The following is a 115,343-nucleotide window of genomic DNA, read 5'->3' on the forward strand; positions in this document are numbered from 1 at the left end:
CTTCAACCCTGTTCAAACTCGTAACGCTCCTCTTGCAGAAGCTGCATTCTTAGACCGCGCAAGTAACGTAAGCGCACAATATCAATATGATGAAATTGGTGACGCTGAAGCACACAAATACGGTGTTGGTGCTGAGTACTTCGTACCAAATTCAGATTTCTATTTAAGTGGTAACGTGAACGGTCACGACTTAAAAGACAATGATGACCTAGACAACGACTTAACAACCTATGGCGCTGAAGTCGGTTATCTTCCAGCACCAGGCTTCTTAGTTGCAGTTGGTGTGAAAGGTTGGGATAACGATGATGATGACGGCGTAGATCCAACTTTACGTGCTAAATACGTAACAACTTTAAGCAATGGTAAAGACATCAACCTTGAAGCGGGTGCAGCATTCGGTGATCTAGATGAATTCAATCTAGCAGCGGATTACTTCATTGACAAAACATTCAGTGTTGGTGCTGACTACTACAACAACGATGTCACTGATCGTAACGAAGTTGGGATCAATGCACGTAAATTCTTTAACCAACAAGTAAGCCTTGAAGGTCGTGTTGGTTTCGGTGAAGTTGGCAACAATGACTACAATTCATTTGGTGTAGCAGCGAAATACCGCTTCTAATCCATTGAAGTCAAAACCATAAAAAAACCGCTCTTCTGAGCGGTTTTTTTATTTGCCTGTAAAAATAGAATTTATTGAGCCAAGTGTAGAACTCTCAATTGAACACTGACATTTCCTCTAAATTCATTTTTATCGAGTTCGTAGACCAAGCGTATTTGATCTTGCATTGGATTAAACTCATATTTTTCTGCCGCATTAAATGCAATTGCGTCCACCATTAAGCCATTATCTAAAGCAAGTTTTAATTTCAGATGCACATCTTTCAACCAACGATAATCTAAAACTTTAAATAGGCCTTCATAGACCGGTGCAGGAAATTTTTGTCCCCATGGACTTAAATTTTGCAAAAGATCGACGGTTTCGACATTAATGGCCGAATCAGGCAATTCACCATCTGTCCAAATAGTCGCCTGAAATAAACTTTCATCTTGCTCAGCGATGAGTGCTTCAAAAGCGGTTTTAAATTCAGAAAAATGCTGCTTTTGAATGGTTAGTCCTGCTGCGGCAGCATGTCCACCAAAATGACTCACTAAATGCGGATGTAATTCAGCAATACGCTCAATACTGTCTCGAATATGAATACCTTCGATAGAACGCGCAGAGCCTTTAATATGTACGCCATCCTCATCTGCGGCAAAGACGATTGCAGGTCTATGAAATTGTTCTTTCAAACGCCCTGCAACAATCCCAATCACCCCTTGATGCCAATGCTGTTCAAACATGATCAAGGCTGCAGGTAGATTATCCTGATCAAGCTGAATATGTTCTAACTCAGCCAGAGCTTCCTGTTTAATCTGCCCTTCGACTTGGCGTCTTTCAATATTGAGTTGATTCAACTGCTGCGCAATCGGATAAGCCGTACTTAAATCTGCCGCAATCAGACACTCAATCCCAATATCCATAGTCTCCATACGCCCAGCTGCATTGAGTCGTGGGCCGACCACAAAGCCCAAGTCCTGTGCTTTTAACTGTGCAGGATCACGACCGGCAATATCCAATAATGCACTGATCCCTGGACGACATAATCCTTGCTGTATCCGCTTCAAACCAGCATCGATCAAAATTCGATTATTCAGATCTAGACTTGCAACATCGGCATAAGTGCCTAAGGCCACCAAGTCCAAATATTGGCTGAGATTGGCTGTGGATTTAGCATTTTTTTTGCGCATACTGGCCAAATTTGCCAACACATAAAATGCGACACCAACACCAGCCAAGGCTTTACTTGGAAACTCACATCCCAACTGATTGGGGTTTACCACTGCTTCTGCTTGTGGTGTTTCCTTTGTGGTCAGGTGATGGTCGGTAATGATCACCTGCATACCATGCGCCTGTGCCTGCGCTACACCAGCATGGCTCGAAATACCATTATCGACCGTAATCAGCACATCTGGAGTAAAGCTCACGAAGGCCAAATCGGCAATGGCAGGTGTCAGGCCATAACCATACTTAAAACGATCTGGAACCAGATATTCCACATCCGCGCCCATGTCACGCAGTGCCAGGACCATCAATGCAGTACTGGTCGCACCGTCGGCATCATAGTCGCCTACAATGACAATTTTTTTATGTGCATCAATGGCTTGGTCGATCAACTCTATAGCTTGCTGCATGCCTTTTAAGGTCGGGGCATGTAAATGCTTGAGCTTCAATTCCAGTTCTTGTGCGGAAGAAACCCCGCGACGTGCCAATAAGTCCGCAATAAACGGCGCAACGCCCTGAATATCTTCAGGGCGCGTCAAATAGGGTCTTTGTTGAATTAAAAGTTTAGACATTTATGGCATCAGTCGCTGTAGAACCCATTGACCATCCTGTTGTTCATAACTCAAGCGGTCATGTAAACGATTCGGACGGCCTTGCCAAAATTCATAATAATCCGGAACTAAACGATAGCCACCCCAAAACTCAGGTTTCGCCAATACGTCTTTGCTTTCCACTTGATCATGTAAATTTTGGAAACGCTGTTGTAATTCTTCACGACTAGCGATAACACCACTTTGTGGAGTACTAACGTGCGCTGCAATTTGGCTATCACGCGGTCGCTTATGGTAATAATCTGTCGATTCTTCGAGAGATATCTTTTCCACACGACCACTGACCCGAATTTGACGTTCCTGCTCTTGCCAATAAAACAATAATTCTGCATAAGGATTATCGAGCAGATCATTGCCTTTTTGACTGTCATAGTTGGTGTAGAAGTCATAACCTGCATGGGTCGCACCGCGCAACAAGACCGTCCGCACGTGCGGACGACCTTGGGCATTTGCCGTCGCCAAAGACATAGCATAGGGTTCATGCAATTGTGCTTCTAAGGCATGATTAAACCATAATAAAAACTGCTCATGTGGATCACGGTTCACCTGATCTTCATGCAACTCACCTTTTTGATAAGTTAAACGCAGTTCACTTAAGTCCTTAATCACATCATTCATGCAATTTCCCCTCTTGATTTAAGCTGCATTGGCACGAACAGCCTCAGCCAAATGATTTGCTAACGCTGTGACTTCTTCAAGGTCATTACCTTCAACCATGACTCGAATGACCGGCTCTGTGCCTGATTTACGAATCAAGATGCGACCACGTCCTTTAAGCTGAGCTTCAGCTTTTTCAAACTCGCTCACCAGTGCAGGTACGGCGTAGGGATCAAACATCGCAGCCAAGCGAACATTCACCAAGACGTTAGGTAATAACTCAAAACCGTCCACCAATTCATGCAAAGCTTTACCTTGCTCAACCATCACAGTTAACACCTGAAGTGAAGCAATGATCGCATCACCTGTGGTGCTCTTGTCCAAAGTCAAGATATGACCTGATGGTTCACCGCCCGTTACCCAACCCTTTTCTTCGAGACCTTGTAAAACATAGCGGTCACCGACTTTGGCACGCAGTAATGGCACTTTGGCTTGATCTAAAGCAATTTCAAGCGCCATATTGCTCATTACCGTACCCACGATACCCGCAGGTTTTTGACTCGCTTGAGTGGCTAAAATATAAAGAATATGGTCACCAGTAATTTGCTGACCGTTTTTATCGACCATAATCACGCGGTCAGCATCACCGTCAAAGGCAATTCCTAAATCCGCCTGATGTTCAACCACTGCTTTTTGTAAAAACTCAGGATGCGTCGAACCACAGTCTTTATTGATGTTTAAACCATCCGGTTCGTTAAACAGCGCAATCACTTTTGCACCCAGTTCACGATATACCGACGGACCGACGCTATAGGCTGCACCATTGGCACAGTCCACCACAATTTTTAAGCCTGTCAGGTCAAAATGGTACGGGAAGGTTGATTTACAAAACTCGATATAACGACCATTGGCATCTTTTACACGCAGACTTTTACCTAAGTTTGCAGAGTCTTCGATCACCAAGTCATTTTCAAGTTCTTTGTTTATGGCTTCTTGAATTTCATCCGGCAATTTTTTACCTTCGCTCGAGAAGAACTTAATGCCATTATCAAAATAAGGGTTATGCGACGCCGAGATCACGATGCCTAAGCTGGCATGTAATGCACGGGTTAAATGGGCAATTGCGGGTGTAGGTAATGGACCCAACAAATGAACATAAACACCTGCTGCGTTTAAACCGGCTTGTAATGCTGACTCTAAAATATAGCCCGATAATCGGGTATCTTTACCTAGTACAACGATGGGCTTTGCTTTTTTACTGTATTGTTTTAATACTTTACCTGCGGCAAATCCTAGTTTTAATGCAAATTCAGGGGTAATAGGCAATTCACCGAATTTGCCACGAATGCCATCTGTACCAAAATAACTCATGTTGTACTCACTTCTTAATGGTGATCTTAATCATCACTTTTTACTGCAAATACTTTACACCAAAAACAAAAAGGCCGTCATATTAATGACGGCCTTTTCGGCTAAAAGCTACTAAATATCAACCAACACGGTAGTTTGGTGCTTCTTTAGTAATAGTCACGTCATGTACGTGAGATTCAGACATACCTGCCGCAGTAATTTTGACAAACTGTGCATTTTTACGTAAGTCATCGATCACCGCAGAACCGGTATACCCCATAGATGAACGTAAACCACCCATCATTTGATGAACGATGTTACCCATTGGACCTTTGTACGGTACGCGACCTTCAATACCTTCTGGTACAAGTTTTTCAGCGCCGGCTTTTGAGTCTTGGAAATAACGGTCAGCAGAACCTGTTGCACCTGCCATCGCACCCAATGAACCCATACCACGATACGCTTTGTAGTAACGACCTTGGAAGAATTCAACTTCGCCCGGTGCTTCTTCTGTACCAGCCATTAATGAACCTACCATGATGGTACTCGCGCCTGCACCAATCGCTTTTGCCATATCACCAGAGAAACGGATACCACCGTCTGCAATCAATGGAATTTGATCTTTTAGTGCATTGGCAACGCTGTCAATCGCAGAGATTTGCGGCATACCAATACCAGCCACAATACGTGTAGTACAGATTGAACCTGGGCCAATACCCACTTTCACTGCATCTGCGCCAGCATCTAATAATGCAAGTGCTGCATCACCAGTCGCGATGTTACCGCCAATCACTTGAACTTGTGGATAGTTGGCTTTTACCCAACGTACACGTTCAATTACACCTGCAGAGTGACCATGTGCTGTATCAACAACAATCGCATCAACACCCGCTTCCACCAATGCTTCTACACGGCTTGGTGTTTCTGCACCTGTACCAACTGCAGCACCAACGCGTAAACGACCTAAATCATCTTTGCAACTGTTTGGATAGTTTTCAGCTTTACGGAAATCAGTAACCGTGATTAAACCTTTCAGTTCGTTGTTGTCATTTACAACAAGGACTTTTTCAATACGGTGCTTTTGAAGTAATGCTTGGATGTTTTCTTTTGATTCGTTTTCACGAACAGTCACCAAACGATCATGACCTGTCATGATGTTACTAACAGGTTGCTCAAGATTGGTTTCAAAACGAGTGTCACGACCAGTAACAATACCCACCACTTGACCGTCTTTCACCACTGGTACACCGCTGATGTTATTTGCTTGAGTTAAAGCAATCAGCTCACGTACAGTCGTTTCTGGTGTAACGGTAATTGGGTCTTTCACCATACCTGCTTCAAATTTTTTCACGCGGCGAACTTCTGCAGCTTGTGCAGCAATATCCATGTTTTTATGCAGGATACCGATACCACCGTTTTGCGCCATTGCAATCGCCATACGTGATTCAGTCACAGTATCCATTGCAGCAGAAACAAGTGGAATATTCAAATTGATGCCACGTGTGAAACGTGTCTTAAGAGAGACATCTTTTGGGAGAACAGTAGAATAGGCAGGGAGTAATAAGACATCATCAAAGGTTAGGGCTTCTTGAACGATGGTCAACATAACAGTCTCGCTGGTAATTTCCGTGAGCCATTATATACAAATTTCCGTTCAATTTTCATTTTAATTGCGGCAATTCTTTACGGAGTTTTCAATATTAACCATCGAATATGTTGTTTTCAGCAAGAATACTCTGGGGGTTGGTCAGCATCCAGTGCAATACAGGCAGAATCCGGAGATTCTACCTCTTAGATTTCAATAAATTTATTCTGGAAATAAAGCCTTAACTGACTTGATCGAAATCTTCGTCATTTTCAGCGTCATGCAGTGGAATACTGATCAATGGAATCATTTGATGCGCGATGCGTGCTTTATTACATTGCTCATCGGCGATTTGAACTTCTTTACAAGATGAACTACGTGCCTCATACATGTTACAACTCACCTGTTTGCCTACTTCTCCACCCAAAGCAATACAACGTGGATTTGCCTGATTCGTACCCACCATACATGAATACACCGATGTCACAGGTTCCGTATAATGTTCAGGCATATTTAGCCCTTCTGCCCAATAAAAAGAAACGCGATAGTGAGCACAACATGCTCCACAGATTAAACATGCATCCTGAGTCGGTATTTGAGACAACATTTTTATCTATTCTCGTCATCTAAAAGCTTATTTTATGGACGAAAAATATTAAAAAATGTTATCTGGAAACTCAATTATTTTTTGAAATTTTCAAGTCATTATACTGGGCAAGTAAAAACTGTCTCATCCATTAAATCGACACCACATTGTAAGGTTTCGATCCAATCTAAGAATTGATTGATCTGTTCTTTACCAATAAATGGCGTCCCGTGCTGCGGTACGATCATTTCCACATCCATCGTCCGTACCATGTTGACCCACAGACGGATCACTTTGTTCGAACACATATAGCGCTGATGGAAGCCTTTCATTTTAGGAATATGAGCGGCAAAATTTTCTAAAGGTTTAGAGGCGTCGTCCACCATAGATGCGCCCATATCCCCTGAGAATAAAATTTTGGCAATCGGGTCATAAAATTGGAAGTTACCAACCGAATGTAGGAAGTGTGCAGGAACAGCCACCAAATGGCTGTTGCCTAATGGAATCACCTGACCATGATCTGGCAGTTCGATCAAACGATCCAACCAATTGCCTTTCATGCGGTCACTCATAAATGCAGAGTTTAAATGCGGTAAGAAACGCGCCCACAGCTTAGATGCTACCACTTTGGCGTCAGTATAAACCAACCAACGCGGCATCGAGGTAATAATGTCTGGGTCCTGATGCGAGGCCATCACATAGTCAAGATTGGTCAAACGGGTATATTTATTCAGTTCCATAGTCAGTGGGACATAGGTCAAGTCACCACCCGGATCGAGCACCGCTGCGCGCTCATTATCCAAAATCAGGAACTGGTTCGCCTGTACGCCCTCGCCTTTTACCAAGCTGGTAAAGCTAATACATTTATGCTTTCCATCATCATAAAGTACCTGTGATGTTGTGCGTTCGAAAGCCATTCCCATTCCCCAAATTTTTTATCAAAAAAAATATATTCTATAGGTGAATAACATATATTTATTTAGGGAAACTTACAATAAATATTAAGTCAATATTATCTGAAATATCAGTGAATTGGGTCTCATTTATTGGCAAAGAATCCTGAGTTTTTAACTCAGGATTTCATGTATTTTTAATATGGTGAGATCATTATTTAAAATAAATAGTGTTGTGCCAACGCAGCCAAACCAATCACCAAGAATACTAGGGCGCCAATTTTATGAATCAGTGAAATCGGTAGTTTTTCAGCTAGTTTGTTGCCAATAAATACCGCAGGCGCATTAACCAACATGATGCCTAATGTCGTCCCCAAAGTCACCCAGCCAATACTGTCAAAGCGTGCAGCCAGTGCAACAGTGGCAATTTGGGTTTTATCTCCAATTTCAGCCAAGAAGAACAAAACGAAAGTGGCGCCGAAAACCCCATATTTTTGCCACTTATTGATACTTTCAGATTCATCATCCAATTGATCGGGGATCAACATCCACACCGCCATAGCAATAAAGCCCAGAGAAACGATCCACAATAAAACGATTGGACTTAAAACAGTGGTAATCCATTGACCCAACACAGCAGAAACCCCGTGGTTCACCACAGTCGCGAGGAAAATTGCAATTAAGATCGGAACGGGTTTACGAAAACGTGCAGCAAGCAGTAAGGCAAGTAATTGTGTTTTATCGCCCATTTCTGACAGGGCAACAACAGCAAGGGAAATGAAGAAAGCGGTTAACATGGTGCATTTCTCTGGCTAGCAATAACATATACCGATGACTTATCCCTCCTGCTAGCCAATGTGCAGAGTGATAAATCAAAGGTCTTGCCAACAAAAGAAAGCTACGAAGAGCTCATTTGGTTCTTTGCTATGATGACCATGCTCGTTTTAGAGCAAATATGTTGACCATCACCTTTTTACTTTGCGTAAAAAGCGGCTACTCCCCAATGAAGTAATGCTATTCTAGCGAGGAATGCATGTTTTCGCAATTTTAATTTTCGATGACTCAATTTGATATGCAAAACAATAATCAAAAATTTCAAGAATTTATTCAACACTATATGCATGTGCAGGATGTATTAATCATTGCGGGCGGCCCGTCTCAGCTCAGTTTTGACTTAACCACCATTCAGCCCTCAAAAAAGCTGCTAATCATTTGCTGTAATCAAAGTTTTCTTCAACTTCCTCAGGCTCAAATTGCCCATCATTCAGATTATGCGTGGTGGTTACAGTATCAGCCCATGCTCAAAGCCTGCTTTCAAGGTGACATCATTAGCGGATGTGGTTTAGGTCACAACCGCCCATATCCTGAACATGAAGTGATTAACTTCAAAACCGTGCGTATCGATACGCAAGCGGAGTTATTTCATTCACCGTACTTTGTGTATGGTAATAATTGCGGCCTTCAAGCCTATTCACTCGCACATCTCTTTCAACCGCAGCGTATTTGGCTGATGGGCTATGACTTCCAGCACCAACAGGGCCAAACACATGCGTATCAACATCAACATGTGCAAGAACTGGGGCATTATGAAAAGTTTTGGGGTTTATTTTTAAAAGACTTCCAACGCTTTGAACATTTACGACATAAGCTTTGGTCGATGGCGCAGCCACATCGTACGCTTCCACTCACCTATAACCTCAACGCAAACTCGGCATTAAAGCTCTACCCTTCACCCATTGAACTTCCTGATTGGCTTTGTCAGTCCACCACCACGACGCCATAAAAAAACCCTGCCAAAGCAGGGTTCATTTTGAAACTTAAACAGGTCAGATTAGATCAATAAAGTTCGGATATCTTTGAGCAGCTTCGTCAGTTTATTGGCAAAACGTGCAGCGTCCGCTCCATTAATCACACGGTGATCGTATGACAATGACAGCGGCAGCATCAAACGTGGATCAAAGCTTTCACCATTCCATACTGGCTGCATGGTTGCAGGTGAAATACCCAAAATCGCCACCTGTGGCCAGTTGACCAACGGTGTAAATGCAGTGCCACCAATTGAACCCAGACTGGTAATGGTAAAGTTCGCACCTTGTAAATCTTTCGGCGACAATTTTTTGTCACGTGCTTTTTGACTCAGCTCACCCAACTCAATTGCAATCTGCTTAATCGATTTTTGATCTGGATTACGCAGTACAGGCACGGTCAAACCATCAGGCGTGGCAACGGCAATCCCCATATGGATTTCATTGCGTAGCAATACTGACTTGCCATCATCAGACAAATGACCTGCAAATTCACGCTCTTCTTTCAACAAATAAGCCACTGCTTTGATGATGAAAGCCATAATGGTTAAGCCAATACCTTCTTTCTTAAAGTTAGCTTTTAAATCATTACGCCAAGCTTCAAGATCAGTAATATCCGCTGCATCGAACTGCGTCACTTGCGGGATAAAGTTGTTTAAAGACAATTGCGGGATCGACACTTGTTGTAAACGCGTCAAAACTTTCTCTTCCACACCACCAAAAGCATCAAAACTTGGCAACTTCGGCAAACCTGAAACCTGTGCCACAGCTTGAGCTGTAGGTGCAGCTTGCGGAGTGGTCAAACGGGTTTTCACATAAGCGAACAAATCTTCTTTCATTAAACGCTCATGCGGGCCCGATGCTTTGACTTCTGCCAAAACCACACCCAATTCACGTGCAAGCTTACGAACGGCAGGTCCTGCATACACTTTGGCATTGGCAGCATTTTGCTCTTTGGTGAGCTTATCTGCGCCTTGTGGTTGCGGTGCTGCTGCTTCAACTTTGCTTTCAGCTTTAGGTGCAACTGTCGCAGGCTGTGCTACAGCTGGTGCAGGTTTCGCTACTGGCGCGGGTGCTGCAACAGCTTGACCTTCGGCTTCAATCGTCACTAAAGCGACGCCTTCAGAGACACTTTGCCCTAACTGAACATGAATCGCGGTGATTTTACCAGCGGTAGAGCTTGGCACTTCTACCGTTGCTTTGTCTGATTCCACCACGATGATGCTTTGGTCTTTTTCAACCACATCACCCACAGCGACTAAAATTTCAGCCACTGCTGCTTTATCAACACCTAAGTCAGGCACTGCAATTTCAACAGGTCCAGATGCTGCAGCCATAGACGGCGCTGGTGTTGCTTCTGCGACAACGGGTGCAGCAACAGGCTGTGCAGTTTCTTGCACAGGAGCCGATTCAACCGCAGCAGATGAAGCCACCGTTTTCACCGTTAAAATCACTACGCCTTCTTTCACTACATCGCCAGCACTGATCGTGATCGATTCAACACGGCCTGATACAGTACTTGGGACTTCGACTGTCGCTTTATCTGATTCCACCACGATAATACTTTGATCAACATCAATCTCATCACCAACAGAGACCAAAATCTCACTTACCGTAGCTTTTTCTACGCCAATATCAGGGACTTGCACATCGATGCTTTGCGACTGAGTAGCATTGGCTGCAACAGGTGCTACAGCTTGTTCTGCTTCCACAACCGGTTTTGGTTCTTCTGCTTGGTCTTCCGTTGCATTTTGTACTGGCTCAACGGTAGCAGTACTTTGACCTTCTGCTTCTAACTCGATCAGCACAGCACCTTCAGCAACACTGTCACCCAGATTAACTGCAATGCTTTTCACCACGCCTGCCGAAGTGCTGGGCACTTCAACAGAGGCTTTATCAGACTCTAACAACACAATGCTGTCATCGACGCTAATGCTGTCGCCGACTTTCACTAAAATCTCAGCGACTGTTGCTTTATCTACACCAATATCAGGAGTCGTAATTTGCATGATTAGTTCTCCTCTTTGTAGTCAGCCACAGCATGCAGTTCTGGCGTTTCCTGCGGAGCCCATGCCACTGGACGGTCAGTATCTAGTTCAAAGCTTGAGATCGCATCTTTAACCAAACGTGCATCAACTTCGCCTTCATCCGCGAGTTTTTTCAATGTTGCTACCACAATATGTGCGGCATCGACACCAAAGTAGCTACGTAAGTTGCCACGTGTATCTGAACGACCATAACCATCTGTGCCTAATGCAACGAACGGACGATTGTCTGGAAGATAAGCACGGATTTGTTCGCTATAAGCACGCATGTGATCGGTTGCCGATACCACAATACCGTCTTTTTCACGAAGTAATTGAGAGATCCAAGCTTCTTTCGTATCTTCAGCCAATGGATGTAGGCGGTTGTATTCTTCACATGCCATACCATCACGAGCTAATTCGTTAAAGCTAGTGACGCTCCACACATTTGAATGAATTTGATATTCATCACGAAGAATTTTCGCTGCTTTAATCACTTCACGCAGAATCACGCCTGAACCCATCAACTGAACCGTTGCTTTCTCATCTTCTTCGAAGAGATACATACCACGTTTAATGCCTTCTTCAGCACCTTCAGGAATAGCTGGATGTTCGTAGTTTTCATTCATTACTGTTAAGTAATAGAACACGCGCTCTTGGTTCACGTACATACGTTTTAAACCATCATGTACGATCACTGCCAGCTCATAACCAAAACATGGGTCATAAGAGATACAGTTTGGAATCGTATTTGCCAAGATATGTGAATGACCATCTTGGTGCTGTAAACCTTCACCGTTCAGTGTTGTACGACCCGCAGTTGCACCGAGCAAGAAACCTTGCGCCTGTGCATCACCTGCAGCCCATGCAATATCGCCAATACGCTGGAAACCGAACATCGAGTAGTACATATACATCGGAATCATTGGCAAGTTATTGGTTGAATAACTGGTTCCTAACGCAGCCCAAGCACTCATCGCACCCGCTTCGTTAATCCCTTCTTGTAACATGTGACCATCTTTAGCTTCACGGTAATGCATCAACTGTTCTTGGTCTTCAGGGGTATATTTTTGACCATGCGCAGCATAGATCCCCAACTGACGGAACATACCTTCCAAACCGAAAGTACGCGCTTCATCTGGCACAATTGGTACGACACGATCTTTAATGGCTTTTTCTTTCAATAATGATGAAATCAAACGTACCATCAACATGGTCGTCGATTGCTCTTTACCGCCACTGCCTTTGAGTACCGCATCAAACACAGACAATTCAGGAATCGCCAGCTGCTCGCTTTCTTTACGACGTGCAGGTAAATAACCACCCAATGCCTCACGACGTGCTTTCATGTATTTAATTTCAGGTGAATTTTCACTTGGACGGTAGAATGGCACTTCTTCAAGCTGTTCATCGGTAAATGGCAAGTTGAAACGGTTACGCACGTATTTCAACGACTCAAGCTGCATTTTCTTGATTTGATGCGTCTTATTGACTGCTTCAATCTCTTCCGACAAACCATAACCTTTGACTGTTTTTGCCAAGATAACTGTTGGCTGACCCGTTTCCTTCATCGCTTCGGCATAAGCCGCATACACTTTGAATGGGTCATGACCACCACGGTTCAGGTTATCAATATCTTCATCGCTTAAGTTGCGCACCAACTCTTCAGCTTCAGGATACTTACCAAAGAAATGTGCACGCGTATACGCACCACCTTTCACTTGATAACGCTGGAAGTCACCATCGACCGCTTCTTCCATCACCGCTTTTAAGGCACCTGAATCATCTTTTGCTAGTAGCGGATCCCAATGACGACCCCATACCACCTTAATCACGCGCCAGCCTGCACCACGGAACAATGATTCAAGTTCTTGAATAATTTTACCATTACCACGAACTGGGCCATCTAGACGCTGTAAGTTACAGTTCACGACCCAAATTAGGTTGTCGAGCTTTTCACGACCTGCAAGTGAAATGGCACCTGTACTTTCAGGTTCATCCATTTCACCATCACCGAGGTAAGCCCAAACTTTACGGTTTTCTTCTTTGATCAGGCCACGGTTCATCAAGTACTTTTGAATGTGTGCTTGATAGATCGACATGATTGGGCCTAGACCCATCGATACGGTTGGGAACTGCCAATAATCTGGCATCAAGTACGGATGTGGGTATGACGGCAAACCTTTACCGCCAACTTCACGACGGAAATTATTTAAGTGCTCTTCAGTCAAACGACCTTCTAAGAACGAACGTGCATAGATACCTGGTGCACAGTGACCTTGATAATAGATCATGTCACCGCCAAAGCTGTCGCTATTGGCACGGAAGAAGTGGTTAAAGCCCACGTCATATAAAGTTGCAGATGATGCAAAACTTGCCAAGTGACCACCTAAGTCATCACCTGTTTTATTGGCACGCAGTACCATCGCTAAGGCATTCCAGCGGATCAACGCACGAATACGGCGCTCCATATCCGAATCACCTGGCATAGGTGGCTGTTCTTCAACTGAAATGGTATTTAAGTAAGGAGTATTTAGTCGCTGAATGGGAACGTGCTTAGCAATCGCTTGTTGATAGAGTTTTTCAAGCAAAAATGCAGCGCGGTCAGTTCCCATGTGCTGTAAAACTGAATCAAATGCGTCCTGCCATTCTTGGGTTTCTTGCGCATCTGTATCGCCATAAAACGCCATACTTCACCTATCCTATGTGCTAAATATATGGCTCTATTAGTACCATATTTTGGCTAGGCTCAGTTATCGCCACAGATGAATACGAAATAGCTCTGTTATTTATTTACTAAATACTTATTGATTAACAATTACACAAATTTACATTTTTGAGTCAATTTTCGCCATATTTCATACAGACAATATTTTTTAGAATGATAATTTTATAGTTATTAGCGATAAATAAAAAAGCCATTGTCTGTAGAGGTTCAGACAATGGCTTCGTATATAGATGTTATATGTGCTTATGGTAACATCGCTAAATACGTTGATGGGTTTTTACGTTGACCATCTTTCACTACTTCGTAATGTAAATGTGGGCCAGTACAACGACCAGTACAACCAACGTTAGCAATATGCTCACCCGCAGCAACACGGTCGCCTACACGTGCAATTAAGCGTGATGCATGTGCATAACGTGTCAGGTAACCATTACCATGGTTAATTTCAACATATTGACCATAACCTGTGCCCCAACCTGACTTTGTTACAATGCCTGGACCCGTTGCATAAATAGGTGTGCCACTAGCCGCAGAAAGATCTAAACCTGAATGATTCTCCGCACGGCCACCCATGGTACGGCCACCATAGTTTGAACTTACACGCTTCATGTCTGGAAGTGGGTGGGCAATTAACCATGAATATGGATTATTTGAACTTGCTGAATAGTTTTTAGAGGAATTGCTTGAACCGTATTTTTTTGCGATTGTCGCATTATTGAGTTCAATTGATTTTTCACGAATTTGAACATTCAACTTTGTTTCTGCTGGAATATCAATATCATTGCTTTCAGAGTAAGCACCTTGAGACAAAGTGCGAGTTAACTGTTCAATACGATCTGATGATGAATCTGCTTGATTTAATTCAACTAAATCTGCAAAAGCGACTGAAGCGGCCGAAGCAGCCAATGAAAACGCCAATAAAATACGTCGTAAATGCATAAAAAACCTCTATAAACTGTTCTCTTTTGTTCCTTGTGTGATTTCGTCCTTGATATCAGCCAAAAGGAGCGCATAAGATTAAGACATAAACATGTAGGAAATATGTATGTCAGAACCTGTCAACGTCTTTCAACCAACAAGAAAACACATAAAAACAGGAAACTTTTCGTTTCTCTCAACGCAAGTTGCTGCATGGCAGAAGCTTACGAAAATTGTCCAACCGCTATTACCCCAACCGGATCAATGGCAAGTCGTTTGTTATATAAACGGTGTACTTATATTAACTGGTGAAAATCAGGCACTGATAAGTCAGTTGGCCTATTTACAAAAGCAATATATTGCACAGTTATCACAAATATACGAATTCAAGGATTTACACAAGATTCAAGTTCGTCTGAGAACTCCGTCTCCAACGCCCCATTCCCCTGAAAAAATTTCAAGAACCCTCAGTACAGAAACTCAGGATTTACTCCGTAATGCTGCTGACTTTGTGAGCGACCCTAAGCTTAGCCAAGCAATGCTGCGTTTGGCAAGCAATAAAAAGTAACCACCGAGTTGTAACAGATAAATTTGAATACTCAGAATGTGACAGACTTAACACTTACAAATGATACAATATAACATCACTATTATAAGACAATGACTTATGTCACATTCACATAACTAATTGGGCAATCTTTAATGTCATCAAATGTTACAATTTCATAGCTGTCTGGATCACTTTTGACATTGCGTAATAACTGATTATTTAATGCATGACCTGACTTATAGGCATCATATTTCGCAATAATTTGATGACCGAGCAAGTATAAATCACCCACAGCATCTAATATTTTGTGACGAACAAACTCATCCGAGAAGCGTAAGCCCTCTTCATTGACCACACCATTGTCATCTACACCAATGGCATTTTCGAGACTCGCCCCTAAAGCCAAATTATTAGCTTTGAGGTAGTCCAAATCTTTCATAAAGCCAAAAGTCCGCGCTTCACTAACTTCATAGACAAATGTTTCGGTTGAAAAGTCGATTGTTGCCGACTGAAATTCTTTCTTAAATGCAGGATGGTCAAAATCAATCGTAAAATTTAATTGGAAACCGTCATGGGGTTGGAAGGCAGCACGTTTATCATCGATCAGTGCTTCGACAGGTTTGCGTATTTTTATGAATTTTTTAGGTGCATTTTGTTCTTGTAGTTCACCTTGCATAAGCAAATAAATGAACGGGCCGGCACTCCCATCCATAATTGGCACTTCAGACGCCGACACTTCCACGATCAGGTTATCAATCCCTAAACCAGCAATCGCACTCATAATGTGCTCAATTGTACCCACCTTGGCATTTTCTTGCACCAAGTTAGAACACATGAATGCTTCTTGAATCAGCATAGCATCGGCTGGAATATCAATCGGTGGATTTAAGTCGATACGACGAAACACAATCCCCCCATCGGCATGATGTGGCACAAAGTTAATCATCACTTTTTGCCCACTATGCAGTCCGATGCCACTCGCTTTCACGATGCGTTTCAGGGTACGTTGTTTCAACATGTGTCTTCTATCATCAGTTCACAAAACCGCTATACGTTAGCATATTTAGCCATTGATAAAAAACAAAAAGGTAGCTGATCAGCTACCTTTTGTAATCAACAGACACTTAAGTCATTGAATTTATGTTATTTACGTTGCTGATTTTTCAAATAGTCTTGAATACTCATTGGCGTAGGGCGTGAATTGGATGCTGACGCCGCTGCCGCAGCTGGAGCTGCTGCTTCATTGTGCTGACGTTGAATCGCTGGCACATCATCTTCATCTACAGGTACTTGTGCAGAAGCGACTGTACGCGTTGCTTGTGCGATAGGGCGTTTCACTGGCTCAGCAGAATCGGCAGAATTACGAGTTAAACCCGTTGCGATCACCGTTACGCTAATTTCATCACGTGCATCTGGATCAAATACCGTACCGTAGAACACTTGACCTTCATCAAGATCCACAATTTGGTTCACCACATCAGTGATTTCTTCAATTTCACCGAAGGTTACGTCATCGCCACCTGTAACGTTAATCAAAATGCCTTTTGCATTCATGATGGTCACGTTATCTAACAATGGGCTACGGATCGCTTGTTCAGCAGCTTGACGCGCACGGTTTTCACCACGACCAGAACCTGCACCCATCATGGCATAACCACGTGTACTCATCGCAGTTTTCAAATCGGCGAAGTCAAGGTTGATATGACCAGGACGCACCACAAGATCAAAGATACTACGTACAGCATTTAACAGTACGTCGTCTGCTTTTTTGTAAGCATCTTTCATTGAAATATCGCGGAATACTTTAAGTAGACGTTGGTTCGGAATAATAATCAGAGAATCAACATGTTGCTCAAGTGCTTCAATACCTTTCTCAGCAGACTGCTGACGACGTTTACCTTCAAAGTTAAACGGAGTCGTCACCACACCTACAGTTAAGATACCCATTTCTTTGGCAATTTCAGCAACAACTGGCGCAGCACCTGTACCTGTACCACCACCCATACCTGCAGTCACAAACACCATGTCCGTACCTTCAAGGTGTTGGCGAATCAACTCACGGCTTTCTTCAGCAGCAGTTTGACCCACTTGTGGATTTGCACCTGCACCCAAACCACGCGTACTTTGCTCACCGAGTTGGATTTTAAATTGTGCATTCATACGGTCGAGTGCCTGTTTGTCTGTATTGGCACAAACAAATTTTACACCTTCGATATCTGATTCCAACATGTGTTGCACAGCGTTACCGCCAGCACCACCTACACCGAATACTGTGAAACGGGCTTGACCGTTGCTGTCGCTTTGATCATCTTCTAAAAATTCAAATGAGGCCATGCCTAAAAAATTCCTAATCCATAATTGGCAGACACTTCAGCCCGTATACTGCCTTGATCTTAATAAAAATTGTTTTTTAGAATGCTGTCCAAGTTCCAGCTTGTCAAGTACAAGCAATAATCCGTACAACTTCCCAACAATATTCCCAAATATTTCAACTTAAAAGATCGACTTCAAGGTGTCATTGAAGCCCGACCATGCACGTTTTACCCGATTCAATACTGAAAGTTTTTCCGTATCTTCTGGCTCAACGATCGTATCTTGTGTTTCACTTTGACTGAAAATTAACAGACCTGCGGCAGTCGCGTATTGTGAACGACGTAAAGCGGCTTGCTGTTGATCATCAGCATACACTTGCATAGGTGGATTACCTAAATGTGCAGAAACACCTAACATCCGACGCGCAAATGTCACCATCCCTTCAATTTGGCAGGCATCACCTGTGAGTACAACACCATGGTATAAACCATGAATCGCACCATGATCCACCAACTCATTACGCACTTGATTAAAGATTTCTTCATAGCGCGCAATAATGATTTCGGTCAGTTCAATACGGCTAATGGTTTGTGGACCATCAATACCTTGGAACTGAATCATACTTTCAGGTTTAACCACTTTCAGATCAACACAACCATACAACAGCTTAATGCGTTCAGCTTCTTCTGTTGTGGTTTGCAATACAGCAGCAATATCACGTGTTACATGCTCACCGCCACGTTGCAAAGTGTGTGTCATCGCCAAGCGACCATCTAAATACACCGCAATATTGGTCGTACCAGCACCAATATCAACCAAACACACACCATATTCTTTTTCATCTTTAAGCAAACTGGCTTCAGCTGTTGCTAATGATGAAATGACCATGCGTTCAACACCAATATTGGCACCTTTTAATGCGCGATCCAAATTCTGCATGGTGCTGATGGGCAACATCATCAAATGATAATGTCCTGTCATACTCCGTGCTGACATGCGAATCGGGTTTAACACCCATTCAGGTTCATCATCTAGTTCAAAACCTAAAGGTACAGCACTCACCAAATAATGGTCAGACGTTAAATGACTGGCTTTGGCCAGTTCTAAAGCACGCACCACTTCATTGGTGGTAATCGCATGGTCATTATTTTCAATTGGAGTGCGACCAGAGGCATAAAAACTTTTTAGTTCAGCACTTGGAATGGAAATCCACGCAGAATGTACACGACATTCCGCCATATCTTCTGCTTCCTGCACTGCATTTTTAATTGCGGTAACAACTTTATCGAGACTGACAATTTTCCCTTTATTCATGCCGCGGTTACGAGCGGTCGCCATCCCTACCACTTGGATATTGTCTGGCGCGTGTACCTTACCAATCAAAACTGAAACTTTGTGTGTCCCAATGTCAATCGCAACAACCGAGGGAACAGCTTCATTCATTATTTACTACTACCATTCACATGTTTGTTTAATTTATGGCTTAAAGCCTCTACTTATAAAGCCGATCATTATGGCTTTACAGGCGCTGCATTCGCAATGCCTATGTCATCACTGGTTACAACAAACTGACCATTTACCGACTTTGCTGGCACAGAGTTTTTCCATTGAATCGCTAAACCATTTCGGTAGCGCAAATCGATGGCAGAAATTCGTGGCCAAACAGGTTTTAAGTCACTGTGTGCAAGATAACTTAAACGCTGCAACTTACTCATGGTCTGATCCTGATCGACAATCACGCGTAAGCCTGAATCAAACTGCATAAACCAAGTCATTCGTTCGGTTAAATATAATTCTTTTAAACGAATGCCTACAGGTATAAATAATTGATTAATTTCATTATAGCGACGCATCATCATTTTGGACTGACTCGTCGGCCCATGCAATAACGGCAAATTCTGATGATTGGTCGGAGTTAATTCGGCAAATACATCACCACTGTCGCTTAACAGTCGCCCAGTTCCCCAACGTGCAATCGCTTGACGCGGCATCACCCGTACACGAATTGCATTTGGCCAAGCACGCGATACCACCACGCGATCGACCCAAGAGATTTCTAAAGTACGGTCACGAATGACACGTAAATCAGAGGTAAAATAGTTTTCAGTCATCATCGGTGAAACGTATGACATGACTTGTTGTTTTTCTTGGGTGCTCCGCACCCCCACCACATCAAGTTCAGCCACACGTGCATCCGTCATGACTTTATATAGCCCCCAAATCCCAGCAATCAAGACCACACATGCAATAAACAATAACAGCCATCCACCCACATTGGTAAGCTTTTCCTTACGTGTCGGTGGTTTGTCATGTATCGATGTCGTTGCTGCACGTTTACGGCGCATTGACGCAGGAAGTTGAGCCATAATTTAGTGCGCCGCACCTGTTAGGGTTTGTTCCAAAATTGCAACACAAAGATCATCAAAACTATAGCCTATAGCATTAGCAGCTTTAGGCACTAGAGAATGACTAGTCATACCCGGAACGGTATTTACCTCAAGTAACCAGAAGTTTCCTTCTGCATCCTGCATCGCGTCAATACGACCCCAACCACTCGCACCTACCGCTTGGAAAGCGCGTAAAGATAAAGCTTGTAGACGCTTTTCTTCATCTTCAGTCAAGCCACATGGAATACCATATTGCACATCGTTACGGTTATATTTCGCTTCGTAATCGTAAAAAGCCACATCTGCAGGCGGTTCTAAACGAATCACCGGTAGCGCCTGACCATTTAAAATCACAATGGTAAATTCACGTCCTGTAATCCATTTTTCAGCCATCACGACTGCATCATGCTGGGTCGCTTTTGCAATTGCGGTTGCAAAGTCTTCAATTTTTTCAACTTTGCTCATACCAATGCTTGAGCCTTCATGCACTGGCTTGATAATAAATGGCAAACCAATTGAATCTACAATTTCTTGTAAATCTGAATCTTTGCTGACAATGCGATAAGGTGCTGTCGGTAGTTCTGAACCTTGCCAAACTTGTTTAGTTTTGACTTTATCCATACCAATCGCCGAGCCTTGAACGCCCGTTCCAGTGTACGGAATGTTTAACCATTCCAAAGTACCCTGAATTTGACCATCTTCACCACCACGGCCATGAAGTACGATAAATGCACGGTCATAAGCCACCAACTCAGTCACACTGCGTTGCTGCGGATCGAATGCTTCGGCATTTACACCCGAACGCACCAATGCTTCAAGTACAGCTTTACCACTATCGAGAGAAACCTCACGTTCGGCAGATTTCCCACCTAATAACACGGCAACTTTGCCGAATTTTGAAGCATTTGACACGTTTATATCCTTAAACTTTTATCTACGGTCTAAACAAACTTTGGATCACCAAGCGGTAATCATTTTACATAGAGATTGTTTTGAGCAAGTTCGATTGAGATTGCTCCAACATTACCTGCGCCCTGTGTTAATAACAAGTCATTTGCTTGTAACACTTTTTTCATTACTGCTTGTAAGTTGCCTTCTACTGGATCGATAAGAATCGGCTCAACTTCACCACGTAGACGAATGCTTCGAGCCAATGCACGACTATCCGCACCCACAATTGGTTTTTCACCCGCAGGATAAACTTCTAATAACAACAATTGATCAACTTGTGACAATACATCGACGAAGTCATCAAAACAGTCACGCGTACGGCTAAAACGGTGCGGTTGGAACATCATCACCAAACGACGATCTGGATGACTTGCACGTGCCGCTTTAATGGTCGCTTCGACTTCTTTTGGATGGTGACCATAGTCATCGACCAATTTCACCAAGCCATCTTCAACTTCAAATTCGCCTTGTACTTGGAAACGACGACCTACACCACTGAAACTTTCTAAGGCACGCGCAATCGCAGCATCAGAAACACCTTCATCCGTTGCAATACCAATCGCTGCCAAGGCATTTAAGATATTATGAAGACCCGGCAAGTTAATGGTTAAACGTAACGGCTCACGGTCTTTACGCAAAACTGTAAAGTGTGATTGCATGCCTTCTTGAGCCACATCAACAGCACGAATGTCATTGTCTTCATTGAAACCATAAGTCACGACAGGACGACCAATACGCGGCATAATTTCACGGATGTTGGCATCATCACCACACATCACAGCTAAACCGTAAAATGGAAGACGCTGTAAGAATTGTACGAAGGTATCTTTCAATACATCGAAGCTACCACCATAGGTATCCATATGGTCAGCATCGATATTGGTGACAATCGTTGCCATCGGCTGTAAATGCAGGAATGACGCATCTGATTCGTCCGCTTCAGCCACGATATAACGGCTTGCACCCAATGCGGCATTCACACCAGTACGATTTAACAAACCACCAATGACATAAGTTGGATCCAGATTTTCTTCTGCTAACATGCAGGTCACAAGACTGGTTGTCGTGGTTTTACCATGCGTCCCTGCAACGGCAATACCATGACGGTAACGCATTAATTCACCCAACATTTCTGCACGACGCACGACAGGTGTACGGGTTTCAATCGCCGCTTTCACTTCCGGGTTTTCAGAATCAATAGCTGTTGATACCACGATTACATTGGCGCCTTGAATATTTTCAGCAGCATGACCGATGAAAACTTGAATGCCGTTTTCTTCAAGCTGAGCCGTGGTTTTCGACGCTTTAATATCTGAACCTGAAACTTTATAGCCTTGGTTTTTCAATACTTCGGCAATACCGCACATGCCCGCACCACCAATTCCAATAAAATGGATGTGTTTAATACGGCGCATTTCTGGCACTTTAATGAGCTTTTTCGCTTGATCGGCAGGCGTTGATGGAGACATAGATTACTCGAATTTTACAAATCTTGAATTAAACCAACCACGTGCTGTGTCGCATCGGGTTGTGCCTGTTGTCGAGCCTTAACCGCCATTTCCATAAGTCGTTGGCGATTCATCAGCGGCTTCAACAACGCTGTTAAACTTTCTGCGGTCATGTCCGCTTGTGGGCAAATTTTTGCAGCATTGATATTGGCCAAGAACCCTGCATTTGCAGTTTGATGGTCATCCACTGCACTTGGCAGAGGAACAAAGACGGCTGCTACACCCGCTGTCGCAATTTCAGTGACGGTTAGCGCACCAGCACGGCAGATAATCAAATCCGCTGCAGAATAGGCTGCTGCCATATCTTCAATAAACGGCTGTACTTCAACTTGTATATGTTCAGGTGCGTTTGCATAACGAGCGAATGTGCTTTCAGCATTATTTTGACCACACTGATGATATACACTCAGGGGCTGTTCTAATTGCTGCAAAGCAGCCGGCACACATTCATTTAAGGCACGTGCGCCCAGTGAGCCCCCTACAATTAAAACCCGTAATGGCAACCCAGCTTTTTCACGCTCTTGGTAACGCCATGACGGATTTAAAATTTCTGTAATTTCCTTCCGTACAGGATTGCCTGTAGTCACAATTTTATCTTGAGCTGGAAAAGTATTTGGAAATGCCTGACAGACAATTTTGGCCACACGTGACAACTGCGTATTGGTAAAACCTGCTACCGCATTTTGTTCATGGATAATAACTGGTATGCCCAATGCACGAGCCGCCAAGCCACCTGGCCCAGCCACATAACCCCCAAAGCCTGCAACTGCATCGACTTTGAGTTGTTTCATATAACGCATGGCACTCAATGTAGCTTTGAGAATTTTAAACGGTGCCATCAGCTTACGCACGACTCCATTGCCGCGCACGCCTTGGATATCAATTTGATAAATTGGAATATTATGATTTTTAAGCAGGCGATTTTCCATGCCTGTTGGCGTTGCGAGCCAAGAAACTTCACAGCCTTGTTGTTGCAACTCTTTGGCAACAGCGAGCGCTGGAAAGACATGACCACCGGTTCCGGCAGCCATCATCATGACATGTTTCGGCTTTACTTGCGTTACTTCGGTCACTGTCTAATTCTTCAATTCTAAAAAGAGGCTAATGATATTCGATTTTAAGCAAACAATTGTAATCACAAACGCATGACCGTGAAAGGTAATTTACTTTTTTTCAACAGGCGTATGATTGTTTTTTTCTACTATTTTAAAAGTTTAAACTAGTTTTATTATTAATCTATGAGAATTGAAAAAAAATCCGACAATTTTTCACTTTAATTGCATTCACTTACAGTTTTTTGCTTTTTAAGCTCCCCTCCCCTTAGCGCAGGACAAAAAAAGAGCCCGTGGAGGACTCTTTTAAATCTAGTGCAAAATTAAGCTTTTAAACCTGCCTCAAGGACATCAAATAAATCATCGGCAATCGAGGTGCCAAATTGCGCATCAATTTCACGTACGCAGGTTGGACTGGTGACATTAATTTCAGTCACGTAATTACCAATCACATCCAGACCAACAAACACTAACCCTTTTTCACGAAGGAATGGCCCAACTTTGGCTGCAATGGCTTTATCATTTTCGGTCAATGGACGCGCCTCGCCCAAACCACCTGCCGCCAAGTTGCCACGCACCTCACCATTTTGCGGAATACGCGCCAAACAATACGGTACGGGTTCGCCATTGATCATCAAGATGCGCTTGTCGCCATCCACAATTTCTGGGATGTAACGCTGCGCCATAATCGGCTGTGTGCCGTTATTGGTCAGGATTTCAATGGTTGAACCAATGTTTACGCCATCTTGGTATAAACGGAAAATGCCCATACCACCCATGCCGTCTAATGGTTTCACAATCACATCGCCGTGTTCTTGCAAAAATTCACGAATCAGGCTTTGCTGCGAGGTCACCAAGGTCGGTACTTGAAGTTCAGGGAATTGCGTCGCAAACAATTTTTCATTGCAGTCACGTAGGCTTTGTGGCTTGTTAATAATCCATGCGCCTTCGCGTTCAGCCTGTTCCAAAATATAGGTGGTGTAGACAAAGTTCATGTCAAACGGAGGATCTTTACGCATCAAAACTACGTCATAAGCAGCAATTGATTCTTTTTGTTTTTCGCCGAGTTCGTAATAGTGGTTGTAGTTTTCAAAAACTTTTAGCGGTGAAATCAAACCAAAGGCTTTGCCGTGATCGATATATAAATCTTGCTGTAATGCATAGCCTAGCTCATGTCCACGACGTGCTGCTGCCCATAGCATCGCCATTGAGGTATCTTTTTTTAGGTTTACATTTTCGATGGGATCCATCACAACAAGTACACGCATTATTCAGTGCTCTGTTCATTATCAATTTATGAACGAGTATAGCCGAGATTTTTCTTTTGTTTATTCTGATTTTGCATGTGTATGTATGGATTCGTGTGATGCAGGCGATAATTCAAAACATTTCTATCATCGGCTTTATCTCAATAATGGAAATAAGCTTTAATCACATCATGTGATAGGTCTGCGTAATTAAATACCAAAGCATTGCTACCTGTTTAATTACTTCCAAATATACTTAGCCCTATTTTTGGTTAAAAAATACGTGATTTTTTATTTTTTTTAGATATTGTGTTAATTATTGTAAATAAAAAAATAGAATTCATTGAGGATCAATATTGAGCAGATGGCTATCATTCTTGATGCTTTACCAGACCCTGCATTTGTCATATCACGTAGTGGAAAATACGTTGCAGTTTTTGGCGGGCGCGATAATCGTTATTATCACGATGGTTCCGGTCTTGTTGGTACCTATATTTCAGATGTGATCAAGCCAGATAAAGCCAACTTGTTTATGCAACTGATCGACCAAGCTCTAGCATCAGGAAATCTACTCATCGAAGAGTATGAGCTGAGCAATAGGGATGTAAAAGGTCTGCCCGACTAAGGTCCTGAAGAGCCCATTTGGTTTGAGGTGCGCATCCAAGCTCTCAGTTTTTCGGTAGATGAAGAAGACGTTGTACTTTGGGTCGCAAGTAATATTTCAGCGCGTCACGACTAGGAAATCAAGCTGAAGGAACTCAGCCATACAGATCAGTTAACTGGTCTTTTCAACCGAAGAAAATTAGAGCATGATTTAGCATTACATTATGAGTCATACCTACGGCATTCCATACAGACCTCGATCTTGATGTTCGATCTTGATAACCTCAAAAAAATCAACGACAGTAAAGGCCATCATGTCGGTGATGAGGCAATCCGAGCAGTCGCAGATATTCTTCGTTTAACACTGCGCAAGACTGATTGCGCCTGCCGCTTAGGTGGAGATGAGTTTGTGGTCGCCTTGCCCAATACGGGCTGCGAGCAGGCCATCCAGTTTGCCAAACGGATTCATGAACATTCCAGAAAAGAATTAAGTCGGTTTTCAATAGATAACGCGCATGTCACCGTGAGCATAGGAGTGACAACCATCATGCCTGAAGATTGCACCTATGAAGATACCATTAAGCGCGCTGATCTAGCGCTGTATAAAGCCAAACATGGCGGGAAAAATAGAATTGTCGCGGCCTAAGCGTGCGGCAGAAATAAACCAAATTTCACAGTCTATTTAGCAATTTGATATTCAAGCCGTTGTGATTGCTCAACATGAACTCTCGTCTCTTTTTCAGCATAATTTCAATTTAGATAGGTGTTTGATATGCAGCAAGCCATTGTTGATTTTGCCTTGGATGATGAAAATCATTGGTATGCCATTTTAGCTTGTGGTCATACACAGCATGTCCGACATGATCCTCCATGGCAAAACCGCCCTTGGGTTTTGACGGAGCAAGGACGGAATGAAAAGTTAGGGGTGATGTTGGAATGTAAGAAGTGTGATGAAGAGAGTTTCGTATAAGAGATTTTATGTTAAACAGCCCTCAATTAAGGACTGTTTTTTAGGTCAAATTGCTAATTCGCTATGACTGCCTAATCTGACTAATTTTAAAATTAGCAGTTCACCTTCTTCTGTTTTCTTATAGATTAAAACAAGATCAGGCTTGATATGGCAATCACGATGACCCACCCAATTGCTGACCAAAGCATGGTCACGATACTTTTCAGGTAGAGGTTCATCGGCTTGTAGTAACTCTAAAACTGTTTGTAGATCAGCATCTACTGTATTTCGATGTTGCCCTTTTTTCTCACGTTTATAGTCTTTCTTAAATGCAGAGGTGTACTTAATCGTCCGCATTAAGATCAGCCATCAGATCTTTTACAGAAGTGAAGCTCTTTGCTTTGCTTAGATCTTCTTCCATCGCTGCAATAGTTTCAGCACTGGGTTGCCAAATTTCAAAAGGTAGAGCCTTTTCTTTCGCTACTTTGGTCAACAACAAACGGACTGCATCTGAGACAGTTAAGCCCATTGATGCGAGAACTTCCGTTGCTTCATGCTTAATATTTTCATTAATACGAGTAGTCACTAAGGCATTTGAAGCCATGTTAAGCTCCTATGATTAACATTGTTAATCATACTATATTCTTAGATGAAAAAAAATTCAATTCGTATAACAGCCATTATGTTAAATAGGAACCTTAGAACAATAGAAAATTATAATTTCATTGCCATAAGGAAGAATATACTTACAATCCTACGTTCGTTTGTAAAGCAATTTGCTGTGAAGCTAATTCAAGTGCTTTAGATTTCCCTAATGGTTTAATATCAGTGCCTTCAGCATATATAAAATCTACCTTATCAATACCAATTAATCCTAATACTGCTATTAAATATGTTGTAACAGCATCTGTTGGAAGATCTTGATGAAAACCACCACGTGAACTAAAGATAATTGATTTAACACCTTTAATTAATCCTACGGGTGCGGTTTCTGTATATTGAAAAGTTACTCGTGCTCGTGCAATTAAGTCGAACCAGTTTTTTAATTGGGTTGGTACATTTAAGTTATACATTGGTGCTGCAATCAATAATAGATCACAATCTTTCAGCTCTTGAATAAATTGATCAGAGAGAGCTACTGCTGCTTTTACCTCAGGTTTTTCATTCGCCTCTCCACGTAAGGCATTAAATATCTCTAAGTTTAATACTGGTAAGTTCATAGCTCCTAGATCATGTTCAATTATTTGGTCAACATAACCACTTTGCTTACGTCTATATAAATATTTATTAATGAGCTGATTACTTAGAGATTTTTCCTGCATAAAACTAGATTTGATAACTAAAATTCTGTTCATAGTAAGGTTCCTAATATGAATTTTAATTAGATTATCATTGATAAATTGGATACAAAAGTGATAATAAATCAACTCATTGATTCCCAATTGGAACTAATATGCGTGTTAATGATCTGAAAAGTTTGATGGCATTTATTAGTGTTGTTGAACAAGGAAGTTTTACTAAAGCATCAGAAAAATTACATCTGACTCGTTCCGCTGTCAGTAAGATGATTTCAAAGCTTGAGGTACAGCTCGGAGTAGTACTTTTTAACAGAGATACACGTCATTTAGCTCTCACAGAAGAAGGTAGTATTTTCTATGAACATAGCCAGCGGGCTGTACAAGAATTATTAATAGCTGAGACATTATTTGAAAGTAATAATCAAAATATTCAGGGAATGATACGTATCTCTATGCCTGTATTATTTGGACAAAAGTTCATAGTTCCGATATTAAGAGACTTAGCAGATGAACATCAAAATTTGAATATGGTTCTTTCTTTTAATGATCGTTATATTGATTTAATTGAAGATAATTATGACCTAGTGATAAGAATTGGTAATTTAGAAGATAATAGTCAATTAATGGTTAAAAAGATTTCTGAGCATGCAATGTGGCTCTGTGCCACACCTGAATATTTAAAAAGATACCAGGTTCCTGAGAGCATCAAAGATTTAGATAACCATCAGACTATTGGATATTTGAAAAATGGGCAGCTTGAAAAGTGGATATTTCAAAGTTCTCATCATAAAACTATGAAATATTTGCCAAAAAATAAAGTTCAAATGGATGACATAAAAAGCATATTAGATTATGTACTAATGCATGGAGGAATTGGTTGGTTACCTTCCTGGTTGATTCAAGAATATATACAAAGTGGTCAATTAATACACCTACTTACTAACTATTCAAGTACTAACTATCCTATTCAAATTGTATGGAAAAGATCAAATTTCTTACCAATACGTGTTCGTACTACCATTGATAAAATAGCTTCATCAATACAAAAAGATAGCGTCATTAAATAAGATTTATAAGAGAGGAATTCTAAATTGATAGTAATACAAAATCTTTCTAGTTTAATTTTTAAACACGGATTTATTAAGCTTTCCTAAAATTAACATAATACACGTTATACGAAATTCTTTAAATTTTCTATAAGCATCAATACCTTAACTAAAGCCGTTTCAGTAAATAGCGCACTGAGACGGCTTTTTATTGATTCTTCACGTTTAACGCCTACTTTTTAAGCAATATTTCACATTTTTTGTTAGTTAGATGCAACAATCATCATTTAAAGACGTAAAAAAGGCAGCTTCAGCTGCCTTTTGAAATCCCGAAAAATTAGATGCCGTATTTAACACGGTACGCTTCCATTTTCGCCAAGGCTTCAGTTTCGCCTTTTGCATCTAAGAAAGTCATTAAATCTTTCATAGTGATTAAAGCATGTACAGGAATTTCTAACTCTTTTTGTACTTCTTGAATCGCAGACAAATCGCCCTGACCTTTTTCTTGACGGTCTAGCGCCACCAATACGCCCGCAATTTGTGCACCGGCATTTTTCAGAATAGTCACTACTTCACGAATCGCAGTACCTGCAGTGATCACATCATCAATGATCCAGACTTTTTTGCCTTCTACTGATGCACCCACAAGCACACCGCCTTCACCATGGTCTTTCGCTTCTTTACGGTTAAAGCCCCAAGGTACACTCACACCATGGTTTTGTGACAGTGCGACAGCCGTTGCTGCTACAAATGGAATACCTTTATAAGCTGGGCCAAAGACCACTTCCACATTATCGCATTTTGTTAATTTAGCTGCATAGCCAGAAGCCAATAATGATAAGGCTTCACCATCGTTCAGTAGACCTGCATTAAAAAAATAAGGACTCACACGACCCGATTTTAAAGTAAACTCACCAAATTTAAGCACACCACGTGATAATGCGAGTTCGATAAAAGCTTGTGGATTAAATGCCGCTTGCGCTGTCATGAGGTGCTCCATTTTTTTAAGTTTGAGGTTAAACCTGAGCATGATACCAAAGAGTAGCTATCCAAGTGATCAAAAAATTTTACGTGTCGTTTCAATTAATGTGAATGGTCTGCGTTCCGCTGAAAAAAAAGGTATTTTTGACTGGATGGCAACTTCAGATGCCGATGTCATCTGCATGCAAGAAAGCCGTATTACCCATGAACAATGGACCGATAAATTTAAACCCGAAGGTTGGTTTACACACCTTTTCCCTGCAGAACGCCCAGGCTATTCCGGTACTGCGATTTATAGCCGCCTACCTTTTGTTTCAGTGACAGATGGTTTAGGTTTTGAATTGGCAGACACTCAAGGCCGCTTTATTTCTGCTGAGTTCGATTTAGGACTTGGACAAACTGCACATATTTGCTCGCTCTACCTGCCTTCTGGTTCATCGGGTGAAGAAGCTCAGGCGCGCAAAGACCTATTTTTAGGCGAATATCAACAAATTTTGAAGCAATGGCGTGCTGAAAATAAGTCAGTGATTGTTTGCGGTGACTACAACATCGTGCATAAACGTATTGATATTAAAAATTGGTCTGGGAACCAAAAGGCTTCAGGCTGCTTACCACATGAACGTGCATGGCTCGATCATATTTATGATGAGCTTGGCTATGTCGACACCTTCCGTGAGGTACGTAAAGAAGCCGAGCTTTACTCTTGGTGGTCTAACCGAGGACAAGCGCGTGCCAAAAATGTGGGTTGGCGTATCGACTACCATGCATGTTCACCAGACTGGAAAGAACGTACAGTCAATGCTTGGATATTTAAAGATGAATGGTTTAGCGACCACGCACCTGTGATTATTGATTATAAAATTTAAGCTTCCAACAATTAATTGAGTGAACGATTGTTTACTCAATTAGAGCTTATTTCTCACATTACATGACGAATTTGTGGATTTATCTCATAACTTGAACATAGCATTATGGTCGCACGGCAAAGGGACATGTCAGGATGACATAAAAGGATTGGACGCCGAAGGAAGTATAAAAACAAACTAAATGATTTAGCTTGTTTTCAAGGATGTGACAATGGACGTTGGATTGAGACCCGCATGATCAGGATGATTAAATGCGGGTTTTCTCTTATCTAGTCCCCACATCTATAGACTCAAACATCCCCCAAATAAAACAGCTAAAAATTCAATCTGCACAGCATTTTCTTATTCTCGCTTTCTTTCTACTTTTGACTGTGCAACCTTAAGCTGAATTTTCTTGTTATTGCATCGCTTTCTTTTCTGAGCATCGTTTTGTTCTGTAGGCTATTCTAAAAGACCAAAATGTCGTTTTGATGACAATACCCAATATTTATTACATGCGACTTTTACAGCAAAACATTTATTTCTCAATCCACATCCAGATCGAGCTTTGAGCATTGATGAATTAGCCTGTAGGATAATGCTTAATTGTATTTTTTATCTTATTGTTTGAATAATTAAGGACACCTGTTCATGATTAAAATTTATGGCATCAAAAACTGTAATACCATGAAAAAAGCTTTCGACTTGCTCAACGAATTAGGCCTAAGCTACGAATTTCATGACTATAAAAAAGAAGCGATTGATGCTAAAACCGTAAAAAAATGGCTTAATGCCAAAGGCGCTGATGTGATTCTCAACAAAAAAGGCACAACATGGAAAAAACTCAGTGAAGAAGAGCAACAGACAGCGTTAGCCAGTGAAGAAAATTTGATTCAATGTTTAATAGCGCATAGCAGCATGATTAAACGTCCTGTACTCGATACAGGTAGCGATTTATTGATTGGCTTTGATGAAAGCGCTTACCGTGCATTGAAATAAATTTTTTTATCACACTCATGCACGGCTCTAGTTCAATTGTGGCTGAAAATAGGCTATAAAAAAGCCTGACATTGTCAGGCTTTTTTTGTTTGAATCATGTCAAATTAGTTGGCACGAATCCATGTTTGATTACGACCTAAAGCAGCAACGCCAATAAAGCCGCGAAGCTCTAGTTTTTTGCCACCATCAGCCAATTGACCTTTTAACTTGTAAGTTTTACCTGATTGAGGATCCAAAATTGAACCATCTTCATAGCTTGTACCACCTACATTTTTAAGACCTGTCACAATACGTAAGCCTTTTAATGATTTGTTGTGATATGGGCCTTCACATTTTTTACAAGCGTTTTCTTCACCTGGTGTCAAAACTGACTGAATGCTCGCAGAAAGCGTACCATTTTTTTGTTCAGTGAATTTTACAATCGCTTTTGGCTGCTTGGTTTTATCATCAATGGTTTTCCAAGTTGTACCATTTAGCGGATCTGCAGCATTTGCAAATGCGGCTAAACTCATCAATCCTAATGCTAGTGCAATTTTTTTCATTTTTGTTTATTTCCCTGGTCTGATATAGACGACATTAGTATCCAAAAGTCACAACAATTTATCAATTTTTGTATGTGACCGTTTAGTGTAACCTTGTAATTTGTGTTGGTAAATATGCTCACACGATTCCAAAAATAGAAAAAGATGGAAAGACAATGAAGATATCGCCACTGACGAAACAACTGATTACAGAAAGCATTTTAAAAACCACAATTCGTGGGCCGAGCCAATTCAATTTACCGCCCAATACTTTAAGGTTTGCTTTGGAACAAATGTGTCGTGCATTTCCCCAAAACCCCGATGTACAAATTCGTCCTATTCGCTTAGCCGGCTTAAAAGCCGAAGAAATCAAACCTCAACAGGCATCGACCCAACTTATTTTTCATATTCATGGGGGCGCATTTTTCTTGGGTTCGATGAACACGCATCGGGCGTTTCTGACTCAAGTTGCTGCGCGCACGCAAATGCAAGTGTTACATTTGGATTATCCTTTATCCCCAGAAGCACAGTTCCCTGAAGCACTCGATGCCCTTTTTGATGTGTATGCGGTGTTATTAGATCAAGGGGTTCAAGCCAAAGATATTATTTTGTCAGGCGACTCTTGTGGTGCAAACTTGGCGCTTGCCTTAGCCCTTAAAATTCAACAGGACCAACTTCCACAAGTCAGTGGTTTGGTGTTGATGTCACCGTTTTTAGACCTGACGCTGAGCAGTGAGTCTTTGCGTTATAACCGTAAGCATGATGCGCTGTTAAGCATAGAAGCCCTTGAAACAGGCATTGATTATTATGTACCACGCTCGGTCGATCGAGCTGATCCATTGGTCTCGCCTTTTTTTGCAGAGCTCAAAGGACTACCTCCGATTCATATTCAAGTGGGTTCTAAAGAAATTTTATTGGATGATGCGCAGCGTTTTAAAGTCAAAGCAGAAGAAGCCGGCCTAGATGTCGAATTCAAGTTATACACTGGCATGTGGCATAACTTCCAAATGTTTAGCCCATGGTTTGAAGAAGGACAGCGTGCGCTAAGTGATTTAGCCGATTTTGCACATCGACTGGATCAGGATTAATCGCTGAAAAATAATCCCTGAAATGGATCAAAGTCACCATAAAAAAAGGTCAGCAGATGCTGACCTAAGAGGGAAATGTCAATCTGTTAAATGGCTTGAATTTGAGCCTGAGCTGTCGCCATTGCCTGTGCTTTCATATCTGGTCCCATATTGACACCTTCGGCACGAATCACATCAATATCGCTGACACCTGTGAAATTAAACACGGCTTTTAATAAACCTTCTTGATAATCTACAGGGCTGTTATCGCCATACACACCGCCACGACTGCTGGCAATATAGACTTTTTTGTCACCTGCCAAACCCACTGGACCTTGTTCTGTATATTTAAAGGTACGACCTGCAACACTGATACGGTCAATCCATGCTTTCAAAGTTGATGGCAAACCGAAGTTATACATAGCAGCACCAACCACAACCACATCGGCATCTAAATACTGTTGTAACAAATGCTCGCCTAAAGCCGATTGTTCTGCATTTTGACCCATCAAAATTTCACTGCTGAGATGTGGAATCTGCTGTACAGCTAAATCGAGATGCTGAACCTGTGCAGCATCCCCATGTTTTTGCTGTAGCTGTTGTACAATTTCAGCGCTGAGTTGACGTGAAACTGAAGCGTCGCCCATGATGCTTGAATCAATATGCAAAATTTTCATGACTAAAACCTAAAGCTGTTGTTATTAACTTGAGCCTAGTGTAATCACTTTTCATAAATAGAATAATCCCGATCCTTATGACACTATGTTTTATTTTTAGAACAATCTTTTTGAACTCGTAAAAAATTTAAAATTACTGAGCGGTTCTTGACCGTTATCAAGTGTAAATTTTCATGCTAATGTAAGCCTATAAAATGATATCTATATAAACTTTAAGAAAAAAACTGATAACTCGAACAGGGCAAAGACACAGGATGACGGTGAAATCAAGCATACGTGACATGATCCTTCGCAATAGAATCGCCCAGTATTTACTGGAAGATGAAGTGGTCATGAATTGGAGCATCCTGAAAAAGTGTATGCTCATGCTGATGCTTGGCTCAGCCATTCATCTGCTTTGGATTATTTGGAAATTATATATTTCTTTTACACCTGAACTTTGGCAGTGGGTTAACCTTGATCTAATCCATTCTCAATTGTGGACCAACATCGTCTTTTTTGGCTTAATGGTGCTATTGATTTGGCCTTGCTATGCTGGAAAAGAAAACCCAAAAATTCAGCTTGTTTTACCTTATCTTTCAGTCGGTTTATTCGTCATTTCTTTATGTCGTGATGGTTATTTAATTGGTGTCATGAGCCCAGCCACCATGATCTCCTACGTGAGCCTTGTAACCGTTGGATTAGTGCTATTTACACGAAAAATCGTCTATAGCATGCTGATTCCAGCCACGATTTTTTTATCTATTTGCATGTATTTAAGTATTCGCGGCATTATTCCCTATGCCCCGATTTTTCAACCTCATGCCTATGGCTATCAAAATAGTTTTTGGCTCTTCTCAATGATCTTTTTCATTGTTCCTATTTTATTAACCTGTCTGGCTTTATTTGAAATCTTACTGAGCCAATGGCGTCACCGTGAGCATTTGATTCAAAAACTCAGTCAAGTCGATCCACTGACCAATTTATTTAATCGACGCAGTATCAATCAGTGTTTGGAACAGCTCGATAGTGCTAAAACAGATACATATGCACTGGTCTTATTGGACTTAGACCATTTCAAACGCATCAATGATGAATATGGACACGATAAAGGCGATGAAACCTTGATTCTCGTCAGCCAAGTATTAAACCAACATTTACGCGGTAGTGATGTAGTTGGGCGTTTTGGCGGGGAAGAGTTTATTTTGGTGTTAAAAAATTCTAACTTAGAACAAGCGATTTTCATTGCAGAGCGCTGTCGAAAAGCCATTGAACAGCTTGAAATTTGGGGGCATGACGGTCAGTCAATTCATGTGACAGCTAGTTTTGGCATTGCAATTTCTACGCCTGAATTGGTACCGCAACAATTGCTGACCCATGCTGATCAGGCGCTATATGCAGCTAAAGCTGGTGGTCGTAACATGGTCATGGCCTACACCGAACAACAAAGCTTTAGCCATTTGGTTTAAAACTTTTATATAGCTCAGATGCGGCATTAAGCTTTTAACGTGGATACTGTTCCATACGACGGACTGGCTGTTCCAGTTGAGCAGCCTTGATCCATGCTACCACAGAAGGATGCTGCAAAATCTTTTGCATATAACGCTGTGTGTTGTCACTCACAGGTAGCTGGAAGGTCTGTAAACGTGTCACCACGGGTGCAAAAAATGCATCGGCAATACTAAATTCACCGCATAGAAAGCCATCCACCGCAGGACGACTCGACCAAATCTGCTCGATTCGAGTCACTTCAGCACGCAATTCGGCATGTTCAGACCATAATCTCTGACCATGACGACCATAATCCGCCTGCAGATTCATACTACATAAGCTACGCAATTGCATAAAACTACTGTGCATTTCCGCGCAAATACTACGTGCCCATGCGCGTTGCGCGGGATCTTTAGGCCACAGTGGAAGATCTTGAAACTGCTCTGCCAAATATTCACAAATTGCCAATGAGTCCCAAATCATCACACCGTCATGTTGCAGTAGGGGCACCTTGCCATTGGCATGTAGGGCTAACATTTGCTGCTTGAACGCTCCGCCATCCTCAGCTTCAGAAAAAGGAATCAAGATCTCTTGAAACGGTAAATTAAACGCGTGTAACACCAACCACGGTCGCATAGACCACGTCGAATAGTTTTTATTGGCAATATATAATTGCATCATTTTTATTCTCCACGCGATTTAAATTTTTCCAATTGCGCGAGCAATTCTTTCTCGCTAAAAGCGCCCGTCAAGCGTAGTCCACGTATCTCTTGATGCGCTGTATCTAAAAATAAATAGGTCGGTGGCCCTAAAATATCCCATTGATTGAGCAGTACTTGATGGGTTGCATCATACTGACTCAAATCTAACTTAATTAAGTAATATGGTGCCAAAGCCTGTTGCACTGCTGCCGATTTTAAAACTTTATGTTCAATCGGCTGACAGGCCACACACCAATCGGCATAGACATCAATAATCGCGGATTGACCTTGGGGAATTTCACTTAATAAACGTTGAAACTCTTCCGCTGTATGTGCCACATGCCAAGCACTTTGTTGTTGATTTTCTTCGACTAAAAAACGTTGGCTGTGTTGATATTGACTGTATACAATATAAGGTACGGCGGCACAGAACACCAAGATATACAGCCATTTGAGCTGAGTACTGCGCCATAAAATGCGCCAAAGCACATAAGCGCTAAACACCAGACCCAGAGCAAGGGATAACCACTGTAACCAAGCTTCACTGATCAATGGTCGAATAAAATACAAAGCCAATGCCAACATAATGAAAGCAAAGAGCACCTTGATTTGATTCATCCACAAACCCGCTTTAGGCAATACCCGTGAGCCAAGGACACTGGCCAACAATAGCGGGGTCCCCATGCCAAAGCCGAGGGTGAATAACAATAACGCACCTTGCCACTGACTTTGGGTTTGGGAAATAAATAATAATGCGCCTGCCAACGGTGCTGTCATACAAGGACCGACCAGTAATGCTGAAATCATCCCCATGACCCCAGCGCCAACGAGACTACCGCCCTTTTGCATCGACTGAGCTTGGTCTAAGCGATTGACCCAACTGCGTGGCAATTTCAGTTCAAATAAACCAAATAAATTCAGGGCAAAAACCACAAAGAGTACGCTAAAGGCAATTAAGGTCGAGGGTTGTTGCAACCAACGCTGGAAATTCAAACCTGCAGACGACGCCACCAAGCCGAGAATGGCATACACCATCGCCATACTGGTGACAAAAGTCAGTGCAATCATCCATGCTTTTAAACCTCGGCTGTCGCGGACAATCAGTGAGGTTAAAATCGGCAGCATTGGCAATGAACAAGGGGTAAAAGCCAGCAAAAAACCCAGGCCAAAAAACAGCAAAAGTCCATAAAATATAGAGCTTTGCGCTAATTTTTCAGACCACATTTGGTCGCTTGCGGTATAGCGTTTAGAAGCCAGTGCAGCATTATCTGCCCTCTGCTGATCTAAACGATTCGCCGTAGGCTGTTCAGCATTATTTTCTGCTGCAAAGTCGAGTAAACGTTTGCTTGGAGTGGCTAGATTTTGCTGTGTGACCAAACCAGAAGCATCCGTTTCAAAGCTGATGCTCTGTGGTGGATAACACACCCGATCCTTGGCACAGCCTTGCCAACTGACTTGATAAGTCTGCAGTTTTTGAGTTGGAATTTTAAAACTCAACTGTTGGTAATACACCTGCGTATGACCATAGTTATCGTCTTTTAAATCCTCAGCAGCAGGCAAATCCAAAGCCAAAACTTGATTGCCCTGCTTCACCTCTATTTTGTGCTGATACAGATAATAATGCGCTGGAATATCCCAACTCAGCTCCGCCTGATCTGCACGATCGGAGACGACCGAGAAAGGAAAAGCATCTTCAGCTGAAAGTAATGCATCCTGAGCAGAGACGCCCATACTGAACGACAGCACAGCCGCTGCCGCAACATAAGTCCATTGTTTCATTCAGCTGAATTCATCCTCAGTCTGTATTTATACGTTTTAAAATTTAGGGTTCTTTTAGAACAGGTAAGATACGCCCAAACCGGACTGATAATTTTTATGACCGCCGGTGAGTTCTAGACCGACGCTCGCATCCAACTGCATACGATCCGAAACGGCATACGTCAGACCTGAAGCCAAAGACACTTCCTGATCGGTACTCTCTGCTTTGCGATAAACCAGCTCAGAAAAGCCCGATAAATTACCCGCAATGTGATATTCCATTCCCGGAATTGCACTCACAGCCCAATCACCATCTTGAACCTCATAACGCATGGTCATTGAAGTCCCAATTGTATCGCTATAATCATAAGCCACGGCTGAAGTCAGACTATAAATGTCATCTTCAGCACTAAAGCCTTCATTACCTGTCGCAATAATAGCTTCAGCAAGAATAGCCATCGACAATTTCTCATCATTCAAATCAATAGCTTTTTTCAGGCCAATGCTGACATCACCCAAACCATCATCTTCAACTGAGCGACCCGCAACTTTGGTTTTAGACCATGCAGGACCTTGCCAACCCAATTGCAATTCCAAATCTTTTGCCAAACCAGTACGGAATAACATGTCTGCATTTAAAGTGGTGTTTTTTACTTTTTCACCATTTTCATCACGACTTTCACTATAGCTCGCTGCTGGCAAACTTTGTTCCCATGCCAAACGACCTACAGGGGTAATGCCTGTGCCCATACCCGCGCCCGGACGATCAAATGAAAAATCTGCCGCAAATGCAGACAGGCTCAAACTGGATAATGTTGCAATGCTTAAAACTTTAAATACAGTCATGTTTTTACTCACAATTATGCTAATTCTTTGGTCATTTTTGCGCCATGGCTACGCAAAAGCTCCAAGGTTTGTTTTTCTTCTTCCAATGCTTCTGACCAATTTACCGCATCAAAATCACAGTCAAAAAATAATTCACTAATCGACGATAAAATGGTTAAACCATCGCTATCAATCATATTTGGATTCACTTTTTCATCCAATAAACGCTGTACCGCAGGGACACATGCTGCACTCGCAGCATCCCATAATGGACCATAAATTTCTTCAGCATCCCATAAATGCACATTGGCTTTGGCTTGAATCAGCGCTTCCAAGATTTGCATATGTACATCTAAATGTTGTGTTTTCTGTTCTGCTGTTAAAGGTTGGCCTGCTTCATACGCTTCGCAAACCATTTCCCACCATTTAAACAAACCATCAGACCATACAGAAACCGCAGGTCCTTTCTCAAAGTCGATAAAATTTGGATTAAGACCATCTGCCAACAGGCGTTGCACCTGTGCAAGATCTTGTTCTTCTAACGCTTGCACAAAAAGCTGTTGTTGCGCTGTTAACATCTGGAAAGCTCACTTCAATTTATTTTGATCTATTATGCCGAATAAAGCTGCGTTTGTTTGAATTTCATGTAAAACAAAATACAAAACACACAAAAAAAGCCCCGCAGGGCTTTTTTTAAATTTTGAGACTTATTCGTCGTCTACGATATCATCCGCTTCAGCAAAAGCAGGTTGCGTACTGCGTGGGTTCTCTTTCTTTTCGAACACATGTTCAAGACTACGTTTAAGTCGATCAATTGCACCGTGAATAGCTGTATCTACATTATGACCACGATGGTTGACCACGACAGGCTTCAAACCTGCTGGACGCGCTTCAATCATACATTTGATGTCGTCGCTGCCGCCCTTGTCCCCATTTTCATCACTTAAATGCACCGAAAAGTGGGTAATGCGTTCACTATGGCGCTGAAATTCTTCATTAAGTTCTGCACGAACGTATGTAATTAGTCGATCACTGTTTATAATGTTTTTATCTGTACGGATTTCAATGTTCATAATATCATCCTCATATCTATCTGTATTAGCTATAAAAATTTGTGCAAAACTTATTATCTTGGCACGTTACATTTGCTGTAAATGTTACAGCAATGACCATCTTCAACTTTGTATGGAACGTCGTCCTCCACATTGAATGATGAACACTTTAGAGTCTGCAGATCCGTGTCCTTATACTTCGAATATCGGTCTTAAGTTAGAATTTTGCAAGTGCTATTTTGATATTTTTTTAATATCCATAAAAAAAGTAAGACTTTATTGTAGATTTGCATTGTTTTAATTGATTTGGGTCATATTTTTGTGCATTTCCTCGACGCCCACCTTCTATTTGCACAATTCCATTCAAACTCAAAATCTCTCTTTTACCGTCATCGATCATTCACAGCGTATTTCCCCTTCAAATTACAAAACAATTTTGCCGTTGAGTAAAATTTGGCTTTATTTTTGCTTAATAATCTGTATGCTTTCAGTGCTTCTCGGGGGAGATATTTTTTAATGAAACTTACACAAATCGTTGCATCATGTGCATTAGCATCTGCTGCTGCTTTCACTCAAGCTTCACCTATCGTATGGCAAGATTTCAGCTTAACTGGCCTATATGGTGAAAATTATGTTGTGCCTTTTGATGGTGACAACAATGAACAGAAAACGATCACAGCTGAATATGCCGCTAAACTGAAATATTCAGATGTATTCTTCTTCGTTGACCAAGCTTGGGACAAAGATGATGAAGCATCGACTTACCTTGAGCTTGCACCGCGCCTTAGCTTAGGCGAAGTTTCTGGTAAAGACCTTTCTATGGGGCCGATCAAAGACGTTCTGATTGCAACGACTTGGGAACATAATGCCGGCTACGACAAAAATTCTGAGTTTAATAACTTCTTGTATGGTATTGGCTTTGCTTTAGACATTCCATATACACAGTATGCAAACATCAACTTCTATAAAGCCGATAATGATTCTAAATCAGCCGGTACTAAAGATGATTATCAAATGACGATCACTTATGCTGTGCCATTTAAAATTGGCTCTGAAGATTTTCTAGTAGATGCTTTCCTTGACTGGTCAACAGCTGAAAAAGGGGCGCAAGCTAGTGAATTAAACTGGACAAGCCAATATAAATGGAATATAGGTAAGCATATCTCTCCTAAGACTAAGCTCTACGTAGGTGTTGAACACTCGGTTTGGAACAACAAATATGGCCTGAAAGGTCAGGACCAAAACGATGTCAGCGCGTTGGTGAAATACCACTTCTAAGTTCGACTCAGAACGCGATGAAGAAAAAAGCAAGGTTCATCACCTTGCTTTTTTTATGCCTAAGTTTTTAAATTGACTTTATTTTTATCAGAAATTTGCGCATGTCTTTTCTCATTCGACCTGCAATTCTACAAGACTTAGCGGCCATTCTCGCAATCTATAATCATGAAGTTCTCAACGGCTTTGCGACATGGAATGATCAAGCTTATACCCTTGACTCTTTTCAACAGAAATTGCTGGAATTCCAAAAGCAAAATTTTCCATTTGTGGTGATTGAAGATCAAGATCAACAGCAAATCGCCGGTTATGCTGACTATGGTTCTTTCCGTCATTTTGCTGGCTATCGACATACTGTTGAGCATTCTGTCTATATTGACCCAAACTATGCTCGACAGGGTCTTGGTCAGCAACTATTGGAGCACCTAATTCAGCATGCCAAAAGCCAAAATATGCATGTGATGATTGCAGGCATTGATCACGGCAATAGCGCCTCGATTGCCCTGCACAAAAAATTAGGCTTTAAGCAAACAGGTTATATGCCTGAAGTGGGACAAAAATTTGGTGAATGGCGTGATCTGGTCCTGATGCAACTTCAGTTATAGCCCGTGTTGAGCTGTGTTTATGGTAATTTATCCAAACGAATACCATCTTGTATCACACTCAGCACCGATAAATTATGACGCACCGCATCACGATAAAGATCTTGTAACTGTAAAAAAAGCAGTTTTAATTCTGCCAATTTAAGCTCTTGCTCAGGTGCGGTTTCTGCAATCGTGACCAAATAACGTTTTTTGATTTCATCCACGCTTAACTGTTGTAATGCCTGATGGATTTCTGCAACGCGAACTACAGTATTGTAATGCACTGCAAGGCTCAGTCCTGGGCGTCGCTCTGACAATGGATGTTCTGCCTGAATGGCATAACTCAGTGCCGCAACTGAATCACTGTTCAGGCTTAATAATGGATTCAACTCTTGCCACGCTTCCCCTAAAAATAAGGAGTGTTGTACAAAGGGTGAATCCAAGACATCTTGAGGGGTGTCAGCTTCTAAAATCAGTGTTTCTAAATCATTCGGTGGGATCAAATATAATATCGCGTCCATATTCTTATCTTCTTGTTATGTCGTACATTTAGATTAATGTAATCCACACAAAAATAAAGCAGATATTTTGTATATTCGGCCGCATTTGATCGAATACTGATGGATGCACATTCGCCTTTTACCCAAGTCTGAGTACTGCACTTAACATCACTGAAGCACGACATGCTGAAGCTTCAAATTACGATGCTGAGAACAACTTAAGCTTATGGTTTAAAACAAAAAAAAATTATGCCACTCGTTTTATTAATGCCACTGCCATGACCAGCAACGATTTTTTGATCTTAGTAAATTGAATTAAAAGAGTAACGAGCTTGATTGATACAAGCCCGCCACACATCGTAGTCAACTAAATGTTAAATCGCCACCAGTTCCCGAATGCCTTTTTCAGGCATTTCACTACCGACACCTTGTGCAATCACTTGCCCCCGCGCCATCACGGTATATTCATCTGCCAGTTCTTCTGCAAAATCGTAAAACTGCTCAACCAAAACAATCGCCATTTCTCCGCCATCAGCTAACTGACGAATCACACGACCAATATCTTTAATAATCGAGGGCTGAATGCCTTCGGTCGGTTCATCTAAAATCAATACCCGTGGTTCGGAAGCAAGCGCACGGGCAATCGCCAATTGTTGCTGCTGACCACCAGATAAATCTCCACCTCGACGATGTTTCATTTCATCCAATACGGGGAAAATCTCATAGAGATGTTCTGGCACTTTTCGGGTCTTAGCGCCTTTAAATTTTGCCATCCCAATCAAAATATTTTCTTCAACGGTCAAGGTTGAAAAAATGTCCCGTCCTTGCGGTACATAAGCCAATCCTTCGCGTACACGTTGCTCTGGACTCAGTTTAGAAATATCTTTGCCATCCAGTAAGATCTGCCCAGACTTGATCGGTAACATACCCATTAAACATTTTAATAAGGTGGTTTTACCCACACCATTTCGCCCGAGCACCACCGAACATGCGCCCACAGGAGCGGCAAATGTCACATCTCTTAAAATATGACTGCCGCCATAAAACTGATTGACGTCTTTGACTTCTAACATGGTCTGCTCCTTAACGTCCGAGATATTTTTCAATGACATCTTCATTGGCTTGGACTTCGGCCAATGTACCCTCGGCCAAAATCGCACCTTGCGCCAATACGGTGACTTTTTCACTGATGGTGTCAATAAAGCTCATGTCATGTTCAACCACGATAAGGGTATGGTTCTTTTTCAACTCTAAACACAGCTCTGCAGTGCGCTCTGTTTCAGCATCGGTCATCCCTGCTACAGGTTCATCTAGCAGAATCAACTTTGGACGCTGCATCAGTAGCATGCCTATTTCTAACCACTGCTTTTGACCATGTGACAACAGCCCTGCCGGTTTAAGGATCAATTCTTCTAAGCGGATTTGTGCTAAAGATTCGTCCAATGCGTTTTGCGCATCTGGATGGAGTTTGCTGAAGAAACTCTTTTTCACCCGTTTATCTTTCGGTGCTGCCAATAACAGGTTTTCCATCACAGTAAAATTTTCAAATACAGTAGGCTTTTGAAACTTACGACCGATCCCGGCTTCTGCAATTTGCTCCGTGCTCATTTTTGCCAAATCATAGGTTTGCCCAAAAAAAGCCGAACCTTCTGTCGGACGAGTTTTCCCTGTAATCACATCCATCAGCGTGGTTTTGCCTGCACCATTGGGACCAATGATGCAGCGCAGCTCACCTTCTTTGATATATAACGACAAATCATTTAATGCACGGAAAGAATCAAACCAGACACTGACTTTTTCTAAATACAAGGCAATCCCGTGACTGAAATCCGCACCCTGCTCCTTTGGTCGTCCATAACCTTCAGCAGCATGACCGCCATGCGGTTGAACCCATTGATCATTCATTCGCTGCGCTCCTTTTTAAACCGCTCTAATAACCCAATCACACCTTTTGGCAGAAATATTGTTACCACAATAAACAGCGCACCTAAAATCAATAGCCATGCCTCTGGATAAGCCACCGTGAAATAGGTCTTCACCCCATTGATTAAACCTGCACCCAAAATTGGGCCAATCAGCGTACCGCGCCCCCCTGCAGCCACCCACACCGCCATTTCAATCGAATTGACAGGGTTCATTTCACTCGGGTTAATAATACCGACTTGAGGGACATACAGAGCGCCTGCAATCCCTGCGATCACAGCGGACAAGACCCATGCAGAGAGCTTGTACCATAAGGTGCGATAACCTAAATATTGCAAACGGTTTTCACTGTCACGAATTGCACCAAGTACGCGACCATAGGGTTTATTCATCAGGTGACGTAAACCGACAAAACAGACCAGCAAAGTCAGTGCCGTGAGGAAACACAAGGTTGCACGCATTGGTGCAGAGGTAATATCCATACCTAAGATGGTTTTAAAACCGGTAAAGCCGTTGTTACCGCCAAAGCCTGTTTCATTGCGGAAAAACAGTAGCGCCGCAGCAAAGGTCATGGCTTGGGTAATAATTGAAAAATACACGCCTTTAATTTTTGAGCGGAAGGCAAAGAAGCCAAAAATGAAGGCAATCAGTCCTGGGACCAAAACCACCAAAGCCAATGCCCACACGATATGTTCAGTACCCATCCAGTACCACGGTAGCTCGGTCCAACTCAAAAAGCGCATAAAGTCGGGTAAGCCATCGCCTGCCGCTTCACGCATGAGATACATGCCAAAGGCATAGCCGCCCAAGGCAAAGTACAAACCATGCCCCAAGCTTAAAATGCCGGCATAGCCCCAAACCAAATCTAAGGCCAATGCCACCAAGGCGAGACACATAATCTTGCCAATGAGCGTGACCCAATACGCTGATAAATGCAGTGCTGAATCGGCGGGTAATACATGTAACCAAGGTAAAATCAGTAAAATGGCAAAGCACACGGCAATCGCCATACCGCTATAGGGTTTATCCGATAATAACGAAGTGATTTTCATGCGCTTACTCCACAAAACGGCCTTTGATGGCAAACAAACCTTGTGGACGTTTTTGAATAAACAAAATCACAAGAACCAGTAGAATAATTTTCGCTAAGACTGCACCCATGCCGATTTCCAGCACTGTGCCACTGACACCTAGACCTAAAGCCGCCAATACTGCGCCCCATACTTGGCCAACACCGCCAACCACAACCACCAAGAACGCATCGATAATATAGTTTTGTCCTAGATCAGGACCGACATTGCCGACTTGTGCTAAGGCACAGCCTGCCAGACCTGCAAGCCCCGAACCTAAACCAAAAGCCATCATGTCAATGCGGCTAGAACGGATACCTACGGCCTGTGCCATTTGACGGTTTTGCGTCACGGCACGAACAAATAAACCAAAGCGGGTTTTATTCAGCAAGTAAACCAGTAATAGGAGTACCGCAACGGTAAAGCCAATAATGGCAATACGGTTATAAGGCAGCATCAGACTCGGTGTCACAGCAATGCCCCCAGACAGCCATGAAATATTCGACACCTCAACGTTCTGCGCACCAAAAACCATGCGCACCACTTGCATTAAAATTAAGCTCACACCAAAGGTGGCTAATAGTGTTTCCAATTGACGGCCATACAAGGGACGAATAACGGCACGTTCAATCAACATGCCAATCAAAGCGCTAACAAAAAACGCAGCAGGAATCGCGGCAATGAGGTACCAGTCGACATAGCTACTGAGATAACTCTTAAACAGGCTTTGCACCACATAAGTGGTGTAGGCCCCGATCATGATCAGTTCACCATGGGCCATATTAATCACGCCTAGCAGGCCATACGTAATGGCTAAGCCCAACGCCGCCAGCAGTAAAATACTAGCCGTGCTCAGTCCAGAAAAGACATGTCCAGTCCATTCACTGGCTTGAATCCGAGTTTTAATATTGCTCTTGGCTTCTATCAGTGCAGCTTTTAACTCGGGATGCAGGTTGGCTTGTTGTAATTCCTGTTCCACCATCGCCAACACATCGGGATGGTTAGAATCTTGCAGCACTTTAGCCGCCTGTATTTTTTGTAAAACATCAGGGTTTTGATAGTCTAAACGTGCTTTGAGCTGTGCTAAACGGGCTTTAACTTTGTTATTTTTTTCATTTAAATACAATTGATTAATATTTTTAATATCCAACTCAGCCAAGTTATTTTCTAAAATATCAATTGCATCCAAACGTTGGTTTAAATCATTCGATTGCAGCTTTTCTTTCGCTTGCGCAAACGTTAAGGCTTTACGAAGGGTATTCACCAAGGTGACTTGAGATAAATCGGCAGGCCAATCCGTCACGATTTGCAAATCTGGATAGCTCAATAATTTTTCGTCAGTTTCTAAAATATAGGTTTGACCGCTTTGACCACTATATAACTGGTCTTTTTCGACCAATGCGGCCAACTGATCTAAGGATTCAATATCGCCCGGCCATTGATTCAGTAAACTGCGTCGCTCGGTAAAACTCCCGCGAACAAATTGCTGAATGGCGTCACCTTGCTGCACAGATTGCACCGTAGGCACCACATCTGCTGCAGTTTGTGCATGCACGATTTGCAGACAAAATAATTGACTCAGGAATAGAAAAAGGATCGGGAAATTGCGTAATTTTTTCATCTTATAAGCATCCCTATTGAGTAATAGAACAACCCCATCTAGGGATCACATCAAAAAAGGCCTGCTACACAATAGCAACAGGCATTCGGATTGAATTATTTAGGGATATACGGACTCCATGGCTCTGCAGCAATGGTTTTTGCGGTTTTGTGTACCACATCAAACTGACCATCGGCACGGATCTGACCAATCATGACTGGTTTATGCAAATGATGGTTCGACGCATCCATTTGCAAGGTATAGCCCGATGGCGCTTTAAATTCTTGGCCGGCCATAGCCTCACGCACTTTATCGACATCTGTGCTTCCTGCTTTTTCTACCGCTTGTTTCCACATATTGATGCCGACATAGGTAGCTTCCATCGGGTCATTGGTCACAAATTTATCGGCATTTGGCAATTTGTATTCCACGGCATACTGCTTCATTTTATTGGTGAATTCAGTATTCACTGGATTTTTCACTGACATGAAGTAGTTCCACGATGCCAAGTGTCCGACCAGCGGCTTGGTGTCGATACCGCGTAATTCCTCTTCACCTACAGAGAACGCCATCACTGGAATATCCGCAGCTTTGATGCCTTGGTTGCCCAATTCACGATAGAATGGCACATTTGAATCGCCGTTAATGGTCGAGATCACAGCAGTCTTTTTCCCTGCCGCAAACTTCTTCACATTGCCCACAATGGTTTGATAGTTGCTATGACCAAATGGGGTATATTCTTCCATGATGTCTGCATCGGCAATGCCTTTCGACTTCAAGAATGCACGTAAGATTTTGTTGGTAGTGCGTGGGTAAACATAGTCTGTGCCCAACAGTACAAAGCGTTCTGCCTTACCGCCCTCTTCACTCATCAGGTATTCAACAGCAGGAATCGCTTGCTGATTCGGTGCAGCGCCTGTGTAGAAAATATTTTTAGACTGTTCCTGACCTTCATACTGAACAGGGTAGAACAATAAGCCATTTAATTCTTCAACCACGGGTAAAACCGACTTACGAGATACCGACGTCCAGCAACCAAAAATCACGGCTACTTTGTCTTGGGTAATCAACTGACGGGTTTTTTCCGCAAATAGTGGCCAGTCCGATGCCGGATCAACCACCACAGGTTCTAGTTTTTTACCCAATACCCCGCCATTGGCATTAATTTCATTAATCGCCATCAAGGCCGTATCTTTAAGAGAAGTTTCTGAAATCGCCATCGTGCCTGACAGCGAATGTAAGATCCCAACTTTAATGGTGTCACCACTTGCTGCAGCGGCTTTTGGTTCAGATGCAGCGCTTTCTGTTTTTTCTTCTGCAGGTTTTGAACAGCCCGTTAAAGCAATCGCCCCAGTCATCGTTGCCGCTAAAATACTTTTAGCAAATACATTGCGTTGAAACATTATTCACACTCCCAACCTAAGCTTGTAAGTCACATTTTTAAAATGCATTTGTTGTCTTTCATCACAACAGAGCAATTCAATAACTGTGCCAAGCCTTATTTTTTATTTTGATTGAGTGCTTTTATTTATTTTTAAATATTATTTTTCATATAGTTATAACAAAAAACTTTGCTTGTAATTTTTTATGGTTCGATCCAAACACCGTAAAATCACCGCAAAGATGCATACAAACTTGTATCCAACATTTGACCTATAATTGAACAATTTTGCGACGTTTTTCAAAAAACACGGTGTTTTAGCACACAAATCATGCAGCTTTTCCTACATTTGAAGCAAAAAAAAACCACTTGCGTGGTTTTTTCTTATTGCACTTTTAAACCGCCAAATCGGCCAAATTACCCTTCTGCTCTAACCAATGTTTACGGTCTGAAGAGCGTTTTTTCGCCAATAATTTGTCGAGTAAACCTGAAGTAAACTGTACGTCATCCAAGTCCAGTTGCACTAAACGACGTGTATTGGGATCCATAGTCGTTTCACGCAGCTGACTCGCGTTCATCTCGCCTAGCCCTTTAAATCGAGTAATCTGAGGATTTTTGGTTTTACATTTCTTCAAGATGCTTTCTAGTTCATCTTCATCCAAGGCATAGTGCACATCTTTATTGTCATCTATACGGAACAGCGGTGGCATCGCCACAAACAGATGTCCTTCCTCAACCAAAGTATGGAAATGTTTGACGAACAGTGCGCAAAGTAAAGTTGCAATGTGCAAACCATCCGAGTCGGCATCGGCCAAGATGCAAATCTTGCCATAACGTAGTTCTGACAAGTCGTCACTGCCCGGATCAACGCCAATGGCAATTGCAATATCGTGTACTTCTTGCGATGCCAAAACTTCGTCTGAAGACACTTCCCAAGTATTTAAAATCTTACCGCGGATCGGCATGATCGCTTGGAAGTTCTTATCACGTGCTTGCTTAGCAGAACCACCTGCAGAATCCCCTTCCACAATAAACAGTTCTGATTCTTCGAGGGTATGCCCCACACAGTCAGCCAGTTTACCCGGTAAAGCTGGACCTGAAACGATTTTCTTACGTTCAACTTTTTTCGCAGCTTTTAAACGGCGACCGGCCTTGGCAATCACCATTTCTGCCAGTTGCATAGCAATATCGGAGTTTTGATTCAGCCACAGTGCAAAGGCATCTTTGGCAATATTTAACACCACACTAGAGGCTTCACGGCTTGAAAGTCGTTCTTTAGTTTGACCCGAAAATTGTGGCTCTTGGAATTTTAAAGACAGAATAAAGTTGACACCATCCCACACATCTTCGGCAGACAACTTCATATTACGCGGCAACAAGTTACGTAATTCACAGAACTCACGAATCGCATCTGTCACACCCGAACGTAAACCGTTGACATGTGTACCGCCTTGCGCAGTTGGAATCAAATTGACATAACTTTCTTGAATCTGTTCGCCGCCTTCAACGTTCCAGCAAATGGCAAATTCAGCACTAGCACGTTCAGCTTCACCAGTCGCCACAAATGCAGGAACAGGAACGATGTCACGGTCTTGTAGCTCATCCATCAAATAGTCGACCAGACCATTTTCAAATTGCCATTCGATCTTTTCGTTGTTGATTTGATCGATATAAATAATCTGCAAGCCTGCCGCCAAAACAGCCTTGGCTTTTAAGTTGTGTTTTAAGGCTTTCAGCGCAAATTTAGGCGAATCAAAATATTTGGCTTCAGGCCAAAAATGCACGGTAGTACCCGTTGCACGTTTAGCGCATTTACCTTCCAACACCTCAAGCGGTGCCACAGGAACGCCATGTTCAAAGGCCATTTTATATAGATTGCCTTGACGCTGAACTTCCACTTCAACACGATCTGACAGTGCGTTCACCACCGAAATACCCACACCGTGTAAACCACCTGAAAATTGGTAGTTATCGGTACTGAACTTACCACCGGCATGTAATTTGGTCAGAATAATTTCAATCCCGCTTTGACCATACTCAGGATGAATATCAACAGGCATACCGCGTCCATTGTCTTCTACCGACAAAGAACCATCTTTATAAACCGTCACAGTAATTTTGTTGGCATGACCTGCAAGCGCTTCATCGACGGAGTTATCTATCACTTCCTGTGCTAAATGGTTCGGTCGTGTAGTGTCTGTATACATACCCGGACGACGACGTACCGGATCTAGACCAGATAAAACTTCAAGTGATTGAGCCGTATATTGCGTCACGTTGCAAAATTCCCTGCTTTTTTGGTTAAAACATTTCTTCAAGCGCTACAGTATATGCTTTTTTATTAAAATGCATATCTCTTGCGATCAGCCGCCATTTTCTTAGTCAATTTATGCGTCAATTCATGTCGTAAAGCTGCTTTTTTGTATGATTAAACTGATTTCGCTTTTCTTATGCCCGCTTATTTTTTACAGCATCTGCCAAAAACTGCAAGAGCATGGGTATTTTTTCTGCAAAGTTATCCATGCCATGCGTTCCACCCACCTCAGTGATCAGCATAGCCGTGCCGGCTTGAACCGCACTATAAAACCTAGTGGCATCACGATAATCCAAGGTTTCATCACCTTGTTGGAGCAAGACCAACAGTTGATCTGCATTTTCAACCTTAGATACAGCCAAAGCCTGCATTTGATTGAGCTGTGCATCATCCAAGCACCACGTTTCAGTCACCTGATAAGGCAATGCCGTCTCACCAAATAAATCACGAAATAATTGCCATGGATAGACCGCAGGATTGATGAGCACCGCAGGAATGTGATGGCGTGCCATCAACTGCGTCGCATAAAAGCCACCTAAACTGCTACCGACCAAAACCACATTATCCAAACCTTCAATCAGCTCTGACATCTGCTGCATTACCTGTAGTGGTGGCATATTCAAATCTGGCAAATGCACGTGCACACCATTTAAGTCTGCGCAATAGTGCCGCAATATCTGCCCTTTCACCGAATTTGAGTTACTTTGAAAACCATGCAAATACACAATATTCATCATTTTGATTCCAAATTGATCTTTAAATTGCTTTAAAAGTGGCATATAAGTGCTAACTGCGTCACATTTTCTAAATTTGAATTTTTAGTAAAATTGTCAGACAAAAGGCATTCACCGACAGGTCTGTTATCGGTATTGTAAAAGCTGTTCGTGAGAATTTTATAAAATAAACAATGAAACTTCAGGCTATTCCAGTAATAAATACAATCGAGGGATAGCATTGAATGTAAGGATAGGAACATTATGCCTAGCTTAACACCATTGCATGAAACCTATTGTAAATGGGACCGCACGCCACCCAGTCAAGCAGATGTGCTGGAAGGTTTGGCACAACTCGTGACAATGCGTTTTAGTGATGTCGTGCATGACTTGATCAAAAACATTCAACGTGAAATTTTAATCAGTATTTTTGGAATGAGCGAACAAGGCTCGAAAGCCTTTCATAAGCAGCCGACCATTGCACGGATTTATGAATTTTCTTACAACACCTTTTTCAATTATGGCAATTATTTACTCGCACCGACGCTGCGTAGCATTATTGAAAAATTCCCACGCTTACACGACAAACCCCTCACCCCGTCTTTACATTTTTTAGTGGGCGCACTGAATGGGGTCTTGGGCGACTATTTACTGAAATATCACAACCCGATGGCCTTACCGATGGTGGTTTACGACCATTATGGTGCGGTACAAAAAGGCGAATTAAACGGTCGTATTACCCTGTTGATTCATGGGCTCTGCATGAATCATCTGTCATGGTCGACAGCCAAATATGGCGGCATTGGTGAAAAATTACTGTCACAACGTGACCACAACACCATGCTGTATTTAAATTACAATACGGGTCGTCGTATTTCGACCAATGGTCGCAGCCTCGCCAATACATTAGAAGATTTGGTCCGTCGTAACCCTGGTATTACCAGTATCGACTTAATTGGTCATAGTATGGGGGGCTTAGTGTCCCGTAGTGCCATTTTTTATGGCAAACAAAATATGTATCAATGGATTCATCAAGTCGAAAATCTAGTCTGCTTAGGCTCACCGCATCATGGTGCTGTGCTTGAACGTATCGGATTTCATCTGCAAGATCAATTGGGGCGTTTCCCTTTGGTCAAAATCGTGGGCCACGTGGTGAATATTCGCAGTAACGGCATTTTAGATTTGCGCTATGGCAGCGTGCGTGATGATGATTGGGAACATAATGATGTCCGTATTGGACTCATGGACGACAACCGTAAACCAGCCCCGATTCCATCGCATATCAATACCTACCTCGTGGCAGGGACCATTGAATATGAACATCGTCGCAATAAAACGCGACATGTGATTGGAGATTACTTGGTCAGTGTGAAAAGTGCGTTAGGAGAACACCCAAATGCACGGTATCAACTGAAAGTGCCAGATTCACATAAAGCAATATTTTATGGCCTGAACCATTTTGAAATTCAGCATCATCCGCAAGTGGCCGAGCAAATCGTGCATTGGTTCTATCCAAACAATGACGATAAAGCTTGTGATCATATCTATGAATTTATGATGGACTTGGAAAGTGTGGAAGGCATTGCCCTAACCTAACGTACCCCCCATTGAGACTCATAAAAAAAAGCCCTCAACTGAGGGCTTTTTTATGTATCACTAAATTAAAATTTATCACGTAAACGTGGCACTGGTCTGCTTGGGTATTTACGTAATAACTGCCAAAGGCTAAGCAAAGTTAAGACCGCAAAAAACACCAATGACCAAACCGGTAAGGATTGTCCCAAGAAGGTCCAATCCACTTTGGCACACTCACCAGAGCCTGTCAGCACTTGCTCAAAGACCGATTTTAACGGCAGCGTTTCTACCCAATAATCCAGTCCTGGGCCACAGCTCGGTACTTTGTCTGGCGGTAAGTTTTGCAGCCAAATATGACGCGCAGCCACCCCAGCAGACCAAAGAATTGATAGTGTCCCCAACAATGCGTAAATGCGTTTACCCCAATTCGATGCTGGATTGTGAATCAATGCAATCAATGAAATGATGCCGAGTCCAATCAGACCAATACGTTGGAATACGCACAACGGACAAGGTTCTAAGCCTTGTACATGTTCTAAAAACAGCGCAAAAGACATACCGATCACGCTGGCTAAAAACAACAAACCACTCACGAAGCGGAAACTCCATTTCATGGTAAATCCTCTTAAAATTTTTTATCTAAAGTTTTTTAAATATTCTTCAAAACTCAAGGTGCAGTCTTGCTCAAGTTCAGCCTGTTTTTCTAAAGACTGCTCAGCAGCTTGTGCAAAGTATGCTGCAGTTTCAGGGCTCAAGACATGCTGCTCATACACTTCAGCATGTTGTAAGGCCATAAAGCTACCAAAGCCCCAAGTTCCACCTTGTTCTAAAGTATCGCTAATCATACGTGCCGACAATGTTTCATCGACTTCATCGATGCGTGATTGCATCACAGCCATTGCCTGAGTGTAAATATCTGTATTGTAAGAATCATCCAGCAATTCAGCCAACGGTTGCATCGCAGCGACATGTGTACGACACCATGTTTCAATTGGAACTGCTTGGCCTTGCTGTAAAATCACTGCGTTTGGCGCACGACCACGGTTTACCACTTCCGCTTGATTTTTCTCAATTTCATTTTGTTCGGCATCTAACAATGCTGGGCTGTCTTGCAATAAACAGTACAAAGCCACCACTTCGAGCAAGCCTGCCGTGTCTTCATTGATCCCAATCGGGCTATAAGGATTGACGTCTACCGCGCGTAATTCAACATAACCTACGCCACGATTTTGCAGGGCTTCAGATGGTGTTTCACCATCCTGCGGCACTTGTTTCGGACGAACCAAACTGTAGTATTCATTTTCAATTTGCAACACATGGTCATTAATTTGAATCGGTTCACCCAGTTCATCATTTAAACCTAAATGACTAAATGCGGCATATGGGGTATGCACCGCTTTTTGCAAACCTTCCAAATACGCCTGAATGTCGTTGTAGTGAATCCCTAACTGTTTTTGTGCTGAATTTTGATAGCCAAAATTTCCCATACGCAGTGCCGTCGCATAAGGTAAAAATAGCGTGCCTTTTAAAAGCGGTAACAGCTGATGTTCTCGTCCAGTCATAAAACATTTACACACCGACGGGCTCGCTCCAACCAAAAACATCACCAATGGCGTTAAACGAATAAAATTACGGATCAGGCCGAAATAACGATGACTGCGATAATCCTGTAAGCTCAATGCCTTGAGGGCGTCGTCAGTTTCGTGTTGTTGTAATGCTTCAAAGAAATGATCTGGGAAGGATAAATTATAATGCACCCCTGAAATGGTCTGCATCCGGCGACCATAACGCACCCCTAAACCACGACGGTACAAGGTTTTAAAACGTCCTATATTCGAGCTGCCATATTGCGCTAAACGAATACTGTCTTCGTCTTTATCCAACATGCATGGCATCGACAACGGCCAAAGTTTTTCACCATGTTCTAAATGCGTATGCGCAACAGCATGAATATCTTGCAGATAGTTCAACGCCTCTGTAATGGTTTCTTTTGGCGGCGTGATAAATTCCATCAAAGCTTCAGAATAGTCTGTCGTAATATGCGGATGAGTCAAAGCCGCACCCAAGGCTTGGGGATGGTCGGCCTGAGACAAGAAACCGTTGCTTTGCATACGTAAGCTTTCACGCTCAATACCGCGCAACATTCCTTTAATCAGCGAAGAATCTACCCAAGTCGGTAAAATGTCTTGAGAGGTCGATTCGGGTTGACTCATTGCTATCTCGCTTAAATGGAAGAAACTACTAAAATAAAATCATCAGTTTATATCAGTATAACGCGATTTGAAGTGGGCATATGACGCACTGTATAGTTTTGAGACAAACCGTGATTTTATTTTGGCAATTTTTTATCACAAACTTACTCTATATGACATTTGAAATTTGTGATTTTATAAACAAATATATGCTAATAATGCTTAAAACATATGAATTATCAAGATATTCTCGAATTTTGGTTTAACCCAGAAAATCAGCCTAATTGGTTCGCTAAAAGCAATAATTTTGATGTTTTAATCGAAAAAAAGTTTAAAGACATCCATCAAGCGGCCAGTCAAGCAGAACTGTGGCAATGGCGCACCACAGCCGAAGGTCGCTTGGCTGAAATTATTGTTTTAGATCAGTTTTCGCGAAATTTATTCCGTGACTCTGGCTTGGCTTTTGCCCAAGATGCACTGGCTTTGGCGCTTGCACAAGAAGCCATCGCGCAGGGTTTAGATCTACAATTAAGCCCTGAACAGCGCTCATTTTTATATATGCCCTTTATGCATAGCGAATCGACAAAAATCCATCAAAGCGCGTTAAAATTATTTGAGCAACTGGGCAATCCGATCAACTTAGAATTTGAAAAAAAGCATAAAGTGATTATCGATCGATTTGGACGTTACCCGCATCGCAATGCGGTATTGGGCAGAACATCTACAGCAGAGGAATTGGAATTTTTAACCCAGCCCAATTCTAGCTTTTAATTGACGGCTTTTGGCCAGTATCTCCCCTTGCCATGAACCGACTAAACAGGAGTATGCGCATGAACAAACTCATTATCGCAGCAGCCATAACCGCAGCACTGGGCCTCACCGGCTGTGCAAGCACCCCATCGAAGCCTTTAACCTTCGAACAATTGGGTCGTTATGCTGCAACGCCATTAAATGCTCAAAGCTATCGGATTAGCTTCCAAGCTAGACCCAATATGAGCTATGGCACTGCCGAAGAAATCACCTTGGTTAAAGCTGCTCAAACCACCCTACACAATGGCTTTCAATATTTTAAAGTCATGGATGACCCGAGTAACCGGAGTCAAAAACCGCCGCGTCAAGCGGTGATTTACCCAGACCCTATGCCTTATCCATATGGCTATTATCGTCGCCATCCCGGATTTTGGCCAGGCCCGTTTTATGACGCTCCACAGGTGGTCACACTCGATCCAACTCAAGTTTCCTACAGTATTACTTGCTATAAAGATCGTGCCAAAGCCCCTCAGGATGCCTTTGATGCTCGCTTGATTTTGCAGTCACTCGGAGCTAAATATGGTTTAGACAGCCAAGGAAATCCTTTGCCTGTAGCCGCTGAGCCCACCTCTAAATAAGTCAACCCATAGAGACCCGATCATTGATGAGCCCAACTGAACAGCCCGCTGTTTCACCTAGTCTGCAACGCAGTAAACGCTTCGCCACCATTGCTTTGGTGGTGGCGGTGCTGGCGTGGATTGCATTGATGATCGCAGCTAAATTACTGCCCGAATATGTTTGGCTCATTCATATTTTGATGCTTTCAGCAGAAGCTGGCGTGGTTGGTGGTTTGGCAGACTGGTATGCGATAACCGTTTTATTTCGCAATCCCTTTGGTCGTATTCCGATTCCTAAATTTTTACGTGACCACACAGAAATTATTCCACGCAATAAAGCGCGCATTGCTGAGTCCATGGGCCGCTTTGTTCAGGAAAATTTTCTTTCACCACAAGTGGTTGAAAAAAGTTTAGCGGAGACGGATCTCTCTCTTGCCGTCGGGAAATGGTTGGCCAATCCACACAATAATGCGCAAGTGACTCAAGTCATTCAGCAAACGGTACCGAAAATTTTCGAATTTGTCGGTCAGGAACAAATTGGACGATTTATCCAAAATAACAGCGTGCAATGGGTACGCAATACGCAAGTCAACCATCTTGCCAGTGAAATGCTGCGAGCAGTTTTAGAAAATGATTTCCATCAAGATGTCCTGCAACGTGGATTAGATTTAGCCCATGACTGGATGTTACAGCACCCTGAACAAACCCGTGATTTATCACGTCAGTTGTTTAAAGAACTCGGGGTTTGGAAGCTCGCCAAAGGTGCAAGCTGGATTGGTATTGATGTACAGCAGCGCACCATTGATTCACTGGTCAGTCGTGTAGAGTCCATGCTTGCTGACCATGAACATCCGTGGCGCCGTAAAATCGAAGACATGGCACAGCAACTCATGCATGAGTTGGCAGACAATCAAAGTGTAGCCAGCCAACGTTTGAATAGCACCAAGGACGCTTTATTAGACAGCCCACAAATGCTTAACTTTTTAAGCGGCGCTGTTGTGATTTTATGTGATGCGATTAAATCTGATCTACAAAAGCCGGACTCAGGTATTGCACAAAACCTACGCGTCGCCATTCAACAAGTGGGCGAAAATATTGTCTCTAATGTCGCTGTACGCCAATTGCTGAATGAGAAAATGAGTGATATTGCCATCAATCTCTCTGATCAATACAGCGAAAAAGTCATTCGGTTTATCAGTGAACGTATACATGAATGGGATTCACGTGAAATGATCGATAAGATCGAAAACGAAGTCGGTGGCGACTTGCATATGATTCGAGTCAATGGTGTCGTGGTCGGTGGTTTTATTGGCCTCGCACTGGGGATTATTCGTGCCTGTGTAGAATGGCTGCTTTAGCCGCCTGCAGCAGTCCTCCTCAAAGGAGATTGGCCGCAGGTTTGAGCTTTATGCGTAGAACCGTTAAACTTTGCCGATCCGAAAATTTAATAGAACAATAAAATCTATGCATTTACCTGCCATCTATACACTACCATTCATTCTAATCATCAGTAGCTTAAGCGCTTGCCAGACCATTTCCAAAACCAGTAGCACAGTCAGCGACAAAGTGATGGGCATGCTCGGTAAAGAAAAAGCCCCTGAAATCGATAAAAAAGGCACTGTCGATATCAGCAAAAGTACCCAACAACAGTTAGAAACTCTGCTGACCAATATGCCGAAAAATCAGTGGGTCTATATTGAAAATGATCAACAAGGCACATCTACCCTCAAAAATAAATCGGCAGACAATTTCACCTTGAGCCTCAAATTAAATTGCAAAATCAGCACTCAGCGCCCAACTTTCAGTATAAGCAACGCGGATGGCCAAGAGATCCTAAAAGCACATGATACAAATGTGGGGCAAATTCAAATTCTGCTCGACAATAAAAACTTTGGAAATCCGTTTGAGACAGCCCATCAGAAAAAGTTCCAAAGCTTTAAAACCGCTGTCGCTCAGGCCAAAGTCATTAAAGTGTTTAATTCCTCAAAACTCTATACCTTCCAAAACAACAAAGCCGAATTACTCTCTAAAGCAGTAAGTTGTCGCGATAGCCTATAAATATTTAAAGCGAAATGCAGTAAGTCACCGTTTTACTCAACTGTGACTTACATGCAGGCTTATTTTGCAGGTGGCTGTGGCCCTGACATATCAACCAGCAGGCCTGTAAACTTTCGAACAAATGGCAATAAAATCAGTACAATGGGAAAAGCAATTGCCCATGAAATCATCCAATTATGCAGCCATAGAGTAAGAAATCCCTCAAACCAGCCTAAATTTCTGAGCATATTAATAAACGAAATAATACCGCTCATGAGACAAGACAAAATAAACGGCACGATAATCAGCGCCCAGCGTGCAGCTAACTTCGGCACATTGCCAAAAATTTTAGGGGTGGGTTGTGACATGTCCATATACTCAAGCAGTGATCCTGAATCGCTAAACCACTTATATCGTTTTACTTCGATATAAGCAATGCTTCACTTTTATCGAATATTTTTTATTCGCAACAAATGGGTTCACCTAAAGAGCCTGAAATTTGCTATATTTACCGTTTTTCTGCGACATTTATTTTTCGACTGATTATGAATACGGCAATACAAGCAGCGCTCGATCATGCAGTGCAATCCCTTCAAGCTGAAGGTGTACTCCCAACTGACTGGAACAATACTAGCAATTTGACCCGAACCAAAGACCGAAGCCACGGTGACTTTGCGTCAAACATTGCCATGATTGCCTCTAAAGCTGCAGGTATGAAGCCGCGTGATTTAGCCGAAAAAATTCTGGCAAATCTTCCAGAAGTCGCAGATATCAGCAAAGCAGAAATTGCAGGTCCTGGCTTTATTAACTTCTTTTTAAATGCTGACCAACGTTTTGCTGTCTTAGACCAAATTCAAGCTCAGAAAGATCAGTTCGGTCGCACACAGGCCAATGCTGAAAAGCGTGTTCAAGTGGAATTCGTTTCAGCGAATCCAACGTCTAGCCTACATGTTGGTCATGGTCGTGGCGCAGCTTACGGTATGACCGTTGCCAATCTTCTTGAAGCAACAGGTGCCAAAGTTGACCGTGAATACTATGTCAACGATGCTGGTCGTCAAATGGATATCTTGGCGACATCGACTTACTTGCGTTATTTAGAATTGACCGGTCAACAACTGATCTTCCCTAAAAATGCATACCAAGGCGACTACGTTAAAGAAATCGCACAAAGCATTATCGACAAAGATGGCGATGCTTATGTACGCCCTGTTGCCGACATCTACAAAGATGTTCCTGAAGATGTGCAATATGCTGCCGAACTCGATAGCGAAGGCAATAAAGTCGTTGTTTCAGGTGATAAAGAAAAACACATTGATGGTTTGATTCATAATTCACAAAACCATTTGGCTGCGGGTTACCGTGTGTTCCATCAAGCTGCGCTGAAAGCCATTCTTGATGACATTAAAGATGACCTCGGTGAATTTGGCGTGACTTTCAATCAATGGTTCAGCGAAGCAACCTTGACTGAAAAAATTGATGAAGCATTACAAATGCTCGATCAACGTGGTTTCTTATACGAAAAAGATGGCAACATCTGGTTCAAATCAACTGAATTTGGTGATGAAAAAGACCGTGTTGTGAAACGTCGTAATGGTCAGACTACATACTTCGCATCCGACATTGCTTATCACTTAAATAAACTACAACGCGGATATACCGATATCATTGATATCTGGGGTTCAGACCACCACGGTTATATTGCACGTGTGAAAGCAGCGATTGATGCGCTTGGCTATGATTCTAAAAAATTGACGGTGCTTTTGGTTCAATTTGTGAGCCTATGGCGTGGCGGCGAGATGGTTCAAATGTCATCTCGTTCAGGTCAATTCGTGACTTTACGCGACTTACGTAAAGAAGTAGGCAACGATGCTGCTCGTTTCTACTATGTCATGCGTAAATCAGAACAACACATTGACTTCGACTTAGACCTTGCTGTGTCTCAAAGCAAAGACAATGCGGTGTACTACATCCAATACGCACACGCACGTATCTGCCGTATGCTCGAAAAAGCCGCTGCGACAGACGTTCAATTCTCTGCTGAAGCTGCGCGTCAATTTGCAGCTAAACTTGAGTTAGAAGCTGAAACTGAAGTTCTTGCTAAACTTGCGGCTTATCCTGAAATTGTGGTGCGTGCTGCAAACAGCTATGAACCACACCAAGTGGGTAACTACTTGAAAGAATTAGCGGCGTTGTTCCATGGTTGGTACAATGAAAATAAAGTCTTGGGTGATGATGCAGAACTGACTCAAGCACGCTTATTACTGTCTGTAAACGTACAGCAAGTTTTACGCAATGGTCTTGAATTATTGGGTGTGAGTGCGCCTGAATCAATGTAAGCCATTCTTAGTATACGTTAGAATCCGTCCATGTATGAACCATATACATTGACGCATATACAGGCTCTTTATGAGCCTGTATTTTCATGGATATTCAGTCATCTTTAAATGAAAACTTGAAGATGTTGAAATTGTGAAAATTAAACATAAACAGCATGACAGTCATGTAATATATAATAATCAGAACTTGGTTTTGGGTCAGTTCCCACTAGGTTCGTAACAATTAAAATTAAAGAGGTTTCCTCGTGTTTGGAAAAACGCAACGCGGTGTATCAGAGCGGCCAAATCAGCCTAAAAAACCATTGATTCCTGCATGGTTAGGTACACTTGTGATCATTTTAATCGTGTTGAGTTTCTTAGTGGCCTTAATGTTATGGAAGCCATGGGAGCCAGTAAAACCGAAAGGTCAAATTACCTCTGAACACTACCAAGAAGAAACCAATAAAGATTACCGTTTTTATGATCTGTTGCCTCAGCAACAAGTCACCCCGATTCCAGATCAAGCTGTGCCTGAAACAGATACTAAAGAAACCGTGGTGATCGTTGAAGCACCTGAAACGGATACCACTACACCGACTGAGCCGGGTATTGAAGCCACAGAAACAACACCTGCCCCTGCAAGCTATATTTTGCAAGTGCGTAGCTATGATGACCCTGACCAAGCCGATGCCCGTCGTGCAGAAATTATTTTAAATGGCTTATCTGCCGATGTGATCCAAAGTAATGAAAATGGCAAAGTTTGGTATCGCGTCGTGTCTGGCCCCTATGATTCACAAGAAGCTGCTGTGATTGCACAACAAACTTTACGTCATAGCAGTATCGACTCGATCGTCGTAAAACGCTAAATTTTGAATTTAAAAAAAGCGCCTGATGGCGCTTTTTTTTATTCATTCCTTTAATAAAGGGAGGTTAGAAGGGATTCTTTTTTGAATAAATCAGCTTAGCTCAAAAACCTCTCCCTAACCCTCTCCTAAAAGAAGAGGGAATTCATTAAATGGTATGCCCTATAGCTTCGCCCATCACCACAGTCGAGTTGGCTTTAAAGGTCGCATCCCATTGCATTTTGTTTTCTTCAAACAACACTACCGCTGTTGAACCTAAATAAAAACGGCCCAATTCTGCACCTTTTTCTAAGAATAAATCGTGTTGATTGAGTTCCAAACGCCCTGTAGGTTTAACTTTACCTGTAGCCACGGTTTCAATACCTGCCACGATCATTGCGCCCACTAATACAACCGCCATACGACCGACTTCTGTATCAAATAAGCAGACCATACGTTCATTACGGGCAAATAAACCCGGAATATTTTCAGCAGTGGTCTGGTTTACTGAGAACAATTCACCCGGTACATACAGGGTTTCTGTCAATGTTCCTGCAAATGGCATATGTACACGGTGGTAGTCTTTTGGAGACAAATAGACCGTAGCAAACTGACCATTTTTAAACGGCTCAGCCAATTGTGGATCGGCAATCAGGTTTTCAACAGTGAACTTCTGCCCTTTGGCCTGAAATACATCACCATTTTCAATTTTACCCAGTTGTGAAATCGCACCATCTGCGGGTGAAACAACACTGTTGGCATTTGCATCAACTACACGTACGCCTTCTTTTAAAGAACGAGTGAAAAATTCATTGAATGATTTAAATTTCAGGGCATTACTTTGCTCAGCAATCGACATGTCGATGCCATACTGTGCTTTAAATGCGGTAATCACAGCATTTTTCACCACAGGGTTTTCGCTTGCAGCCAATTTACCGACGATACGTGATAATTTGTGCTGTGGAACAACACGCTGAGCTTGAATAAAAATTTGTTTTTTTAACTGAGATGTAAGGCTCAAGACGGCAACTCTCCGGTGATCACAGGACTATCGAGTCGGTTGCCCCACTCGCTCCACGCACCATCATAAGCTCGAATATTCCAACCGAGTAAACGTCCCAGTATATAAGCTAGGCCCGACCGATGATGGGACTGACAATATACCACCACAGGTTCGTTTAAATTGAATCCCAATTGTTCTAAGCGTTGTTGTGTGCGTTCTAAAGGATGCAATTTTAAATGATTTTCTCGGTTAAGGGCAGTACTCCATTCGAAATGTCGTGCTCCCGGAATGTGACCGCCGCGTCGCGCAGCCAAACGTAGGCCTGTATATTCATCTTCGGTACGGCAGTCCCATACTTGGATCTGCTCCTGCTGCACACGAGCCAATAGCTCATCATAATCTGTTTGATACTGAGCACGCGCCTCTGCACTTACTTCAACCAATGGGCTTACGGGTTCAAATTTCTCAATTTCAGACGAGGTCGGTAAGCCTGCCCCAAGCCAAGCATGGATGCCACCATTGAGGAGACTGGTATTTTCAAAACCGAGGCAATGTAAGTTCCAAATCAGTCGACCAGCCCATGCCCCACCTTCATCGTCATAAACTACTACATGATGTTCTGGACTGATATTCAGATAGCTGATGAGCTGTTCTAAACCGGCTTGGTCAGGTAAAAGCCCCATCGCTTGTTCTTCTTGGCGCACTAACAGTTTCGGCTGCACATGCAGTGCATGTGGAATATGCAATTGGTCATAAACCGAACGACGACTCAAATCGACGATCCGTAGTTTTTCATTACCAAGATGTGGAACCAATTCTTCCGCTTCAATCAGCAGACCAAAATTCAATGTAGATGCTGTCATCGTTGTTCGTGTTGTATTTTGTGCGATTAAATTCGATCTTAGCATAAGTCATTTTCACTATTATTCTGAATTTTTGCATTCCTTTAGCAATATTTTAGATATAAAAAAGCCGAATCATTGATTCGGCTTTTTTAGTTTTATCTAATGCTGTGTTTAAGCGCTAACTTCAGAGATGTCAAACACCTGACGTAGATACGCTAAGAAAGTATCATTATCCGTCATGGTTTTACCTGGACTATCTGAGATTTTTGCCACAGATTGACCATTACATTCAACCAATTTCAGCACGATATTCAGTGCAGTTTGTCCCATATCATTGGTCAAGTTGGTGCCAATACCAAAACTCACTTGGAAACGGTCTTTAAAGTAATTGTGTAAATCCCAAGCTTTTTCAATGTTCAAGCCATCACTAAAAGTCAGCATTTTGGTTTTACTGTCAATTTTAAGCTTTTTGTAATGTGCATAGGCTTTATCGCCCCATTCATACGGGTCGCCACTGTCATGACGTAAACCGTCGAATAGTTTGGCAAAGTACAAATCGAAGTCACGTAGGAACGCATCCATACCGACAACGTCCGTTAAGGCTATTCCTAAGTCACCGCGGTATTCCTGCACCCATGTTTCTAGCGCAGACTTCTGGAAGTTACGTAGACGAACATCAAGCGCTTGGAATGCTTGTAGGAACTCATGCGCCATCGTACCAATTGGAGTAATGTTCAAGTCTTTGGCAATCAGAACATTACTTGTACCGCGGAAAATATACGGTGAAGCCTGATTTAATTCTTCAATTACATGCTTTTGCCATGCATAACTATAACGACGACGCGTGCCAAAATCAGAGACCAAGAATGGTGGATCATTTGGATTTTGCCGTGCTTCATACTGCTTCAGCAAGGCAACCTTATGTTGTAAACGGCGCTCACCTTCGGCTAAAACTTCGGGTGTACGAATACGTTGGAAATATAATTCATTGACGATGGCTAAAACAAAGATTTCAAACATCATCGCTTGAACCATTGGGCCTTCTACCCAAATGTCGAGTCGACCTTCATCATCAATACCCGCTTTAATAAAACGGCGTTTAAGCTGAAATAATTCAAGATAATCAACAAAATCGCTTTTAATAAAACGTAAACTGCGTAAATACTGCAATTCATCTTCTTTAAACTTCAACTGACAAAGCATGTCGAGCTGCATGTTTAAATCATCCAAAATTTCAACCAGTGGATAGGCTGTATCATCCAAGTTACGGCAACGAAAGTGATACACACTATGGGTTTGCGGAAATTTGTGTAACACCACCTGAAGCATGGTGAATTTATACAGATCTGTGTCTAATAAGGATTGGATGATTGGAGACATAAAGACTTTCAGTTTTTATCAACTCTTTGCATTAAAGCATACTTTATTGATAAAAAGCCGATTGATTTAGTGGAATAACTTATAAATCACCGCGATTCATCGACTTTTTTCAATTTTTTTGCTGAAGCTGAGCGCGATCAAGCTCATTATTTTTTGAGTAACTGTCGATATTTTTCTTCTTGACCAAATTCACGTGCAAACTGTTCGGCAGTCTTTTGCCCCGTTTTTTTGGCATTTGCATCGCAATCCACTTGGCGTAATTGCTTTGCAATCGCCCATTCTAATTTAAACATGGCACCCATCAATGCAGTATTGCCTTTGTTATCACGTAAGCAACGATCTGCACCATGTTTCAGCAATGTCGTAACAACATCTTGATGACCATAATAAGTTGCCATCATTAAGGCAGTGAAACCTTGGCGATTTTTGACATCGACAGGAAAACCATGCTTAAGAAATTCATTGATGACTTCTTCATTGCCAGTTTTGGCTGCGGCAAAGAAGATTGCGATCAATTCCTGTTGTGAGGTCATCTGATCGCTTGCAGTTGCTTTAGCTAGGGAGATATCTTCCGCGATTGCCACGTTTGCAAATGCGGAACCAAACGCTAGAAAACTGGCTAAAGTCAAATGTTGCATAACTTTCATGATGAACTCCAACAGAAATCGAATGTAGAATTGAATTAGAAATAATTCATTTCATAAAAATGAATATTTAAGGAGTGCCTATGAAACTCCCCCTAGGGTGCAGGAAAGGTATGGAGCTTCATAGGACTTTTTTGAGGTAACGTTCTAGACCCTAGTTACCAATCCTTCAGACTGATCGAAATTAGTCTTTCAGTTGTGCTGCTTTAGCTTTTACAGTTGCAAGGTTACCGTTTACTGCTTTAGTCATACGTGTACCGTAGTCTGCATCTGCTTTATAGAAGTAAGACAACATGATGTGTTTCGTTTCCGAATCTTTCACGTTGCCAAGGTCAGCCGCCAAGTTCATGATTAAGTTTTCTTTCTCTTTCGCAGAGTATGAACGATAAAGTTCACCCGCCTGCTTGAAGTTTTGCTCTTTCACGCCTTTTTGCTGAACTGTGCCAGAAAGCGGCGTTTCAACCGCACGCGCTTTCGCAGTCGCTGGTTTTGGCTCAATACGGCTTGGCTCGTAGTTCACATTTGATGAAGTGCCGCCAACATTCATGTAACCATCTTGGTTGTTGTTGTTTACAGCAACTAATGGACGGTTGACTGGAATTTGTTGGTGGTTCGCACCTAAACGGTACATTTGTGTATCTGAGTAAGAGAAGATACGGCCTTGCAGCAGACGGTCTTCTGATGGCTCGATACCTGGTACTAAGTTGCCCGGAGCCAATGCCACTTGTTCCGTTTCCTGGAAGAAGTTTTTCGGCATACGGTTCAGTGTCAACGTACCCACTTTAGTTTCTGGAACTAAGTTCGTTGGCCAGATTTTAGTTGGATCTAATGGATCGAAATCGAAGCTGTTGAGATCTTTAGGATCTAACACTTGGATATAAAGATCCCATTTCGGGAAGTTGCCCGCGTTGATGTTTTTGTAAAGATCGTTGGTTAAGTGGTTGAAGTCTTTACCTTGCAGCTCCATCGCTTCTTTAACGTTCAGACCTTTCACGCCTTGTTTAGAGCGGAAGTTGAACTTCACGTATTTATATTCGCCTTTGTCGTTGTACAGTTTGAATGCGTGTACACCGAAACCATCTTGCTCACGGTAGCTAGTTGGAACACCTTGGTTACCATACACATAAGTCAACATGTTGGTTGCCCATGGTTGGCTAGACAAGAAGTCAAATACGCGGTTCGCGTCTTGAACGTTGTCAATTGGGCTTGGCTTCATTGCGTGAATGAAGTCAGGGAATTTAATTGCATCACGGATGAAGAATACTGGAGTTTGGTTACCCACTAAGTCCCAGTTGCCTTCTTGTGTATAGAACTTGATCGCAAAACCGTGCGGGTCACGTAAAGTTTCTGGAGAACCTTTACCATGAATTACAGTCGAGAAACGTAAGAAAACTGGAGTCTTAGTACCTGCTTTGAACAATGAAGCAATGGTGAGATCAGATAAATCTTTAGTTGCAACGAATTCACCATACGCACCTGTACCACGGGCATGTACCACACGCTCAGGAATACGCTCACGACCAAAACGTTGTAATTTTTGAACCAATTGTACGTCTTGAAGTAGAACTGAACCATTTGGACCCGCAGTAATCGAGTTTTGGTTATCGCCTACTGGTGCACCATTGTCTTTAGTTAATGGCGCTGCTTGAGTCGCCGCTGTTGCTGTTGCTAACATCGCAACCAATAAAGAACGCTTAAACATCGTCTTAATCTCTCTGTTAAATACCTTTCCTGCCCCGCAAAGATACTGATACTTAATAAATAGATAAAACAGATTATTTTTATAAATTCAATCGTATTATTAGATTTATAAAAAATATACATTTCATTTTCAAATGTTTGAGCCCAAAATTTTCTAAACATCGCTTCGAAAAAATGCTGTCTTTGCTACAATCCCCGCCCTATGTTCAATTTTCTACTCGGAAGAATTTATGCGGGCCTTGTTACAACGTGTTTTGGAAGCCAAAGTGGTGGTCGATGGTGAGATCACGGGTGAAATCAATCACGGTATTTTAGTGTTTTTAGGACTTGGTAAAGCTGACGATTTAGAAAAGGGCAAAAAACTGATCGATAAGATCTTGAAATACCGTTTTTTTGATGATGAACAAGGCAAGATGGGCTGGAATGTCAGTCAAGCTGGCGGCGGTATCCTCTTGGTGTCTCAATTTACTCTGATGGCACAAACGCAAAAAGGCCTGCGCCCTGATTTTGGCCCTGCCATGCCGCCAAGCGATGCCAAAGCACTGTATGAACAGCTGGTCGATTACACCAAGCGCCAATATGACCATGTACAAACAGGTATCTTTGCTGCCGACATGAAAGTGCATTTGGTCAATGACGGTCCAGTGACCTTTAATTTAGAAGTTGAATAACAACTGAAGCATTAAAAAAAGCCCTCAAAAGAGGGCTTTTTTTAAATTCTCCCCCCTAACGGAGGAGAACAAGGCGTAAATCTTACTTACCTGTTTTTTCTTTAATAAACGCACGTGCCAGTTTGATTTTTTCTTTCACTGGTTTTGGAAGTTTAGGTGGAATTAACTTCGCCACTTGGTTAAACCAAACCAAAAGCCCAAAATCACCTTCCATTTTAATACTGCCATTTTGCATACCCGTCATGAATGCAGTTGGGTCACCTTTCATCAGGGTTTTTACGCCCTGTTCGCTGTCCGCAAATTGCAAAATAAAGTCTGCTTTTTCAGCATCGCCTGAAACAGTATCAATCTGTCCATTATTTACAATAATTTGACGTGCAACACCTAAATCCGTGCCGATTTGAATACGGAATTGACGTTCATGAACCAATTCAATGAATTTAGGGCTAGTACGTGCAAGCTGTTTCATACGAAGCGCTAAACCTGCCACGAGTAAATCAAGTGGATCCGTACTGACATCAACTAAAGGTAGTTTTACGACAGGAATTGATGATAGTTTCATGACTTAAAGCCTATTGTAATTGTTGGAAAATTGACTGGTTTCATCCTACCATAACTTGGCTTTTGAGAAGTAAGGCTTTGTATCTCAAATCGGACTAATGCGTTCATAAAAAAATGCGCCCTTAGGCGCATTTTCATTGAAATTTTTTTCTGGCACTTATCGGCTCGAACATTGCTGTTCTTCATCATATACAGGCGTGTGCTCTATACATTGGCGCTTTGCCATCGCACGCTCTGCACGGCGGTCTTCACGTAACAATACTAAAGTGAATACCACCATTGCGGCCATTAATGCCGTTAAATAACTATAAGTCACTGATAATTCAAACATGGTTTGTGTACCAAATCGAATCACTTCAATGAGTCCCCACACCAGCATCCCCGCCAGCATAAAACTTAACCAGCGACGATAAGGCGAGAAGAAAACAGCAATCACAGCCGCCGATACCAAGCTCAGGCCAACGATTGTTGCTAAATTCGCTGTTAACATAAAAACCTCCGTCATTTGACAACTGACATCTCTTGTCTTACAGGATGCTGAGCCGTCTCACTACTGTATCTTCAGTAAATAGATTTGGTCGATCTCAATCTCTTGCAAGCATTATGCTGAGTTTTTTGCATAAAAAAAGTCTCGTTTTTTGTTAATGCGACACACCTTGTCGCAACATTATTTTGTCATTACATTTTTTCTTTTTAAAGAATTTCTGGAACAATGATGGCATCTCGTTTCGAGTGTCATTACAAAAAAAACAGCTGGTTTTAGGCTAAAAAAATTAATTTTTCGAATGCTGTTAATCGTTGTTTTTATCGACAATTTTCTTCTACCGCTCATCGGATGAGCTGAATTCTTGGCATAAAAAACGCAGCCTTTTGGCTACGTTTTTTAGTATGAATTAAATGCTTTTAAGCACGATTTAAATCTTTATCATGCACACCAAGCAGGTAAAGAACACCATCTAGACCCACGCTTGAAATGGCTTGATTGGCATTTTGACGCACCAAAGGTTTCGCACGGAAGGCAACGCCTAAGCCGGCTAAAGACAACATTGGCAAGTCATTCGCACCATCACCGACAGCAATCGCTTGCTCTAATGAAATCCCCATTTCCTCAGCGATTTGAGTCAATAAGAAGGCTTTGCGGGCACCATCCACAATATGGCCTTTCACTTCACCGGTTACCGCGCCATCTTGGACGTCCAGTACATTGGCATGCACTTCATCGATACCCAGTTTTGCTTGTAAGTATTCGGCAAAATACTGAAAACCACCTGACAAAATAGCTGTGCGATAACCCAGTGATTTCAGCGTTGAAATCAGACGTTCCGCACCTTCTGTAACAGTCAGACGTTCTGCAATTTTAGGCAATACCGAAGCATCCATACCTTTGAGTAATGCCACACGTGCACGGAAACTTTGTTGGAAATCGAGCTCACCTTGCATAGCACGTTCAGTGATTTCAGCTACTTGAGCGCCGACACCCGCTTCAATCGCCAATTCGTCAATTACTTCTTGCTCAATCAGCGTCGAGTCCATATCAAAGCAGACCAAACGACGATTACGACGGTAAGCATTGTCCTCTTGAACGGCAACATCTACCCCAAGTTCAGTAGATAGACGTAAACATGCTGCACGCATCGCAGTGGCATCCAACATTTGGCCTTTTAAACCAAATTGAACGCAGGCACGGCGTGGACCTTCGCTTGATCCATCTAATTCTGGACGGCCAGATAAACGAGTCACAGTTTCAATATTGAAGCCTTGGCTCGACACAATATTTGTAACTGCCTGTAAATGAGACGCCTGTAATTCTGGCGCAAGTGCCGTAACGATATAGCGTGTGCGGCCTCCCTCATTTACCCATTGTTGATATTCTGTTGTAGAGATTGGTTTAAAGCGCACAGTTAAGCCAATATCATGTGCTAAAATCAACATCTCCTTCATGGCTAATGCTGTCGCAGTCTGGTCTTCCGACGAAACAACAATACCTAAAGTCAGCTGATTGTGGATGACTGCTTGTCCGACATCTAAAATCTGTAAGGAATGTGCGGACAAAACCTGCATTAATCGTGTAAATTGATTAGGTTGGTCAGGTCCTAAAAGTGATATAAGAATGATTTCTCGCATGAATTGACTCGGGTCTGAGCTACAACTAATGTAAGAATCATAATCTAAATTGAATAGAAATGCCTTGGAAGTTTACGTTGAATGCGCCTAGACAAGGGCTATTTGCTAGCCTATTAGTAGTTTGTTTTGCTTTGCATACCTTTTTATTGGTATTGGCAACAACCCACCAACTGAACGAAAACCGTGCCAGTCAGGGACAACTGATGACCAGTCAATTGGTTACAGACAGCCTATCTGAGCTTGAGCCGGCCAATACCGTATCATTAGCTTTACTTGCTGACCGCTATGCAACCAACCCGAGCGTGGCTTCCATCCGCATCTTAAATGCCAATAATCAAGTTTTGGCCACAGGCGGTTTGACCAAAACCCGTGACGGTGAAATCTTTGTTCGTGATGCGTTGCAAAACGAAAAGAAAGTCGGAACGGTTGAAATCACCTTAATTAAACCAAGTATTGGTGAAATCTTACGTACGCAATGGGCTGCGATTCTATTTTCATTATTCCTACATGGCTTGTTGTGGTTAGCGTATCGTGCCATTGCTCGCCCTAGTCGTACTGAATATTTAGCGCGAATCAACAATGAATCACGTCTAAAACATGAAATTCAAACGCTAGCGCAGGCCTTAGAACAAGAAAAACATAATGCCGCTGTGGCGATTGCTCAAGCGCAGCAAAATGCGCAAGCCAAAGCAAAACAGCATAAAGACATGAAACCAGTGGTTCTCGACAGCAACAGCTTGGCATTAAATATTCAATTTTATGATCCGAAACAGCTGCTCGATAGCGTTAACAAAACCGTGTCTGTGCCGTATTTTAATCTCTGCCAAATTTTCTTAAATAAAACTACAGAACTCTGTGTTCAACATTATAAATTGAACAGTTCTGACATCAGTACGGTACATAAGTTTGATGAACATGGCGCAACCATCAGCATGACCGCTGACACTCCAGATGCGCTGCGTTGCCTCACCATGATCAGCTCAGTATTCCAATTGCTTTCAGATGTTTTATATAAACGCTACCGTGAAGAAAAACGTTTCGTTTTACAAACCCGTAGCGCGATTTCAAGCTCTGTCGAAGCCATGCAATTGTCTTCTGTACAAGCGGCTGAACGTTTAGTCCAACAATTGGTTGCTAAAGAAAGTGCCATTCATGTGCCGACAACTTTGCTCAAAGAGATTTCAGATCATTTCCAATTGGTCAGTTTGCCAAATCCGACCAATGTGCTCACTCGTCATGCATTTATGCTCAATGGTATGGACAGTGATGCCGCTGAATTGGCTCAAAACTTCAGAACTGAAATTTTAAAATCCAAACAGTCAAAAGCCTCGTAAAGGTTTGAGCGAAATCAAAAATCCCGACTTAAGTCGGGATTTTTTGTCTTAAACAGTCGAAATTTTCTGTGCAATCAAATATTTTTGCGCGTCATGCGGTTCGGTACCTGCTTCAACCGCGACTTTCTCCCATTGCCCATTCGACTGCATTTCCCATGCATTTTGATTATCTTCCAAATAGTTAAGTAAACCATCTTTCATAATGCGTTTTTTCAAACGGCTTTCCAAAATGGGAAAACAGGTTTCGACCCGTGAAAATAAGTTACGTCCCATCCAATCGGCACTGGCACAGTACAATCGTTTTTCGCCTGCATGCTCAAAATAATACACTCGAGTATGCTCTAAGAAGCGTCCAACGATAGATCTCACATGAATATTCTCAGACATCCCTTTAACCTGAGGAATCAAACAACAAATCGAACGGATAATTAAATCTACACATACCCCTGCTTGCGATGCACGATACAAAGCAGCAATCAGTTGCGGTTCCGTGAGTGCATTGACCTTCACAATAATTCTTGCGTATTTTCCCGCTTGTGCAGCAACAATTTCCTGTTCAATCAGTTTCAGTAATTCAGTATGCAGGGTAAATGGTGCATGCAGTAAGGCTTTCAACTTTGCCATCTTGCCCATACCGGTCAATTCCTGAAACATACGATGCACATCTTCGCAAATATCGGGATGCGTCGTCATCAGGCCATAATCGGTATACATCCGCGCATTGCCTGCGTGGTAATTACCTGTTCCCAAATGGGCGTAGCGTAACAGCTGATTATTTTCACGGCGCACAATCAAAATCATCTTGGCATGGGTTTTATAGCCCACAATGCCATACACCACGACAGCCCCAGCTTCTTGCAATATATTGGCCACGGTAATATTGGATTCTTCATCAAACCGCGCCCGAAGTTCGATGACGGCGGTTACTTCCTTGCCGTTGCGTGCCGCCTCCGCTAAAACTTGTACGATGTCCGAATCTGGCCCACTACGATAGAGCGTTTGCTTAATGGCTAATACCTGAGGGTCTTTTGCAGCTTCACGTAATAAGTTGATGACCGGTTGAAAGGAGTCAAACGGATGATGTAACAACACATCTTGTGTTTTTAATACATCAAAAATCGCGGTTTGTTTACGAAAAACTTTAGGAATAATCGGTGTATAGACCGGATATTTCAGTTCAGGTCGATTAAAACTGGTACTGAGACGCGATAAATTGATCGGGCCGTCAATGCGATAGAGCTCCTGCTCACTCAAATCAAATTCATCTAACAAATAATCAATAATGCTTTGCGGACAATCAGCTTCAATTTCTAAGCGAACTGCCCGACCAAAACGCCGTGAAGACAATTCATCTTTTAATGCCACCGCCAAGTCATCCACATCTTCAGCCAGAACTAAATCTGCATTGCGTGTCACTCGAAAGGCATAACAGCCCGTCGCTTTCATCCCCGGAAATAGGTCATTGATGTGTTGCTGAATAATGGCGGTCAGGAAAATTTGTGTCTCTGCACTGCCTTCAACCTCGGCGGGCATTTTGATTAAACGCGGCAATGAGCGTGGCGCAGGCACAATTGCCATTTCAATGGCACGACCAAAGGCATCTTTGCCTTCTAGACTCACAATAAAGTTGAGGCTTTTATTGACCAAGCGTGGAAACGGATGCGATGGATCTAAGCTAATCGGTGTTAAGACTGGTTGAACTTCTTTACTAAAATAATGGCTAATCCACGCCCGATGTTTTTCTAAAATATCTTTAAATTGAATAAAGCGAATACCTTCACTTTGTAATGCAGGCAATACAGCATGATTGAGGGTCTGGTATTGCTGTGCAACCGTGTCATGAATCACTTGGGAAAGTTCATCTAAGACCACTTCAGTCGGAATGGCATCAGGCGTCCGTGCAATTGCATTCAAATCTCGTTGTTTCATTAGCCCCGCAATGCGAATTTCAAAGAATTCATCTAAATTGCGTGAAAAAATGATGAGAAAATTCAAGCGTTCAAGTAACGGTAAACTTGAATCGAGTGCCTGAGCCAAGACCCGCCGATTAAAATCTAAAAGCGACAATTCACGATTATAATAGGTCTCTGATGAATGCTGAAAATGTGGCATACCCTCTCAATGCTGTTTGAAACAGTCTATATCTAAAGTGGTTGCCGGCATGTTAGGCAGCGGAGATGACACTTATGTTACAAATAGCATTAATCAATTAAAAAAGCATGCAACTCCCTAAAACCGTGTTCATCAAATCGTAAAATTTATTTTAGACATCAAAAAAGAGGGAGATTACCCTTTATTTTACTGAATTTTTTTGTTTATTGAACAGGCTTGTCTTGTTCCGATGCTTTGGCCTCACTCGTCTGTGCTGCCCAATAGGTTGCCAGTGCAGGACCCGAGATATTGTGCCACAAACTAAAAATCGCACTCGGCACAGCGGTCAAAGGTGAAGCAGCAAAATGGGTCGCCGCCAATGCCACACCCAAACCTGAGTTTTGCATCCCGACTTCAATTGATACTGCTTTACAGTCTGCATAGGGCAATTTAAATATTCGGCTGGCCCAAAAACCCAATAGATAGCCCAAGCCATTATGTAAGGCAACTACCCCAAGAATCAGTAAACCTGATTGCAAAATCTGTGTTCGGCTACCCGCAATGATTGCCGCCACAATCGCCACAATTGCCACAACAGAAACCAATGGCATGACCTGTATATAGGCATCCACTCGGTGCTTAAATACAGTTCGAATCATTAACCCCACAATGATCGGAAATAAAACCACTTGTAAAATTGAAACCAACATCGATGCCGCATTAATTTCAATCCATTGGCTTGCCAGCAAATAGAAAATCGCAGGGGTTAAAACCGGTGCGAGTAATGTCGAAACAGAGGTGCAGGCAACAGATAATGCGGTATTACCTTTTGCCATATAGGTGATGACATTAGAAGCCGTTCCACCCGGACAGCAACCGACAAGAATGACCCCTATCGCGATTTCTGTCGGCAGTTGTAATAATTTACACAAGAAAAATGCCAATCCCGGCATCACAATAAACTGTGCCAAAACCCCGATCATCACAGCTTTCGGACTTTGCAATACACTTTTAAAATCTTGCAGTGTCATGGTCATGCCCATACCCAACATAATGATGCCTAGCATCCATGGGATATATGCTTTTAACCAAACAAATACATCGGGAAAAAACATGGCGAGCGCTGCAAACAGCACCACCCAAATCGCAAATGTTTTCTGCACAAATTGAGTGAATTTTAAGAAAGCCAACATAGGCATCTTCCATTTAAAAACAGGGACCAAAAAAGGCACACCCTTGTGCCTTTTCTCAACTGAGCCCACTGGGTCATGCCAAAGATAATGCCTGTGCATGCTGCTGCACAATATCTTTCAGGTAAATACGCTTCACCCCATTCGCCAACATGTCTTGCCATGCATGCTGTAAAGAACCCTGTAAATCGATCCCTTTGGTCAAATCAGCAATCACAAAAGTTTCAAAACCAAGCTTACGTGCATCCATTGCCGTCCATGCAACACAGAAATCCGTGGCAATGCCCACCACAAAGACTGTATCAATACCACGTTCGCGCAAATAGCCCGCCAAACCTGTTGAAGTTTTCTGATCTGCTTCCATAAAAGCAGAGTAGCTGTCGATATGCTGATGAAAACCTTTACGGATAATCAGCTGCGCCGTCGGTAAATTTAAATTAGGATGCAATTCGGCATCCTGTGTGCCTTGTACACAATGCGTCGGCCACAGTACTTGCGCCCCATAACTCAACTCTATGCTGTCATAAGGTACATGCTCAGGATGATTTTCAGCAAAAGAGATATGGTCGGCTGGATGCCAATCTTGAGTCAGCACAATATTCGTAAAGTATTGCCCCAGTTGATTAATCCCTGGAATAATTTGATCGGCATTGGCAACAGCCAACTGACCACCCGGGGTAAAACCATTTTGTACATCGACCACAATCAGCGCTGTATTTTTTTGCATATCTCTCCATCCGTTGTCATGCATTTTCGGCGACTCTACTGATTCGCTCATATTTTAAAAACCTGAGTATTCAGTCCTGTGCGTAAAAATAAAATGACTGTCCTTCCTGACAATACCGATACTTGGGCAAATGCTCAACCAGCCGCTGTGCAAAGCGTGGGTAAATACGGGCTTTTCGCCGAGTCGAAGCATGAAAATAAAAATATCGCGGTTGATGTTTAAAGATATATTTTAATAAATGGCTGCGTGTCTGTTGCATGACCTCAAACGCATTAATATTTTCAGCAACATCTTCTAGAGTAGGTTCATCGGCAAAGGCCAACCACGCATTTTTTCTCGGCTGTTGGCGATTTCTTTGAAATACAGGTTTGAGTTCCAAGATCAGTTCGTATTGATGTAGATACAAACTGAATTCACGTTGATCAACTTTAAAAATTGCGACCAGTTTTCTTGCTGACATAGCCCCTCTACGTTGATTTTTTGTTTTCTCTTTCTGCTGTATTTTTACATCAAATACGTTTATTTATCTTGGCTTAAAGCATTAGTGCGACTTCTATTGTCGCCATAAAAAAGCCCGCAATATGCGGGCTTTTTTTGATATGGCATGTTCCTTATGATGGAATACGACGTACCAATAACAACATAAATATTGCAGAGATTGCGATACATGGAATTGCCGCGGTAATCACCCCTGCCGCACCAAAACCTGCTGCCAATAACTGACCAGCAATTGCAGGGCCTAACATTGCACCGACACGACCAACGGCTGAAGCTACACCAACACCCGTACCACGTAACTGTGTCGGATACACGATACCACCGAAGGCGTACAATACACCTTGGCAACCAATCACGAATGCACCGACTAAAGCTGACGCCATGTACATTTGAGTCAATGAACCTGCACCATTCAGCGCAAATAGACCTGCCAAAATACCGCCGTACATCAAAATGATCACATAAGCTTTCTTCCAACGATCAGTCAACATACCTAAAATGATCGTACCAATGGTTGCACTCACCATGAAGTAGAACTGCGCAGTTGCACCATCTTTACGAGTGAAACCGAGTTCGGTGAACAACGACGGTAACCAGCTCAACATGATGTACACCACCATCAAGGTGAAGAAGTAGCTCACCCAAATTGAGAAAGTACGTAAACGGTTTTCTGTGTTAAAGAGGTTTTTGAAAGCACCTTGTTGCACTTCGCCATTGGCGGTCGCTTGAACCGCTTGATCTTTGGCTTTCAAGAATTCACGCGATTCGGGCAGGAACCAAATCATCAATGGAATCACAACAATCGGTAATAAACCGCCTAAATAGAAAATATTTTTCCAGTTTGCACCGAAGTCCGTCATTGCAACTAATGACAAGATTGCCGCACCCACAGGCATACCACAGTACATCAAACCGACTGCACGACCACGATTTTGTGGCGTTACCGCTTCAGATGCCAAGGTAATTAAAATTGGCATTGCTGCACCTAAACCTGCACCTGCAAGAAAACGTACAGCGAGTAAGCTATGGAAGCTATTTACCCATACCGTACATAAGGTAAAGATGGCGAACATCCCCGTAGACCAAATTAATACTTTTTTACGGCCCATTCGGTCTGCAATCCGACCACCCAACAAAGCACCAGGTAATAATCCTAAAATACCGGCACTAAAAAACACCCCTAGCTGCGAGCTATCCAGCCCGAAATATTCACGAATCCCTGCTGCTGCAATACCTGCAGCCTGAATATCCAGACCTTCGATTACGGCAATAAGGAAGCAGATTGCTACCGTGACAATAGCATGCTTGTTATCTGACTTTTCCATTGGAGAATCCTTGTTGTCATCAGCGTTCAAATTAAGTCGCATCATCGCTGAGCCTTATAAAGGATATAACTACCAATAAGTTGAAGCCTTTCGTCCAAAATTGGATTACGTGCATGGTGTAATAGTTTTTGTGCTTTAAGTCACAAAGTCGTAAAAACAATTAAAAATTTAAAATAAAAAAATATGAATCGTGCAATGAACAGTCAAATCAAGCGATCTTTTTAAACACTCATAAAAACATGTCTATTTCTATTAGATATAAAAAAGATTATTACCCAAGTTTTTAACAATCATTTGTAATAAAACCCGAGCGAATTGATATAGTTTTTAAATCTTTAGTCATTGTTATTTAATCTTAAATTCTGATTAAAAAGCACGGAATACACATAGATCAACCTTTTGCTGATGATTTAATCAATCCCATCAACCATGCCAACCCTCTCGATTGAATAACACATTTTCAAGATTCAGCCCTTGCTGAACAATTTTCAGGCTGCAAAAAAACCGCTATTTTACACTTGATTGTTTTAAGTTTGATTTGTATAAAGAATTTTATGGCTTTGACCAAAGCATATTGTTCTTATGCGTTTGATCAGTCATAATTTGCGTAAGCATTATTCAATTTGGGTATAGCCCAATGAACATGCTACAAATCAAAATTCGAAACCATCCAGAAATCAATATTTCATCTTGTCGGATGGACAAATAGGATAGCTTTTCAAAATGACTCAGCAAGCTCAGACCATTCAAGGTTCAATTGTCGCAATCGTCACCCCAATGTTTGAAGATGGCAGCGTAGATTGGAAGAGCCTCGAGAAGCTGGTTGAGTGGCATATAAAGCAAGGCACCAATAGTATTGTTGCTGTAGGGACTACAGGTGAAGCTTCTACCTTGAGCATGGCCGAACACACTCAGGTGATCAAAGAAATCATCCGTGTGGCGAACAAACGCATTCCAATTATTGCCGGCACAGGTGCAAACTCAACCCACGAAGCAATTGAACTCACCAAAGAAGCCAAAGAATTAGGTGCAGATGCGGCATTATTAGTTACACCATACTATAACAAACCTACCCAAGAAGGCCTGTATCAACACTACAAAGCGATTGCTGAAGCTGTTGATTTACCTCAAATTTTGTACAATGTACCTGGCCGTACTGGTGTAGACATGCACAATGACACCGTGATCCGTCTTGCTGATATTCCACAAATCGTGGGCATTAAAGACGCCACTGGCGATGTTCCTCGTGGTCAAGAACTCATTGAAGGCCTTAAAGGCAAAGATATGGTGGTGTACTCAGGTGATGATGCAACGGCTTATCAGTTAATGGGTTTAGGTGCTAAAGGCAACATTTCGGTTACTGCGAACGTGGCGCCAAAAGAAATGAGCGAAGTGTGTGCAAGCGCTTTGGCGGGTGACGCAGTCCAAGCCGAGCAACAAAACAATACTGTTGCAAATTTACATCAAATTTTATTTTGCGAATCGAACCCAATTCCTGTGAAATGGGCACTTCATGAGATGAACCTGATTGAAACAGGCATTCGCTTACCATTAACACCCCTTGCAGAACAATATCGTACTCCGCTTCGTGAAGCACTCATCACTGCGGGCGTTATCAAATAAAGAAGAGCAAACATCATGCAATTACGTTTAGGACTTAGCCTGGCACTTTCAGTATTTACATTAGCCGGTTGTAGTTCACTTGCCTTTAATAATGGCACACTGGACTATAAACAAACCACAGATGTTGAACCGCTGAAATACCCTGAAGGGTCAATGGTTCGTCCTGCAACGCCTTTGTATCCTGCTCCATCAGTTGACCCGCTAGCAATTGAGCATGCACCAAAGCTTGAAAATAAGCGTGGCAATCGCTATGCCCTTCCGCGTCCAGCCGCGGAAAAAAATAATGTCGTTGCAGATTCCTCAACAGACAGTACAAATATTAGCCGCCCTCAACTATTGGTGGATGGAAATCAAAATCCACTGATCAAAGTTGAAGGAAATTCTGCTACAATTTGGCAATACACACTTGCTACCCTCAGCAGCCTTAACCATACCATTGTTGGTCAGAGCAAAAACCGTTACGAAGTAACCGTCAAGGTCGATCAGCAGACCTATGTCTTAAGACTTTCTTCTGTAGGTTCAAGCAATAACATCGCTGTGTTCAATGCCGATAACAGTTTTGCAGACAAAGAAAAAGCTGCAGATCTGTTAGCTCAGATTTACCAAAATTGGCCAGCCTAGTCGTACTAGGCATTTTTTCTCGAAAAAGGTTCCCTCATGTTAAAACAAACCTTGCTCTATACTGGTAAAGCGAAATCTGTTTATGAAACAGATAGTTCTGACCACCTCATCCTAGTTTTCCGTGACGATGCTTCTGCATTCAACGGTGAAAAAATTGAACAACTGGATCGCAAAGGTAAGGTGAACAACCGTTTTAACGCCTTTATCATGGAAAAATTGGCTGCGGCTGGTATCGAAACTCATTTCGAAAAACTTCTTTCTCCAACTGAAGTTTTAGTGAAAAAATTGACTATGGTTCCTGTAGAGTGCGTAATCCGTAACTATGCAGCAGGTTCACTTTGCCGTCGTTTAGGCGTTGAAGAAGGTAAAGAACTTACTCCGCCAACTTTCGAATTGTTCTTCAAAGACGATGCGTTAGGCGACCCAATGGTGAATGAATCACAAGCGATTGCATTAGGTTGGGCGACTGCAGAACAACTCGCTCAAATGAAAGAATTGACTTACAAAGTAAACGAAGTACTTAAAGGTCTATTCGATGCAGGCAACATGCTGCTTGTTGACTTTAAACTTGAATTTGGTGTGTTCCACGACCGTATCGTACTGGGTGACGAATTCTCTCCAGACGGCTGCCGTCTATGGGACAAAGACACTAAGAAAAAACTCGACAAAGACCGTTTCCGTCAAGGTTTAGGCGGTGTAGTTGAAGCTTATGAAGAAGTTGCTGCACGTTTAGGTATCGACCTTTCTGATATCTAAATCGTCCATCGATTATAAAAACCGAGCTCTTTAGCTCGGTTTTTTAATGAAATATTACTCGATTAATCCATGATCGAAAAAACAAATGTTAACCATAAAAATCCTCTGTTTCACATTTACCCACGTTCACACTAAGATAGCTACATATCAGGCAGCACCAGGATCTATACTTCTCCAATGTGTATGCCGACCAGATTTTCCATCTACCCTCTAGGATGTATCTCCCCCAAAGACATCCTATTTTTTCAGCCCAGCTCGCCTTGAGTTGGGCTTTTTTTTGCATGAAATAGACATAAAAAAAGGGCGCCGAAGCGCCTTAGCATTATGATCATTCAAATCATTGTTGCTGTTGTTGCATCCAACGTCGTTGCTGCAAACGCTCACCTTCAACTTCACGTTTATTACGTGCAGACTCATACAGCTTAGTGCCTTTCAGTTCAGGCGGCATATAATCCTGCATGACAAAATGTTCAGGATAATTATGTGGATATAAATAGTCCACGCCATAGCCTTGCTCTTTCATCAATTTGGTTGGTGCATTTCTCAAATGCAATGGCACGGGTAGATTCGAGGTTTTTTCTGCCAAATCTAAGGCTTTGTTGATGGCCAAATAAGTACTGTTACTTTTAGCACTGGTTGCCAAATACACCGCACATTGCCCCAAAATGATTCGACATTCAGGCATACCAATTGCCTGCACAGATCGGAAACATTCTCCAGCCAACAGTAAAGCATTTGGATTTGAGTTGCCAATATCTTCAGATGCCGCAATCAACATACGACGGGCAATAAAAACAGGATCTTCACCACCTTTGAGCATTCGAGCCATCCAATACAAAGCGGCATCTGGATCACTGCCTCGAATCGACTTAATAAAAGCCGAAACTAGATCATAATGCTGTTCGCCCGATTTGTCATAGCGTGCAATATTTTGCTGCGCAACTTTGACTACCACCGCATTGTTAATGATATTTTCTAAGTCTGGCTCAAACGTACTGGCGATTAAATCTAAAAGATTTAATGCTTTACGAGCATCACCTGCGGCAAATTGAAATAAAGCTTCATATTCTTCGATTTGAATATAACGCTCTTTTAAAAACGAATCTTGCTGAATGGCTTGATCTAATAAGCGCTGAATTGCGTCATTATCCAGAGCATTTAAGGTATACACCTGACAACGCGACAATAAGGCATTATTAACTTCAAATGAAGGGTTTTCTGTGGTTGCACCAATCAGGGTAATTTTGCCCTTTTCAACTGCATTCAGTAAGGCATCTTGTTGTGACTTATTAAAGCGATGAATTTCATCAATAAACACCACAGGTGTCAATAAATCTCCACCATCGGCGATGATTTCACGTAACTCTTTCACCCCAGTATTGAGCGCAGATAAACTAATAAATGGTCGGTCAACGGCCTGCGCTAACAACAATGCAATTGTGGTTTTACCTACACCCGGAGGTCCCCAAAAAATAATCGATGGCAAATGCCCTTGGTCAATCATCTGGCGTAACGGTGCATCTTCACCTAAAAGGTGATCTTGTCCAATAATTTGAGATAAATCATGAGGACGCATGCGTTCAGGAAGAGGAATTTGGCTGTCTGACATCTTATTATTTCGTTTCCGGCAATTGGGGACGTTTTTTCTATTCTAACACTGCCTTGGCAGAATCTTTGCTTTATTCGGTATTCAATTTAGGAGGGTGGTTTAATGTCGTTATTTAATTATCTTGCATGTAAAAAAGCTTAGGCGAATGTTAACTATAATGTAACAAGACATCCTAGCCCTTATTGATCAAATTAAAGTATCATCGGCAAGATATCCCATTTTAGACTTGCCTGACCCAATTGGACAGATTGTATGAAGCAATCAACAAAGCAAAAGCGAATCGTTCAAGTTCAACAAGGCATTGATCTACCTATAAATTTATTTCAAAAAATGCCCCAAGCCAAGAATATACAATTACAACATAATCAATGCGCTGAATTACGAGAAAAACTGAATAGTCGTAATCAAATGTTAGATGCTAGTGTCGACTGTATAAAATTATTAAGTCTAGACGGTCAAATTCTGCATATGAACCGCGCGGGATGTTTAGCTCTGGGCGTATCTCCAACTGAAACTGAGTTTGGTATGTCTTGGCATAAATTACTGCCTGAAGAAGTCCGTGACGCGTGTTTGAATGCTTTTGCCGAAGCCAAAGATGGCAAAATATCTCGCTTTGTCGGCATGAGCCAAGTAGCAGATGAACCCTTGGCTTATTGGGATAATATGCTCAGCCCAGTATTCAACGAATATGGCCAAGTCAAAGAAATTCTCTGTGTATCACGTGATATTACGATACAGCGACTTGCAGAAAATAAACTTCAACGCATCATTGAACGAGATGATTTAACAGGTTTATTAAACCGCCGTGCGTTTAGTCGAGTATTTAAAAGCCAATTAAAAGTGGCGCGAGAACATCAGCAACAACTGGGTTTGTTATTAATCGATCTAGATTATTTTAAGCATATTAACGACACCTTAGGTCATAGTGCAGGAGACCATTTACTGCATACCCTTGGGCAGCGTTTTCAGCAATGTTTTGATACAAATATTGTAGTTTCACGTTTAGGTGGCGATGAATTTGCCATTTCTATTCCAAATTTAAAATCGCAACAACAATTACAGAATTTTGCCAGCATCGCCTGTCAGCAAATGGACATGCCCATTTTCTATAATGGGCAAAGTATCAATATTGGTATGAGTATTGGCTGTGCGATCTACCCTCGCGATGCACAAAATACCTCCAATTTACTTAAATGTGCTGATATTGCGCTAAATGATTTAAAAAGCAGTGGTCGTGGTGGTGTACGAATGTTCAACCATACTATGTTCAAAACCCTTGAAAATACTACTCGCCAATTAACGCTTGCACGCAGCTTGATTAAGTCCAATCAAATTATTCCGTTTTATCAACCCAAAGTTCGTCTGTCTGACAGTCAAGTTATCGGCTTTGAAGCGTTGTTACGTTGGTATGATAAAGACCAACAATTACAATTACCTTCTCAAATTTTTGCTGCATTTCAAGATTATGAATTGGCTTCACGCATTAGTGAAACAATGCAAATTAAAATCTTTCAAGATATTCAAAAATGGATTGAACTTGGACTGCAACCGCTACCGATTTCAATAAATGCTGCACCTGTCGAATTTTTACGTGATGACTATGCGGAAAAATTACTGAATCGCTTAAAGCAGTTTGGTATCTCACCAGACATTATTGAGGTCGAAATTACCGAGCAAAGCCTGTCAGAACGTGGCTCAAATTATGTGATTCGCGCTCTCCATTTATTAAAAGAGCATGGCATACACATTTCTTTAGATGATTTTGGTACAGGTCATTCATCATTAACACGTTTGAGTAATTACCCTGTCGACTGTATTAAGATAGACCGTAATTTTGTGGAACGCATGCATACCGACTGTTCAGCACTTGCCATTGTCAAAGCGATTACACAAATTGGTGCGAGTGTTTCCCTGAATATACTAGTCGAAGGTATAGAGAAACCGGAACAGGTCGATACATTAAAAGAATGTAATTGTCATACTGGACAAGGTTTTTACTTTTATCGTCCGCTCAGTTATGACCATGCGATGGAACTTTTGAGTCACTAAAACTTGTGGAGCAAGACACGATGACACTGAAGTATTTAGTCAGTGCCTGTCTGGCAGGCCAACCCGTTCGTTATGATGCCAAATCAAATACACAACAAGCGATTTGCCAACTGATGCAGACTCACCAAGTCATTACGGCCTGCCCAGAAATGATGGGCGGCCTGAGCTGTCCACGTTTTCCTGCAGAAATTCAAAATGGTCAAGCCACTGATGTGCTCAATGGTACAGCTCAAGTTAAAGATGTTTTGGGGACAGACGTTAGTGCTGAATTTATTGCGGGTGCTCAACGAATGTTAGAATTGGCCCAATTTCACAAAGTTGATGTTGTTGTCTTGAAAGATCGCAGCCCGTCTTGCGGCAGCCATTATATTTATGACGGCAGCTTTACCCGTACGAAAATTGAAGGCTATGGGGTAACCACAGCACTCCTCAAACAGCACGGTTTTCAGGTTCTGTCAGAACAAGACTTTCTGGCTATGATACAAGATCAACTCTAGATCCAAAATTGAGCGTATCTGTGTCCTTTAGCGTACCCAACGCACAATATAATCTTCAATATCGTCAGGGTTGACGTCTTCTTCACTGATGCAACGCCCTGCGGCAGACTTTCGTGCCTTCAAAATACTGTCACGATTTCCCGTCACTAGATGATGCCAACGTGGTAAATCTTTACCCTCAGAAATTCTACGATAAGCACAGCTCGGTGGTAGCCAATGAAATTGGTGAATCTGATGTGGCGTCAGCTGTATACAGTCTGGAACATGTGATTGACGATTTGGATAATCGGAGCAAGATGCCTTTTCACAATCTAAAAGTTTGCATGCCACTTTGGTGTAGGCAACCTCATGAGTATCTTCATCTTCAAGCTTAATTAAACAGCAAAGCCCGCAACCATCACAGAGTGACTCCCACTCCAAATGGGTGAGTTCAGTCAAAGCATGCTTTTTCCAAAAATGTGGGCGTAGAGTATCGGTCATCTTCTCGCTCGCAACAAAGGTGGCAGGCATATTAACTGAACCTGCACATTAATTCTTTGTTTAAGTTACCGAATATTGAACATTAAATAAACAAAAGACTACATAGTAGGTTTTTTTAGCCTCTTATAATGGGCATACAGAATAAAAAATCACATGGAGATAAAACTATGTTCCGCTGGGCTATTATTTTCGCTGTAATTGCATTGATTGCTAGTCTGCTAGGTTTTGGTGGTGTGGCAGGCTTATCCAAAGACTTTGCTGTTATTCTTTTGGTTATTGCAGTCATACTTGCAATTGTTGGTTTCCTCTCTCGAGGAAAAGTTTAGGCGACGGATTGTATGTCGTTTTAAACTACAAATTACCCCTCTTAGACTCATGGATAAGAAACGTACGTTTTTATCATCTTGAGTGTCAATGAAAAAAATAAGAGCCTATGTGCTCTTATTTTTTTACATCCACGTAAACTTACTACGTTGTGTGGTTTTAGCTTTATGGTTTTAAATGACGTGGTCTAAAGCCTGTTGCAATTAAGGCGATACCATAAGCAGCAACACCAATCACACATAAGATGATCACTTCCGCGACACGCATCCACGCAGATACATCACCGTTGTACCATGTTAAGCCATACCACAGAGCAGCAATCATCACAGCATTGGCTATCGCAAACTGAATCACCAACTTTTTCCAATGCGCACCAAAACGGAAAATATTGCGCTTATGTAAATAAAAATACAGCATCCCTGCATTTACTAATGCGGAACCAGAGGATGCCAATGCCAAGGCCATATGCTCAGCATGCCAATCAATCAGTTTAAAGAATCCAATAAACACCACATTAAGAATGGCATTGGCTGCGACCGCCATTAAACCTACACGTACTGGAGTTTTGGTATCTTGTTGCGCATAAAACCCTGGTGCAAACACTTTAATGAGCATGAATGAAATCACACCGGCACTCATACATTGCAATGCCAATGCGGTCATCTGTGTATCTTCAAAGCTAAATTGACCACGTTCAAATAAGGCCTGAATAATAGGTGTAGAGAGCATGAAAAGCGCAATACTGGCAGGCACACCCACCAAGATAATGACCTTAGCTGCCCAATCAATCATACGGCGGAATTTGTCCTGATCTTGTTCAGCATGGCGTGCAGACAATGACGGTAAAATCACGGTACCAATAGCTACCCCAATCAAACCTAAAGGTAGCTCGGTCATACGTTCAGCACTATATAGCCATGATACTGAACCATCTTGCATAAAAGACGCCCAAATGGTGTTCAACAGTAGGTTGATCTGCGTCACTGAGACACCAAACAGTGCTGGCAGCATCAACTTCATGATCCGATCAACACCTTCGTGTTTGAAGTCTACTTTGGGTGGAATCAGTAATTTTTTACGCCACAGCTCTGGAATCTGAATCGCCAATTGCAAGAATCCTGCTGCGACAACAGACCAACCCAAAGCCATAATTGGCTCAGCCATATAAGGGGTTAACCACAGCGCACCGGCAATCATCGCGACATTGAGTAACACTGGAGCGAACGCAGGTGTACTGAATGAGCCATAACTGTTCAAAATACTGCTGGCAAATGCCGTTAGGGACATAAACAGTAAGTAAGGAATCGTTAGGCGGAACATATCGGTAGCTAACGCAAACTTGTCTGCATCACCATGGAAACCCGGTGCATAGATATAAATAATCGCGGGTGCCGCCACCATCGCGATGAACGTCAAACTAGTCATCACCAGACCTAAACAGCCAAAAACACGGCTAATCAGAATCTGGACTTCGGCATGGGTTCGACTGGTTTTATATTCAGTCAATACAGGAATAAAGGCTTGTGAAAATGCCCCTTCTGCGAATAAGCGCCTAAAAAAGTTAGGAATACGAAAGGCAACCACGAAGGTATCGAAGTCTTTACCTGCACCAAATACATTTAACAGGACAATATCCCGTACCAGTCCCAATACACGGGACAACATAGTCATTGCACTGACAATGACTGTCGAACGCCAAAGCGCCATCGGTATTTCTCACTTTTGAAAGTGCGCCTATTGTAATGAAACTCGTCAAGGAATTTCATTGGTTTATTAAACGCAGTATGTATTGTTTATTTGTTTTTAAAATGATGCAGCTGTTGACGAAAAGCGTTCCACTCAAAAAATGGACCTGGATCTGTTTTACGTCCCGGTGCAATATCTGAGTGTCCGGCGATATGTTGTTGAATTTTAGGATAAGCCTGTTGTAAACACGCCACGACCTCGGTCAGCACGGCATATTGTGCAGCTTCAAAAGGTAAATCATCACTTCCTTCGAGTTCGATGCCTATCGAATAATCATTACATTCTTTTTGTGCTAAATAGGTTGAGCGACCTGCATGCCAAGCTCGATCATTAAAATTGACAAACTGTAGAACTTCGCCTGTGCGCAGGATCAATAAATGTGTCGATACTTGCATCCCTTCAATAGTTTGAAAATAAGGATGTTTCGACCAATCCAACTGATTTTGGAAAAATTGTTCGATATAACCACCGCCGAACTGAGAAGGTGGCAAACTAATATTATGAATGACGACAAGCTGAATTTCGGTATCTTCAGGACGCTGGTTAAAATTCGGTGATGGAATTTGACGCGCACCTAGCAATTGCCCATCCTGCACCTGAAATGTTATTGCTTGTGACATAAAAAAATCCTGTGTCTAAGCCGGCCTGCAATGCTGCAGATCAAAACGCCGAGCCCTACTTGAAAGTTTTAATGCTAAAACTTTCACATTGAAATCTCAATTCAAGTCTGTGAAAGGAGTTAAAAATCGCTCATTTTTAAGGAACAATGCTAATATAACGCGCACATTTTCCTGGGTTAAAAAGATACGGAACTTCTTATGAGCATATCGCAATCTTTGCTTGAACAATCAATCCAAATCAATATTCAACACGCACTACAAGAAGATATTGGCGAAGGCGATATTACAGCCCTGTTAACTCCAGAAGATGAACAAGCCACTGCAACGATTATCAGCCGTGAAGAGATGATCTTGGCGGGTCAGCCTTGGGTTAATGCACTCATTCAGGCTTACGATGCCGCTGTCCAAGTCACTTGGTTGAAACATGATGGTGACCGTGTTGCCGCAGGCGAAGCCTTTTTAAAACTCGCAGGTTCTGCGCGTAGTTTACTCACGGTTGAGCGTCCAGCCTTAAATTTTATACAAACATTATCTGCAGTAGCGACTAAAACTGCTGCCTATGTCCATCAGCTTGAAGGTTTGAATACTCGTTTACTCGATACCCGTAAAACCTTACCAGGCCTACGTATTGCACAAAAATATGCAGTTGCTGTCGGAGGTGGTCAAAACCATCGCTTAGGTTTATTTGATGCGTTTTTAATTAAAGAAAATCACATCATGGCAGCAGGTGGCATTAGCCAAGCTATTGCTAAAGCGCATACCATTGCTCCGGGTAAACCCGTTGAAGTGGAAGTAGAAACTTGGGACGAACTCAACCAAGCGTTGGAAGCAGGTGCGGATATTGTGATGTTGGATAACTTTAGTCAGCAACAAATGATTGATGCCGTCAAACATGTGAATGGTCGCTGCAAACTTGAAGCCTCAGGCAATATCACTATTGCAAATTTACGTGAAGTGGCAACGACAGGGGTCGATTATATTTCGATGGGTGTGCTTACCAAAGATGTCACAGCGATTGATTTATCGATGCGCTTTAATGCCTAAGCTCTAGGCTTACTCTAAACATAAATAAAGGGTGCTGTCGCACCCTTTTTTCTGCTTAACCTCTAGCATGACTTAATCATCATCTTGCTGTTGTTTTGAACTTCGTCGAGCTTCATCTTCATGCTCGGAGTCCTTTTCATGCTCCGCATCGTCTTCATGCTGCTCGCGCTCATCTTGATCATCGTCCTGATCTTTTGAGTTTTCACTTTGTTCAGAAAAACGACCACCTTCTCGCTCTTGAACCTGATTTCCCAAAAAATCACAACCACTGATCAAAAATACGGTGAATAAAGAACAATACATCATCCAATTTTTCATTTTTAGTCCTTCAAAGCATCCTGATTCTATTAATTTGAGTCAAAGGCACGCTACTGAATAGCCGATTCTTGTTGGATTTTCTATATTCAGCGCATAAAAAAACGCATCCGAAGATGCGTTCTTTATTCAGTTTAAACTGAATCAAACAACTTACCAACCCAAAGCTTCTTGTTGTTTCTTAATTAACTCTTGAATGCCTTTTTCAGCCAATTCAAGCATTTCATTACACTGTGCACGCGTAAATGGTTTGTCTTCAGCTGTGCCTTGAAGTTCAATGAACTCACCTGCTTGTGTCATGACCACATTTAAGTCAGTTTGGCAGTTTGAATCTTCTTCATAGCAAAGATCAAGTAATGCTTCATCTTGATACATACCTACAGAAACAGCTGCAACTAAGCCTTTAAGCGGATCTTGTTTGATTTTTTTATTTTCAAGCAAGACATTCATCGCATCGACCAAAGCAACAGCTGCACCTGTGATTGATGCTGTGCGTGTACCGCCATCTGCTTGAATCACATCACAGTCGATGCTAATTGTATTTTCACCCAATTTTTTCAAATCAACCATGGCACGTAAGCTACGACCGATCAAACGTTGGATTTCTTGTGTACGACCACTTTGTTTACCACGTGCTGCTTCACGGTCACTACGGGTATGTGTAGAACGTGGAAGCATGCCGTATTCCGCAGTTACCCAGCCTTGACCTTTCCCTTTAAGGAAACGTGGCACTGAGTTGTCTACACTTGCAGTACAAAGAACTTTTGTATGACCAAATTCAACCAATACAGAACCTTCCGCATAACGTGTGTAGTTACGGGTAATTTTTACTTCACGTAATTGATCTAATGCTCGTTGGTCGATACGCATGATGAGTCCTTAATCTGACAAAATTGATTGCGGTACATTATAACAGAAGGTACAGCCAGATTCGGGACGCATTCGTGTGCATTTACAAAATCCATTCAACCAAGTTTTGATAGGACCGTCGTACGTCATCAGGAAATTTGTTAGACTGAAGCCACGCAATATTCAGGACGAATTGCATGTCGATACGGGAAGAACGTAAGCAACAAAGTCGTAAAGCTATCCTTGATGCAGCGCTTGCATTGAGTACCACAGGCCGTTCTTTTAGCAGTCTGAGCTTACGCGAAATTTCCCGTCATGTTGGCTTGGTCCCCGCTGCATTTTATCGCCATTTTCAAGATATGGACGAACTCGGTTTGGAACTAGTCGACCAAATGGCCCTGCACCTTCGGAATGTCCTCAATCAACTGAGTCAGCAATGCTTTCAAGCACCAGATGCACGCACACGACAAAGTCTGGATTATTTATTTCATGCCGTTGAGCAATTTCCTGAGGCATGGATGTTTCTTATTGCTGAACGTTGGGGTGGTTCAGCATTCTTAAGACAAGCCATTACTCGTGAGTTTAATTTTCTCAGTACCGATTTGGCCCATGCACTGGCTCAAGTTGAAGCGACTCAACATATTCAATCCGAACAAGACCTCAAAGTATTGGGACAAATTTTGTTTGAATTGGCCTTAAGTTGGGCAATGCAGTGGATTGACTTACATCGACATATTGACCTTCCACAACGTACTGATGCGCTACAACAATTTCGCCGCCAAGCTCAGACTCAAGTTCAGCTCTTATTTCGTGGCATCTTACATTGGGATCGATCTTTGGCTCAAATCTCTGATCCACAAAATTTATCGCCATAAAAAAGCCGCATCGAGTGCGGCTTTTTCAAAACATCTGTTATTTCGCTTTACGTTCTTTATCAACAAGGAATTTCACGATTTCAACGGTACGTGCATCTTCACCTTGTACGATGTATTTACCATTGACGGTAATCGCAGGCACGCCGCTCAATTGATATTGAGCCGCTAAGCTTTTCGCTTGAGCAATTTTTGAAGACACAGCAAATGATTTAAATGTGCTGTTAAATTTCGCTTCAGGAACACCATAACGGGTGTAGAACTTAGCAAATGCGCCTTGTTCTAAGATATTTTTTTGACCCACATGAATGTCATGGAACAATTGTAAATGTGCTTTTTGACGAACACCCAGTGCTTCCGATGCATAGTAAGCACGCGCGCCTTGTTCCCAAAGTGGATTCATTGCTGCAGGTGTACGGACAAAACGTACATCTTTAGGCAATTGCTTTAACCACGTTTGCATATGCGGTTCTAATTTAAAGCAATGTGGGCAACCGTACCAAAAGAACTCACGAACTTCGATTTTACCCGGACGTTCGACTTTAATCGGTTTTGGAATAACTGTGTAATCAGTCCCCGCGACAAATTGCGCTGCCATCGCACTGCCAGAAAAAGCCAAAATAGCTGTTGTAATCGTGCCTAAAAGGAATTTTTTCATTGAACTTATCGTCCTCAAAATCATTATGATTAGTTTATGGCAACACTATAAATCAAATCTGTCGATTTCGTTTTCATTCTGTGAACTTTTTTAAGGCTTTTATCGCTTTTTTTTCAGGACGCGCTACACTAACTCCCATAAACTTTTTTCTAAAATATAAAGACTTGATTGAGGTGCAACCGATGTCGCAATTGAATGTTGATCCACAAGAAATTGCCAAATTTGAAGCTTTCGCAGCCATATGGTGGGATCAGCATTCTGAGTTCCGCCCTTTGCACATGATTAATCCCCTGCGTTTGAACTGGATTGATGAGCATTCAAATGGTATCACTGGCAAGAAAGTATTAGATGTAGGCTGTGGCGGCGGTATTTTAGCTGAAAGCATGGCACGTCGTGGCGCACAAGTATTGGGTATCGACATGGGCGAAGCGCCATTAAATGTTGCACGCCTACATGCCGAGCAAGAAAATGTGCAAAATATTGAATATCGCCAAGTGCCTGTAGAGCAATTGGCAGAAGAACAAGCAGGTCAATATGACGTCGTTACCTGTATGGAAATGCTCGAACATGTACCTGATCCAGCATCAATTATTTTAGCCTGTCAAAAACTGGTAAAACCGGGTGGTCATGTATTCTTCTCGACCATTAACCGTAATCCTAAAGCGTATTTGTTTGCGATTATTGGTGCGGAATATGTTTTACGTATGTTGGCGAAAGGCACTCATGATTATTCCAAGTTTATTAAACCTTCAGAATTAGCTCATGATATTCGTCAAGCCGAGTTAAAACTCAAAGATATGACAGGTTTACATTATAACCCGATCACCAAACGCTATTGGCTCGCACCCAATGTGGATGTGAACTACATGGTTCATACGGTGAAAGAAGCCTAATGAAAGCTGTACTCTTTGATCTTGACGGTACACTGATTGATACCGCGGCTGATTTTATTCGTATTATTCAAGACATGTGCCGTGACAAAGGCATTGCGGTGGTCAGTGCAGAAGACATTCGTGTACAAGTATCTGAAGGCGCGCGTGCGATGGTCAAACTGGTCTATCCAGAGTTAGACGTTGAAGATCCTGTCTTTCTGGCACATCGTCAACGCTTTCTAGATCTGTATGGTGCTGATATTGCAGTTGATACCGATCTGTTTGAAGGCATGTATCCACTACTCGCAGAGTTAGAACAACATCAAATTCCGTGGGGCATTGTCACCAATAAGCCGCGTTCACTCAGTGAAGCGTTGCTCAAAGCGTTGAATTTGACTGAGCGCTGCTCGGTATTGGTTTGCCCAGACGATGTCAGTAAAACCAAGCCAGACCCAGAGCCGATGTATTTAGCAGCCAAGCATATTCATCTAGATGCTCAAGACTGTATCTATGTCGGTGATCATCCACGTGATATCGATGCCGGTCGTAATGCGCAGATGTACACAATTCTAGCGGCTTATGGCTATTTACCTTTACAACACAAAGATGACTTAACAGCTTGGCATGCAGATTGTATAGTGAAGACTGTTGCTGAATTGCATGAAGTCATTCATGATTTGGTCATCAAACCGAAAACGCTCAACACTGCGACTTTATAACGATAGAACACAACACAATAAAACGAGGAGGTACGGATGAAATATTCAGAATATCAACCTCGCCCCGATCTGCTTAAAGATCGCATTATCCTGATTACAGGTGCGGGCGATGGTATTGGCCGTGCGGCTGCCCTCAGTTATGCCTTACATGGCGCAACCGTGGTCTTACATGGACGCACACTGAATAAACTAGAAGTGATTTACGATGAAATTGAAGGATTGGGTGCCCCCCAACCGGCGATTTTACCGCTACAACTGTCTAGTGCCTCTCCTCGTGACTATGAGCTATTGGTCGACACCTTAGAAAAGCAATTTGGTCGCCTAGACGGCATTTTGCATAATGCAGGGATCTTGGGTGAGCGAACTGAACTAGAACATTATCCTGTGGATGTTTGGGATGATGTTATGGCGGTGAACCTTCGTGCGCCCTTTGTACTGACTCAAGAGCTGATGCCACTATTGCAAAAATCTGAGCATGCCTCAGTGGTCTTTGCCAGTTCGGGTGTGGGACGTGAAGCCCGTGAACGTTGGGGCGCGTACTCGGTCTCAAAAATTGCCATTGAAGCCGTGAGTACATTGTTCGCCAAAGAAAATGAGCATCCCAATATTCGTTTTAACTGCATTAATCCCGGTGCGACACGTACTGCCATGCGTGCAAAGGCGTATCCAGACGAAGATCCAAAAACTTTGCCTACGCCTGAAAGCATCATGCCTGCATATTTATATTTAATGGGTGACGACAGCTTGCATTTAACCGGTGCCAGCATAGATGCCCAAGATGAATAAGCTTAAAGCCAATTTAAAAAAGGAAGCGCGAGCTTCCTTTTTATGTATTGAATGCCTACAAGACATCATTAACCGACTGATTTCGCGGTGTCCACGCGAAAGTCGACTTGAGTTTTTAGCAAATTTGCCGATACTTGAGGCATTCTTTAAAAACATTGGATTGATACATGTCTGACTTTAGCAATATTACAGTGACTCCAACTGAGGATGGCATGGTTAACCTACTGGTCGATGGTCAACCGATTTCAGCAAAATATGGCATGAAATTCGACCCGAGTATCGTGGACGATTTAAAAGGCTTAGATGTCGGTCAAAATGCAAAATTATTTGAACAATTTATTTTTTCGCATACTGACTTAAACTTTGAGCATGCCTATTTCTATGTCACTTGCATTCAAAAGCAAGAAGCAGGCTTTCAAGTGATCACTAACTTTGTTTATCGCATCATTGCGCAAGATCAAGCACCGTTTGAGCATGTGATTACCAAACAAGGTGCAGCAATGACACCTGAAGATATTAATGAATTTATTCAAGCTCATATTCAAAAATCATTAACGGATTATACCGACCTGAAATACGCATACTAATTACGTTCCAAGTGACACATTTAGAACTAAAAAGGGCCATTTGATGCCCTTTTTTAAACTCTTAGATTAGCATTTGAAATTCAACAAGCTTTGATCAATAGACAGCTTCATTACCCAACTTTCCATTAATCGTATTTTTAAATTATTTTTATAATAATATTCGGTTTTTCAAATTAAGTATAAAAGCATAGACTGTTGGCCATGACATAGACCGACGGCAAGGAGACCCAAATGGCTGATCAAAAACGCAAAATTGAAACCATTCGTTCAATTGAAAACTTACAACTGACTGAAAATTTGATCTCTGCAATGGACGATGCCGAGCAAGCTGAATATGTGGCTCAAGCAATTTATTCACTCCAATGCCTAAACGAGCAGTGGTACTAAAACCCGAAGTTACTCAACATTTTCAGTCTTTCATCTCTCCCCTCATTTGCCTGTCAAGACTTGATGGGCGTTTTTGATCGTGCTTACAATAGACCTCAAATTTAATCAAAGCTGAATTGCAAGGATAAAAAGCGCGCATTATCGGACCATCTCTTCCAAGATGGAAAGATTGTTCTCAGCACGAAATTTATCGCATAATATCCGCAATCTCTTCGTTTTATTTAAAGAAATATTCATCTTTCTTCACAGTTTCTCTGCATTTAATGCGTACAGTAGTGATATTGAAGATAAATTACTCATGAGGGTTGAACATGAAAAAGATTTTGCCAATTTTGGCTATTTCTTTCAGTGCTTTAATAGCAAGCAGCATCACGTCTGCAGCGCCTCACTTCAAGAACGATGAACGTGGCTTTGATGGCCCACGCGGCAATGCATATGGTCAAATGAAAAAAGATCGTGATTTCCGTGGTTATCAGGACGATGACGATCTTGAAGATCGACGCCGTATGCGTGAACAACGTGGAGTCAAACGTTTGCAACAACATAAATGGCAAACGGGCTATGTGATGCCACAGCATTATCGTGGTAATGGTTATAAAGTCGATTATAAAGACCATAACTTACCTAAACCATCGCGTAATCAGCAATGGTATAAAATCAATAATGACTATATATTGGTCAACTCAGATAGTAACAGTATTCTGAAAATTTTAGGTATGTAAGCCGTTTTGAATTTAATTTCGCCATATTTTAAAGCCCAGATCAACTCTGGGCTTTTTTTATGAGGTTTTTTTAATGTTTAACCGCAAAAGCTGATGCTGCCTAGCGTTCAGATCATTTACACACCTTCAAATTTCCTCCATACATTTCACAATTCAACTATATTGCCCCCACGCTTTCTCTGAACTTTCTCGCTAATTTTGAATCATCAAAAAACAGATTAGAAATGTATAGAGGTGTCCCATGAACAAAATCGTATCGAGTTTAGTTCTTTCCGTATCGGCTTTGATGGCAACAACAGCAGCCATTGCTGCGCCAGACCATCGTCAAGATGACCGCCGTTACCATCCGTCATACCAACATCAAGACAACCGTTGGAACAAAGATCACCGTCCGAGCAATTGGAATAATAACAACCGTTATGACAATAATCGCTACGACCGTAATGACTTTCGTCGTGTAAATCCAAGCCGCGATTGGCGTGTTGGTCAAAGCTTTCCTCGTTATTTCGATTCAAGCCGCTACAAAGTGAGTGATCGTGAAGCGCGCCGCTTACCGAACACCGGTCGTTATCAACAATGGTACAAAATCAATGGTGACTACGTGCTAGTCAATGATCGTACCGATCGCATCATTCGCATTAAGAATGGCTAATCATTCGACGATCTCTTAAATCCCTTTCCCAACACCTGAACACTGTTCAGGTGTTTTTTTATATTTGCTTTCCGCTGCCATATGTTTTTGTTTAGAATCATCCATACCAAAGCGAATAAACAGGCATAGGCATGCAAACGAATATCACTGAACCATCTTCCAGCACAACCTTACAGTATGTGCATTGGTTCCGTCATTCTGCACCCTATATTAATGCGCATCGCAACAAAACCTTTGTCATCATGTTTGATGGTGAAGCGCTGCAACATGAAAATTTTCAACATATTATTCACGATATTGCCTTATTACACTCGCTTGGTATTCGTCTAATTTTGGTGCATGGTGCCCGTCCGCAAATCAATCATAATTTACAAAGCAGCGGCATCCAGACACCATTTCATCATCATCGTCGCATCACCACTCGCGAATCTTTACCTGCTGTGATGAATGCTGTTGGCTCCATTCGTCTGCAAATTGAAGCCCTCCTATCTATGGGTTTAGCCAACTCACCGATGTACGGCGCGCGTATTGATGTGGTCTCAGGTAATTTGGTCACGGCAAAACCGTATGGCATTCGTGACGGTATCGATTTTCAACTGTCTGGTGAAGTTCGTTCCGTCGATATTGATGCGATTCAACGTCATTTAGAGAGCCAAAACATTGTGGTGCTTGGGCCGACAGGTTATTCCACTACAGGTGAAGTGTTTAATTTATTGGCTGAAGAAGTTGCGACCAAAACCGCGATCAGTTTAAAAGCGGATAAGTTAATTTTCTTGGGCAAACAACACGGTTTGCACAATGAACATGGGCAGCTACAACGCGAAATTACACCTCATCAACTTGATCAGCATATTTTGCAATATCAAGATTCTAACCCCGATATTGCCCTGCATTTAAGCGTTGCCAAAGATGCCTCCCTACAAGGCGTGCACCGTGTTCATCTTATTTCCTATGCTTATGATGGCGCATTGATCGAAGAATTGTTCACGCGTGACGGTTCTGGCACCATGATCACTGATGCGCATTATGAAGAAGTGCGTACTGCCGATATTCAAGATGTGGGTGGCTTAATCAATCTGTTACGCCCTCTCGAACAAGAAGGTATCTTGGTTTATCGCTCACGCGAACGCCTGGAAAATGAAATTGGACAATTTGCAGTGATTGAACGTGACGGTACGATTTTGGCTTGCGCTGCGTTATATCCGATTCCTGTCACAGGGAATGAAAAACGCTCTGCTGAAATCGCATGTGTGGCTGTGCATCCGGGTTATCGAAAATCGAATCGTGGCAGCCAAATTTTGCATTATTTAGAAGAAAAAGCGCGAGATTTAGGTATTGAACAATTGTTTATTTTGACCACACGAACAGCGCATTGGTTCCTTGAACAAGGTTTTGAACAAGTCAGTGTCGATGACTTACCGAATGCCCGTCAGGCCTTATACAACTACCAAAGAAACTCATTGGTTTGTAAAAAGTCACTTTAAAGTGGCTTTTTTTATGTGCTGAATAGCATTATTTTGCATAAGGTTATGCCGAATCCATTGGCTACACCCTCAAATCACTTTGCAAGCCACAGAATAACCATATCTGCCATTCAAATAACCCAAATAAATAAAATAATTTCAACAACTTAAAACAATACATTGAAACATTATATGTTTTTATAAAATCATATTTTTTCATAACTTTTGCTGATTTTTATTTATCTTTTTTCCTGATTTTAAATTTAAGTTTTCTTATTTTTTTCGAAAAAGAAAACTCTTTAGCTTATGTGTTTATAAATCAACAGTTCTGCACATTTAGACCTTTATAGGAGCAACACATGCGTACTCACAAAGCAAAACTTTGGACAAAAACACTTGTACTGTCTACAGCGGTTGTGGGTGCCATGATGATGTCGGGCTGTGGCAAAAAAGAGGCTGAAGAAAATGTCACCTTAAATATTGGTTTCCAAAAATATGGCTTATTGCCAATTTTAAAAGAACGCGGAACCTTAGAAACAGCCTTAAAAAGCCAAGGTGTAAATATCAAATGGGTGGAATTTCCTGCGGGTCCACAGCTGCTTGAAGGCCTCAATGTGGGCAGCGTGTCATTTGGTGAAGTCGGTGAAGCACCGCCTATCTTTGCTCAAGCCGCTCAAACCGATTTGGTTTACATTGCCAACCAACCTGCTGTTCCAAAAGCTGAAGCGTTAATTGTGCAAAAAGATTCGGCTATTCACAGTATTCAGGATTTAAAAGGTAAACGTGTGGCCTTAAACAAAGGCTCAAACGTGCATTACCTGTTGCTCAAGTTGTTGGAAGCCAATCAGCTTAAATTTAGCGACATCAATGTCGTGTATTTACCGCCTGCCGATGCACGAGCTGCCTTTGAAAAAGGTGCAGTCGATGCATGGGTAATTTGGGACCCGTTCCTTTCTGCCGCTGAGCATCAACTTAATGCTCGCACCATTGCCAATGGCGAAAACTTGGTGAAGAACTACCAGTTCTATTTGGCCGATCGTAAATTTGCTCAGGAAAATCCAAAAGTGCTGCAAGCTGTGGTGAATGAGTTGAATTTGACCACGCAATGGGTCTCAAAAAATCAAGACGAAGCGGCCAAGTTACTCGAAGGCAAAACCGGCTTAGGTCTGGATGTACTTAAAACATCAATTTCTCGCTTAGGCAATCAAGTGACGCCGATTACTGCACAAGTGGCGCAAGAGCAGCAGCAAGTCGCTGATGCGTTTTATAACGAAAAATTAATTCCCAATAAATTAAATATTGAGTCGGCCATTATCAAATAAGCCGACCACAGCATAAGGGCGATGCCATGCGTATTCTAAGAACATTTTCCATACTGACTTTAACCACTTTGGGCCTTGGACTCAGTGCCTGCCAAAAACAAGAAACAGCACAGCAGGATCGTGAAAAACCAGCTGAAACAGCCGTAAAAACCTTGGTTATTGGTTTTCAAAAATCAGCCTTAAATTTGCTGGTTGCCCGTGAACAAAAGCTCTTTGAACAACAATTTCCCGGCGCTCACATTGAGTGGAAGGAATTCCCTGCTGGCCCACAAATGTTAGAAGCCCTTGCCGTCGGTGCAGTGGATTATGGCTATGTCGGCAACACCCCGCCTATTTTTGCCCAAGCTGCCAATAAAGACCTGAATTATATTGGCTATGAAGTGGTGCCTGAACAGTCGCTTGCTGTCGTGATTCCAGCGGATAGCTCAATCAAAACCATTCAAGAATTACGTGGCAAACGCGTTGCTGTACAAAAAGGCTCGAGTGCGCATGAGTTATTAGCCAAAACTTTAGAAAAAGCCGGTTTGACTTGGAATGACATTCAACCGATTTGGATTCCACCAGCAGATGCACGTGCCGCATTTGATAAAAAATCAATTGATGCATGGGCCATTTGGGACCCGTTTTTATCTGCAGCGGAGTTGGATGCTCAGGCTAAAGTGCTGATTCAATCTGGTGATTTTCCAAAGACCTATTCATTTTATGTAGCAAATCCAAAAGTCGTTCAAGCGCACCCTGATGCCCCAGCTAAATTTTTAAAGGCCCTAGACGCTTCCGATCAGTGGATTGTGAAGAACCAAAATGTGGCTTTAGAGATTTATCAAAACAGCACTGGGCTGCAAAAGAATATTGCTGCGCAAGCCTTTTCTCGCCGGTCTAAACCATCTCCTGTGCGCCCACTGACACCCGAGGTCATACAAGCACAGCAAAATATTGCGGACTTATTTAAACAAGTCCAACTGATTCCAAACAACATTCAAGTCCAAAAGCAAGTTTGGACACCTTCATCACATTGATACCCGAGCCATCAAAAATACAAGGAACTGAACATGAAAATTTTCTGGTTTATCCCTACCCACGGTGACAGTCGCTACTTAGGAACAAGTAAAGGTGCACGCCAAGTCGATCATGCCTACATGAAGCAAATTGCGGTAGCGGTGGATAATCTTGGCTATGAAGGCGTTCTGATTCCGACAGGTCGTTCATGTGAAGATCCATGGCTTACAGCTGCAAGCTTGATTGATGCCACTAAAAATCTAAAATTTCTAGTCGCGCTACGCCCAGGGGTGACAACGCCTGCACTGACTGCACGTATGGCTGCAACATTTGACCGTTTATCTGGCGGTCGTATCTTACTGAATTTAGTTACAGGCGGTGATGAGCAAGAACTCAAGGGTGATGGTGTCTATGAAGATCACGCAACGCGTTACCAAACTGCTGCGGAATACACCACAATTTGGCGTGAAATTTTAACCCGTTCACATACTGGTGAAAGCTATACCTTCCATGGCGAACGCCTGAGTGTGGACGACGCAAAATTACTTTATCCACCGGTACAAAAACCGTATCCACCACTATGGTTTGGCGGTTCTTCAGAGGCAGCTGTTGAACTGGCAACGGATCAAGTTGACACCTATTTAACTTGGGGTGAGCCACCTGCTGCGGTAAAAGAAAAAATTGCTGTGGTGCGTGAAAAAGCCAAAGCCAAAGGACGTGAACTGAATTATGGCATTCGTTTACATGTCATTGTGCGCGAAACCAATGAAGAAGCATGGAAAGCAGCAGAAGAGCTGATCCAATATGTCGACGATGCCACCATTGCAGCCGCGCAAGCCAAGTTCAAAACCATGGACTCTGTTGGTCAACGCCGTATGGCTGAACTGCACAATGGCGACCGTAGCAAATTAGAAGTATCGCCAAACTTATGGGCAGGTGTTGGATTGGTTCGTGGTGGTGCAGGTACGGCACTCGTTGGTGATCCTGAAACTGTAGCCGCACGTATCCAAGAATATGCCGATCTCGGGATTAATACCTTTATTTTCTCTGGTTACCCACACCTTGAAGAGTCGATCCGTTTTGCAGAATTGGTGTTCCCATTACTGCCATTGGAAACACGTCAAAAATTGGTTCAACCTAACTTAACCGGCCCATTTGGTGAGATCGTCGCGAACAACTACACCCCAGATGAAAATAAAAAAGCTGAAAAGATTCAGGAGCCGGCCTAATGTCCAAAACTGTTTCTGTTGAAACCTTCAAAGCACCGAAGGTTTCACGTGGAACACAACTCGGGCAGCGTTTGCTGCCTTGGTTGTTTCCTATTGCATTAATTATCGTGTGGCAAATTGCCTCTGTTACAGGGCTGTTAGAAAGTCGTATTTTGCCTGCGCCAAGTGCGGTGGTGGTGGCCTTTTGGAACTTAATGATCAGTGGTGAACTGTGGAAGCATGTTCAAATCAGTGCGGGTCGTGCTTTGGTTGGGCTTTTAGTCGGTGGTGGATTAGGTCTTTTTTTAGGGCTGCTGAATGGTTCATCCAAAACAGCATCGACGCTACTCGATACCACGCTGCAAATGATCCGTAACATTCCTGCTCTTGCCCTGATTCCATTGGTGATTTTATGGTTTGGGATCGATGAATCGGCCAAGCTTTTTTTAGTCGCTATTGGCGTATTCTTTCCCATTTATATCAATACCTATCACGGTATTCGTTCTGTAGACCCTCAACTGATTGAAATGGGCAAAAGCTACGGTTTGAGTGGCTGGCAACTGTATAAAGAAATCATTCTGCCGGGGGCGATGCCGTCTATTTTGGTTGGTCTGCGTTTTTCACTCGGTCTCGTTTGGGTTCTGTTGATTGTGGCAGAAACCATTTCTGCACAAGCCGGCATCGGTTATATGACCATGAACGCACGCGAATTTCTACAAACCGATATCGTCTTGGTCGGGATTTTATTGTATGCCCTACTCGGTAAATTAGCCGATGTACTGGCTGTTGCCTTAGAAAAATATTTACTCCGTTGGCACTCGGGTTACCAAAAATAAGGAGCATGTGATGACCGATTTAAGCATAAGCCGTCATGCAGACGACTCAACCCAACCTCAGCGTTCTTCAGTCGAGGATATCAACCCCCATGCGGTGTTGGGCGCAGAGATCCTGATTGAACAACTACACAAATTTTATGGCGATGTTAAAGTCCTTGAGGACCTTGACCTGCATATTCAACCCGGTGAATTCTTGGCGATTGTCGGTCGTAGTGGCTGTGGTAAAAGTACCCTGCTTCGCCTTATCGCCGACTTAGAAAAACCGAGTTATGGCGAAATTAAATTTAAGTCTGCACGTCATATTCGTGAAGGCATCACCAGTGATGATATTCGTGTGATGTTCCAAGACCCTCGCCTCCTGCCTTGGCGTAGCATTGAGAAAAATGTGCAACTCGGTTTAAGCAAAGACCAACATGCCAATGCCACAGCACTCCTCGAGAAAGTTGGTTTAAAAGACAAAGCAGGGCTTTGGCCAACACAGCTATCAGGGGGGCAACGTCAACGTACTGCACTGGCACGTGCTTTGTCACATAAACCACGCATTTTGCTGCTAGATGAACCACTGGGTGCGCTCGATGCCTTAACACGTTTAGATATGCAGAATTTGATTGAAAAACTCTGGACTGAACAAGGGTTTACCGCGATTTTGGTCACGCATGATGTAAGTGAAGCCGTGCAGTTGGCAGACCGTATAATCTTGCTCGATAAAGGCCATATTGCCAAAGAATTTCATGTCGATTTGGCCCGCCCACGAAAAAAAGGCATTGAATTTACTGAACTTGAACAACAAGTCTTACAAGCGGTCTTGGCCACTTAAGCTGTACTTGTGCAGGAAATCATCACTTAAACCGTGTGACTTCCTGTACTATTCAAGAACAATATCGCAACAAAACCATGTTTAGCATTGAGGGGAGATTTATCGCCTGTTGACAAATACATCACAAAAATTACTACAAATCATATAAATCCATGACTAAAAATAATGATTTATTTAAATTTCACCCTAAAATGATTATTTGAAATATTATGGCATTCGTCGTATTTATTTGACCGTTGAACAGAATAAACTGCCAAAATTCATAAAATTAAAAACGATGATTGTGCACAAATCTGTTGATTTGCCGTACAATTCAATATTCCCTTTTCATTTTCTTAAAAGAGCTAATGGAACAAAAAAAGAGTACCCAGAAACGCCACCAGTTGCTTAATGCAGCACTGGATGTCTTTTCCCTGTATGGCTTCAATGGCGCCAGCTTGGATGAGATCGCACAGATTGCAGAAATGCATAAATCGAATATTTTCTATTACTATGAAAATAAAGAAGCGCTTTATGTTGAAGTTCTGACAACGGTTCTACAAAAGTGGCTTGCTCCGCTACAAATGTTGGAAGCAGACCTTGAGCCTGAAGAAGCGATCACCAATTATCTATTGCAGAAAATTGAAGTATCTCGTACCCAACCGAAAGCCTCACGTTTGTTCGCACTTGAAGTCATTCAGGGCGCACCACACATTCTTGAAATTTTAAAAGGTCCACTAAAAAAATTAGTGAAACGCAAAGCCAAAGTCATTAGCAACTGGCAAGAACAAGGCAAAATTTCAAAAGATATTGATCCAGAACTTTTAATTCTGAACATTTGGGCAATCACGCAAAACTATGCTGACTTTGCAACCCAAATGGAAATGGTCACTGGAAAAACCTTACGTAATCGCAGTATGCAACAACGGATTATTCAACATACCGTCCATATGATGCTTTACGGTGTAATTCCACGCCCAGAAAAGTAAATTGAATTGGGTCGAATTGGCATACGACCATAGCATTCTATGGTCGCCGACCGAAATTAGCTGAATGCCTTATTTTACTGTTTGATATAATTCCAATAATTTCTTTGCGCCGAATAATAAATTTTCTTCCCAATCCAGATGTGCTGTGTCATTCGCACCATCGGTAATATATTTTACCGACACAAAGCGAACACCCAGTTTTTTACATACTTTAGCGATTGCGTAGCCTTCCATATCGACAAGATTACACGGTACTTTCGGCAGCCCAGTTTCAAAGCTGTCGCCTGTACCACAAATTCCTTTAGGCAAATGGCTAAACATGCTCTCTGGCTGAATTTCAGCAGGATGATCGGTATCCATCGGCGTCACCCCGACATCAAAACCCAAAGGCGATACATCCATATCCCGTTGTACAAATTGAGCCACTTCAACCAAAGCATGTGCATCAAAATGTGAACTTCCCGCTGTGCCCAAATTCAGTAAAGTACGACATCCGGTTTTTTGAATCACATCAAAGGCTTTAAATGCGGCATTGACTTTACCAATACCACTGTAATGCACTTCAATGCCTGCGGCTTCAAACAAGCCTTTAGATTCACTCGGCAGTGCCATAATTAAAGCGATTTGCTGACGCATAGCGGTCTCCTCAAATTGATGCCTTCATATAGCATACATTTGCACGTGCGCAGAAAAAATCAGCTTCAAAAATCACATTGCTCAGAAAAATAAACTCCTCAAGCAGATTCAACTGCTATCAAATTTGAAATTGCATCGGACGTTTGCCAATAAAAGATGGTGCCAATTGTTGGTCGTGACGTAAGGCATCTAAAATCTTCTCTAAGGCAATATGTGCCATATCCCCTCGTACACTATGCGAATGGGTCATCGGCATATGCTCGATGCCAGCTCTTCGCGCTGACAAAATTTTAATGTCTTGTTTGTTGACCACCCAAGTATAGGCATTCACAGCCGGCATCAATGCCTTAGACAACAATTTTGGAATCGGAAATTTATAACTAACACAGGTATAAACCCTTGACTCATACGGTCCCACAGGGCTAATCAGACTATTAAACACCATGCCCGACGGCTCTCCCCAATGGTATTCCACCAAGGTAATATTCGGCGCGATAAAACTGTCGCGGTGGACTTGTTCAGCACCATGCGGATTGGTCAGCCATGGCATCATGCCAACATCTGCATCATGGTCATGATAGTCAACGACTACTTTGCGCGGTCCCACATCTATGATGGCATCCACGGCTTTTCCCGACTCTGAACGAAACCAGCCTTCATGGACAAATATAGTATGGGTCACATCCATAATATTTTGTGCAACAGCGCCCATCTCACCATCATAACTGCCGACCATGTAATAGCTGACCCAGCCGGCTTGATCATAAAACGGTAATTTAAATATTTCTGGGCGTTCCTGTTTGGGCTTTTCACCGAGATAAATCCATACCACCCCATCTTGCTCACACACATCAAAACTACGCTGTTTAAAGGGATGCGGTTTTTCTGGAAAAAACTGCCCATTGACACTGGGAATATGCGCCACATGGCCATCACCCTGATACGACCAACCATGATATGGACATGTCACGCAGCCATCAGTCATTTTACCCTGAGACAAAGGCACACCACGATGCACACATTGATCGAGCAATGCAGCGGCTGTTCCATCTTTTTGTCGGAACAGAACAATTTTTTTACCATACAGGGTCGCTGAAAAAGGCTGATCTTTTTTGAGTTCTTTAGAGGTACAAGCGACGTACCATTCTTCTAATAATCCTTTGGCATCATCCCAAAAACTGGTTTGATTACACATAATTCGATCCTTATTTTTATCTTTTTTGTTTTAATCCATAATCCTTACTCTAGCACCTACACTACAAGCAAGTTTATATCTCGAAGCCTGTTGATCTCTCGAAAATACGCGCAAATTTTATACAGGAATGTTTTGCTTGGATAGCAAAATAACGTAACTGCATCACACGCTTGCAGAAGCTCTATATTTGTTTGCTGAAATCCGTCAAAGCCAACGCGCTATATTTTTCTTCAACGGATTTACATTCACCCGACATCATTTAAGATGCGCGCTGAGCATCACAATACGCTTTTAAACACGGAGAAAAAAATAAGCTACCGCGATAAAACCCTTGTATGGTTTTCAGCATCACCAATAACCAAAGCGTACAGAGCAAAACTGCAAAAAAGGTGCCGCACTGTTGGATAGCATTTAATTGCGTATGTTCCGCCAAATGGATGACCGCCAAACTAAAAACGCCGAATGGAAACGTCATCGCCCACCATCCGAGATTAAAGGGTAAATCTCGTAAATGTTTTAGCGTGATGAGTATAGCGATTCCAAACCACCATACACCAAATCCGAGTAGAACAAGGGCTGCGAACACACCGCCTTGAAGTAATACCTGTCCCAAATCAGCCAAATCTACTGCTGTCAAAATACGTGGGGCTTGCTCTCCCAAAAGTAACAGCGCTAAAGCCCCTGTCCCAATCGGTCCTAAGGCCAACCAACTGCTGATCGCCATTTCCTTACTTGGAAGTTGATGTAAAGCCAGACGCAGCAACAAGATACTTAAGATGGCAAATGCTGGAAATACTGAGATCCCCCAAAGCAGATAACTCCCCAGCAAAATATGGACAGCATGAGCCTGTGCAGGTAAATGTGCCACCAATAAACCTCCTGAACTGGCAGCCACCTCGCAAGCAACTATCGGCAATAACCATACTGCAGTCATGCCTTGCAGCACATGTTGCTGACGACTAAACATCAGAAATGGAACACACCATGCAATCGCAATTGCCATCAATACATCGACATACCATAAGTATTCAGCCCATGTGATGATGCTTACGCCCAAAAACTCAGTGTACAGCGTGGTGCCAAATTTCAATGCGCCATTGATCAGGGTTGCCAGTGCCATGGGGATTGCCCCAAGAAATAAACTCATCACCGGATGCTGAAAAATCTGCTTGGCTTCTTGTGGGTATAAGATCCATCGGCTGAGATACATCCCACTAAACAATATGAACAACACGATGCTGATCTGCCACAACCCTGCTCCGATGGACCACATCCACTGCGGCGCCACCGCTATAGATGGTAAAATGAGGGCCACCACACCTGTGCCCATCACCACCGTAAACCAGTTTGGGGTGAAATGACGAATCAAATCTTGTTTATGCTGGAGTTGATAAAATGGCATTTTCATCGCATGATGCTCATCAAAATGGAATGTCTATAGTTTAAGCACACCATTAAATAAGAAAAATTGATTAATATTTATTTTTATAATTTATTTTACTGATAATAAATTCATCTCTGCATAAAAAAACTTGAGTAAAAACACAACAACAAGACGAACGCAGAAGATTATGGCAATATATAGCCCTCAAACATTTTCAACAATTGATTCGCCCATGAAGCTGCTCCGTCTGAATGCTTTAGCGCCCCACTTAGAACTCCCCAAAACTGCCGTGACCATTGGCAATTTTGATGGCGTACATTTGGGTCATCAAGCGATGGTCAGCCAGCTCAAAGACATAGCACAGCAACAAAACTTAAAAACAGCTGTGATGATTTTTGAGCCACAACCACTTGAATTCTTTAAAGCTTATGACGCTCCACCTCGAATCAGTTCACTACGTGAAAAAGTCGAATATTTAACTGAACTGGGCGTCGACTATATTGTGGTGGCGAAATTTGACAATGCCTTTCGTAATCTCAGCGCTGAAGAATTTGCCGATATTTTAAAAAATAAGCTTAATACACAAAGTTTAGTTTTGGGCGAAGATCACCACTTTGGCAAAAACCGTCAAGGCAATAGCGAATTTTTACGCCAATACGGCTTCCAAGTCACAGCCCTGCAAAATGTCGAAGTCGATGGCGAACGTGTCAGTTCAACACTGGTTCGTCAGACATTACAAGCAGGCGACCTTGCCCATGCCGCAAAACTTTTAGGTCGTCCATATAGCATCACAGGTCGTGTGCAGTATGGCGATCAAATCGGTCGCACGATTAATTTTCCTACCATTAATGTGCGTTTAAACCGTCATAAACCTTGTTTAAATGGCATTTATGCAGTCGATGTCATTTGTGAAACCGAATCTTTAACAGATAAAGTAAAAAACGAAAATGCTGACAAATTAGGGGTTGCAGGTTATGCACCCTCTGCCCTGTTTGGTGCAGGGCATGTTGGTACGCGTCCCGCAATTAAACAGGAACATCCTGAATGGCGATTAGAAGTACATTTTCCTGATGTTTCTGCTAATCTGTATGGCCTGTTAATGCGGGTGACGTTCTTGAACTTTTTACATGGCGAAAAGGACTACCCTTCGCTTGAAGCACTGAAAGCCGGAATTGATGACGACGTCGAAAAGCTCCTTGAGTTTCGAGGTCAGCACCCTCATTTCCCCTTTTAAACCCCCGATTATTTATTGTAAAACGCGTCAGTCAACGGGCTGATAAATTTGGAAGACAACTTGCATGAGCGATAAGCAAACTCCTGAAAATGCAGTGGATTATAAAGCCACGCTAAACCTCCCAGGTACTGAATTTGCGATGAAAGCAAATCTCGCAGTACGTGAAGCGAAATGGTTAGAAGAGTGGTATGCCGACAACATTTATCAGCAGATTCGTGCATCGCGTATTGGCAAGAAAAAATATGTGCTTCATGACGGCCCTCCATACGCAAATGGCCAAATTCACTTAGGCCATGCGGTGAATAAAGTCCTGAAAGACATCATCATCAAAAGCCGTGTGATGGACGGTTTTGACGCGCCGTATGTACCAGGTTGGGACTGTCATGGTCTTCCAATCGAACTGAAAGTTGAAGAAAAAGTCGGTAAAGTCGGCGTGAAAGTAGATGCCTCCACTTTCCGTAAAGCGTGCCGTGAATATGCTTACACCCAAGTCGAATTACAGAAAAAAGACTTCGTGCGTATGGGCGTATTTGGTGATTGGGACAACCCTTACCTCACCATGAACTTCAAACAAGAAGCCGACATCGTTCGTTCGCTCGGTGAAATTGCTAAAGCAGGCCATATTGAGCCGGGTCTTAAACCTGTAAACTGGTGTTTGGACTGTGGTTCTGCCTTAGCTGAAGCTGAAGTAGAATACGAAGACAAAAAATCAGATGCGATTGACGTTGGTTTTAGCGTTGTTGATTTAGCTGATTTATCTGCACGCCTAGGTGTTACAGTTAGCGATTCTACAGATATCGTAATCTGGACAACCACGCCTTGGACTATGCCTGCCAACCAAGCGGTTGCTCTACATGCTGAGCTTGAATACCAATTGGTGAAAGCAACTGGCGAAGACAAAGCAGCGCAAAACTTCATCCTTGCAAAATCATTAGTTGAATCTGCAACGCAGCGTTATGGCTTTAACGCAGTTGAAGTGATTGCTGAGTTTGCAGGTGCAAAACTTGAAAACCTAGTACTACAACATCCGTTAATTGCTGAACGCCAAGTGCCAGTAATCTTAGGTGAGCATGTCACAGACGGCAGTGGTACAGGTGCTGTACATACCGCGCCAGGCCATGGTGTGGACGACTATAAAGTTGGCTTACAGTACAACCTAAAAGTCGACAATCCAGTTGGCGGCAACGGTGTGTATTTACCGACTGCACCAATTTTTGCAGGCGAGCACATCTACAAAGCTAATCCAAAAATCATTGCTGCTTTAACCGAAGCAGGCAAACTTTGGGCACATGTGGTGATCAAACATAGCTATCCACATTGCTGGCGCCATAAAACACCGATTATCTTCCGTGCAACACCGCAATGGTTCATCAGCATGGATGCAAAAGGTTTACGCCAAGGTGCATTGAACGCGATTGAAAATGACATCAGCTTCGTACCGGATTGGGGTAAAAACCGTATCCAGTCGATGATTGAAGGTCGTCCAGATTGGTGTATCTCACGTCAACGTACATGGGGCGTGCCAATTCCATTCTTCGTGCATAAAGACACCAACGAACTTCACCCGCGTACGCCTGAGCTGATCGAAGAAGTGGCGAAGCTGATTGAACAAGAAGGTATTGATGGTTGGTATAACCGTGATGCGTCTGAGTTTATCGGTGCAGATGCAGAGCAATACAATGCAGTTCGTGACACTCTAGACGTTTGGTTTGACTCTGGAACAACACACTTTGCAGTATTGCGTGAACGTGAAGAATTGCAAGACCCTGCTGACTTGTACCTTGAAGGTTCTGACCAACATCGTGGCTGGTTCCAGTCTTCATTGTTAACATCTATGGCGATTAATAACCGCGCACCTTACAAAGGCTTATTGACTCATGGCTTCGTTGTTGACGAAAAAGGCCGCAAAATGTCGAAGTCGATCGGTAACGTGATCACTCCACAAGACATCATCAAAGACATGGGTGCAGATGGCCTACGTTTCTGGATCGCGTCTGCAGACTACCGTTATGAAATGACTGCGGGTAAAGAAATCTTCAGCCGTGCATCAGATGGTTACCGCCGTATCCGTAACACATTGCGTTTCTTGTTGGCTAACTTGAATGGCTTCAAACCATCGACTGATGCTTTGCCTGTTGATCAATTGATCGCGCTTGATCAATACATCTTGCAACGTGCTGCGGAAGTGCAAAAAACTATTCAACAAGCTTATGAAGATATGAACTTCCATATCGTGACCAGCGCATTGACCAACTTCTGTATTAATGACTTGGGTGGTTTCTACCTCGACATCATCAAAGACCGTCAGTACACCACCAAAGCCGACTCTGCGGCGCGTCATTCTGCACAAACTGCGTTGTATCACTTGGTTCAAGCCTTTGTCCGTTGGATGTCTCCAATCTTGAGTTTCACCGCACAAGAAGCTTGGCCGCTAATTCCAGAGCAATCTGAGAAATATGTATTTACTGCGGAGTGGTATGACATTCCTGTAGCCTCTACAGCGAATCTGGTGACTGAAGCTGAATGGCAAACCTTAATCACTGTCAAATCTGCAGTGAACAAGTTTATTGAAGCTGCACGTACTGCAAAAACTGTGGGTTCAAACTTGTCTGCCAAAGTTGAACTTTGGGCCAATGCTGAACTGAAAGCTGTTTTAGACAAATTCGGTGAAGAACTGCGTTTTGTCCTCATCACTTCTCAAGTGATTGTCAATGAGTTTGATGCAGCGCAAGGTGAAGCCTCTGAGCTTGACGGTTTAAATGTCAAAGTCTCTGCTGCTGACGGTGAAAAATGTGCACGCTGCTGGCATGTACTGCCAGATGTGAATACACATCACGAACATCCAGGTCTTTGTTCTCGTTGTATTATTAACCTTCCTACAGGTCAAGGCGAAGAGAGAAAATATGCCTAATCCACAAGAAAAAAAGGGCTTCTTTCAATTCTACCCACACAATTTAGTGTGGGTGGGCTTATCCATTGTTGCCATTATTTTGGATCAATGGACCAAATGGATTGCAAGTACACATTTGAACTACGCAGATCCTGTACCTGTCATGCCCTTTTTAAATTGGACATTACTACATAACTATGGCGCTGCCTTTAGTTTCTTGTCCGATGCCGGTGGATGGCAACGTTATTTCTTTACTTCACTCGCAGGACTTGTGTCTGTCATTTTTGTATTTTGGCTCATGCGTATGCCAAAAAACGTGAAAGTCCTTCCAATTGCCATTGCCCTGATTTTAGGCGGCGCAATCGGCAACTTAATTGACCGCGTATCTTTAGGCTATGTGGTGGATTTCATTCACGTGTATTACAACAACAGCCACTTTCCTGCATTTAATATTGCAGACAGTGCCATTACTTTAGGCACGATTCTGCTTCTTATCGATACGTTTTTCTTAGAAAAACACCGAATTCAACGTGCGGAAGCGCAAAATGACTGATTTTATCAATCCTAACGAGGAAACTCGTATTGAAGAAGGCTCTAAAGTAGACCTTCACTTTTCTGTTGCTATTGAAAATGGCGTAGAAATTGACAATACCCGTAGCCGTGCTGAACCTGTCAGCCTTGTCATGGGTGATGGCAGCTTATTACCGGGTTTTGAGAAAGCTTTATTCGGTTTACGTGCAGGTGACCGTCGTACCGTGAGCCTTCCTCCAGAAGATGCTTTTGGTCCATGGAACCCAGAAAACGTACAAAAATTCGATACCGTCAAATTTGAGCAACGTCCTGTCGAAGGCCATATGATTGAGTTTGAAGATAAAGCCAAACAAAGTCTGTATGGGGTGATCAAAACCGTCGGTGAAGACATTACCGAAGTGGATTTCAACCACCCTCTAGCTGGTAAAAATATCACCTTTGAAGTTGAAATTTTCAAAGTGACCCCTGCCGGTCAACAAGGCGTAAAACTGATCTAAGTTTCAGCAAATAAAAAGCTCCTTCGGGAGCTTTTTTTATCACTATTTTTATAACTATCAATCGACTCGATACATTTTCTGTATATGCAACGGACCGTTTTCATATTAATTTAATGCAAGACTTTAAAACAAGACAGGAAATACGATGAAACTTCATATTATTGTCGGCAGTGTCCGCGAAGGCCGTACGGCAATTAAGATTGCCAACTGGCTACTTTCAGAAATCGAAAGCTATGACTACAGTACCGTAGAAACTGAAATTGTCGATTTAAAAGAATGGGATCTGCCTATTTTTGCAGGCGCACATCCACCATTAACCGGGATTTATGACCAACCCAAACAACAAGCATGGGCAGATAAAATCGCACAAGGTGACGCATTTATTTTCATTAGCCCTGAATACAACCACGGCTACAGCCCTGCGCTCAAAAATGCGTTGGATTACCTTGGTAAAGAATGGGGCGGAAAACCCGCGGCATACGTTAGCTATGGTGGCACCAATGGTTCACGTTCAATTGATCAAATTCGCCAAGTGGCAACCCAATTGGGCTTAATTGACAGTAATGCTGTAGTTGAAATTCGTGACATTTTCACGCGTAACCGTGCTGAAACCTTTGAAGGTAATGAGTTTGATAACAAAGCTCTAAAATCTGTGTTTGATAAATTGGTGCAGTATGTCAGTGCTTAACTCATGTCATGCGTTCGATGTAAGAAAATGCTTACAGCAGATGGCGTCCTTGACCACTATGCTAATTGAAGCACCTTATTTATAGTTAAACCATACAGAGACAGGAAGTTTCTAGAATAAAAAGAATGGAATATGCAGGAAGCGATTGATTTGACAGGAGTTGAATCTTAGCAATATACGAAAAAGCCCCAACAGGACGTTGGGGCTTTTTCATTTCGTTCTGTATGCTTAATCATAATGAAGCCCACCTAGGTAGGCTCCTTCTAATCATTGCGATATAGAATATTATCTTGCTTTCGACACATCCACAATTAATCGTGTTGCCAAATACAAACGCGGAATAATACTGTCTTTTAAAATATATTCTGCATTGCTTGAGTGAGCCCCATCTCCTGATAATCCCATTCCCTCAATTACAGCAGCTTTCGACTTTACTCCAGCAAAAGCAGCATCAGTACCGCCTCCTGTTGGAGTCAAAGAAACAGTCAATGGAATGTTTAACTCATTTTTATAGATGTCTTGCGCTTTTTCAGCCAACTTTTTAGAGGCATCATTTACAGCCAACGGTGGACGGCGGACTTCAAATTTCACACTGACTTGGCTATCTGATAACTTTTTATTTTTGATTTTCTCATTTAACGTTTTTTCCACGGCCTCAAAGTCTTGGACACGTAGTGCTCTGACATCCGCCTGTGCAGCAGCATGTTCTGGAATGACATTGCGTGTTTTACCCGCTTCCGCCACAGTCCAATTCAGCTTTAACCCAGTGTTAGGATCAGATAGATTTTGCATTTGTGCGATTTGGTGAGAGAGCTCAGTGAGTGCATTCACCCCTGCCTCAGGTTTCACACCGGCATGTGAAGATTTTCCTTTAATTTCTAAATAGGCTGCGCCAATGCCACTGGTTGCCAGACGTAAGTTACCATCTTTACCGCCCCCTTCAAAAGACAACACCACATCCTGATCTTGTGCTGTTTCTGTAATCAACTTACGTGAGGCAGGTGAGCTGATTTCCTCATCTGAATTCATCAAAACAGTGATCGTGCCATAATCTTTATAATTCAATTTTTTAAGGGTATTCAAAACATGTAAAATTGCAGCTACCCCTTGTTTATCATCAATGATACCTAAGCCATAGACCTGATTACCGTCAATTTTAAACGGTTGGTTTTTAAGCATTCCTCGTTCATAAACCGTATCCATATGCGCGATCATCATGATTTTACTTTTACCTTGACCTTTCAATACCCCTTTAACTATTGGTCCCATTTTCTCAGGTGTATCGTCCATGCGATAAATATCTGTACTTTCGATCACACTCACTTCAGCACCGACATTCTTCAACTGATCTGCCACCACTTTGGCCATTTGATTCAGGCCTTCAAGATCCTTACTGCCGGATTCAATATTGACCAAGGTTTTCAAGGTCTCTAAATAACTTTGCTTTTGACTTTCCGCAATTTGCATAATCTCTTGTGGAGATGCTGCCCAACTTGCTGAAGCACTAAGCGCAATGACGCAGCCTAATGCGAGCTGAAGTTTTGATGTCGTCCGTTGTTGTGTAAGTGTTCTTAGCATCGATCTTATTCCCTGTATATTTTTCATTATGAATTTTTAATGTCTGATAAATTAGTTCACCATTCAACAAATTAATCGCAAAAATATGTAACACCGCTGATGAAGATTTTAATCTCATCAAAACCAGCTTCCCGCTGTTTTAAAACAGGTTTAGATCGATTTGGGTCAATAGTTTTATCGGTCGATAGCCTTAATGCTGTGCAATACATTGACGCGACGGACAAAATGATAATTTAGGTGTTGTACGTTTTGGCTTACATCAGATGCGGATAATAGACACTATTCACGTTATTGGATTACTTTTATATTAAGGTCATACAGCGACAGGATGTCACTGAACATAAAACAACAATGATAAGACAATGAGCAGGAAGCTTAACGGTAGGACAGGAGTTATACCGCTAGAATGAATCCGAAAAAGCCCCGACAGGATGTCGGGGCTTTTTTCATTTCAAATGCTACATAAGAATAGCTCTAACATGAGCCACAACCAAACTCAGGGCAATGGCTCATTAGATCTCACCCAATCGGATACGATTACTTTTTAGAACTCTCCACAATTAAACGCGTCACCAAGTACAAACGCGGTACGATAGAATCTGTCAAAATATATTCAGCTTTATCTGAATGTAATCCATCACCTGACATGCCTAGTCCCTCAATGATCGCGGCTCTCGAACTAACCCCAGCAAAAGCGGCATCAGTACCACCACCCCAAGCGGTCGTTTCAACTTTCATCGGCAGCTTTAATTCGTTTGTGTAAATCTGCTGGGCTGTCGCGGCCAATTTTTTGGCTTGTGGACTGGCT

General features: G+C 42.4%; 114 protein-coding genes and 1 riboswitch (2 of these 115 running past the window's edge). Of the genes, 49 read left to right on the forward strand and 65 right to left on the reverse strand.

Going from position 1 to position 115,343, the window contains the following annotated elements; translation table 11 throughout:
* Positions 1-622 carry the 3' portion of a putative porin gene (locus tag FTU75_RS13020; protein ID WP_180035434.1) on the forward strand. 155 nt of this gene lie to the left of the window's left edge, so 622 of the gene's 777 nt are visible here — the last part of the coding sequence; the start codon falls outside the window, past its left edge; it ends in the stop codon at positions 620-622.
* Between the two features lie 71 nt (positions 623-693).
* Here FTU75_RS13020 and recJ read toward each other — a convergent pair whose 3' ends face one another.
* The 7 genes from recJ to FTU75_RS13055 all read right to left on the reverse strand — a co-directional run bounded on the left by recJ (position 694) and on the right by FTU75_RS13055 (position 8,244).
* On the reverse strand, positions 694-2,397 hold the full coding sequence (recJ, locus tag FTU75_RS13025; RefSeq protein ID WP_180022754.1) for a single-stranded-DNA-specific exonuclease RecJ: 1,704 nt from the start codon (positions 2,395-2,397) through the stop codon (positions 694-696).
* Complete coding sequence (gene pdxH / locus FTU75_RS13030) at positions 2,398-3,054, reverse strand: pyridoxamine 5'-phosphate oxidase (RefSeq protein WP_180116143.1); 657 nt, start codon at positions 3,052-3,054, stop codon at positions 2,398-2,400.
* Between the two features lie 18 nt (positions 3,055-3,072).
* Positions 3,073-4,404: a phosphoglucosamine mutase gene (glmM, locus tag FTU75_RS13035; protein ID WP_180116144.1), complete on the reverse strand. Its 1,332-nt coding sequence runs from the start codon at positions 4,402-4,404 to the stop codon at positions 3,073-3,075.
* 118 nt (positions 4,405-4,522) lie between these two features.
* A complete protein-coding gene (guaB, locus tag FTU75_RS13040) occupies positions 4,523-5,989 on the reverse strand; it encodes an IMP dehydrogenase (RefSeq protein ID WP_078190562.1) in 1,467 nt (488 codons plus the stop codon).
* Between the two features lie 220 nt (positions 5,990-6,209).
* Complete coding sequence (locus tag FTU75_RS13045; protein ID WP_180116145.1) at positions 6,210-6,575, reverse strand: YkgJ family cysteine cluster protein; 366 nt, start codon at positions 6,573-6,575, stop codon at positions 6,210-6,212.
* Between the two features lie 98 nt (positions 6,576-6,673).
* Entirely contained in the window at positions 6,674-7,471 is a 798-nt protein-coding gene (locus tag FTU75_RS13050) for an MBL fold metallo-hydrolase (protein WP_078190564.1), read from the reverse strand.
* Positions 7,472-7,665: 194 nt separating this feature from the next.
* The gene (locus FTU75_RS13055) at positions 7,666-8,244 is read right to left on the reverse strand and encodes a TMEM165/GDT1 family protein (RefSeq protein WP_078193209.1); all 579 of its coding nucleotides are present in this window, start codon (positions 8,242-8,244) and stop codon (positions 7,666-7,668) included.
* 74 nt (positions 8,245-8,318) lie between these two features.
* Positions 8,319-8,461, reverse strand: a riboswitch (yybP-ykoY riboswitch).
* Positions 8,462-8,519: 58 nt separating this feature from the next.
* On the opposite strand from FTU75_RS13055, the gene FTU75_RS13060 reads away from it, so the two are divergent.
* Entirely contained in the window at positions 8,520-9,230 is a 711-nt protein-coding gene (locus tag FTU75_RS13060) for a methyltransferase type 11 (protein WP_180116146.1), read from the forward strand.
* Between the two features lie 48 nt (positions 9,231-9,278).
* Here FTU75_RS13060 and FTU75_RS13065 read toward each other — a convergent pair whose 3' ends face one another.
* From FTU75_RS13065 to FTU75_RS13075, 3 genes are all read right to left on the reverse strand, one after another.
* The gene (locus FTU75_RS13065; protein WP_180116147.1) at positions 9,279-11,261 is read right to left on the reverse strand and encodes a 2-oxo acid dehydrogenase subunit E2; all 1,983 of its coding nucleotides are present in this window, start codon (positions 11,259-11,261) and stop codon (positions 9,279-9,281) included.
* 2 nt (positions 11,262-11,263) lie between these two features.
* The gene (gene aceE / locus FTU75_RS13070; protein WP_180024620.1) at positions 11,264-13,966 is read right to left on the reverse strand and encodes a pyruvate dehydrogenase (acetyl-transferring), homodimeric type; all 2,703 of its coding nucleotides are present in this window, start codon (positions 13,964-13,966) and stop codon (positions 11,264-11,266) included.
* 281 nt (positions 13,967-14,247) lie between these two features.
* Entirely contained in the window at positions 14,248-14,943 is a 696-nt protein-coding gene (locus tag FTU75_RS13075) for a M23 family metallopeptidase (protein WP_180008772.1), read from the reverse strand.
* Between the two features lie 106 nt (positions 14,944-15,049).
* Between FTU75_RS13075 and FTU75_RS13080 the strand changes: the two genes are divergently transcribed.
* Positions 15,050-15,490 (forward strand): DciA family protein, encoded by a 441-nt coding sequence (locus tag FTU75_RS13080; protein ID WP_111884464.1) that lies wholly within the window; start codon positions 15,050-15,052, stop codon positions 15,488-15,490.
* A gap of 97 nt (positions 15,491-15,587) precedes the next feature.
* Here the strand turns inward: FTU75_RS13080 and lpxC are convergent, their stop codons facing one another.
* From lpxC to gshB, 8 genes are all read right to left on the reverse strand, one after another.
* Positions 15,588-16,490 carry a UDP-3-O-acyl-N-acetylglucosamine deacetylase gene (lpxC, locus tag FTU75_RS13085; RefSeq protein ID WP_078193215.1) on the reverse strand — a complete coding sequence of 301 codons (903 nt, stop codon included), beginning with the start codon at positions 16,488-16,490 and terminating at the stop codon, positions 15,588-15,590.
* Between the two features lie 125 nt (positions 16,491-16,615).
* Positions 16,616-17,806, reverse strand: coding sequence for a cell division protein FtsZ (gene ftsZ, locus FTU75_RS13090; RefSeq protein ID WP_180116148.1), 1,191 nt, complete (start codon positions 17,804-17,806; stop codon positions 16,616-16,618).
* 159 nt (positions 17,807-17,965) lie between these two features.
* Positions 17,966-19,228 (reverse strand): cell division protein FtsA, encoded by a 1,263-nt coding sequence (gene ftsA / locus FTU75_RS13095; RefSeq protein WP_111884462.1) that lies wholly within the window; start codon positions 19,226-19,228, stop codon positions 17,966-17,968.
* Between the two features lie 68 nt (positions 19,229-19,296).
* Positions 19,297-20,151 (reverse strand): cell division protein FtsQ/DivIB, encoded by an 855-nt coding sequence (locus FTU75_RS13100; RefSeq protein WP_180116149.1) that lies wholly within the window; start codon positions 20,149-20,151, stop codon positions 19,297-19,299.
* 3 nt (positions 20,152-20,154) lie between these two features.
* Complete coding sequence (locus FTU75_RS13105) at positions 20,155-21,084, reverse strand: D-alanine--D-alanine ligase (RefSeq protein ID WP_111884461.1); 930 nt, start codon at positions 21,082-21,084, stop codon at positions 20,155-20,157.
* Between the two features lie 59 nt (positions 21,085-21,143).
* Positions 21,144-22,592: a UDP-N-acetylmuramate--L-alanine ligase gene (murC, locus tag FTU75_RS13110; RefSeq protein WP_078190576.1), complete on the reverse strand. Its 1,449-nt coding sequence runs from the start codon at positions 22,590-22,592 to the stop codon at positions 21,144-21,146.
* A gap of 14 nt (positions 22,593-22,606) precedes the next feature.
* On the reverse strand, positions 22,607-23,704 hold the full coding sequence (murG, locus tag FTU75_RS13115) for an undecaprenyldiphospho-muramoylpentapeptide beta-N-acetylglucosaminyltransferase (RefSeq protein ID WP_180116150.1): 1,098 nt from the start codon (positions 23,702-23,704) through the stop codon (positions 22,607-22,609).
* A 302-nt stretch (positions 23,705-24,006) separates the two neighbouring features.
* Complete coding sequence (gshB, locus tag FTU75_RS13120) at positions 24,007-24,951, reverse strand: glutathione synthase (protein ID WP_180116151.1); 945 nt, start codon at positions 24,949-24,951, stop codon at positions 24,007-24,009.
* A 343-nt stretch (positions 24,952-25,294) separates the two neighbouring features.
* Between gshB and FTU75_RS18600 the strand changes: the two genes are divergently transcribed.
* From FTU75_RS18600 to FTU75_RS13130, 3 genes are all read left to right on the forward strand, one after another.
* Positions 25,295-25,555, forward strand: coding sequence for a hypothetical protein (locus FTU75_RS18600; protein ID WP_306441869.1), 261 nt, complete (start codon positions 25,295-25,297; stop codon positions 25,553-25,555).
* A 123-nt stretch (positions 25,556-25,678) separates the two neighbouring features.
* Positions 25,679-26,179 (forward strand): GGDEF domain-containing protein, encoded by a 501-nt coding sequence (locus FTU75_RS18605; RefSeq protein WP_306441883.1) that lies wholly within the window; start codon positions 25,679-25,681, stop codon positions 26,177-26,179.
* A 126-nt stretch (positions 26,180-26,305) separates the two neighbouring features.
* Entirely contained in the window at positions 26,306-26,503 is a 198-nt protein-coding gene (locus FTU75_RS13130) for a DUF3565 domain-containing protein (RefSeq protein ID WP_180101671.1), read from the forward strand.
* A 45-nt stretch (positions 26,504-26,548) separates the two neighbouring features.
* Here the strand turns inward: FTU75_RS13130 and FTU75_RS13135 are convergent, their stop codons facing one another.
* The 3 genes from FTU75_RS13135 to FTU75_RS13145 all read right to left on the reverse strand — a co-directional run bounded on the left by FTU75_RS13135 (position 26,549) and on the right by FTU75_RS13145 (position 27,837).
* On the reverse strand, positions 26,549-26,839 hold the full coding sequence (locus FTU75_RS13135; protein WP_180116152.1) for a type II toxin-antitoxin system YafQ family toxin: 291 nt from the start codon (positions 26,837-26,839) through the stop codon (positions 26,549-26,551).
* On the reverse strand, positions 26,826-27,086 hold the full coding sequence (locus FTU75_RS13140) for a type II toxin-antitoxin system RelB/DinJ family antitoxin (RefSeq protein WP_168370261.1): 261 nt from the start codon (positions 27,084-27,086) through the stop codon (positions 26,826-26,828). Before FTU75_RS13140 ends, FTU75_RS13135 begins: the two co-directional genes overlap by 14 nt.
* Positions 27,087-27,228: 142 nt before the next feature.
* Positions 27,229-27,837, reverse strand: coding sequence for an FMN-dependent NADH-azoreductase (locus FTU75_RS13145; protein WP_180116153.1), 609 nt, complete (start codon positions 27,835-27,837; stop codon positions 27,229-27,231).
* Positions 27,838-27,935: 98 nt separating this feature from the next.
* Here FTU75_RS13145 and FTU75_RS13150 point away from each other — a divergent pair, with 98 nt between their 5' ends.
* On the forward strand, positions 27,936-28,847 hold the full coding sequence (locus FTU75_RS13150; RefSeq protein ID WP_078194112.1) for a LysR family transcriptional regulator: 912 nt from the start codon (positions 27,936-27,938) through the stop codon (positions 28,845-28,847).
* 316 nt (positions 28,848-29,163) lie between these two features.
* Here FTU75_RS13150 and pyrE read toward each other — a convergent pair whose 3' ends face one another.
* Positions 29,164-29,814 (reverse strand): orotate phosphoribosyltransferase, encoded by a 651-nt coding sequence (gene pyrE, locus FTU75_RS13155; protein WP_180116154.1) that lies wholly within the window; start codon positions 29,812-29,814, stop codon positions 29,164-29,166.
* 40 nt (positions 29,815-29,854) lie between these two features.
* On the opposite strand from pyrE, the gene FTU75_RS13160 reads away from it, so the two are divergent.
* The gene (locus FTU75_RS13160) at positions 29,855-30,673 is read left to right on the forward strand and encodes an exodeoxyribonuclease III (protein WP_180116155.1); all 819 of its coding nucleotides are present in this window, start codon (positions 29,855-29,857) and stop codon (positions 30,671-30,673) included.
* A gap of 630 nt (positions 30,674-31,303) precedes the next feature.
* A complete protein-coding gene (locus FTU75_RS13165; protein WP_180116156.1) occupies positions 31,304-31,651 on the forward strand; it encodes a Spx/MgsR family RNA polymerase-binding regulatory protein in 348 nt (115 codons plus the stop codon).
* A gap of 104 nt (positions 31,652-31,755) precedes the next feature.
* Here the strand turns inward: FTU75_RS13165 and FTU75_RS13170 are convergent, their stop codons facing one another.
* Entirely contained in the window at positions 31,756-32,193 is a 438-nt protein-coding gene (locus FTU75_RS13170) for a DUF2147 domain-containing protein (RefSeq protein WP_078193227.1), read from the reverse strand.
* A 155-nt stretch (positions 32,194-32,348) separates the two neighbouring features.
* Between FTU75_RS13170 and FTU75_RS13175 the strand changes: the two genes are divergently transcribed.
* Positions 32,349-33,260 carry an alpha/beta hydrolase gene (locus tag FTU75_RS13175; protein WP_078193228.1) on the forward strand — a complete coding sequence of 304 codons (912 nt, stop codon included), beginning with the start codon at positions 32,349-32,351 and terminating at the stop codon, positions 33,258-33,260.
* A gap of 86 nt (positions 33,261-33,346) precedes the next feature.
* Here the strand turns inward: FTU75_RS13175 and FTU75_RS13180 are convergent, their stop codons facing one another.
* Positions 33,347-33,916: an FMN-dependent NADH-azoreductase gene (locus tag FTU75_RS13180; RefSeq protein ID WP_180116157.1), complete on the reverse strand. Its 570-nt coding sequence runs from the start codon at positions 33,914-33,916 to the stop codon at positions 33,347-33,349.
* A 254-nt stretch (positions 33,917-34,170) separates the two neighbouring features.
* Between FTU75_RS13180 and FTU75_RS13185 the strand changes: the two genes are divergently transcribed.
* Complete coding sequence (locus FTU75_RS13185) at positions 34,171-35,364, forward strand: GGDEF domain-containing protein (RefSeq protein ID WP_180092707.1); 1,194 nt, start codon at positions 34,171-34,173, stop codon at positions 35,362-35,364.
* Positions 35,365-35,398: 34 nt separating this feature from the next.
* Here the strand turns inward: FTU75_RS13185 and FTU75_RS13190 are convergent, their stop codons facing one another.
* The 5 genes from FTU75_RS13190 to FTU75_RS13210 all read right to left on the reverse strand — a co-directional run bounded on the left by FTU75_RS13190 (position 35,399) and on the right by FTU75_RS13210 (position 39,743).
* Entirely contained in the window at positions 35,399-36,067 is a 669-nt protein-coding gene (locus FTU75_RS13190; protein WP_180116158.1) for a glutathione S-transferase family protein, read from the reverse strand.
* Positions 36,068-36,069: 2 nt separating this feature from the next.
* Positions 36,070-37,866, reverse strand: a complete 1,797-nt coding sequence (dsbD, locus tag FTU75_RS13195) for a protein-disulfide reductase DsbD (protein ID WP_180116159.1) — start codon at positions 37,864-37,866, stop codon at positions 36,070-36,072.
* 54 nt (positions 37,867-37,920) lie between these two features.
* On the reverse strand, positions 37,921-38,691 hold the full coding sequence (locus FTU75_RS13200; protein WP_168379690.1) for a transporter: 771 nt from the start codon (positions 38,689-38,691) through the stop codon (positions 37,921-37,923).
* A 14-nt stretch (positions 38,692-38,705) separates the two neighbouring features.
* Positions 38,706-39,248, reverse strand: coding sequence for an ankyrin repeat domain-containing protein (locus FTU75_RS13205; protein WP_078190592.1), 543 nt, complete (start codon positions 39,246-39,248; stop codon positions 38,706-38,708).
* Positions 39,249-39,377: 129 nt separating this feature from the next.
* On the reverse strand, positions 39,378-39,743 hold the full coding sequence (locus FTU75_RS13210) for an HPF/RaiA family ribosome-associated protein (protein ID WP_168379689.1): 366 nt from the start codon (positions 39,741-39,743) through the stop codon (positions 39,378-39,380).
* A gap of 495 nt (positions 39,744-40,238) precedes the next feature.
* On the opposite strand from FTU75_RS13210, the gene FTU75_RS13215 reads away from it, so the two are divergent.
* The gene (locus FTU75_RS13215) at positions 40,239-41,000 is read left to right on the forward strand and encodes an outer membrane protein OmpK (RefSeq protein ID WP_168379688.1); all 762 of its coding nucleotides are present in this window, start codon (positions 40,239-40,241) and stop codon (positions 40,998-41,000) included.
* Positions 41,001-41,101: 101 nt separating this feature from the next.
* Positions 41,102-41,602 carry a GNAT family N-acetyltransferase gene (locus tag FTU75_RS13220; protein ID WP_180116160.1) on the forward strand — a complete coding sequence of 167 codons (501 nt, stop codon included), beginning with the start codon at positions 41,102-41,104 and terminating at the stop codon, positions 41,600-41,602.
* A gap of 17 nt (positions 41,603-41,619) precedes the next feature.
* Here the strand turns inward: FTU75_RS13220 and FTU75_RS13225 are convergent, their stop codons facing one another.
* The 8 genes from FTU75_RS13225 to FTU75_RS13260 all read right to left on the reverse strand — a co-directional run bounded on the left by FTU75_RS13225 (position 41,620) and on the right by FTU75_RS13260 (position 51,103).
* On the reverse strand, positions 41,620-42,102 hold the full coding sequence (locus FTU75_RS13225; protein ID WP_180116161.1) for a DUF1877 family protein: 483 nt from the start codon (positions 42,100-42,102) through the stop codon (positions 41,620-41,622).
* Between the two features lie 353 nt (positions 42,103-42,455).
* Positions 42,456-43,154, reverse strand: coding sequence for an urea ABC transporter ATP-binding subunit UrtE (gene urtE / locus FTU75_RS13230; RefSeq protein WP_180024641.1), 699 nt, complete (start codon positions 43,152-43,154; stop codon positions 42,456-42,458).
* Between the two features lie 10 nt (positions 43,155-43,164).
* Positions 43,165-43,986, reverse strand: a complete 822-nt coding sequence (gene urtD / locus FTU75_RS13235) for an urea ABC transporter ATP-binding protein UrtD (RefSeq protein ID WP_180116162.1) — start codon at positions 43,984-43,986, stop codon at positions 43,165-43,167.
* Positions 43,983-45,056: an urea ABC transporter permease subunit UrtC gene (urtC, locus tag FTU75_RS13240; RefSeq protein ID WP_068532834.1), complete on the reverse strand. Its 1,074-nt coding sequence runs from the start codon at positions 45,054-45,056 to the stop codon at positions 43,983-43,985. Before urtC ends, urtD begins: the two co-directional genes overlap by 4 nt.
* A 4-nt stretch (positions 45,057-45,060) precedes the next feature.
* A complete protein-coding gene (gene urtB / locus FTU75_RS13245) occupies positions 45,061-46,695 on the reverse strand; it encodes an urea ABC transporter permease subunit UrtB (protein WP_180116163.1) in 1,635 nt (544 codons plus the stop codon).
* Between the two features lie 95 nt (positions 46,696-46,790).
* Positions 46,791-48,077 carry an urea ABC transporter substrate-binding protein gene (gene urtA, locus FTU75_RS13250; protein WP_180078537.1) on the reverse strand — a complete coding sequence of 429 codons (1,287 nt, stop codon included), beginning with the start codon at positions 48,075-48,077 and terminating at the stop codon, positions 46,791-46,793.
* Between the two features lie 373 nt (positions 48,078-48,450).
* Positions 48,451-50,331 (reverse strand): DNA topoisomerase IV subunit B, encoded by a 1,881-nt coding sequence (parE, locus tag FTU75_RS13255; protein WP_111885120.1) that lies wholly within the window; start codon positions 50,329-50,331, stop codon positions 48,451-48,453.
* 172 nt (positions 50,332-50,503) lie between these two features.
* Complete coding sequence (locus tag FTU75_RS13260; protein ID WP_180116198.1) at positions 50,504-51,103, reverse strand: YqiA/YcfP family alpha/beta fold hydrolase; 600 nt, start codon at positions 51,101-51,103, stop codon at positions 50,504-50,506.
* Positions 51,104-51,346: 243 nt separating this feature from the next.
* On the opposite strand from FTU75_RS13260, the gene FTU75_RS13265 reads away from it, so the two are divergent.
* Positions 51,347-52,678 (forward strand): alpha/beta hydrolase, encoded by a 1,332-nt coding sequence (locus FTU75_RS13265; RefSeq protein ID WP_078193243.1) that lies wholly within the window; start codon positions 51,347-51,349, stop codon positions 52,676-52,678.
* A gap of 65 nt (positions 52,679-52,743) precedes the next feature.
* On the opposite strand, the gene FTU75_RS13270 is transcribed toward FTU75_RS13265, so the two are convergent.
* A complete protein-coding gene (locus FTU75_RS13270; protein ID WP_180073350.1) occupies positions 52,744-53,271 on the reverse strand; it encodes a disulfide bond formation protein B in 528 nt (175 codons plus the stop codon).
* 21 nt (positions 53,272-53,292) lie between these two features.
* A complete protein-coding gene (gshA, locus tag FTU75_RS13275; protein WP_180116164.1) occupies positions 53,293-54,870 on the reverse strand; it encodes a glutamate--cysteine ligase in 1,578 nt (525 codons plus the stop codon).
* A gap of 210 nt (positions 54,871-55,080) precedes the next feature.
* Here gshA and FTU75_RS13280 point away from each other — a divergent pair, with 210 nt between their 5' ends.
* The 4 genes from FTU75_RS13280 (at position 55,081) to FTU75_RS13295 (ending at position 58,274) form a co-directional block, all read left to right on the forward strand.
* Positions 55,081-55,620 carry a DUF924 family protein gene (locus tag FTU75_RS13280; RefSeq protein WP_078190604.1) on the forward strand — a complete coding sequence of 180 codons (540 nt, stop codon included), beginning with the start codon at positions 55,081-55,083 and terminating at the stop codon, positions 55,618-55,620.
* A gap of 59 nt (positions 55,621-55,679) precedes the next feature.
* Entirely contained in the window at positions 55,680-56,237 is a 558-nt protein-coding gene (locus FTU75_RS13285; RefSeq protein WP_180116165.1) for a hypothetical protein, read from the forward strand.
* Between the two features lie 26 nt (positions 56,238-56,263).
* The gene (locus FTU75_RS13290; RefSeq protein ID WP_180116166.1) at positions 56,264-57,574 is read left to right on the forward strand and encodes a DUF445 domain-containing protein; all 1,311 of its coding nucleotides are present in this window, start codon (positions 56,264-56,266) and stop codon (positions 57,572-57,574) included.
* A gap of 106 nt (positions 57,575-57,680) precedes the next feature.
* Positions 57,681-58,274: a hypothetical protein gene (locus FTU75_RS13295; protein ID WP_180116167.1), complete on the forward strand. Its 594-nt coding sequence runs from the start codon at positions 57,681-57,683 to the stop codon at positions 58,272-58,274.
* Between the two features lie 59 nt (positions 58,275-58,333).
* Here FTU75_RS13295 and FTU75_RS13300 read toward each other — a convergent pair whose 3' ends face one another.
* Positions 58,334-58,621, reverse strand: coding sequence for a DUF2798 domain-containing protein (locus FTU75_RS13300; protein WP_372491143.1), 288 nt, complete (start codon positions 58,619-58,621; stop codon positions 58,334-58,336).
* A 177-nt stretch (positions 58,622-58,798) separates the two neighbouring features.
* Here FTU75_RS13300 and argS point away from each other — a divergent pair, with 177 nt between their 5' ends.
* Both argS and FTU75_RS13310 read left to right on the forward strand, forming a co-directional pair.
* Positions 58,799-60,589, forward strand: a complete 1,791-nt coding sequence (gene argS, locus FTU75_RS13305) for an arginine--tRNA ligase (RefSeq protein WP_180073346.1) — start codon at positions 58,799-58,801, stop codon at positions 60,587-60,589.
* 245 nt (positions 60,590-60,834) lie between these two features.
* A complete protein-coding gene (locus FTU75_RS13310) occupies positions 60,835-61,434 on the forward strand; it encodes an SPOR domain-containing protein (RefSeq protein WP_078193250.1) in 600 nt (199 codons plus the stop codon).
* Between the two features lie 145 nt (positions 61,435-61,579).
* Here FTU75_RS13310 and asd read toward each other — a convergent pair whose 3' ends face one another.
* The 5 genes from asd to FTU75_RS13335 all read right to left on the reverse strand — a co-directional run bounded on the left by asd (position 61,580) and on the right by FTU75_RS13335 (position 66,984).
* Positions 61,580-62,431 carry an archaetidylserine decarboxylase gene (asd, locus tag FTU75_RS13315; protein ID WP_180022320.1) on the reverse strand — a complete coding sequence of 284 codons (852 nt, stop codon included), beginning with the start codon at positions 62,429-62,431 and terminating at the stop codon, positions 61,580-61,582.
* Entirely contained in the window at positions 62,428-63,276 is an 849-nt protein-coding gene (locus FTU75_RS13320) for a sulfurtransferase (RefSeq protein ID WP_180036042.1), read from the reverse strand. Before FTU75_RS13320 ends, asd begins: the two co-directional genes overlap by 4 nt.
* 153 nt (positions 63,277-63,429) lie before the next feature.
* Entirely contained in the window at positions 63,430-64,638 is a 1,209-nt protein-coding gene (pncB, locus tag FTU75_RS13325) for a nicotinate phosphoribosyltransferase (RefSeq protein ID WP_180036025.1), read from the reverse strand.
* A 146-nt stretch (positions 64,639-64,784) separates the two neighbouring features.
* Complete coding sequence (locus FTU75_RS13330) at positions 64,785-65,285, reverse strand: ankyrin repeat domain-containing protein (protein WP_180116168.1); 501 nt, start codon at positions 65,283-65,285, stop codon at positions 64,785-64,787.
* Between the two features lie 181 nt (positions 65,286-65,466).
* Entirely contained in the window at positions 65,467-66,984 is a 1,518-nt protein-coding gene (locus FTU75_RS13335; RefSeq protein ID WP_180116169.1) for a catalase, read from the reverse strand.
* A 229-nt stretch (positions 66,985-67,213) separates the two neighbouring features.
* Here FTU75_RS13335 and dtd point away from each other — a divergent pair, with 229 nt between their 5' ends.
* Entirely contained in the window at positions 67,214-67,654 is a 441-nt protein-coding gene (dtd, locus tag FTU75_RS13340) for a D-aminoacyl-tRNA deacylase (RefSeq protein ID WP_180036027.1), read from the forward strand.
* A gap of 82 nt (positions 67,655-67,736) precedes the next feature.
* Here dtd and FTU75_RS13345 read toward each other — a convergent pair whose 3' ends face one another.
* From FTU75_RS13345 to serB, 3 genes are all read right to left on the reverse strand, one after another.
* Positions 67,737-68,216: an SCP2 sterol-binding domain-containing protein gene (locus FTU75_RS13345; protein WP_180116170.1), complete on the reverse strand. Its 480-nt coding sequence runs from the start codon at positions 68,214-68,216 to the stop codon at positions 67,737-67,739.
* Positions 68,217-68,372: 156 nt separating this feature from the next.
* The gene (gene aciT, locus FTU75_RS13350; protein ID WP_078190616.1) at positions 68,373-68,705 is read right to left on the reverse strand and encodes an AciT family ciprofloxacin tolerance protein; all 333 of its coding nucleotides are present in this window, start codon (positions 68,703-68,705) and stop codon (positions 68,373-68,375) included.
* 413 nt (positions 68,706-69,118) lie between these two features.
* The gene (gene serB, locus FTU75_RS13355) at positions 69,119-70,339 is read right to left on the reverse strand and encodes a phosphoserine phosphatase SerB (RefSeq protein ID WP_078193257.1); all 1,221 of its coding nucleotides are present in this window, start codon (positions 70,337-70,339) and stop codon (positions 69,119-69,121) included.
* Positions 70,340-70,416: 77 nt separating this feature from the next.
* Here serB and FTU75_RS13360 point away from each other — a divergent pair, with 77 nt between their 5' ends.
* Positions 70,417-71,673, forward strand: coding sequence for a hypothetical protein (locus FTU75_RS13360; RefSeq protein ID WP_078190618.1), 1,257 nt, complete (start codon positions 70,417-70,419; stop codon positions 71,671-71,673).
* Positions 71,674-71,721: 48 nt separating this feature from the next.
* On the opposite strand, the gene ppk1 is transcribed toward FTU75_RS13360, so the two are convergent.
* The 5 genes from ppk1 to mhpT form a co-directional block, all read right to left on the reverse strand.
* A complete protein-coding gene (gene ppk1 / locus FTU75_RS13365; protein WP_180116171.1) occupies positions 71,722-73,785 on the reverse strand; it encodes a polyphosphate kinase 1 in 2,064 nt (687 codons plus the stop codon).
* A 203-nt stretch (positions 73,786-73,988) separates the two neighbouring features.
* Positions 73,989-74,957, reverse strand: coding sequence for a bile acid:sodium symporter family protein (locus FTU75_RS13370; protein ID WP_180116172.1), 969 nt, complete (start codon positions 74,955-74,957; stop codon positions 73,989-73,991).
* Positions 74,958-75,030: 73 nt separating this feature from the next.
* A complete protein-coding gene (pncA, locus tag FTU75_RS13375) occupies positions 75,031-75,681 on the reverse strand; it encodes a bifunctional nicotinamidase/pyrazinamidase (RefSeq protein ID WP_180116200.1) in 651 nt (216 codons plus the stop codon).
* 70 nt (positions 75,682-75,751) lie between these two features.
* Complete coding sequence (locus FTU75_RS13380) at positions 75,752-76,141, reverse strand: hypothetical protein (RefSeq protein WP_180116173.1); 390 nt, start codon at positions 76,139-76,141, stop codon at positions 75,752-75,754.
* 151 nt (positions 76,142-76,292) lie between these two features.
* The gene (mhpT, locus tag FTU75_RS13385) at positions 76,293-77,504 is read right to left on the reverse strand and encodes a 3-(3-hydroxy-phenyl)propionate transporter MhpT (protein ID WP_078193261.1); all 1,212 of its coding nucleotides are present in this window, start codon (positions 77,502-77,504) and stop codon (positions 76,293-76,295) included.
* A gap of 723 nt (positions 77,505-78,227) precedes the next feature.
* On the opposite strand from mhpT, the gene dapA reads away from it, so the two are divergent.
* From dapA to purC, 3 genes are read left to right on the forward strand one after another with little or no spacing between them, the layout of a single operon-like run.
* On the forward strand, positions 78,228-79,127 hold the full coding sequence (dapA, locus tag FTU75_RS13390; protein WP_078193262.1) for a 4-hydroxy-tetrahydrodipicolinate synthase: 900 nt from the start codon (positions 78,228-78,230) through the stop codon (positions 79,125-79,127).
* A gap of 15 nt (positions 79,128-79,142) precedes the next feature.
* The gene (locus FTU75_RS13395) at positions 79,143-79,748 is read left to right on the forward strand and encodes a lipoprotein-34 precursor (NlpB) (protein ID WP_078193263.1); all 606 of its coding nucleotides are present in this window, start codon (positions 79,143-79,145) and stop codon (positions 79,746-79,748) included.
* Positions 79,749-79,784: 36 nt separating this feature from the next.
* A complete protein-coding gene (gene purC / locus FTU75_RS13400; protein ID WP_078190626.1) occupies positions 79,785-80,504 on the forward strand; it encodes a phosphoribosylaminoimidazolesuccinocarboxamide synthase in 720 nt (239 codons plus the stop codon).
* A gap of 337 nt (positions 80,505-80,841) precedes the next feature.
* Here the strand turns inward: purC and FTU75_RS13405 are convergent, their stop codons facing one another.
* Positions 80,842-82,113: a replication-associated recombination protein A gene (locus FTU75_RS13405; RefSeq protein ID WP_111885104.1), complete on the reverse strand. Its 1,272-nt coding sequence runs from the start codon at positions 82,111-82,113 to the stop codon at positions 80,842-80,844.
* Between the two features lie 252 nt (positions 82,114-82,365).
* On the opposite strand from FTU75_RS13405, the gene FTU75_RS13410 reads away from it, so the two are divergent.
* Positions 82,366-84,162 carry an EAL domain-containing protein gene (locus FTU75_RS13410; protein WP_180116174.1) on the forward strand — a complete coding sequence of 599 codons (1,797 nt, stop codon included), beginning with the start codon at positions 82,366-82,368 and terminating at the stop codon, positions 84,160-84,162.
* A 20-nt stretch (positions 84,163-84,182) separates the two neighbouring features.
* Entirely contained in the window at positions 84,183-84,659 is a 477-nt protein-coding gene (locus FTU75_RS13415) for a DUF523 domain-containing protein (protein ID WP_180116175.1), read from the forward strand.
* A 27-nt stretch (positions 84,660-84,686) separates the two neighbouring features.
* On the opposite strand, the gene FTU75_RS13420 is transcribed toward FTU75_RS13415, so the two are convergent.
* The gene (locus FTU75_RS13420; protein WP_180036044.1) at positions 84,687-85,139 is read right to left on the reverse strand and encodes a YcgN family cysteine cluster protein; all 453 of its coding nucleotides are present in this window, start codon (positions 85,137-85,139) and stop codon (positions 84,687-84,689) included.
* Between the two features lie 167 nt (positions 85,140-85,306).
* Between FTU75_RS13420 and FTU75_RS13425 the strand changes: the two genes are divergently transcribed.
* The gene (locus FTU75_RS13425; protein ID WP_005006601.1) at positions 85,307-85,465 is read left to right on the forward strand and encodes a DUF1328 domain-containing protein; all 159 of its coding nucleotides are present in this window, start codon (positions 85,307-85,309) and stop codon (positions 85,463-85,465) included.
* A gap of 163 nt (positions 85,466-85,628) precedes the next feature.
* Here the strand turns inward: FTU75_RS13425 and murJ are convergent, their stop codons facing one another.
* Both murJ and ampD read right to left on the reverse strand, forming a co-directional pair.
* Positions 85,629-87,170 carry a murein biosynthesis integral membrane protein MurJ gene (gene murJ, locus FTU75_RS13430; protein ID WP_180092649.1) on the reverse strand — a complete coding sequence of 514 codons (1,542 nt, stop codon included), beginning with the start codon at positions 87,168-87,170 and terminating at the stop codon, positions 85,629-85,631.
* An 86-nt stretch (positions 87,171-87,256) separates the two neighbouring features.
* Entirely contained in the window at positions 87,257-87,829 is a 573-nt protein-coding gene (gene ampD, locus FTU75_RS13435) for a 1,6-anhydro-N-acetylmuramyl-L-alanine amidase AmpD (RefSeq protein ID WP_180116176.1), read from the reverse strand.
* Between the two features lie 198 nt (positions 87,830-88,027).
* Between ampD and nadC the strand changes: the two genes are divergently transcribed.
* Positions 88,028-88,873, forward strand: coding sequence for a carboxylating nicotinate-nucleotide diphosphorylase (gene nadC / locus FTU75_RS13440; RefSeq protein WP_180116177.1), 846 nt, complete (start codon positions 88,028-88,030; stop codon positions 88,871-88,873).
* A 72-nt stretch (positions 88,874-88,945) separates the two neighbouring features.
* Here the strand turns inward: nadC and FTU75_RS13445 are convergent, their stop codons facing one another.
* Both FTU75_RS13445 and rph read right to left on the reverse strand, forming a co-directional pair.
* Entirely contained in the window at positions 88,946-89,191 is a 246-nt protein-coding gene (locus FTU75_RS13445) for a hypothetical protein (RefSeq protein WP_180116178.1), read from the reverse strand.
* Positions 89,192-89,341: 150 nt separating this feature from the next.
* Positions 89,342-90,058: a ribonuclease PH gene (rph, locus tag FTU75_RS13450; RefSeq protein ID WP_111885099.1), complete on the reverse strand. Its 717-nt coding sequence runs from the start codon at positions 90,056-90,058 to the stop codon at positions 89,342-89,344.
* Between the two features lie 176 nt (positions 90,059-90,234).
* Here rph and FTU75_RS13455 point away from each other — a divergent pair, with 176 nt between their 5' ends.
* On the forward strand, positions 90,235-90,912 hold the full coding sequence (locus tag FTU75_RS13455) for a TetR family transcriptional regulator (RefSeq protein ID WP_111885098.1): 678 nt from the start codon (positions 90,235-90,237) through the stop codon (positions 90,910-90,912).
* A gap of 37 nt (positions 90,913-90,949) precedes the next feature.
* On the opposite strand, the gene FTU75_RS13460 is transcribed toward FTU75_RS13455, so the two are convergent.
* Positions 90,950-91,567: a thiol:disulfide interchange protein DsbA/DsbL gene (locus FTU75_RS13460; protein ID WP_180116179.1), complete on the reverse strand. Its 618-nt coding sequence runs from the start codon at positions 91,565-91,567 to the stop codon at positions 90,950-90,952.
* A gap of 182 nt (positions 91,568-91,749) precedes the next feature.
* Between FTU75_RS13460 and ubiG the strand changes: the two genes are divergently transcribed.
* From ubiG to FTU75_RS13530, 14 genes are all read left to right on the forward strand, one after another.
* Positions 91,750-92,460 carry a bifunctional 2-polyprenyl-6-hydroxyphenol methylase/3-demethylubiquinol 3-O-methyltransferase UbiG gene (gene ubiG / locus FTU75_RS13465; protein WP_078190637.1) on the forward strand — a complete coding sequence of 237 codons (711 nt, stop codon included), beginning with the start codon at positions 91,750-91,752 and terminating at the stop codon, positions 92,458-92,460.
* Positions 92,460-93,158, forward strand: a complete 699-nt coding sequence (locus FTU75_RS13470; protein WP_078193272.1) for an HAD family hydrolase — start codon at positions 92,460-92,462, stop codon at positions 93,156-93,158. The genes ubiG and FTU75_RS13470 overlap by 1 nt, the downstream gene beginning before the upstream one ends.
* A 36-nt stretch (positions 93,159-93,194) precedes the next feature.
* The gene (locus FTU75_RS13475; RefSeq protein WP_078190639.1) at positions 93,195-93,944 is read left to right on the forward strand and encodes a YciK family oxidoreductase; all 750 of its coding nucleotides are present in this window, start codon (positions 93,195-93,197) and stop codon (positions 93,942-93,944) included.
* Positions 93,945-94,111: 167 nt separating this feature from the next.
* Positions 94,112-94,531 (forward strand): hypothetical protein, encoded by a 420-nt coding sequence (locus FTU75_RS13480; RefSeq protein WP_111885093.1) that lies wholly within the window; start codon positions 94,112-94,114, stop codon positions 94,529-94,531.
* A gap of 231 nt (positions 94,532-94,762) precedes the next feature.
* The gene (locus tag FTU75_RS13485) at positions 94,763-94,918 is read left to right on the forward strand and encodes a hypothetical protein (RefSeq protein ID WP_180116180.1); all 156 of its coding nucleotides are present in this window, start codon (positions 94,763-94,765) and stop codon (positions 94,916-94,918) included.
* 311 nt (positions 94,919-95,229) lie between these two features.
* Complete coding sequence (locus tag FTU75_RS13490) at positions 95,230-95,640, forward strand: RcnB family protein (protein WP_078193274.1); 411 nt, start codon at positions 95,230-95,232, stop codon at positions 95,638-95,640.
* Positions 95,641-95,881: 241 nt separating this feature from the next.
* Positions 95,882-96,292 (forward strand): RcnB family protein, encoded by a 411-nt coding sequence (locus FTU75_RS13495; RefSeq protein ID WP_180116181.1) that lies wholly within the window; start codon positions 95,882-95,884, stop codon positions 96,290-96,292.
* Between the two features lie 131 nt (positions 96,293-96,423).
* Positions 96,424-97,776 carry an amino-acid N-acetyltransferase gene (gene argA, locus FTU75_RS13500; protein WP_111886026.1) on the forward strand — a complete coding sequence of 451 codons (1,353 nt, stop codon included), beginning with the start codon at positions 96,424-96,426 and terminating at the stop codon, positions 97,774-97,776.
* A 338-nt stretch (positions 97,777-98,114) separates the two neighbouring features.
* The gene (locus FTU75_RS13505) at positions 98,115-99,077 is read left to right on the forward strand and encodes a sulfonate ABC transporter substrate-binding protein (RefSeq protein WP_180024668.1); all 963 of its coding nucleotides are present in this window, start codon (positions 98,115-98,117) and stop codon (positions 99,075-99,077) included.
* A gap of 26 nt (positions 99,078-99,103) precedes the next feature.
* Positions 99,104-100,093, forward strand: coding sequence for an aliphatic sulfonate ABC transporter substrate-binding protein (locus tag FTU75_RS13510; RefSeq protein WP_180116182.1), 990 nt, complete (start codon positions 99,104-99,106; stop codon positions 100,091-100,093).
* Positions 100,094-100,126: 33 nt separating this feature from the next.
* On the forward strand, positions 100,127-101,302 hold the full coding sequence (ssuD, locus tag FTU75_RS13515; protein ID WP_180116183.1) for an FMNH2-dependent alkanesulfonate monooxygenase: 1,176 nt from the start codon (positions 100,127-100,129) through the stop codon (positions 101,300-101,302).
* Positions 101,302-102,117 carry an aliphatic sulfonate ABC transporter permease SsuC gene (gene ssuC, locus FTU75_RS13520; protein ID WP_180116184.1) on the forward strand — a complete coding sequence of 272 codons (816 nt, stop codon included), beginning with the start codon at positions 101,302-101,304 and terminating at the stop codon, positions 102,115-102,117. Before ssuD ends, ssuC begins: the two co-directional genes overlap by 1 nt.
* Before the next feature lie 10 nt (positions 102,118-102,127).
* On the forward strand, positions 102,128-102,934 hold the full coding sequence (locus FTU75_RS13525; RefSeq protein WP_180101704.1) for an ABC transporter ATP-binding protein: 807 nt from the start codon (positions 102,128-102,130) through the stop codon (positions 102,932-102,934).
* A gap of 347 nt (positions 102,935-103,281) precedes the next feature.
* Positions 103,282-103,902 carry a TetR/AcrR family transcriptional regulator gene (locus FTU75_RS13530; protein WP_078190649.1) on the forward strand — a complete coding sequence of 207 codons (621 nt, stop codon included), beginning with the start codon at positions 103,282-103,284 and terminating at the stop codon, positions 103,900-103,902.
* Positions 103,903-103,971: 69 nt separating this feature from the next.
* Here FTU75_RS13530 and FTU75_RS13535 read toward each other — a convergent pair whose 3' ends face one another.
* From FTU75_RS13535 to FTU75_RS13545, 3 genes are all read right to left on the reverse strand, one after another.
* Positions 103,972-104,538, reverse strand: coding sequence for a 5'-nucleosidase (locus tag FTU75_RS13535; protein ID WP_180110314.1), 567 nt, complete (start codon positions 104,536-104,538; stop codon positions 103,972-103,974).
* 118 nt (positions 104,539-104,656) lie between these two features.
* Positions 104,657-105,733 (reverse strand): aromatic ring-hydroxylating dioxygenase subunit alpha, encoded by a 1,077-nt coding sequence (locus FTU75_RS13540; RefSeq protein WP_180116185.1) that lies wholly within the window; start codon positions 105,731-105,733, stop codon positions 104,657-104,659.
* 259 nt (positions 105,734-105,992) lie between these two features.
* Positions 105,993-107,141: a TDT family transporter gene (locus tag FTU75_RS13545; protein WP_180116186.1), complete on the reverse strand. Its 1,149-nt coding sequence runs from the start codon at positions 107,139-107,141 to the stop codon at positions 105,993-105,995.
* 208 nt (positions 107,142-107,349) lie between these two features.
* On the opposite strand from FTU75_RS13545, the gene ribF reads away from it, so the two are divergent.
* From ribF to FTU75_RS13570, 5 genes are all read left to right on the forward strand, one after another.
* Positions 107,350-108,351: a riboflavin biosynthesis protein RibF gene (ribF, locus tag FTU75_RS13550; RefSeq protein ID WP_168379800.1), complete on the forward strand. Its 1,002-nt coding sequence runs from the start codon at positions 107,350-107,352 to the stop codon at positions 108,349-108,351.
* Between the two features lie 64 nt (positions 108,352-108,415).
* Entirely contained in the window at positions 108,416-111,262 is a 2,847-nt protein-coding gene (gene ileS / locus FTU75_RS13555; protein WP_180116187.1) for an isoleucine--tRNA ligase, read from the forward strand.
* A complete protein-coding gene (gene lspA / locus FTU75_RS13560) occupies positions 111,255-111,794 on the forward strand; it encodes a signal peptidase II (RefSeq protein WP_078190655.1) in 540 nt (179 codons plus the stop codon). Before ileS ends, lspA begins: the two co-directional genes overlap by 8 nt.
* Positions 111,787-112,269, forward strand: coding sequence for a peptidylprolyl isomerase (locus FTU75_RS13565; protein WP_078190656.1), 483 nt, complete (start codon positions 111,787-111,789; stop codon positions 112,267-112,269). Before lspA ends, FTU75_RS13565 begins: the two co-directional genes overlap by 8 nt.
* 145 nt (positions 112,270-112,414) lie before the next feature.
* A complete protein-coding gene (locus FTU75_RS13570; RefSeq protein WP_180116188.1) occupies positions 112,415-112,957 on the forward strand; it encodes an NADPH-dependent FMN reductase in 543 nt (180 codons plus the stop codon).
* A 285-nt stretch (positions 112,958-113,242) separates the two neighbouring features.
* Here FTU75_RS13570 and FTU75_RS13575 read toward each other — a convergent pair whose 3' ends face one another.
* Together FTU75_RS13575 and FTU75_RS13580 are read right to left on the reverse strand one after the other, a co-directional pair.
* Complete coding sequence (locus FTU75_RS13575) at positions 113,243-114,535, reverse strand: glutamate carboxypeptidase (RefSeq protein ID WP_180092619.1); 1,293 nt, start codon at positions 114,533-114,535, stop codon at positions 113,243-113,245.
* 537 nt (positions 114,536-115,072) lie between these two features.
* Positions 115,073-115,343, reverse strand: partial view of a glutamate carboxypeptidase gene (locus tag FTU75_RS13580; RefSeq protein ID WP_180116189.1) — the final stretch only. It continues 1,019 nt past the right edge of the window; 271 of the gene's 1,290 nt are visible here — the last part of the coding sequence; its start codon lies beyond the right edge, outside the window; its stop codon occupies positions 115,073-115,075.

Source organism: Acinetobacter sp. YH12140, from assembly GCF_013418475.1.
Classification (GTDB): domain Bacteria; phylum Pseudomonadota; class Gammaproteobacteria; order Pseudomonadales; family Moraxellaceae; genus Acinetobacter; species Acinetobacter amyesii.

Bases quoted from the DNA above. Each gene is read 5' to 3' on its own strand.
- FTU75_RS13165 (WP_180116156.1), top strand. From the start codon at position 31,304: ATGATTAAAATTTATGGCATCAAAAACTGTAATACCATGAAAAAAGCT.
- FTU75_RS13570 (WP_180116188.1), top strand. From the start codon at position 112,415: ATGAAACTTCATATTATTGTCGGCAGTGTCCGCGAAGGCCGTACGGCA.
- FTU75_RS13290 (WP_180116166.1), top strand. From the start codon at position 56,264: ATGAGCCCAACTGAACAGCCCGCTGTTTCACCTAGTCTGCAACGCAGT.
- lspA (WP_078190655.1), top strand. From the start codon at position 111,255: ATGCCTAATCCACAAGAAAAAAAGGGCTTCTTTCAATTCTACCCACAC.
- lpxC (WP_078193215.1), bottom strand. From the start codon at position 16,490: ATGTTGAAACAACGTACCCTGAAACGCATCGTGAAAGCGAGTGGCATC.
- pncB (WP_180036025.1), bottom strand. From the start codon at position 64,638: ATGTCTCCAATCATCCAATCCTTATTAGACACAGATCTGTATAAATTC.
- FTU75_RS13215 (WP_168379688.1), top strand. From the start codon at position 40,239: ATGAAACTTACACAAATCGTTGCATCATGTGCATTAGCATCTGCTGCT.
- argA (WP_111886026.1), top strand. From the start codon at position 96,424: ATGCAAACGAATATCACTGAACCATCTTCCAGCACAACCTTACAGTAT.
- FTU75_RS13345 (WP_180116170.1), bottom strand. From the start codon at position 68,216: ATGAAACTATCATCAATTCCTGTCGTAAAACTACCTTTAGTTGATGTC.
- FTU75_RS13300 (WP_372491143.1), bottom strand. From the start codon at position 58,621: ATGTCACAACCCACCCCTAAAATTTTTGGCAATGTGCCGAAGTTAGCT.
- FTU75_RS13060 (WP_180116146.1), top strand. From the start codon at position 8,520: ATGCAAAACAATAATCAAAAATTTCAAGAATTTATTCAACACTATATG.
- FTU75_RS13065 (WP_180116147.1), bottom strand. From the start codon at position 11,261: ATGCAAATTACGACTCCTGATATTGGTGTAGATAAAGCAACAGTCGCT.
- FTU75_RS13540 (WP_180116185.1), bottom strand. From the start codon at position 105,733: ATGTGTAATCAAACCAGTTTTTGGGATGATGCCAAAGGATTATTAGAA.
- FTU75_RS13335 (WP_180116169.1), bottom strand. From the start codon at position 66,984: ATGTTTAAGCGTTCTTTATTGGTTGCGATGTTAGCAACAGCAACAGCG.
- ssuC (WP_180116184.1), top strand. From the start codon at position 101,302: ATGTCCAAAACTGTTTCTGTTGAAACCTTCAAAGCACCGAAGGTTTCA.
- FTU75_RS13145 (WP_180116153.1), bottom strand. From the start codon at position 27,837: ATGAACAGAATTTTAGTTATCAAATCTAGTTTTATGCAGGAAAAATCT.
- FTU75_RS13470 (WP_078193272.1), top strand. From the start codon at position 92,460: ATGAAAGCTGTACTCTTTGATCTTGACGGTACACTGATTGATACCGCG.
- urtD (WP_180116162.1), bottom strand. From the start codon at position 43,986: ATGAATGATCAATGGGTTCAACCGCATGGCGGTCATGCTGCTGAAGGT.
- FTU75_RS13130 (WP_180101671.1), top strand. From the start codon at position 26,306: ATGCAGCAAGCCATTGTTGATTTTGCCTTGGATGATGAAAATCATTGG.
- FTU75_RS13150 (WP_078194112.1), top strand. From the start codon at position 27,936: ATGCGTGTTAATGATCTGAAAAGTTTGATGGCATTTATTAGTGTTGTT.
- pdxH (WP_180116143.1), bottom strand. From the start codon at position 3,054: ATGAATGATGTGATTAAGGACTTAAGTGAACTGCGTTTAACTTATCAA.
- FTU75_RS13575 (WP_180092619.1), bottom strand. From the start codon at position 114,535: ATGCTAAGAACACTTACACAACAACGGACGACATCAAAACTTCAGCTC.
- FTU75_RS13180 (WP_180116157.1), bottom strand. From the start codon at position 33,916: ATGAAAATTTTGCATATTGATTCAAGCATCATGGGCGACGCTTCAGTT.
- FTU75_RS13480 (WP_111885093.1), top strand. From the start codon at position 94,112: ATGTCTGACTTTAGCAATATTACAGTGACTCCAACTGAGGATGGCATG.
- FTU75_RS13505 (WP_180024668.1), top strand. From the start codon at position 98,115: ATGCGTACTCACAAAGCAAAACTTTGGACAAAAACACTTGTACTGTCT.
- FTU75_RS13485 (WP_180116180.1), top strand. From the start codon at position 94,763: ATGGCTGATCAAAAACGCAAAATTGAAACCATTCGTTCAATTGAAAAC.
- FTU75_RS13380 (WP_180116173.1), bottom strand. From the start codon at position 76,141: ATGTCAGCAAGAAAACTGGTCGCAATTTTTAAAGTTGATCAACGTGAA.
- FTU75_RS13225 (WP_180116161.1), bottom strand. From the start codon at position 42,102: ATGGACGCGATATTATATTTGATCCCACCGAATGATTTAGAAACACTG.
- aciT (WP_078190616.1), bottom strand. From the start codon at position 68,705: ATGTTAACAGCGAATTTAGCAACAATCGTTGGCCTGAGCTTGGTATCG.
- gshA (WP_180116164.1), bottom strand. From the start codon at position 54,870: ATGAGTCAACCCGAATCGACCTCTCAAGACATTTTACCGACTTGGGTA.
- FTU75_RS13050 (WP_078190564.1), bottom strand. From the start codon at position 7,471: ATGGCTTTCGAACGCACAACATCACAGGTACTTTATGATGATGGAAAG.
- FTU75_RS13185 (WP_180092707.1), top strand. From the start codon at position 34,171: ATGACGGTGAAATCAAGCATACGTGACATGATCCTTCGCAATAGAATC.
- FTU75_RS13320 (WP_180036042.1), bottom strand. From the start codon at position 63,276: ATGACAGCATCTACATTGAATTTTGGTCTGCTGATTGAAGCGGAAGAA.
- FTU75_RS13260 (WP_180116198.1), bottom strand. From the start codon at position 51,103: ATGAATATTGTGTATTTGCATGGTTTTCAAAGTAACTCAAATTCGGTG.
- FTU75_RS13425 (WP_005006601.1), top strand. From the start codon at position 85,307: ATGTTCCGCTGGGCTATTATTTTCGCTGTAATTGCATTGATTGCTAGT.
- glmM (WP_180116144.1), bottom strand. From the start codon at position 4,404: ATGAGTTATTTTGGTACAGATGGCATTCGTGGCAAATTCGGTGAATTG.
- FTU75_RS13265 (WP_078193243.1), top strand. From the start codon at position 51,347: ATGCCTAGCTTAACACCATTGCATGAAACCTATTGTAAATGGGACCGC.
- recJ (WP_180022754.1), bottom strand. From the start codon at position 2,397: ATGTCTAAACTTTTAATTCAACAAAGACCCTATTTGACGCGCCCTGAA.
- FTU75_RS13460 (WP_180116179.1), bottom strand. From the start codon at position 91,567: ATGAAAAAATTCCTTTTAGGCACGATTACAACAGCTATTTTGGCTTTT.
- FTU75_RS13495 (WP_180116181.1), top strand. From the start codon at position 95,882: ATGAACAAAATCGTATCGAGTTTAGTTCTTTCCGTATCGGCTTTGATG.
- FTU75_RS13055 (WP_078193209.1), bottom strand. From the start codon at position 8,244: ATGTTAACCGCTTTCTTCATTTCCCTTGCTGTTGTTGCCCTGTCAGAA.
- FTU75_RS13410 (WP_180116174.1), top strand. From the start codon at position 82,366: ATGAAGCAATCAACAAAGCAAAAGCGAATCGTTCAAGTTCAACAAGGC.
- murJ (WP_180092649.1), bottom strand. From the start codon at position 87,170: ATGGCGCTTTGGCGTTCGACAGTCATTGTCAGTGCAATGACTATGTTG.
- urtA (WP_180078537.1), bottom strand. From the start codon at position 48,077: ATGTTTCAACGCAATGTATTTGCTAAAAGTATTTTAGCGGCAACGATG.
- urtC (WP_068532834.1), bottom strand. From the start codon at position 45,056: ATGAAAATCACTTCGTTATTATCGGATAAACCCTATAGCGGTATGGCG.
- mhpT (WP_078193261.1), bottom strand. From the start codon at position 77,504: ATGGAAAAGTCAGATAACAAGCATGCTATTGTCACGGTAGCAATCTGC.
- dsbD (WP_180116159.1), bottom strand. From the start codon at position 37,866: ATGAAACAATGGACTTATGTTGCGGCAGCGGCTGTGCTGTCGTTCAGT.
- FTU75_RS13135 (WP_180116152.1), bottom strand. From the start codon at position 26,839: ATGCGGACGATTAAGTACACCTCTGCATTTAAGAAAGACTATAAACGT.
- FTU75_RS13270 (WP_180073350.1), bottom strand. From the start codon at position 53,271: ATGAAATGGAGTTTCCGCTTCGTGAGTGGTTTGTTGTTTTTAGCCAGC.
- FTU75_RS13100 (WP_180116149.1), bottom strand. From the start codon at position 20,151: ATGGCTCAACTTCCTGCGTCAATGCGCCGTAAACGTGCAGCAACGACA.
- gshB (WP_180116151.1), bottom strand. From the start codon at position 24,951: ATGCGTGTACTTGTTGTGATGGATCCCATCGAAAATGTAAACCTAAAA.
- FTU75_RS13530 (WP_078190649.1), top strand. From the start codon at position 103,282: ATGGAACAAAAAAAGAGTACCCAGAAACGCCACCAGTTGCTTAATGCA.
- FTU75_RS13490 (WP_078193274.1), top strand. From the start codon at position 95,230: ATGAAAAAGATTTTGCCAATTTTGGCTATTTCTTTCAGTGCTTTAATA.
- FTU75_RS13535 (WP_180110314.1), bottom strand. From the start codon at position 104,538: ATGCGTCAGCAAATCGCTTTAATTATGGCACTGCCGAGTGAATCTAAA.
- FTU75_RS13565 (WP_078190656.1), top strand. From the start codon at position 111,787: ATGACTGATTTTATCAATCCTAACGAGGAAACTCGTATTGAAGAAGGC.
- FTU75_RS13175 (WP_078193228.1), top strand. From the start codon at position 32,349: ATGAAGATATCGCCACTGACGAAACAACTGATTACAGAAAGCATTTTA.
- FTU75_RS13330 (WP_180116168.1), bottom strand. From the start codon at position 65,285: ATGAAAGTTATGCAACATTTGACTTTAGCCAGTTTTCTAGCGTTTGGT.
- FTU75_RS13405 (WP_111885104.1), bottom strand. From the start codon at position 82,113: ATGTCAGACAGCCAAATTCCTCTTCCTGAACGCATGCGTCCTCATGAT.
- FTU75_RS13475 (WP_078190639.1), top strand. From the start codon at position 93,195: ATGAAATATTCAGAATATCAACCTCGCCCCGATCTGCTTAAAGATCGC.
- FTU75_RS13080 (WP_111884464.1), top strand. From the start codon at position 15,050: ATGTCAGAACCTGTCAACGTCTTTCAACCAACAAGAAAACACATAAAA.
- FTU75_RS13210 (WP_168379689.1), bottom strand. From the start codon at position 39,743: ATGAACATTGAAATCCGTACAGATAAAAACATTATAAACAGTGATCGA.
- FTU75_RS13160 (WP_180116155.1), top strand. From the start codon at position 29,855: ATGATACCAAAGAGTAGCTATCCAAGTGATCAAAAAATTTTACGTGTC.
- FTU75_RS13200 (WP_168379690.1), bottom strand. From the start codon at position 38,691: ATGACTGTATTTAAAGTTTTAAGCATTGCAACATTATCCAGTTTGAGC.
- FTU75_RS13295 (WP_180116167.1), top strand. From the start codon at position 57,681: ATGCATTTACCTGCCATCTATACACTACCATTCATTCTAATCATCAGT.
- FTU75_RS13170 (WP_078193227.1), bottom strand. From the start codon at position 32,193: ATGAAAAAAATTGCACTAGCATTAGGATTGATGAGTTTAGCCGCATTT.
- dtd (WP_180036027.1), top strand. From the start codon at position 67,214: ATGCGGGCCTTGTTACAACGTGTTTTGGAAGCCAAAGTGGTGGTCGAT.
- aceE (WP_180024620.1), bottom strand. From the start codon at position 13,966: ATGGCGTTTTATGGCGATACAGATGCGCAAGAAACCCAAGAATGGCAG.
- FTU75_RS13395 (WP_078193263.1), top strand. From the start codon at position 79,143: ATGCAATTACGTTTAGGACTTAGCCTGGCACTTTCAGTATTTACATTA.
- ftsA (WP_111884462.1), bottom strand. From the start codon at position 19,228: ATGAATGAAGCTGTTCCCTCGGTTGTTGCGATTGACATTGGGACACAC.
- FTU75_RS13190 (WP_180116158.1), bottom strand. From the start codon at position 36,067: ATGATGCAATTATATATTGCCAATAAAAACTATTCGACGTGGTCTATG.
- ileS (WP_180116187.1), top strand. From the start codon at position 108,416: ATGAGCGATAAGCAAACTCCTGAAAATGCAGTGGATTATAAAGCCACG.
- FTU75_RS13455 (WP_111885098.1), top strand. From the start codon at position 90,235: ATGTCGATACGGGAAGAACGTAAGCAACAAAGTCGTAAAGCTATCCTT.
- serB (WP_078193257.1), bottom strand. From the start codon at position 70,339: ATGCGAGAAATCATTCTTATATCACTTTTAGGACCTGACCAACCTAAT.
- argS (WP_180073346.1), top strand. From the start codon at position 58,799: ATGAATACGGCAATACAAGCAGCGCTCGATCATGCAGTGCAATCCCTT.
- FTU75_RS13205 (WP_078190592.1), bottom strand. From the start codon at position 39,248: ATGTTAACAGCGCAACAACAGCTTTTTGTGCAAGCGTTAGAAGAACAA.
- pyrE (WP_180116154.1), bottom strand. From the start codon at position 29,814: ATGACAGCGCAAGCGGCATTTAATCCACAAGCTTTTATCGAACTCGCA.
- FTU75_RS13415 (WP_180116175.1), top strand. From the start codon at position 84,183: ATGACACTGAAGTATTTAGTCAGTGCCTGTCTGGCAGGCCAACCCGTT.
- FTU75_RS13285 (WP_180116165.1), top strand. From the start codon at position 55,680: ATGAACAAACTCATTATCGCAGCAGCCATAACCGCAGCACTGGGCCTC.
- rph (WP_111885099.1), bottom strand. From the start codon at position 90,058: ATGCGTATCGACCAACGAGCATTAGATCAATTACGTGAAGTAAAAATT.
- FTU75_RS13280 (WP_078190604.1), top strand. From the start codon at position 55,081: ATGAATTATCAAGATATTCTCGAATTTTGGTTTAACCCAGAAAATCAG.
- urtE (WP_180024641.1), bottom strand. From the start codon at position 43,154: ATGTTAGAAGTCAAAGACGTCAATCAGTTTTATGGCGGCAGTCATATT.
- purC (WP_078190626.1), top strand. From the start codon at position 79,785: ATGTTAAAACAAACCTTGCTCTATACTGGTAAAGCGAAATCTGTTTAT.
- FTU75_RS13140 (WP_168370261.1), bottom strand. From the start codon at position 27,086: ATGGCTTCAAATGCCTTAGTGACTACTCGTATTAATGAAAATATTAAG.
- FTU75_RS13220 (WP_180116160.1), top strand. From the start codon at position 41,102: ATGTCTTTTCTCATTCGACCTGCAATTCTACAAGACTTAGCGGCCATT.
- guaB (WP_078190562.1), bottom strand. From the start codon at position 5,989: ATGTTGACCATCGTTCAAGAAGCCCTAACCTTTGATGATGTCTTATTA.
- FTU75_RS18600 (WP_306441869.1), top strand. From the start codon at position 25,295: ATGGCTATCATTCTTGATGCTTTACCAGACCCTGCATTTGTCATATCA.
- ubiG (WP_078190637.1), top strand. From the start codon at position 91,750: ATGTCGCAATTGAATGTTGATCCACAAGAAATTGCCAAATTTGAAGCT.
- FTU75_RS13370 (WP_180116172.1), bottom strand. From the start codon at position 74,957: ATGTTGGCTTTCTTAAAATTCACTCAATTTGTGCAGAAAACATTTGCG.
- urtB (WP_180116163.1), bottom strand. From the start codon at position 46,695: ATGAAAAAATTACGCAATTTCCCGATCCTTTTTCTATTCCTGAGTCAA.
- ssuD (WP_180116183.1), top strand. From the start codon at position 100,127: ATGAAAATTTTCTGGTTTATCCCTACCCACGGTGACAGTCGCTACTTA.
- pncA (WP_180116200.1), bottom strand. From the start codon at position 75,681: ATGCAAAAAAATACAGCGCTGATTGTGGTCGATGTACAAAATGGTTTT.
- FTU75_RS13445 (WP_180116178.1), bottom strand. From the start codon at position 89,191: ATGAAAAATTGGATGATGTATTGTTCTTTATTCACCGTATTTTTGATC.
- ftsZ (WP_180116148.1), bottom strand. From the start codon at position 17,806: ATGGCCTCATTTGAATTTTTAGAAGATGATCAAAGCGACAGCAACGGT.
- dapA (WP_078193262.1), top strand. From the start codon at position 78,228: ATGACTCAGCAAGCTCAGACCATTCAAGGTTCAATTGTCGCAATCGTC.
- FTU75_RS13545 (WP_180116186.1), bottom strand. From the start codon at position 107,141: ATGAAAATGCCATTTTATCAACTCCAGCATAAACAAGATTTGATTCGT.
- ampD (WP_180116176.1), bottom strand. From the start codon at position 87,829: ATGTCACAAGCAATAACATTTCAGGTGCAGGATGGGCAATTGCTAGGT.
- ppk1 (WP_180116171.1), bottom strand. From the start codon at position 73,785: ATGCCACATTTTCAGCATTCATCAGAGACCTATTATAATCGTGAATTG.
- ribF (WP_168379800.1), top strand. From the start codon at position 107,350: ATGAAGCTGCTCCGTCTGAATGCTTTAGCGCCCCACTTAGAACTCCCC.
- FTU75_RS13525 (WP_180101704.1), top strand. From the start codon at position 102,128: ATGACCGATTTAAGCATAAGCCGTCATGCAGACGACTCAACCCAACCT.
- FTU75_RS13420 (WP_180036044.1), bottom strand. From the start codon at position 85,139: ATGACCGATACTCTACGCCCACATTTTTGGAAAAAGCATGCTTTGACT.
- FTU75_RS13045 (WP_180116145.1), bottom strand. From the start codon at position 6,575: ATGTTGTCTCAAATACCGACTCAGGATGCATGTTTAATCTGTGGAGCA.
- FTU75_RS13075 (WP_180008772.1), bottom strand. From the start codon at position 14,943: ATGCATTTACGACGTATTTTATTGGCGTTTTCATTGGCTGCTTCGGCC.
- FTU75_RS13510 (WP_180116182.1), top strand. From the start codon at position 99,104: ATGCGTATTCTAAGAACATTTTCCATACTGACTTTAACCACTTTGGGC.
- nadC (WP_180116177.1), top strand. From the start codon at position 88,028: ATGAGCATATCGCAATCTTTGCTTGAACAATCAATCCAAATCAATATT.
- murC (WP_078190576.1), bottom strand. From the start codon at position 22,592: ATGTCTCCATCAACGCCTGCCGATCAAGCGAAAAAGCTCATTAAAGTG.